The organism is Pseudomonas sp. Pseusp88 (genome assembly GCF_047303955.1).
Classification (GTDB): domain Bacteria; phylum Pseudomonadota; class Gammaproteobacteria; order Pseudomonadales; family Pseudomonadaceae; genus Aquipseudomonas.
In genome coordinates this window covers 55,194-140,676 of record NZ_JBGLYM010000015.1, presented here as the reverse complement: position 1 = coordinate 140,676, position 85,483 = coordinate 55,194, and the positions used below count along the sequence as shown (strand labels likewise).

The window sequence follows — 85,483 nt, the reverse complement described above, 5'->3', positions numbered from 1 at the left end:
GGGGTAGGTGGGTGGTGATTGCTGAAGAGCTGTCCCATACGGTTTGGCGGGGGCGCTATCGTAGGCGGTTGCTATCGGCCAACCCTGACAGTCAAACCCGCTCTCAGGCCCCACTGTATGTCCGTAGCCTGGCTGCCAACTGCGAGGAGGGCGTCAAGATGGCCAAGACAACCGCCACGATCAAGAGCGCGGGCACGTCACCTGCCAGGTGCCCCATTTGCCCCGGTTGGATGACCGCCTGGACGGCCATGATTCCTCCGTGTACGGCGCTAGACCACACGGTGAACCAGATCAGGCTCAGATTGGCTAACGGATCACGTGCGGCCAGGATCAGGAACACGCCAAGTGTGGCGTAGATGCCAACGATCATCATCGGGTAGTCCGAGTGACCGACGTGCCAGGCCCAGCCGGACGGCCAGAACAACATAAGAGGGTAGAGAGCAAGGCACGCGAGGCCTGCCGAAACGAGAACGACGCGCAAATACCTGAGGCGATCGACTAAGGTCATGGCGGACTCCTCCTTGGGCCTGCTCTACCTGGACACCAGGTGGGGTGATAACCCCTTCATGGACCTGGTGGGCATTATCCTGTTCCAGGCCGGGCATTGTGACAGTCAGGTGACTGCTGAAGGGATTGATGCACCGGGGACGGAAAGCCAGTCCGCTCAATAGTTCCAGCATTAGATCAAGCATAGCTTCTTATTTGCTATTGCTCCGGCCATCGATTGCTTGCGACCCAACGCTGCCGTTCGCTACCGGCAGAAATCGGCCAAAAACATACCGTTCAGCAATGGCCTGACAGCTGGTCTACGTCGAGGCTTGTAGGTTTCTTCTAAATCCGTAGCTTCAAAGGGATGCGTGGCTAAACGTAGTCACTCTACAACCTCGGCGCTCTGTATCATCCACCGGAGCATTAACGCTGCGAGGAAAAATACTGAGTAGGCGGTTTACCCAGGGCTTTTTTGAACATCGTGATGAAGGCATTAACAGAGTCATATCCCAGAATGCCTGCCACACGTTGCACTGAAACCCCCTCCGCCAAATGACTCGGTGCGATCATCAAATGCAACTGGATATCGATCGCGCATCTGCAAGGCGAAGACTTCTTGTTTCCCAGTCGTATTCGAGATTCCGAGCACCTGTCTACGCGGCAATACGCACGTATCGTCAAGGCATGGGTTGCTTCGATAGGTCTCGATCCCGTTTTGTACGGTACTCATACGCTACGCCGAACCAAAGCGACGTTAACCTACAGAAGAACCAGGAATCTGAGGGTTGTGCAGCTGATCCTCGGACATACCAAGCTGGAAAGCACGGTACGCTACCTGGGTATTGAGGTAGACGATGCTTTGGCGATTTCGGAGCAGACTGAGGTTTGAGCGATTCAGTATGACTCAGCGCAAGTGGTGTATGAAGAACAGCCTTGCGGCATCCACAAGGTGAATTCTCATCGTACCCATCTCCAGGACCGCCATAATTTGAAGCCGACTATCGCGGGCCAAACCCGCGATAACTTTTTAGGCCCAAGTTGAGCGCCGGGAAGCGTTAAAATGGTGATGTCTGTTACATCCATACACCGTTTTGCAACTCGGCTGCGGTATTGCTGAGGTTCTCGTTGCTCTCGGAAAACGCCACCAGAACATCATTGGCCCCAGCGCCGTTGGCCATTTGATTGCTCCAGTATTGCAAGCCAGTTGCGTCAGGCGCGCGATGCAATACGTGTTGATAGTAGCTGTTAATCAGGGAGGCAGAGTCAGCATTCGGATTATTAGCCTTGAACTCGTTGCTGTTGACAAATCCCATGGCAACTTCAGCCATGCTGACACCTTGGTCCAATTTTTCAGTCCAGAGCTTCAAGCCCTCTTTATCGGGTTTGCGATCAAACGCCGCCTGATAAAGACGATAGGCCGAGCCTGCGTTTTGACCGGCCTGGACGTCTAGCGCCAGAGTCGTACCATCTTCCTGAAAGTTGATACGTTCGATGCTGAACAGCGTATCGCTTTTGCCCAGGCCTTTAACGGTGGCGACAGTACCTGCTGACGAGACTGCAAAGTCACTTTTGAGTGCTGCGTAGTGCACGGTATCAATACCTGCGTTACCGCTATAGGTATCGTTACCCGGCCAGGCGTAAAAATGGTCATTGCCGTTGGAACCTATGTACTGATCGTTACCGCTGAAGAGCGAACCAGAGTTTGCTGTATCGCTTACTTTTACGTTAAGCCCGCTAATGGTGACGTAAGGTGTGTCATTGAGAGAATACGTGATGCCAGTAAAAAAGCTCGCCTGTGAATTACCTGATGGAAAGAAGCCACTCAGGTCCGCCTTATAATTACCCTCGCCGTAGACGATGTGAGTGCTTGACATCGACACTACTTGCCCGGTAGCACCAACCTGGGCCGCTTTGTTCAGGTCGAAGTTGTCGAGAGGTTGATTATAGGTAATGCGTGCCATTGTGATGAGTCCTTATCGTTTGTATATAAATCGGGAGCAAGCGTGATACTGCCAAATCAGGTCAGCCACAGCCCGGTGCTGAGCACAGCCTCGGAGTTACTGAGGTTTTCTTGACTTTCGGAGAATGACACCAGCATTTCGCTGGCCGACATGCCATTAGCCGTTGCGTTACTCCAGTACGCCAAACCCGTTGCGTCGGGTGCCCGATGCAAAACGTGTTGGTAGTAGCTGTTGATGAGGGTGCTGGCGTCAGTGCCTGGATGGGCGGCCTTGAACTCATTGCTGTTGACGAAGCCTGTAGCGACCTGAGTAAGGCTGGCGCCGTTGTCCAATTGCGTGATCCAGAACGTCAGGCCCTTGTTATCTGGCGTGCGATCAAATGCGGCCTGATACAGGCGATACGCCGACCCCGCATTTTGGCCCGATTCAACGTCTATCGCTAAAGTCGAGCCATCACTAAAACCAATGCGTTCTACGTTGGACAGGACGTCGTGCTTGCCGTCCACCGTGATCGCGTACGCTCTGCCATTGGCATCTACGGTGCGATTGACGATCAGGCCAGCCTTGCTGTTGTACTGAACGGTATCGATCCCGCCGCCGCCGTTGATCGTGTCATTGCCTGCACCGCTTTTGATCACGTCATTGCCTGCCGAGCCAATGACGATGTCATTGCCCTTTAGGACTTCATTAAGCGCGCTTTTGAAATCGAAACCGCCGATGTATTCGGCCACAGTCGCGGCGTCGGCGTTTATACCGGTGACTTCGTAGTACAGGCCGCCGTTCTGGTAGGCGGCTGTGGAGGTTAGGGTACCGCCGCTGACTTCGCCGTTGCTGAACTGGAAGCTGCCGAAGTAATCCTGGGTTCTGAAACCGTCGGTAGCGCGAATGTGGCCAGAATCCACAATGGGGAATGTCCCGTCCCACGCCTGCAAATTGCTCATGTTGATCGGTTGATGCAGCTTGAGGGTCGCCATTAGTCTTCCTTAACCGATGCATCGACGTGCTACCGGAACTGGTCCCGGCCAGCGGTTTTGACAGCTTCATGCTGTCAGTCGATGCGGATACAAACCGGATACAAATTGAAATACGTAGGCTGTCTGACTCGGCTTATGGAGAATTGTTCCCATCCTCCGGCATCTAAGACTGCTGGCGCTGATCGAAAACTGACCTCACGGCTGTGACTGCGAATGACAAATGGCTTGCGGGTATCACGAGATTCCAGATTCGGACCGGCACGTGTACGTGTTCTCCATGAACGACCGTTTCTGCGTAATTGCAGGGACCTGACCACTTATTTGCATTGGATTTGACCAGTCGTTCCCAACGGACTTGACTAGCGCACCTAGTCGCCTTGACCGGCAGAAGTCGACCCATGGCGGTCGCTGGTGGACGAAAGCTTCCGGCCAAAATCGGCCGCTCAATATCTAAGAAATCCGGGGCGATTCAAATCTCCGGATAAACAGGTCTCACTGACCGATCCAGACAGTCGCTTCATGATGACGCTCGGCACGGGAATCGTTGGCTACAACGTGCAGACAGCGGTCGATACGCAGCACCATTTGATCGTTGCGCACGAGGTGACAGCGGCCACACTCAGCGTCTGATCCATCTTTTTATCCGCTTCTGCATTGACGATTGGCGAACTTTGGTGTTTCCTGAAACCGGTTTCAGAGACCCGTGCTCTATCCGTACAAGCCTGCAGACAACACCAAAAAGGACCAGGCCGTGAACAGTTTTCCCGCATCCTCGCGTGCGCGCGTGACCATGAATGACGTCGCTGATCTGGCGGGCGTATCCAAGGCCAGCGTCTCCCGTTTTATTGGTGATGACCGTCAACTGCTGTCTGTCGCCATTGCCCGGCGTATCGAACAGGCTATCGAGACGCTCGGTTATCGCCCCAATCAGATGGCGCGAGGGCTCAAGCGCGGGCGTACTCGCCTGATCGGCATGCTGATGGCCGACATCCGCAATCCTTATTCCGTTGCCGTCATGCATGGCGTAGAAACCGCGTGCCGCAAGCACGGCTACAGCCTGGTGGTGTGCAACACTGACCGCGACGATGAGCAGGAGCGCCTGCATCTGGCGGCGTTGCGTTCCTACAACATCGAAGGGCTGATCGTGAACACGCTCGGCCATCACCTGGATGAACTGCGCGAACTGCATAGCGAACTGCCAATGGTTCTGGTCGATCGTAAGGTCGATGAATTGCACAGCGATTTGGTCGGGCTGGACAACGTCGCCACTGTCAGGCAAGCCCTCGATCATCTGCACGCCTCGGGTTATCGCGACATTCTGCTGGTGACTGAACCGCAGGATGGCACCAGCTCGCGGATCGAGCGCGTCGAGGCGTTCATGGCGCAAATAGCTCTGCGTTCGGACATGCTTGGGCAGGTCTGTGAAACCAGTGACAAGCTGGGGGAGCGGTTGCAGGCATTCCTGGCTGCCAGCGGCCCCGGGCCCAAAGCATTCTTCACAGGTAATGGTGTGGCGACGCTGATTACGACGCGTCGGCTGCATGAACTTGGCTGCCCGTTGTTTGACGAAGTGGGGCTGATCGCCCTCGATGAGCTGGATTGGTACCCGCTGGTAGGAAGCGGCATCACCTCACTCGCTCAGCCCACTCATGAGATAGGCATCACGGCGTTTGAGTGCCTGCTCAAGCGTCTGTCGGGCGATCAGGCGCCGGCGCGAACCTACGATTTTGCCGCACAGCTGATCGTGCGCGGTTCTACACGTCCGCGCCACTGACGCGACCCCCTTTAATACCGCAGGTCTACCGCCAGGATTTACGCGAACTTTTGTAATGCTGCCCATTCAAATAAAAATGAAACCGGTTTCAGAGGAAAACAATAATGAATCAATACCCCGTTGCCATTAGCTTGGGTGCCTTTGGGGCCGATCTGGTTCGTGAACGAGGTCAGGCCAGTTTTATTCCGCTGTTGGTCGAGGCTGGTGTGACGCGAATCGAGGTGCGTGAAGAACTGCTTCTCGACGAGGATCTTTACGCAATGGCCGAGGAGATCGCTGCACAGGGTCTGCAATGCTTGTACTCGGCGCCACTCGAACTGTGGCTGCAAGGTCAGACTCAGGTTAATCCTGAGCTGGAACCTACCCTCAATCGTGCCATCGCCTGTGGCGCAGCATGGCTCAAGGTGTCGCTGGGGTATTTTTCCGAGCGCTGTGATATTGCGCAGTTGGCGGAGCACATGGCGCGCCACGATGTTCGTCTGTTGGTGGAGAACGACCAAACCTCGCAAGGGGGTCGAATCGAGCTGCTCGTGGCTTTTTTCAGTGCGGTACAGCGGCTTCAATTGCCCATCGGCATGACGTTCGATATTGGTAACTGGCTGTGGCAGGAGCAATCCGTGATTGGCGCTGCGCAGCAGCTGGGACGTTATGTCGAGTACGTCCACTGCAAAGCCGTCCGACGCAACTCGGCTGGCAAATTGATCGCTTTGCCACCTGAACAGGCCGACCTGCAACTCTGGGAACGGCTGTTCGAGCACTTCGCGCAAGGCTTGCCCCGTGCTGTGGAATACCCGCTGCAAGGTGATGACCTGCTTGGCGTGACGCGAGAACAGGTCGCGCTGCTCGCCTGCCTCGACCCTCTACAGCCAGTTCACAGTGCTGGGGAGGCCAGTCATGTCTGATATCGACATCCTTTCGTTCGGCGAAACCATGACCATGCTGGTCGCTGAGCAACCCGGTGATCTGGCGCAAGTACGTCATTACGAAAAACGAATCGCCGGGGCCGACAGTAACGTCGCTATCGGCTTGTCCAGGCTGGGTTTCAACGTGGCCTGGCTGAGCCGGGTCGGCAACGACTCCATGGGGCGATTCGTCACTGACAGTCTTCGGCAGGAAGGCGTGGACTGTCAGCACGTGACCGTCGATTCGCGGCATCCCACCGGTTTTCAATTTAAATCACTGGAGCTCGGGGGCGCGGATCCGGTCGTCGAATACTTCCGCCGCGGCTCGGCGGCCAGCCATCTCTGCGTCGACGACATTGTCCCCAGGCTGCTCAAGGCGCGCCATCTGCACGCCACCGGTATTCCGGCTGCTCTTTCCGACAGCTGCCGTGCGTTGTCCCGGGAGCTGATGGGGCAGATGCGTGAGGCCGGGCGCAGTGTGTCGTTCGATCCCAATCTGAGGCCGTCGCTGTGGTCGAGCAAGGCAACCATGATCCGCGAGATCAATCACCTTGCCAGCCTGGCCCATTGGGTAATGCCGGGCATGGCTGAAGGCCAATTGCTCACGGGTTTTGACACTCCGGCGGACATTGCCCGGTTCTATCTGGACAAGGGGGTTGAAGCTGTGGTGATCAAACTCGGCGCCAATGGCGCGTATTACCGCACTCAATTGGCTGAAGCTTTCGTGCCTGGCCAGCCTGTGGCGCATGTCGTCGACACGGTAGGCGCAGGGGATGGTTTTGCCGTCGGTGTGATCAGCGCGTTACTGGAAAATCTCGGATTTGCAGAGGCTACCGCGCGTGGTAACTGGATTGGCAGCTTGGCTGTGCAAAGCCGGGGCGATATGGAAGGGCTGCCCACCCGTGCTGCCTTGCAGGCGGCGCAGCTTGCGCAAATGTCACCTGCACGAACCGCCTGACCCTTTTGGGGGGCTGCCTCATTCACCACCTGCTCAACAATAACAACACTGGAGCCTGACATGACAAAGCTACTCGATACCACCAGGCCTGGCGGCCTCAAACGCCGCTGGCTGCTGATCATGCCCATCGTATTCATCACTTACAGTCTGGCTTACCTGGACCGCGCCAACTACGGTTTCGCGGCGGCGTCGGGCATGGCCGAGGACCTGCACATCACCCCCGGCATGTCCTCATTGCTCGGGGCGTTGTTCTTTCTTGGTTACTTCTTTTTTCAGGTGCCGGGGGCGATCTACGCGCAAAAGAAAAGCGTGAAAAAGCTGATTTTTGTCAGCCTGATTCTCTGGGGCGGCCTGGCCACCCTGACCGGTGTTGTCTCTAACGCCTATATGTTGATCGGTATCCGTTTCATGCTGGGCGTGGTCGAGGCCGCAGTGATGCCAGCCATGCTGGTATACCTCTGCTATTGGTTCACGCGAGCCGAACGCTCACGGGCCAACACTGTACTGATCCTGGGTAACCCAACGACCATGCTGTGGATGTCGGTGGTGTCGGGTTATCTGGTAGCGCATTTCAGCTGGCGCTGGATGTTCATTGTAGAAGGTTTGCCAGCGGTGATCTGGGCATTTATCTGGTGGCGGTTGGTGGACGAACGTCCGGCCGAGGCCAAGTGGCTGACGGCTGAAGAGAAGGATGAGTTGCAGACCCGACTGGACGCCGAACAGGTTGGCATCAAGCCGGTAAAAAACTATGCCGAAGCGTTCCGCTCGCCAAAGGTGCTGTTGCTGGCTGCCCAATATTTTTGCTGGAGTATCGGCGTGTACGGCTTCGTGCTGTGGCTGCCAACCATCATCAAGAAAGGCATGCAAATGGATATGGTTGAGGCCGGCTGGCTTTCTGCGTTGCCTTATCTGGCCGCCGTTATCGGCATGATCCTGGTGTCTTGGGCGTCGGACAAATTGCAAAAACGCAAGGCGTTCGTCTGGCCGCCACTCTTGTTGGCTGCCGTGGCATTTTATGGCTCATATGCCTTGGGTACCGAGCATTTCTGGTGGTCGTATTCGCTGCTGGTGGTCGCGGGCGCGTGTATGTACGCACCCTATGGTCCGTTCTTTGCCATCGTGCCGGAAATTCTGCCGGCCAACGTCGCGGGTGGGGCCATGGCGCTTATCAATAGCCTTGGCGCACTGGGCTCGTTTGCCGGCTCCTACCTGGTGGGCTACCTCAATGGGGCCACCGGCTCACTGAGTGCGTCGTATCTGTTCATGAGCGGGGCTTTGTTGGTCTCGGTGGTGCTGACGCTGCTGCTCAAGCCGGACAATAAACCGCAGCCCTTGCAGGATGATCCGAGTGTTCGTCGTGCCCCTGCGCACTCCTGACTGGAATCGACCTATGAACAACCATGTAGTGCTGTACAAAAAACTCTCGGCACCGCTGATGCAACGTTTGCAGGCGCACGCTGAGGTCACGTTGATTGATGACCCCAAATCCGACGATGGCCTGGCTTGCCTGCGTGATGCCTTGCACAAGGCCGATGGCTTGCTCGGCGCGAGCCTGAAGCTTGATGCCGCGTTGCTGGATCTGGCGCCCAGGCTCAAAGTGGTTTCAAGCGTCTCGGTAGGCGTCGATAACTACGACATTGATTACCTGACAAAGCGCGGCATCCTGCTGAGCAATACCCCGGATGTCCTGACCCAAACTACTGCCGATACCGGCTTTGCCTTGATCATGGCCACTGCCCGGCGTGTGGTCGAGCTTGCGAACCTGGTACGCAGCGGTCAATGGACGCAAAACATCGGTCCTGCGCATTTTGGCAGTGATGTTCACGGCAAAAAGCTGGGCATCATCGGCATGGGCAGAATTGGCGAAGCGCTGGCCCAGCGCGGCCATTTCGGCTTCGGCATGCCGATCATCTATCACAGCCACTCGCCCAAGCCTGCCGTTGAGGCCCGCTTCAACGCCGAGTATCGAAGCCTTGAGGGCTTGCTCAAAGAGGCGGACTTCGTCTGCCTGACGTTACCGCTGACCGCAGAAACCGAGGGCCTGATCGGCGCCGAGCAATTTGCGCTGATGCGTCCGGAGACGATCTTCATCAACATTGCCCGTGGCAAGATTGTGGACGAACAGGCGCTGATTGATGCGTTGAGCAAGCAACAGATTCGCGCGGCGGGGCTGGATGTGTTTGGGCATGAACCTTTGGATAAAGGCTCTGCGCTGTTGCAGCTGGATAATGTGGTCGCCACTCCGCACATGGGCTCGGCAACGTTCGAGACCCGCGAGGCGATGGCACGTTGTGCGGTAGACAATCTGCTCAGCGCCTTGAATGGCGAGCGGCCGGCGAATCTGGTGAATCCGGACGCCTGGTCAGGCAAGCGCTGACCGGGCATGCTGGCTTTCAACGTTGAACCTGGCCGATCGCCATTGGGCTCAGGCCAATCGCGAAGGCCAGTCGGCTACTGAGTCGACACGGGATATTTTTGCGTCAACCAACCCGTGGATCATAAAGATGGCGAGACATGAATGCCGTTTTGCCTGGCGTACTTGCGGTGCCATTTGATCGCCTGTTCAAGCTCGGGAGTGGCAAGCGCGTCTGCATTACTGACGCCGCTGTAACGTTCTAGGCGAGCAATGATTTCACTGGGCGTAGCTGTTGGCGCCGATGCCTAATCAACTCGGTTGTCGGAATTTCACTTACCCAGTCTGACTCCTCGTGGATCATTTTCTGTGCTCGACTTTTGCACTAATGAAGATGGGGCAGTCTTGCGTCGGCACATGGGTCGATCAGAGTCGGCATCGACAGCCTGGCAGGTGGCGGCTTTCGGCCGATTGTGTTGAAAAAGTCGGTCCTTCCAGACTGCCCGCGTACTGACTGCTGAAAATGCCTTTTTTGCGCGCAGCTGCGCGAAATCTCGGCCCGGAGTCCTCTGCTCAAAGTAAAGATTTCAATTTCAAACGCGTACTTTTCTGCTGCGGAAACCATGGCCGACTTTTTCAACAGAATCGGCCAAAAGCGGACGGTCGATTATTTACTATCGAACGCGAACGTTAAGCCTGATTCTGTGCCAGAAAGAATTCTGCATGGGGAACTGAGTATGTCCTGGCTAAGAGCGCCTGGGCGTCCATTAAGGCAAGTCGCCACCTCCCTCTCTACTGGGACTGATGAGCAGACCTCATGAACCCTTGCCGATCTGCCCGTCTAGTCTCCACTCGTTAGCTGGCTTACTGTTTCCCAACGCAAACGTCGGGAGATCGAAATGCACAAGCGCACACTTGGAAACAGTTCACTCGAAGTGTCAGCCCTGGGCTTGGGTTGCATGGGCCTGAGCCATGGCTACGGCCCGGCGACTGACACACAACAAGCCATTACGCTGATCCGTTCGGCGGTTGACCGTGGCGTTACGTTCTTCGATACCGCCGAGGTTTACGGTCCGTACCTGAACGAGCAAGTGGTGGGTGAGGCATTGGCCCCAGTTCGCGATCAAGTGGTCATCGCCACCAAGTTCGGCTTCACCTTCGGTGCCGACAATAAACAGCAGATTCTAAATAGTCGCCCTGAGCACATTCGACTCGCCGTCGAAGGCTCATTGCGCCGACTTAAGACCGATTTCATCGATTTGCTTTACCAGCATCGGGTTGACCCGGACGTACCGATTGAAGACGTCGCCGGTGTAGTGAGAGATCTGATAGGGGAAGGCAAGGTCAAGCACTTCGGCCTTTCGGAAGCCGGTGCGCAAACCATTCGCCGTGCACATTCGGTGCAGCCAGTCACGGCGCTGCAAAGCGAATACTCATTGTGGTGGCGTGAGCCTGAGCAGGAAATCCTGCCGACGCTCAAGGAGCTGGGGATCGGCTTCGTGCCGTTCAGCCCACTGGGCAAGGGTTTTCTCACCGGCACAGTAGCCGCCGACGCCACATACGGCAGCGACGATTTTCGTAGCATCGTGCCGCGCTTCAGCCAGTCGGCACTGCAAGCCAATCAAGGGTTGGTGGTGTTGATCCGCCAGATAGCCGCGCAAAAAAAAGCGACACCGGCGCAGATCGCGCTGGCCTGGTTGCTCGCGCAGGCACCGTGGATTGTGCCGATTCCCGGGACGACCAAATTGCATCGCCTTGAAGAAAACCTTGGCGGCGCGGACATCACCCTCGACGCGGGCGAACTCCAGGCCATTGACACCGCACTGGCGCAGATCCGCATCGAAGGCGAGCGTTATCCCGAGGCCCTCAAGGCGCGCGTCGGGCGATGAACAACGATCACGATCCTCTACGGCGCACGGTCATCGCCGCACTGGCGAGCGCCCCGTTGCTGTCACTCGCCGACACGCAAACCGCCAGCGAAATACCACCTTCAGGCTCGCGAATTCTGGTCGCGTACTTTTCCCGCTCCGGCAATACCCGCGTGGTTGCCGGGCTCATCCAGCGCGGATTGGGTGCCGATCTGTTCGAGATCCGTCTGGCCAAAGCCTATCCCGAGGACTACCTGCAAACCGTGGAGCAGGCGCGTCAGGAGCGCGACAGCGGCTTCGAGCCCGAGCTGGAAAGCAAGGTTCACGCTCTGAGCGACTACGACACGATTTATCTCGGCTTTCCGATCTGGGGTGAGACCACCCCGCCAATCGTGCGTGCTTTTCTGAGCGCCCACGACCTGACTGGCAAGACCCTCATCCCCTTCAACACCCACGGTGGTTACGGCTTGGGCAATAGCCGCAGCATCCTCGAAAAGCACGCGCCTAAGGCTAAGGTGATGGAAGGATTTGTGATGGAAGGTGAGCAAGAGCGCAAGACCATGGAGCGCGTGAATGGCTGGCTGAGCGATCACCCTCACACGCGCTAATCTATTTCTGGATTGGAGAAGCACCATGAAAACCCGCACGTTGGGCAACGGCCTGGAAGTTTCCGCAATGGGCCTCGGCTGCATGAGCATGACCTCCGCCTACGGCCCGGCCGCCGACAAACCGAGCATGATCAAGCTGATTCGCTCGGCCCATGAGCAAGGCATCACCTTGTTCGACACCGCCGAGGCGTATGGCCCATTCGCAAATGAAGAGTTGTTGGGCGAGGCCTTGCAACCGATCCGCGAACAGGTGGTCATCGCCAGCAAATTCGGTTTCGATATTGACCTGGTCACCGGCGCACGAGGCGGCGGCACCAATAGCCGACCCGAGCATATCCGCGCCGTGGCAGAGGCGTCATTGAAGCGGTTGCGCACCGATTGCATCGACCTGTTTTATCAGCATCGCGTTGATCTGCAGGTGCCGATCGAAGACGTTGCCGGCACCGTCAAGGAGCTGATCGCCGAGGGCAAGGTCAAGCATTTCGGCCTGTCCGAGGCCGGTGTGCAAACCATCCGCCAGGCACACGCCGTGCAACCGGTAACGGCGGTGCAAAGCGAGTATTCGCTGTTCTGGCGTGGCCCGGAACATGAACTGCTTGGCGTACTGGAGGAACTGGGTATCGGCTTCGTGCCGTTCAGTCCGCTCGGCGCTGGCTTCCTCACGGGTCAGATCGATGAGCACACCCAGTTTGACGCCAGCGACTTCCGCAATTTTGTCCCGCGTTTTTCACCTGAAGCGCGCAAGGCCAACCTGGCGTTGGTCGGCGTGGTGAAGGCCGTTGCCGAGCGCAAGCAGGCGACGCCTGCACAAGTCGCACTGGCCTGGTTGCTGGCGCAGAAACCATGGATCGTGCCGATCCCGGGCACGACCAAACAACACCGACTGGAAGAGAACCTGGGCGCGGTAGAACTGGAACTGACCGGCGATGATCTGCGCGTGATCAATGAGCAGATGGCGCAGATCCAGGTGCACGGTGAACGCTTGCCGGAGTCGGCGCTGAAGATGACCGGGCTCTGAGCCTTACCCCTGCTGCTCCGGGCTCGGAGCAGCTTCACTACCTGACCGGAGTTCATTCGATGAACCGATTGATCGCACCGCTCGTTGCCTTGTCGCTGTTGAGCGCAGAAACCCAGGCCGCCAGCGAAATCCGCATCACCCATAATGGCGCCCAGCCCTCGATCAAGGGCGCAGCGGAAAACTTCACCGGCACGGTACGCGTTGATGGCCTGTTCAAGGGTGATCTGCCGGCGCGCATCGGCGGCGGCACGGTGACCTTCGAACCCGGCGCGCGTACCGCTTGGCACAGTCATCCATTGGGGCAAACGCTGATCGTCACCGCCGGGGTTGGCTACGTGCAGCAAGAAGGTGGGCCGCGTCAGGAAATCCGTCCGGGCGACATTGTTTGGATTCCGCCGCACACTCGTCACTGGCATGGTGCCGCCGCCAGTAACGGCATGACTCACATCGCGATTGCAGAAGCCGAGGACGGCAAGACGGTGACTTGGGCAGAGAAAGTCTCGGAGGCGCAATACGCCGGCAAATGAAGTAACGGAATGTGTCGGAGCCAGTAGCGCGGCACCTCCGCGGTGAGCCATCAAAACACCTCAAGCCCCCGTGTTTGTGCGAAGACGCCGGGTTTTGAGCGGCAATCGTAAAAACCACTCATGAGCCCTGCTCAGGAGTCCTTGCGCAATATCGGGGTTAATCACTACAACCGTCCTCCGTACGATCCAGTGACACCGCAGTGACCCAGCAATGCACGGAGCCTTTCATGATGACCACTGACGCTAGCAAGTCCCGCCCCCATCCCGCGCTAATGACGCTCTGTCTAAGCCTTGGGGTGATGTTCAGTGTTACCACTCAAGCAGCCGAGGCATCGCAAACCATGACCCGCACACAAGCCAGCGCAGAAACACTGTCGAGCCAACAGCAGGCGATTCCCCTGATCGCAGCGTTTATGGCGACCAGCGACATGCCCAACCTCAACGTAGCCCTCAATCAAGGCCTCGACGCCGGCCTGACTATCAGCGAAACGCGAGAAATTCTGGTGCAGCTCTACGCCTACGTCGGCTTCCCGCGCAGCCTTAATGCCTTGAATGAGCTGATGACCGTGGTACAGGCGCGCAAACAACGCGGCATCGACGATGCGCCGGGGCGTGAGCCTGACCGGGCGATTCCAATCGGTGATGAGCTTCTGGCGACGGGCACTGCGAATCAAACAAAAATTTCCGGTGGCCCGGTCAAAGGTCCGGTGTTCGAGTTCGCTCCGGTGATCAACCGATTTCTGCAAACCCATCTGTTCGGCGACATCTTCGAGCGCGACAACCTCGACTGGCAAAGCCGCGAACTGGCGACCGTCGGGGCGCTGGCAGCGACGCCGGGTGTGGAATCGCAATTGCGTTCGCACATGCTGGCGAGCCTGCGCGTCGGGCTCAGCGCAGCGCAGTTGAGTCAAGTCACCGAGCAGTTGAAAAAGCACGGAGACGCACAGACCGCCGAACGTGCAAACACGGCGCTGGCCCAGGTCCTGGCGGCTTCGAGGAAATAACATGAAATCTGCAAAATACTTGCTCTGCATCACCCTGCTCAGCCTGTTGGCAGCTTGTGCGAACCAGCCCGATGGCTCAGGCCCTTTACTGATTCAGGCGCAAGGCAGCTTCGCCGCCGGTGGAACGATGACCACTGCGCCGGGTACGTTCAACCCGCGCAAGCCGATGGCTCCGGATGGCCAGACCTATCACGGTGACCATGCCTACACCTTCTACCAAATCCCGGTCGATGCCCGGAAACTACCCATCGTGATGTGGCATGGCGCAGGCCAGTTCTCCAAGACCTGGGAAACCACCTCCGATGGCCGTGAAGGTTTCCAAACCATTTTCCTGCGCCGCCATTTCGGTGTGTACCTGATCGACCAGCCGCGACGTGGCGATGCCGGCCGTAGCATGGTCGAGGCGACGGTCAAACCGACGCCGGACGAACAACTGTGGTTCAACCAGTTTCGCATCGGCTTGTGGCCCAACTATTTCAACGGTGTGCAAGTAGCCAAGGATGCACAGACGCGCGAGCAATTCTTCCGGGCAATGACACCGAACACCGGGCCGTTCGACATGGGTGTGGTGTCTGATGGTGTGTCGGCGGTCTTCGACAAAATCGGCCCCGGCATTCTGTTCACGCACTCGCAAGGTGGCGGGCCGGGTTGGCTGACCGCGATCAAGAATGACAAGGTCAAGGCCATTGTCGCCTTCGAGCCGGGCAGCAGCTTTGTCTTCCCGCAGGGTGAGGTGCCCGCGCCGATCCCCAGTGCCTTCGACACGGTACAGGGTGCGGCCGTGCCGATTGATCAGTTCATGGCGCTCACGCGCATTCCGATCCTGATCCTCTACGGCGACAACATCCCGGAGCAAGCCGTCGACCTTCCCGCTCAGGACAGTTGGCGCGCACGGCTGAAGATGGCCCGGCTTTGGCGCGATACCGTCAACCAGCACGGCGGTGACGTAAGGCTGATCCATTTGCCGGAGATCGGCATCAAGGGCAATACCCACTTCCCCATGTCCGATTTGAACAACGTGCAGATCGCGGATCTGGTGTCGAGTTTCCTAAAAGAAAAGCATCTGGACTAACCAGGGCTCACATCCAATTTTTTTTACTGCCCTTCTTTGATTGCTCAGGAGTTTCATGTGATAAACACCTTTATGAAAGCCACGCTCATGTCGGCGCTGGTTGGTCTTTCTGCGGGCGAAGCCGGAGCGGCGGACTACAAAAAAAACCCGTTCACACTGGCCTACGACGGTGCCATTACCAGGAACGAGCCGGGCAAGGTCAACATTCATCCGGTCAGCTACAAGCTCAATGGCATGGACATCGCCGCCAACGTTTACACCCCGGCCAATTACGATGCGAAGAAGGTCTACCCGACCGTTGTGGTCGCGCATCCGAACGGTGGCGTCAAAGAGCAGGTCGCCGGACTTTACGCCCAGCGCCTGGCCGAACAGGGCTACATCACGATCACCGCCGATGCGGCCTACCAGGGCGCAAGTGGCGGACAGCCTCGCAGCATCGACAAGCCGGCTTATCGCATCGAAGACATCCATGGCATGGCAGACTTCATCAGCCAATATGCGGGCGTCGATAGCACGCGCCTGGGCTTGCTCGGGATCTGCGGCGGCGGTGGCTATTCGTTGGCCGTCGCGCAAACCGACAAACGCTTCAAATCGCTGGCAACCATCAGCATGTTCAACTCCGGTCGGGTGCGTCGCAACGGCTACAACGACTCGCAACTGGACAGCGTTCAGCAACGCCTGCAACAGGCTTCCGCTGCGCGCGCTCAGGAGGCGGCCGGCGGTGCTGTGCTCTATTCGGGTGACGCCAACCTCACCGACGAGCAGATCGCCAAGCTGCCCTTCGAGCTGTATCGCCAGGGCTACGAGTACTACTGGAAAACCCACGCGCACCCGAACTCAACGTTCAAGTACACCACCAGCAGCCTGTTGGACCTGATGCGTTTTGATGCTACCAATCAGATTGAGTTGATCAATCAGCCATTGCTGATGATCGCCGGCAGCAAGGCTGACAGCCTGTACATGACCCAGGATGCATTTCCCAAGGCCACCGGCACCAAGGACAAGGAATTGTTCATCATCGACGGCGCCACCCACATCGAGACCTACTGGGTCCCGCGTTATGTCGACACGGCAATGGGCAAGCTGACAACGTTCTACGCACGAACCCTTTGATGGGCTGTTCGGGGATCGCGTATCCATGCGGAACCTGCTTACATGGAGTAATTACGCGATCCCCATGAGAGGCTCTCATCAATGTCACGCGCCAATCTCAACGATCTGCAAGCCTTTGTGATCATTACCCGCGAAGGCAGCTTCACCCGCGCTGCGGCGCAGTTGGGCGTCTCGCAGTCTGCGCTAAGCCATACTCTACGTGCCCTAGAGACGCGACTCGGGGTTCGTCTGCTGACCCGAACCACCCGTAGCGTATCCCCTACCGAAGCCGGTCAACGGTTATATCAATCCATGGCGCCGAGGTTCGAAGAGATTGAACTCGAACTGGCAGCGGTCAGCGAGTTTCGTGACACCCCGGCAGGGAACGTGCGGATTCAAGCATCCGAACATGCAGCCAACAATATTCTCTGGCCCAAGTTGCTGAAGGTGCTTCCCGACTATCCGGACATCAAGGTCGAAATCACCGTCGACTACGCACTCTCCGACATCGTCGCTCAGCGCTATGACGCAGGGGTACGGCTTGGGGACCAAGTGGCCAAGGACATGATTGCCGTTCCTATCGGGCCGTCCTTGCGCATCGCGGTCGTGGGCTCACCCGAGTATTTCAAACAGCGCCCAGTGCCGAAGGTGCCGGGTGATCTGGCCGCACACAATTGCATCAATCTGCGCCTGCCCACCCATGGAAGCCTGATGCAATGGGATTTTGAAAAGGATGGTCACGAACTCAAGGCGCGCGTTGAAGGACAATGGACGTTCAACAGCAGCGTGCCGATTCTGCGTGCCGCCGTTGCGGGATGTGGGTTGGGTTTCCTTCCGGAAGATATGGTTGCCAAGGAGATTACCGAGGGAAGCCTTGTGCGAGTGTTGGAAGATTGGTGCCAACCCTTTGCCGGTTACCATCTCTATTACCCCAATCGCCGCGAACATTCATCAGCGTTTGGCGTTGTAGTTGAAGCGTTGCTCTACAAGCGATGAGTCATCGACCATCAAGCCGTCTCAATTTTTACCCCCGCCTCACAAACCCGCGATTGAGCAGATGCTTTGGATCGATTGCAGTCGTCGACGAACGGCTGCAATGGGGCGATTGCTGCCTGTAGTGAAGGGCTGCACCGCCCCAAAGCCGACGGTCGGCTTGGCTCAGTTTCAGATTGAGCAAGCCGGTCTCTCACCCAACCGCTCTACCAACCTTACGAGATAACCGTCGGGATCCTGAACGATGAATTCGCGCTGGCCTACTTCTACATTTTCAGCCCGATACCAGGTGTCTTTGCATTCTTGATAGAGTGGAAATCCAGCCTGATCAAGTTTTTGGATGATGGGTGCGACAGCCTCAACATCAATCTGTAGGTTGACGCCTCTTCCAAACGGCTTAGTCAACGGCGCAGTCAGCCATTGACCCGCGTCCGAATCAACCTGCTCAAGCATCACTTGAGCACCATTCAAATCAAGGTATGCAAATCCATCTTCCGGGCGTTGATAAGCTACTGTGAACCCCAAGCAAGAAACCCAAAAAGCCAGACTGCTATCTAGGTTGGTGACCATTCACTCCGGAACCAGTTTGTTGCGTTCGAACATGAGATGACTTCCATTTCAAAAGGCTAATTATTGCAGGCGAGCAGGTTATGCACGTATGGCTTCGATGCCACAACGGGATCGTGGCGAGCCTGATGATGCATGGTCGGGTGGCAACTATCGAGTCGCGGTCAGTGGCCGAATGCGGTCGTTCCTGAGCGGTAGCCTTCGGCCAATAGCAGAAACCCTCGCTGGGAGCCCGAATGGTCTGCGCTATGTGTCGTTTAAAAGATTGATAGCCTTAACCGAATTACCAAAACCGCATCACTCATTCCTTCAGGGCGGACCGGGCTCATCCGGAGCGCGCGCCGTAGCTATCAACAAGGCCAGCGAAGCGTGCTGAACTAGCCGGTACAATCGCCTTTCACTGACAACCCGGAGCTTGGGCTTTAATGTCGTTGTTCATTCGTTTGACTGCATTTTCAACCCAAAGCGGCAGGGCGGTCGGCCTTGTCTGGGCGACTTCCCGCCCCTTGTTCGGCGGCTTGATCGTGGCGACGCTGATCGCCGGCATTTTGCCCGCGCTCGCCGCCTGGATCGGCCAGCGGATCGTCGATGCGGTGGTTCAGGCGATGCAGATCCATGGGAATGGCAGCCAGGCGCCCGTATGGCCTGTTCTGCGTTACGTGTTGGCCGAAGCCGGTGTATTGGCGTTGCTGGCCGCGGCGCAACGGGCGCTTTCAATGCAACAAGCGCTACTGCGGGTGCAGTTGGGGCAGAAGGTCAACCTGATGATCCTGGAAAAGGCCCAGACCTTTTCGCTGCTGCAGTTCGAGGACTCGGCCTTTTACGACAAGTTGGTGCGCGTGCGCCGCGATGCATCGACCCGGCCACTGGGCCTCGTCACAAAAGGCCTGGGGCTTACGCAAAACCTTATCTCGCTTGTCAGCTTTGCGGTGCTGCTGGTGCATTTATCCCCTTGGGCGCTGCTGATCCTGGTGCTCGGCGCGCTGCCGGTGTTCTTTGCCGAGACGCATTTTTCCGGTAATGCCTTCCGCCTATTTCAGCGTCGCGCCCCGGAAACTCGTCATCAAAATTACCTGGAAGCATTGCTGTCCCATGAGGCGCACACCAAGGAAGTGAAGCTTTTCGGCATGGCGCCGTTGTTGTTGCAACGTTATCGCGACAATTTCATGCGCCTGTACGCCGAAGATCGCCGGCTCACCGTGCGACGCGATGCTTGGGGCTTTGCCCTCGGGCTATTGGGCACTGCCGCGTTCTACGTGGCCTACGCCTGGGTGGTACTGGACACCGTGCGTGGCCAGACCACACTGGGGCAGATGACTATGTACCTGGTGCTGTTCAAGCAAGGCCAAGTCGCCATCACCTCCAGCCTCAGCGCGATTGCCGGTTTGTACGAGGACGGCCTGTACCTGTCTGACCTCTACGAATACCTTGAGGTGCCGGTGGCACCTAAACGCGGCACGCTGAAGGCCGGTGCATGCCCAGGCGACGGCCTGCGCTGCGAGCGCTTGGGGTTCCGCTACCCGGGTGCCTCGCACCCCACGCTCAGCGACATCAGCCTGCACCTGACGCAGGGGATGAGCTTGGCGCTGGTGGGCGAAAACGGCTCGGGTAAAACCACGTTGATCAAACTGCTTACCCGACTCTATACGCCTGACGAAGGCCGAATCCTGCTGGACGGCAGCGATTTGCAGGACTGGGACGAACAGGCCTTGCACCAGCGCATCGGGGTGATCTTTCAGGACTACATTCGTTACCAGATGACGGTCGGCGAAAACCTTGGGGTGGGTGACGTCGAAGCTTTCGATGACCAGGACCGTTGGCACGATGCGGCCACTCAAGGGATTGCCGCCGAATTCATCGAACGCTTGAGCAACGGCTATCACACGCAGTTGGGGCGCTGGTTCTCCGGTGGGCAGGAACTGTCCGGTGGGCAATGGCAAAAGGTAGCGCTGTCGCGGGCCTACATGCGTCGTGAGGCCGATCTGCTGATTTTGGACGAACCGACGGCCGCCCTCGACGCTGCGGCCGAGGCTGCCGTATTCGAGCACTTTCGCGAGTACGCCGAGGGGCGCATGACTTTGATGATTTCCCACCGATTCTCAAGCGTGCGCAACGCTGATCACATCATCGTGCTGGATCAGGGCCGGATTCTAGAACAAGGAACCCACGTGCAACTGATCGCTTTTGGCGGGCGCTATGCCAGCCTGTTCAACCTCCAGGCGCGTGGCTATCGGTAACCGCCCCGACTAACCACTGACGAGGCAACGCTCGCCTGCGCCGATTCGAGCAACCAATCCTTGAACACCTGTGCTGCGACCGAGAGCGGGCTGGGTTGGGCATCTCCAAAAGGCCTGACAAGGCGGCCGGCACTCAGATCGGCCATGACCAGGCTGCTTCTGCCCAACGCTACGCCACTTCCGGCTATAGCAGCCTGCAAGGCAGCTGCCGAATCGTTTATCCGCAGGACGCGGCTACAGACGGATACCTCATATCCACCTCGTTCAAGCCAGCTTTGCCAAGTGGGGAACGCTGGCGTATCGCGCATGGACAAATCGTGAATCAGAACGTGGTGGTGGAGCATCTCTGCTGAAATCAGCGCTTGAGGCCCTTCAAGCAAAACAGGGCTGCAAACAGGAAAGAAGTTGTCTTCCATCAGGTGTGTAGCACCTAGACCGGCCCAACGCCCATGTCCAAACCGTATGCCTAAATCTATTTTGCAGGTTGGGTTGCGCTAGCGCATTTGAGTCCGGCTATGGCCGCCTATGTTAAGCCTTGCCACCGGATGCCTGACGTGAGCAAAGCGAAGGTTCCGTTTGTCGGGCCCCTGCGTTCGTTTTGAACGTGTCCTTGATCGCTGGCTCACATGCACATGAATAAGCGCACTGCAGTACCGTCAAAATCTCCCTTGATCCTGCTCGTCGAAGACGACTGGGTTATCAACGGATTAATTCAGGACATCTTGGAATTTGAAGGGTTTAAAGTGTATGCGGTCGACACTGCGGACGACGCCTGGCAGTTTTTACTGGCAGGTTCTTGTCAGGTTGATCTGATTTTCTCCGACATCCATTTCCCGGGTCTGCTGAGTGGCATCGACCTTGCGAACTTGACTCATGGGCGATGGCCTCACCTGCCTATCATCCTTTCTTCGGGAAGTCGGTGCCAACAACCGCTGGCGAGCGGCTGCTCTCCTGTATTTGTGGCTAAGCCTTGGCATTCCATGGCGATAGGCGCCGTATGCCGACGTGTCCTGGCCAGGGGGCCAATAAGAGGGATCCGCGAATGAGCATATCCGTCAGTAGCGGATAATCAGCAAGCGGTGAACTGCATAGGGGCGCGATAGCTGCGTATCCTCTCTTGCATAACGCCTAAGTTTTGCGACAGCACTGCCGCAAATCGCGTTAGTAGATAAAGGTAAAGCCTCTCAGCAAAAATCACTCGGCAGCCGCCCCCTCGACCCGTCGAAGCATTCCACCCCAATCAGCCCCCAGCACCCGACACACATCCATAAACTCAATCACATCCAGCCGCCGCTCCCCATTCTCCGTCTTCGACACAAATGACTGAGGTCGTCCAAGCTCGATCGCCAATTCCTTCTGAGTCATGCCCGCCGCGGTGCGCGCCTCCAACAGGAGCGTCAGCAGAAATTGGTAGCGGGTGTCATGGATGCTTTTCACGTGTGGGATGCCGTTCGATGGTCCGGCAATCTAAATAAACCTGAATTGGGATTATCCCAAAATAGGTTTTTGGTTTAGAGTGGCTACCGAGGCTGATCATGAGTTCGCTACACAGGAGGCCAGTGAAGGAGATGAGCAGGCGCTACGGTGTTTATCGAGTATGCCGAGTTGTTGTTCAGTCTGGCGTTGGTAGCGCGGCTTCCGCGGCAGCGCTTGGAGACTTGGGCTTTTTCGTGGGAGTTTTGTGGGAGCGAATTCATTCGCGAAAGCGGTATTTCAGACGATTAAAAAGCGGCGCAAGTACTGGCCCATTCGCGAATGAATTCGCACACAGCAGCGCGTGCATATCGTCGGATCTGTGGGAGCGGATTCATCCGCGAAGGGGCCAATACATCAAACACATTGGTGGCGTCCGGAATAAAGCTTTCGCGAATGAATTCGCTCCCACAGTAGTGCGTGAATACCATTGGATCTGTGGGGATTCATCCGCGAGGGGGCTGCTCTGGCTTTACAGCAAACATAGAATCTCCCACAGGATTTGTTCCCGCCCCCCCGCCAGGTATTTGCTGCTCGGCAGCGCAGTGGCGGGGATATGACGGGACCCAAAGCGGATTGGGGGGGCTTGATGATCAGGGCGTCAGCAAAGCCGCCTCATACTCTTCGACGAACTGCGGCAGGGTGTAGCCGAGCACGGCGCAAAGGTCGCGCAGTTGGACCAGGTCCAGGCGGCGCAGGCCGGTTTCGACGTCGCTGATGTAGGACTGGGGACGGCCCAGGGCTTTGGAGCAGTCGGACTGGGTCAGGCCGGTGTTACTGCGGATGGCCTTGAGCAATTTGATCAGGACCTGATGTTCGTTTCGGTAGATGGCTTTGGTCATGAGGGCTGCTCGTGGTGGAACAGCGACTTAAGCTATAACTGGTTTTCAGATATCTGATATTCAGATATCTTTCTGGTGTTTTTGTTCAAATGGTCAAGGAGGCCAAGGATGCAGAGTCGTAAAACACGCATTCAAATGAATCGACACGAAGTGGCGAGCGCCATGTACACCCACATCATGCGCAGTTGGGAAGAGCTCCCCGAAGACAGCAAACGCGCCCTGGGTTTTGACTGCATACCGGGCAGTGAAAGCGAGGAGCAGGCGCTACGGCATATGGCGCGGTTGTTTATCGAGTATGCGGAATTGTCGTTTGGCCGGGCGCTGATGGCGCGGCGGCGACGGTTGGGGCTGGATGCTTAGGCCTCTTCGTGGGCTATCCTCACGCCTGATAGCGCGAGGCACAATCGTCTGAATTAGTGGTGTTCTGTGGGAGTGAATTCTGTGGGAGCGAATTCATTCGCGAAGAGGGCGGTACAGCCAAAACATTTTCATCGTCAGAGATACCGCTTTCGCGAATGAATTCCCACAGGTTCGGTTTCAGCCCGATTTCAGCTCGCAGGGCGGTTGCGCCAGGGCTTAAGCCACAGCGCCAGGCCGATCAGCAGAATCAGGCCGTAGGCGCAGCTCAGGCCCAGTTGCAGCCAGATGTTGTAGATCGGGTGCAGGCACAGCGCGGCGATGATCATCGCCAAAGCCCCCAAGGCCCACTGACTGCGCCATGGCATAACCTTCAGCAATTCCTGCCGCCGCATCAACAGCAATCCGGTAACCATGGCCCCTGCCAGTGCGGCAATAGCGATGCCGATCAGCCCGAGAAAGAACGGCAATACGGCCAATAAAAGGGCGTTGCACAGGCTGCCAAGCAGCTCGCAATTCAACGGCATGCGCGTATCGCCCGCCGCATAAGCGTAGCGGGCCAGCAGTGCGTTCCATGCGCCAAACATCAAGGGCACGGCAAACCAGGCCAGCAGATCCGGTAACGGGCCGTCGTGGGTCTGATTGGGCAGGAGCAGGGCGACCAGTGCGCTCGCGGCGCCGATCAGCCCGGCAACGGCGGGGAGGGTGAGGAGGGTGGCGCTGGCCAGGCCTTTGCGCAGCAGGAGCAGGCGTTGGTCACCGGCGCTGCCGCTCATGAGGCCGAGCAGGACCTGGTTGAGGCTCATCAGGGCGATCAGGGGCAGGTTGATGAGTTTGCGCGCCAGGTTGATCCAGGTGACGGCGCCTTCGCCGAGCAGGGAGGCGACCATGCGTTCGAGCAGGGCCAGGCCCTGGCTGGCGAGGTTGCTGCTGAGCAGGGGGCCGATGCGTTGCAGCAGTTCTTTGCTGGCGCCGGGTTCGCTGTGCCAGTGCCAGGGTTTCCAGCCCATGCGAAACAGCGCTGGCAGCAGCACGCCGGGCATCAGCAGGCTGCCGAGCACGCAGGCGCCGGCCAGGCCCGTGGGCGTGGCGGCGTGATGGGTTATGGCGAGGTAGAGCACGGGCGGCAGGTTGAATAGCAGGGAGCCGAGCCCGGCGAGGACGAAACGCGAGTGGGCCTGTAACGGCACGCAGAGCAGGCCATGGAGCAGAAAGCCCGGTGCGCACCAGGCCAGCCAGTTCAGGCTGTCGCCCGCCAGCACGTAGCCGTTGTTGTCCAGGCCGGGGCCGACGGCGCGCACCCATAGTGGCGCGCCGAGGCTCAGCAGCAGGCTGATACCCAGGCCGCAAAGCAGCAGGCGCGGAGCCAGGGTGCCGAGCCAGCGCTGTCGTTGCCCGGCGTCGCGCTGTTGGTAGAGGGGCAGGGCGGCTGCGCTGAGCAGGCCCGCCGCTAATGCCATGCGCAACGCTTCAGGCAGAAACATGGAGACGAGGAAGGCATCACTCTGCGCCCCCGCCCCCCAGGCCGCGACCAACAGCCACTCACGGGCAAAACCGGCGGCCAGGCCGGTGAGGGTGGCCAGGGTCAGCCATAGAGTTGAACCAAGCATGGCGCGGCTCAGTGGAACAAAGTGAACAGGCCTTTGCCGCCCACTTTGTAGTTGAGGCCACGGGACCGCTCGCCTTTGATTTCGGCGTTGGGGCCGCTGACGATGGCGTAGGGCGGTATGGGTTTGGACACCACGCTGCCGCCGCCCACCACCGCGCCCTCGCCGATATCGGCACCGAAGGACAGCAACGCGCGGCTGCAGATCCAGGCGTAGTCACGGATATACACAGGCCCGCCCACGGCCCAGAACTCCGGGGCTTGCAGGTCATGACCACCGGCGATGATCAGTACGTGGGAGGCAATGGTCACGTGGTCGCCGATCACCAGGCCGCCCCGTGCGTCGAGCTGACAGTGCCAGCCCACGGTGCTGTCGTCGCCGATGCGCAGGCTGTCGACGCCGAGCACTTCGGTGTTGCGCCACACCGACGAGCCCTTGCCGATTTTCGCGCCACCCAGACGCAGCCAGGCCAGGCGCACGTTGTGGCTGGGGATCTTGCAGATGAGGATGTTGTAGGCCTGCTCCCAGCTGCGCAACATGCGGTCGCGCAGGGTTGGCCAGTTGATGCCGTACAGCGGGATCAGCGGGCCGAGGGTCTCGCGGGTCAGCAGTTTGTAGAAGCGTCGGGCCAGGGGATGCTCGATGCGGCTTTCGATATTCAGGTAACTGATGAAGGACAGGGTGCGGTTTTTCAGCGGCTGTTCGAAGCATACTTCGTTGTCCAGCATCCATTGGTAGGCGGCTTGCAGTTCGTCCAGGGGCACGGCCATTTTCTGCGCGTAGTCGGGCAGCGCCAGGCGCAGGTCGTGGGAGTGGAGCATGCGGTGCTTCATGATTGGATTCCCATATCGGTGCGAGCGGCAGGGGGGGCGTAAGGCCGGACCACGCCACTGCTCTTGAGGCGTTTGGCTTCGTGCAGGTTTATGCCCAGGAACAGCCAGAACAGGGCGATCAGCACGGTGGTGAAGCTGAAGTAGTGGTCGAACACGCCGCTGAGCAGCGCCGCCCGCAGCCCGGCTAAAGTGCCAAGCCACAGGGCGTTGTCCTGGGTCAGGTGGATGCGTCCGCGGGCCGGGCGGGTTTCATTCCACCAGCTCCAGATCACCGCGATGTACAGCAGCATGCCGGGCAGGCCGATCTTGTAGACGAAGTTCAGCCACAGGTTGGAAATGCCGAACAGGGTGGTGCCCGGCACTGGCGGGTCGATCTTGAAGCCGATGCCGAGAGGGAAGTGGCCAACGGCTTCGGGGAAGTGTTCGTATTCGAGGAAACGAATGGCGGTACTGGTGTCGTCCTGAGTGAAGAGGCCGAGCAGGCGTTCCTGCAACGGCGGGTAGAACATCAGCAGCAGTGCACCGGCGACGGCGCCGGCCATGAGTACGCGGCCGACGTGAGGCACGCGCTTGGCGGCCATCATGATCATCACCACGATCAGGCTGACCAGGGCGCCTCGCGAGCCGGTCAGCAAAAGACCGACGCTGCCCAGTATCGCCACCGACATGCCCAGCGCACGCGCCCAACCGCTGCGGGTAATGCCATAACAGAAGGCCAACGGCAGGATCAGGACCATGGCGCCGCCCGCGACGTTGGGGTGCATCCATGGCGAGCCCATGCGCGTGGCCAGGGCCGACAGGCTGTCACCGAGCACGCTGATACCGCCGTAGCCGAGGGCGCCGAGGATCGGTGTCATGGCGGTGGCGCTGCGGCTGACCAGGTAAACCGGGATCGACAGCAGCAACAGAAACAATGTGCCGCTCATCACTGAGAAGACCATGCGCTCCAGAACCTGAGCATTGACAAGCAGGCGTGGCACGAGAAACAGGACCGACAGGTTGAACAGCCAGCGCACCCAGTTGATCGGGCCGTTGCCCTCGGCGCTGATCATCAGCTGGCCGACGACAAAGGGCAGGGCGGTGTAGAGCATGAGGACGAACAGCAGGCGCTCGGTACGCAGCATCGGTGGCACCCGTGGCGGGTCGCCGAACATCGAGTGGGCCAGATAAGCCGCCCAGGTCAGCATCACCAGAGCCTCGGACACCGTAGTGCGAAAGCCGATATTCATGGTCGCGTAAGGCAGGAAGCAGGCAATCAGCCCGAACAGCAGCAGGCCGCGCACGGGTTGGCGAATGATGGTGATGCCCGCGCCGAGGCCCGCCATGGCCACCAGCACCACGGGGGCCGGCAGCAGCCAGAACATCAGGCTGAAGATCAGAGCCAGAAACAGTCCTGTGGGCAGCGCAATGGGCATCAGCGCAGTTCCTCGAGCAGCACATTGAAGCGTTGCCGGAAGGCGTCGATGGCGTAGTTCACCGCCCAGGCCTGCAGAGGCTGGGGATCTTCCGGCGCGGCGGTGGACAATTGGCCCATCAGGCGAATGAGTGCGGCGCTGTCGGTGGGGGAAAAGCGCGGGCTGTCCGGCGGGCTGATTTCATCCAGGGACGAACCGCTGGCGACCGCCACCGGAGTGCCGACGCTCAGGGCTTCGATCACCGGCAGGCCGAAACCCTCGCCACGGGATGGATGCCACAGGCGCCCGGCATCGCGGTAAATGGCATGCAGTTGCGCGTCGCTGAGATCGGTGAGGGCATGCAGGCCTGGTAGCTGGCGTTGGCTTTCGGTCAGGCAGGCATCGCCGCCGACCAGCACCAGGTCTGGCGTGGCGGGGAATTGCATGCGCGCGCTTTGCCAGGCGTCGACGAACCACGGAATGTTTTTGCGCGGCTCGCGGGTGCCGACACACAGCCAGTAGCGCTCGGGCAACTGCAGGTCGCTGATGTCCGCCGGTTCGCCGACGAAGCCTTCGACCAGCAACGGCAGTACGCGAAGTTTTGCATTCGACGAAGGAAACAGTCGCCGCACTTCACTGGCGGTGTACTCGGAAGCGACCCAGACCCGGTCGGCCACGCGCAGGGACCAGGCAATCGAGAGATAATCGGTGAGCCGGTAGAAGGCCGCCTTGAGTCGCGAGCCGTGGCTGTTTTTCTGGGTCAGCTGGAACACGTCGTGCAGTTGCAACACATAGCGCATGCCCGCAGGTTTGCGGCCGATGGGCAGGCCCATATTGAGGTTGGCCATGTAGATTTCGATTTCCGCGTCACGCAGCGCCGTGGGCAGGAAGCAGGCTTCGAACCCGAGGCGGTCGGGCAGGCGATGCACAGCATTCAGCGGCGTGGCGCTGCGCGGGCAGTGGATCAGGCGGCGGATCGGATGATCGAAGGGCGCCACGCCGAACAGTTGCAGTTGCACGTCGGGATGGGCGCGCAGGGCGTGTTCCAGGGCAAAGTTCTGCCGACCGATGCCAGTGGTGGCATAGCCCGCAGCCGGGCGGTAATCAAGTCCGATACGCATAGTGGGCCGGTTCCTTGGCTGGGGAGAGGCGGGTATAGATCGCTTCGAGTTGCCGGGCGGACACCGCCCAGTCATGGGTGGCGCGCACGTAGGCTCGCCCGGCTTCGCCGACCTGTTCCAGGCGTTCAGGGCGGTTGAGGCTGGTGGCAATGATCCGCGCCAGTTCGATGGGGTATTCGCTGCCCAGGTAGTGCTCGCCGTTGGTCACCGTCAGGCCCGTGACGCCCTGCTCAGTGGTGACCACCGGCAGCCCGGCGGCCATGGCTTCCAGTACCTTGAGTTTGGAACCGCCGCCCTGGCGCAGGGGCGCGAAGAAAATTGCGCTCTGGTTTTGCAGTACGCGCAGATCAGGGACGAAGCCCAGCCAGTCGATGCGCGGATCGGTCCAGCGCTCGCGCCATTGTGCGGGCAGGGCGAAGCCGCCGATGCTGAAACGTACAGTGGGCGCGAGTTGCCAGACGTGGGGCATGATTTCATCCAGGGCCCATTCCACCGCATCGACGTTGGGGCCGTATTCGTAGTTGCCGATAAACAGCAGGCGCTGGCTGGCGCGGTCCGGGCGCACCTTGGCGTAGTAGTCGCAGTCAACACTGTTGACCACCACTGCGGTGGTCTTGGCGCTGAGCCGGGCCAGGCCCCGGGCATCGTCTTCGCTGACTGCGATCAGTTCGCTGGCCTGACGCAGCACTCGGCTTTCCCAACGCCGGTAGCGCCAGCGGTCGTAGCGGGCGAATAGCCCGGCCCAATTGGGCAGCAGGCTGTAGGAGGCAGCGCCGAGAGCCGACTCGATATTGTGTTCGGCCAGCACAAAAGGCTTGTGCGCCTTTTGCAGTGGTCGTTCGAAAGGCTGGAAACCGTAGCTGTGCTGGATCTGGATGACGTCCCAGTCCTCTTCCAGCAGTTGCTCGAAGGTGTGCTGCAAGTGCGGGGCGAAGCCGTTGACACTGGCCAGCATCGGCGGCGTGGCGAAGGCCACGGCGAGCAGGGTGCGGGCGCTGCGCAAGGGGCGTCGCGGCAGTACAATCAGGCGCTCCAGCCAGGGCTCGAGCGCCGCGCGGGTGGCGTCGTCCAGGGCAACTTTGGATTGCACCAGCAGGGTGATCCGGTGACCACGGGCGGCGAGGTTGCGCAGCAGATGATATTCCCGGGTCTTGCCGCCGCTGGTGGTGGGCCAGGGCAGGTAGGGCAACGTCCAGAGGATGCGCATGGCTCAGGGCCTCCACTCGAGAATTTGCAGGCTGGGTTTGAGTACCACGGTAATGCCCTGGGCCGCCGCCAGGGGGGTATGGGTGCCGCGCAACGGGTCGTGTACCGTCCCAGCCTTGATCCGCGGGAAGTTCAGGTGGGTGCCGGTGGCGCTCCACAGCATCAGCAGCTTGCTGCCGTCCGGCTTGAGCCAGGGGATGGCGTAGAGGTCATCGGGCAGGTTGCTGACGCCGGGCGGGTCATCGGGGATCAGGCTCGGGCCGGTAATGTCGAGGAAGTTCTTCAGCGCGGTATAGACCGGTTTGGGGTTGGCCGCCAGGTCGAGCAGCCCGTAACCCTGGTCCCGTGCGCTGGCGCGGGTATCGAGGTCGCTGAGGTTGAATAGAAAGATGCGCTGGAAGTCCATGGCGGCCATTAAAGCCAGGCGGCGCAGGGTGTAGTCGGCCTGACCGTTGACGCCAATGATCGCCTGCATTTCCTTGGGCCCCGCATAGCTGGACCAGCCCCATTCGGTGGCCCATACCTGTTGCACGCCGTTGTTGTGCAGCAGTTCGTTCATGGCCCCGGCCCGGACCAGAAAGTCCCGGTCAGGCGGTGAGTCGCCCTCGGGGAACTCCGAATAAGGGTGGTAGGCGGCGACGATGTTCTGCGTGCCCAGCCCACCATCAACCAGGGTTTGCAGCATATATCCCGGTGTGCTGTGCATCTGGCTGTAGTAGGCCATGCCGGCAGTCACGATGGTGGTGTCCGGCACGGCGGTGCGCAGGGCGGCGGCGCTGGTGGTGAGCAGGCGCCCATAGGCGGCGGGGTTTTCCTTGGGCAGCCAGACAATATTCGGCTCGTTCCACACCTGCCAGTTGCCCACTTGTGGATAGCGCTTGGCCAGGGCAACCATGCGTGAGGCGAAGATGTTGTAGTCCTTGGGCGGGTACTGGTCGCGGCTGGCGGCCTTGGCCGGGGCACTGCTGGCAAAGGGCGCCGAGCCGACCAGATAGGCCAGGGTGTTGTACTTGTGTCTGGCGGCTTCGGCCATGGCGGCGTCGAGGTCGGTGAGGTCGTATTGCCCCTCCTTGGGTTCGATGATCGGCCAGTGGATGGTCTGGCGTACCCAGTTCAGCCCGAGCTTGTCGAGCTGTTCCATTTGCAGGCGATAGACGTCCGCCGGGAAATACTGGAACTGTACGTTGACCCCGAGGAAGTCCCTCCAGGCGATGGGGCGCGGGCCTTTAAGCACGGTTTCGGCATGGGCGGCACTGCTGCCCAGCAACAGCAGGCCGACGGCCAACAGGCGATTTCGCCAGGTCGTGGCCCGTTGCGGGAGTGAATTCTGTGGGAGCGAATTTATTCGCGAAGAAGCCGGTACATCCGGCGCGTTTGTATCGTCTGTCCTACTGCTTTCGCGAATGAATTCGCTCCCACGGAGTGAATCGTGAGAGCGAGGCTTGCCCGCGAATGCCGTGACGCGATGTGCCAGCAATAGCGCGTCGCTCAATTCGCGGGCAAGTCTCGCTCCCACAGGGCAGCAATTGTTTAGCAGGAGATCACGACACCGATTCATCAGTCATCCCCCGCGCAAGCCAGTTCGAACAACTGACGAAAACGTTCTGCCGTACGGCTCCAGACCCGCTCCCTGGCCAGGCTTGCGGCTCGGTCGGCCCAGGTCCGGGCCAGTTCCGGGTTGGCGCACAGTGTGCTCAGGGCCTGGGACAGCGCCGCGACATCGCCCTGAGGAAAGATCATGCCGTTGCCATGAGCGACCTCTTCGGCAAAGGAGCGGGCGTCGGACGTAATCGCCCCGCGCCCGCAGGCCACCGCCCAGGACAGCGCGCCACTGGTCCCGCGCAGTTTGCCCAGCAGCTTGAGTTTGCTCGATTCGCGGTACGGCAGGACCATTACGTGGTGGGCCTGAATGGTTGGTGCAATTTGCTCTGCAGGCAGGTCGAGCTGCCAGTCGATCGAGCCGATCAGGCCCAACTGGCTGATGCGTTGGCGCAGTTCGTCCAGGTAGCTGCCGGAGGGGCCGAACGCCATTTCCGGTTCGCTGCCACCGGCCAGGGTCAGGCGCACCCGCTCACGCAGGGCTGGTTGCTGGCTGATGCAGTCGGCCAGGGCGTCGAGCAGGTCTTCGATGCCTTTGCCGCGATAGATAAAGCCGAAATACAGCAGGCGCAGCGGCTCCAGCGGTGGTAGCGGCGCGGAATCGATGTCCGGATTGCCATGGGGGATCACCGCCATCTGTGCCTGGCTCAGGCCCATACGTTGGCGCAGGGCGGCGTTGCCGGCCTGGGTCAGGGTAACCAGCCGGGTCATGCCTTGGGCCACCTGGCGTTCTTCATACAGGCATAACGGATCGCTGAGCACCGTGGCGACCTGGGGCAGTGGCGACGGCAGCTTGCCTGCAATGGACAGTGGCCAGGGCAGACTGGCGCGACGCCAGACGAGGCGCTCGGGGTCGTGCACCGTAGCTGTCAGTGGCATGTGGGCAAAGCGCTGGCGCAGGGCGCGCAGGGCATGGAATTCTGCCAGGCGGCCGCCGCCCAGTTCGGCGTGGACCAGATCGATGCCATGCCAGTGGATCTGCGCCACATGGCGTTCGGCTTCCTGCGGATCGTTGCCGATCCCGGCCAGGGGCGTGCTGATCTGTACGCCGAGCTTTTGCAGGGCCTGCTTGAGGTGGCCGGCATAGTCGGCGATGCCGTTCTGTTCCGGTGGCAGCGGAGCGAGCAGGGCAATGTGCATATCACCCCCGACGGAAGCGGTTGAAGTAGTTGAGGACGCGCTCCGGCACCTCGAAACGACGGCGGTTGAGCACGATGCCATCGACGCGTTTGAACGCGGTATTGAGGGTGTTCAGGGCAATTTCCAGGGCGGGCACCGTGGTTTTTTCCGCACGGATGACCAACATGATCACGTCTGCTTCGCGCAGCAGCACGAAGGCCTCCTGATTACTGAAGAAGCTTGAGGCGTCGATCAGCAGGATTTCTCCCGGGGCTGCGGGGCCAGGACCTTCGATACGGACTTGATGGCCGTGATCCTCGAACAGGGTGCGCATGTGTTCGATGACAAAGCTCACCCCGTCGCCGCGGTTCAACGAAGTCATGCCCACCGCCAGGCCACGTTCGGCCACCTGGCCCAGAGGCAGGATGCCGTACAGTCGATAGAGGCTGGCGGTGAAGGCGCTGTTGCGCTCTGGCTGCCCGCCCTTGACGTCGGGCAGCGTACTCCAGACCGACACGCCAAAACGGCTTTCGATCTTGTCGCCGTCATGGATACGCTGGTCGAGCAGGTAGAAGAAATACATCGCCAGTAAGCCGATGGCCAGGCTCAGGGGAAACGCCAGCACCACCATCACCATGCTTTTCGGGAAGACCCGGCTGGGGTTGAGGGTAGCCTCCTCGATAATGGCGATGTTGCTGATCTGGCTCTTGTCCAGCTCGCGGTCGATGCGGGCTTTTTCCAGGCTGTCGGTGTACAGCGCGTAGCTTTTTTCCGTGGCGGCAAGTTCGCTTTGCAGGCGTGACAGCTCCGGCTCCAGGCTCAGGGCCAGTTGCCGGTCTTTCTCCAGTTGCGCCAGTTGCAGGTTCTGTTGGGCCAGTTGCGTTTGCAGGCGGGCGTAGCTGGTCTGCTGGTCGGCCAACACGTTCTGCATGCGGTTGTAGATCGGATTGGGGGTGATGTTTTCCGTGCGTTGCACGGTCGCTTCTTCCTTGTTTAGCAGTGCCCTGAGGTTCTTGATTTCTTCATTCAGGGCCAGCACGGGGGGCGCCTGCTCCTTGAACGAGCGAAGCAGTTCCTGGCGCTCGACTTCCTTGCCGTTGATGCGGTTTTGCAGATCCTGGCGGTTGGGGTTGAGGGCCAGTTCACGGCCGGCCGACACGGTTTTCGATTGCTTGGCCAGTTGTTGCTGAAGCATGTCCAGGCCGGCCTTGGTCGAGGCAATGGCGCGGATGGTGTTGTTGCGTTCGGTGCGCAGGTCATTCAGGCCCTGGGAGGTATCGGCCAGGCGCTGGCTGATGCTCACGGCACCGAGCTGGTTGAGGTAGCCCTGGATCTGCTGCTTGTGGTCGACGATCTCGGCCTGGCTGTCCTTGACCTCCGCCTCGTAGAAGGCGTACAGGCTGACCCGGCCCAGGGTCTGGGTGCGTTGTATCTGGTATTGCTCGACCCAGGTGCGTAACACGGTCTGGGCCACCACCGGGTCATTCCAGACAAAGCGCAGTTCCATGACCGCCGAGCCCGGATCGTGGCTGACCTTGAAATTCTTCTCCAGCTCTTCGGCCATGCGGTCTTCGGGCGAGCGTTTCTCCACCAGACCAATCAGTTGCAGGAAGCCGTGGCCGATATCCAGCACGGACCCGATGGCGCCCTTGATCAAGCGTTTGGTCGAGGCGAGAAAGCCGGTCTGTTGTGGCACCTGGGACAATTCATTGAGGTATTTGTCGGCCACGGCGCGCATGATCGGGCGCCCGGTGAGCATGCGTTCTTCGTCGAGGATCGGGTCACGCTGGGCGCTGGGGATGACGATGGCCTGGCGGTCGGAGAACTCGATCGGCACGGTACTGCTGTCACGGCCGGGCTTGACCAGCAGCAACGCCGTGGACTCGTAGCGGCTGGGCAGCAGGAAGGCGCCGAGCAGGATAATGATGAAGGACACCAGGACCGTGGCCTTGATCTCATCCTTGAAGATAAAAAACAGGCGCAACAGGTCGCGGAATGAACGGATATTAATCATGTCTGGGTCCCTGACTTATTGGCCGCTGCTGCGCAAGTTGTAATTCACGCCGAAGCCCAGCGACTTGGCGAAGGGGATCAGCTGATTGAAATACAGGTCTACGCCCGCTGCCTTGTTGCCTACCGAGGACTTGGGCACGAACACCACATCACCGCGTTGCAACAGGACCGGAGCCGTTGGGCCGCCGGGCGAGCCGGCCCAGAGCAGCTTGCTGTAGTCGAAGAAGTAGGTCTTGTAGAGGCCGTTGTCCTCCTGACGCAGCAGGGCGACCAGGCTGGCGTCGGCATCCGGGGCGACGCCGCCGGCGCCCATCAGCGCCTGTTCCAGAGTGGTGGTAACCGTGGCGGGCAGGGCCACCGGGTTGCGCACGGCGCCGCCGATGAACACCGTGTTGCTTGGCGTCTGGGTGATATTGATGGTCAGGGCGGTCTCGCGATAAACGTCGTGCAGCCGCGCTTCGAGACCGGCGATCAGTTGCGGCACGGTCAAGCCCGCAGCGGGCACGGAGCCGATATAGGGGTAGGAGAAGGTGCCGTCATTGAGCACCTGAAACAGCGTCAGCTCATAGATGGAGTTGGCGGTGAACGCCGAGATCGACGGGGCCTCGCCGGTGTTGCGCACGATGCGCAAGGTGTCGCCGGGACGGATGCGGGTCGGTGGCAACGGCTTGCCCGCCAGCGCCCGACCTGCGGCCTGCCCGGCGGCAATCACCGCATCATCCTCGGGCACGCCGATACGGGCGGGGGTATTGCAGGCACTGAGCACCAGTAGCGTCAGTGTCAGCCCAACAGGCAACAGAATGCCCCTTGCTCTGTCATGCATGATTACCACTCCCTGTCGGGTAAAACATCATGTCGGCAGTTGTGTTGCGGTGTGTTGCAATAAAACGCCCGGATACGTGCCACTACGACAGGCCTTGGCCCGTCAGACCCGTACCCGGGCAGAAACTTCTCTCACGCCTTGGCCGCCTCGCTGGGCACGCGGCCGTAGATATCGGTAAAGCGCACGATGTCGTCCTCGCCCAGATACTCGCCGCTCTGCACTTCGATCATCACCAGGTCGATCACCCCCGGATTGACCAGGCGATGGGTATGGCCGGGTTTGATAAAGGTTGACTCATTGGTGTCGAGCATGAATTCGCGCTCGCCATTGGTGACCTGAGCCATGCCGCTGACGACGATCCAGTGTTCGCTGCGGTGATGGTGCATTTGCAGCGACAGTGAACCTTGCGGCCGGACGACGATGCGCTTGATCTTGAAACGCTTGCCTTCTTCGAGCACGGTGTACGTGCCCCAGGGGCGCGTTACGGTGCGGTGCAGGCGGTAGGCGTCGTGGCCCTGGCGCTTGAGTTCCTGGGCGATCAGCTTGACCTCCTGGCTGCGCTTGCCATCGGCGATCAGCAGCGCGTCCGGGGTGTCGATGATGATCAGGTCGTCCAGGCCGATGGCGCCGACCAGACGTTTGGAGTCGATGTAGCAATTGCTCACGTCATGCAGCACGGTCTGGCCGTTGCACTGGTTGCCGTTGGAGTCCGCAGGCATCAGTTCGCGCAGGGCCTGCCAGGAACCGATATCGCTCCAGCCCAGTTGGCAGGGGATCACCGCGACCTTTTGCGAGCGTTCCATCAATGCGTAGTCAATGGAAATGTCCTCGGCCAGGGCAAAAGTGTCGCCGTCCAGCTCGACCTGCAATTCGCGTTGACCCTGTTTGCTGGCGCTGTTGGCCAGACAGGTGTCTACGGCGGCGAGTACGGCAGGGGCATGCTCGGCCAGCTCACGCAGCAGCACGTCAGCGCGCATGCAGAACATCCCGGCGTTCCACAGGTGCAGGCCGCCGTCCAGATAGCTTTGCGCGGTGGCGGCATCGGGTTTTTCGACGAAGCGCTCGACTTGATGGCCGTTATGGGCCAGCGACGGTCCCTGCTCGATGTAACCGAAGCCGGTCTCGGCCTTGGTCGGGCGGATGCCAAAAGTTACCAGCCAGCCTTGATCAGCCAGGGCTCGGGCGTCCTGCACGGCCTGGGTGAAGGCGGGCAGGTCGCTGATCAGATGATCGGCGGGCAGGATCAGCAATTGCGCATCATCCCCGTACAGGCGTGAGACGTGCAGCGCTGCTGCGGCGACCGCCGCGGCGGTGTTGCGGCCGAAGGGTTCAAGGATGAAATCCAGTTGGCAGCGGCCTTTGTTGAGCGTGCGGTAATCGTCCATCGTGCGGAAATACACTTCACGATTGGTCACGGTCAGCAGTCTTTCGACGCCGGGCAGGCCAGTGGCGCGCAGGAAGGTTTTTTGCAGCAGGCTTTCGCCATCGGGAAGACGCATGAACGGCTTGGGCATGGCTTCCCGCGAGACTGGCCAGAGTCGGGTGCCGGACCCGCCGGCAATGATGCAGGGGATGAGAGTACTCATCAGTAGGCCTCGCGAGTAAAGAGCACTGCCGGAACAGTGCGCAGAAGGATGTAGATGTCGAACCACACGGACCAGTTTTCGATGTACTCAAGATCGAACTCCACGCGTTTCTCGATCTTCTCCACGGTGTCTGTTTCACCACGATAACCATTGATCTGGGCCAGGCCGGTAATGCCAGGCTTGACCCGATGACGTGACGTGTACTCCTTCACCGCTTCCTCAAACAGAATCCCGGCCGCCTTGGTGGCGGTGGCGTGAGGACGTGGGCCGACCATGGACATGCTGCCGGCGACCACGTTGAACAACTGGGGCAGTTCATCCAGGCTGGTCTTGCGGATAAAGCGACCAACCCGGGTGACCCTGGCGTCCCCTCGGGTGGTCTGTTTCTCCGCTGTCGCATCGGCCTGGTGCTGATGCATCGAGCGGAATTTGCACACCTGAATCAGGCGGTTGTTGTACCCGTAGCGTTTCTGCCGGAACAGCACGGGGCCCGGCGAGTCCAGCTTGATCGCCAGGGCTATCATCAACATGATCGGCGACAACAGCAGCAGCGCCAGGGACGAAAACAGGATGTCCTCGGCGCGCTTGAAGAACGGTGACCAGCCGCTCAGGGGCATGTCCGACGCATTGAACATCGGCAGCTTGGCGACTTCGGTGATGCGGTTGTGGGCATGGCGGAAAGCGATCATGTCCGGGACCAGCAGCACGTTGACAGGCAGACGCCGCAGCTCGCGGATGATGTAGTCCATGCGGTTTTCTGCGGTCCAGGGCAATGCGACGAGTACCTGGGTGACCTTTTCCTCGCGAATCAGCCGTTCCAGGTCGCTGGAGTTGCCCAACATCGGCAGATTGGCCACCGTCTTGGGCATCCGGCCGATGCGATCATCGATAAAACCCGATACGCCGGAACGGATATCCTGATTTTCCAGCATGTATTCGGCCAGGCGCTGGCCGTTTTCCGTGGCGCCAAGAATCACCGCGTTCTGCAGGAAGAAGCCTTTTTTCATCTGGTGCTTGAACAGCGCCAGCAGGCCGATGCGTTCCACATAGAACAGCACCAGGCTGGCGATAAACCAGACCATCAGTTGATCCGGGGTGATGTAGATGAACAGGTTCAGGGCCTGGTGCATGAACAGCAACATGACGAAGGCGGCCGACCAGGCGATAAGGATCAGGCGCAGGCGCAGGGCATTGCTGAACAGCGCTTCGGAATAGAGTCCCAAGGCCTGGAACAGCAGGACGCAGACGAAGCCGAAAAATGTCAGGGTGAAGTAGTAGGTGTCTGGGGGTGTGGCTGTGTTGGCGTCATGCCAGAACGCCAGGATCAACAGGCCGGGTATCAGGGCAGTGATACCGTGCATAAGGCGCACACCGAAGAGAAAGTATTCGATCAGGCTGGTACGTGTGAGCGAAAGACTGTCAACAGGTTGCAACCGCATAATGCTCCCTCACTGCTTCGATCCATGAATGGCATCCGCTGCCGGGCAATGGAATCAGGCGTATGCACGACAATGGTCAATTAAATGACTAATTGTAATTTTTTGTTGAATGTAGACGGTATTTTGTCGTTGTGGGTGTTTTTACAGATAAATTTCTAGACGGATCGTCAGAAAATTACTATTTGCACCAAAGTACTAATCACTTATTCAGTAGGACTTTTCTACTCATGCGACAGAAAAATCCCCTCAAATGGGTGTCTGGCTTGAGTAAAGTAGATGAAACGGCATCTGTCACATGAGTGAATGGATGAATTGGATCCCGTTTCCGTGGTGGTGCCATGATTGCTGGCATTACTTTTTTACGGCGTGGCTTTTTTCACGGCGGCTGCTGTCCACATCGGATGCAACGGATTATTGAGAGGGAGCGGTAATGAGCGAGCGCAGGGCAATTCTGATTCTTCACGGCAAACAATCCCTCAATGAAGAGGTCCGCGAGGCGGTCAACGCCAAGCGGCAGCAGGGCTGGGAAGTTGATGTGCGCCTGACCTGGGAGGGCGGCGATGCCCAACGTCTGGTTGTTGAAGCCCTGGCTGCCGGACATCGACATATTATTGCCGGTGGTGGCGACGGTACGTTGCGCGACATCGCCGAAGCCATGGCCGGCTCCGAAGCCGCGATGGTTGCCATGCCCCTGGGCACGGCCAATGACTTCGCCCGTGCCGCCGGTCTCGGCCTGCTGCCCAGGTCGGCCCTCGACTTACTCGATGCGCCCATACACAGCGTCGATCTGGGGGAAGTGGACGGCAATTTGTTTCTGAATATGGCAACCGGCGGCTTTGGCAGCCAGGTGACTGCCAATACCTCCGAGGACCTGAAGAAAATTCTGGGTGGCGCGGCCTATCTGTTTACCGGGCTGTCGCGTTTCAGCGAGCTGCGTGCCGTGCACGGCGAACTCAACGGTCCGGACTTCCACTGGAGTGGCGAATTATTGGCACTCGGTATCGGCAATGGTCGTCAAGCGGGTGGCGGTCACGTGCTGTGTCCGTCGGCGCTGATCGATGACGGTCTGCTGGACGTCAGTATCCTGCCAGCGCCCAAGGAGTTGGTCGGCACCCTCAAGGGCCTGCTCGAGGGTGGACTGGGGCTGGATAACATGTTTGTTCGGGCGCGGTTGCCGTGGGTCGAGCTGAAGTCGGAGCAGGGGCTGGATATCAATCTCGACGGCGAACCGCTGGCAGGGGAGCATTTGCGCTTCGAGGTGCGCAGTGGTGCCTTGCGGATGCATTTGCCGAATCATTCGCCATTGTTGAAGCGGCATGCTGCCCAGATCAAATGATGCACGGCAGTTTGGGGAGGCAATTCTCTGAGCGCACAGTGTGGGAGCGAATTCATTCGCGAAAGCGTTATTTCAGACGATGCAAATGCGTCAGATCTACTGGCCTGGTCGCGAATGAGTTCGCTCCCACAGTCGTCTCCAGGAAACCTGCCTGCGACTCAATCATCCAGACTGATGATCTGCTCGCGCACGCAAAACAGTACCAGCCCGGCGACGTCGAAAATCTGCAGGCGTTTCATGATCTGCGAGCGGTGGGTTTCCACGGTCTTGATGCTCAGGCCCAGACCGCTGGCGATTTCCCGGGTCGATTTGCCACGCACGATCAGGCGCAGGATTTCCAGTTGACGGCCGGTAAGGTTGTGGTTTTCGACGGCTTCGGGTTTGTTGGCCTGCACGCTGGTCAGGGCCTGGTTGATCACCGTATGAGCGATGGCCGGGCTCAGGTAGCGCTCGCCGTTGCGCAGGGCGTCGAGCGCCTGCTCCAGCTCGGTGGCTGTGGCGTCCTTGAGCAGGTAGCCATGGGCGCCCATCTCCAGGGCGCGCATGATCATATCCGGCTCGGTGTGCATCGACAGAATCAGCACCTTGCTGTCGGGTAGCACGTCGCGCAGTTTTGCCAGGGCGTCGAGGCCATTGGTCTCGCGCATGGAGATGTCCAGCAGGATGATGTCCGGCTGCAGCGCCAGTGCCAGTTCCGAAAGCTGGCTGCCGTCGGCCGCTTCACCGATCACCGCGTAGCCGGGAATATCCGCTACCAGGGCGCGCACGCCGGCCCTGATCAGCGAATGGTCGTCGATCAATAGCAAATTGCAGGTCATGTTGGCTTCTTGTTCGTATGGGCTCTTTCATGGGCGCGTGGTGCCCAGGGGAACAGCACGTTGATCTGCGTGCCACGGCCGGGTTCGCTGTGCACCGACCAGGTGCCGCCCAGCAGTGCAACGCGCTCGGCCATTCCGGCCATGCCGCGCTGACCCTGCTGGCCAGGGTTGGGCGCCGGGTCGAAGCCCAGGCCATCATCGGTTATCAGCAGGGTCAAGCCCTCGGGCAGGCGTTGCAGGCGCACCAGCAAGTTCTTGGCATGGGCGTGGCGCAGCATATTGGTCACCGCTTCCTGGGTGATGCGGAACGCCGCCACGGACATCTCTTCGGGAATCCCCGCCAGGCGTTGCTGACACTCCAGGCTCCAGTGCACCTGACTGTCGGCCAGGGTGCGCAGCAGGTGAGCGCGCAGGCTGGCTTCCAGACCCAGGCTGGTAAGTTGCCGTGGGTTGAGGATGGCCGACAGGTCGCGGACTTTTTCCAGGGTCTCGTCCAGGGTATTGGCAAGCTGAATACTGTAGGTGCACAACTCTTCAGGCAGGCGGCGTTGCAGCCATTCGCACTGCATCTTGGCGGCAGTGAGCATCTGGCCGATATCGTCGTGCAGTTCGCGGCTGAGGCGGTGGCGTTCGGTTTCCTGAACTTCGAGCATGCGGTCGGCCAGCTCTTGAGGCTGGAATTTGATCGAGTGATCGGTGCGCAATTGGCTATGCAGGATGCTGGCGAGGGCCGCCAGGTTGAGCAGCAGCAGGCTGACCGGGAATTCCGAAGAAGTCAGATAAAGCGCGATATTGCCTGCAATAGAACCGAAACACAGAACAGCTGTGAGCCAACGGGAATTTTTCGTACTGAGCGGCCAAAGCCTTGAATATCGAGTGCTGACGTGCATAGCGGCTGGAGCCATCGGGTGGTCACTGCGGATAACCTGAATCAATCACTTCAGGTCAATGTCAGTCACTGTGTCGTAGCACAGTTTCCGGAAAGCCATGATCAATTCTCGGGTCGTGATATTACCTTAATGTTGCAACAATTCATCATAGGATCGTCGTAAATAAGACTATCAGTTAATCCGCCGAGCATTGTCGGCAACTTATCTTGTCCGGATGATCAGAAGTTTTGGCTCGTTGCTTTTTTTTGAGTGGGCTGGTATCGGCCAGGCTTATCGACAATTGTCCCGGCATTGGCAGGCAGGTTTATCACCAACTTGCTGTTTCATCGCGTGATTGACGTCGATATAGCGCTACAACGGGAAGAATTGTCGTTTTTGGATAACGGCTGCGCGGGTTATTGTGCCACTACGCTGTGCTCAGGCGTGGCGCTCGCAGGTCAGATTGCCCGACTGCGGCTGGCTGGCCCAGGCCTGGGGGCTGTCGAGGCCGCACTGGAAGGCCAGACGCTCCAGCAGTTCGCGTTGTTCGCTGTCATCCAGTGGCATCTGCCCGCTGCGTCGATCTATGAACTCCAACTGCCAGGCCAGCAGGGTGATGCAGCTTTTCAGGGTATGCAGGGGGTCGCCTTGCAGGGCGACGCCGGGGCAGGCGGCGTCCAGTAAATCGTGCAGTTGCCTGGCAAATGCGGCGATGCGCGCGACGCAGGCGACGTCGGCTTTTACGGTCAGATTACGCAGCGAGGCCAGCAAGCAATCGATTGCGTCGCGGTCATCAGCGATGAGTTCCAGGTGCGCCAGGCATTCCTGCGAGCGCATTAACAGCGTTTCCGATTCGCTGAGGAATTCGCAGTGTTGCTGCTGCCACTCTTGCTCGTTCAGCATGCTTCATCTCCACACGTCATGGATGGCGACCGACTTGGCGGCGCGGCGAGTGGCTGAAAGTTAATGCGGATTTCAAAGGAAAGTCTGTAGGACGATTCCGATTGTTGCCAGCTAATGGCATTCTGCATTGCAGTACTATTGCTAAGTGATGGCGTAATGATATTGTTTGCGGGCATTGTGTGTTCTGCCCAGACGAGCACGGCATCAGCTGCGCTCTGGCGAGAACGCTTGAAGGTGTTGCTCGATTGGCTGGCCGCGAACGCAAACAAAAGCCTGACTCCATTCATGCAATGAGAATGACGTCACAATAATGGCTATCAGATGTTGGGAATATCGGGTCAGCCCCGATTGCTGGTAAGGCGTACCCTTAGGGGCAGTAAGGCCCACGCCGTGAGCGTGCAGGTCGGAAGACAGACATCAGTAAAGCATGATGTTAATGTGACATCAATGGGCTGGCATGGCATTTTATAACAATTAAGGTCCCGCTGTTTTCAGCCGATAACAGGTTAGTGGACTCAACTGTATACACGCTTCAGGAGCTCTAAATGGCTGGCATTCTCGACTCGGTAGATCAACGCACACAGCTGGTGGGCGAGAATCGCCTGGAAATCCTCATGTTTCGCCTGGCCGGTCGACAGCTGTTCGCGATCAACGTGTTCAAGGTGCAGGAAGTCCTGCAACTGCCGAAACTGACCCTGATGCCCCAGCGCCATCCATTCGTTTGTGGTGTGGTCAACCTGCGCGGTCAGACCCTGCCAGTGATTGACCTGTCCCAGGCCATTGGCATGCGTCCTCTGGTGCCGGGTGAGAACAGCACCATCATCGTCACCGAGTACAACCGTTCGGTGCAGGCTTTCCTGGTTGGCGGCGTGGACCGCATCGTCAACATGAACTGGGAAGCGATCATGCCGCCGCCGACCAGCGCCGGTCGTCAGCACTACCTGACAGCCATCAGCAAGGTCGATGACCAGCTGGTGGAAATCATCGACGTCGAGAAAGTTCTGGCCGAAATTGTCCCTTACAACGCCAAGGTTTCCCGCGACAAGCTGGAAGACCCGGTGCTGGAACAGGCGCGCGGTCGTGAAATTCTGTTGGTGGACGATTCCAAGGTCGCCCTGTCCCAGCTCAAGGACACGCTGTCCCAGCTCGGGGTCAAGCTGCACACCGCCAGCGACGGCCTCAAGGCGCTGAACATGCTCAAGGCCTGGGCCGATAGTGGCGTGGTCATGACCGACAAGCTGCTGATGGTTTTCACCGACGCCGAAATGCCTGAGATGGACGGTTATCGCCTGACCACGGAGATTCGTGACGATCCGCGCCTGCGTGGCCTTTACGTGGTGCTGCACACTTCCCTGTCGGGCAGCTTCAACGAATCCATGGTGAAAAAGGTCGGCTGCGACAACTTCCTGTCCAAGTTTCAGCCGGACAAACTGGTTGATGTCGTGCGCGAACGCATCATGCTCGACAACGCTTGAGTATCTGCCTGACCTGTCATTAAGCTGCGACTTCGTTGTTGCAGCTTAAATTCTCAAGGACCCGGTCATGCATCTCAGCGCGCTCTATCGTTTCCCCCTCAAGTCCTGCAAGCCCGAACCGCTGCAACAGGCGGCATTCGACGGGCTTGGCCTGGCCGGGGATCGACGCTGGATGCTGGTGGATGAAGCCAGCGGACGCTTCTTCACCCAGCGGGCCCTGCCGCAGATGTCGCAGTTGTCGGTGCTGTGGAATGGCGCCGGCGGCGTCACACTCTCTGCGCCAGGGCTGAACCCGCTGGATGTGCCTCTCCCGCAAGACATTGAAGCGAACCTGCGCGGCGTGACTGTGTGGCGCGATACCTTGCGCGTTCCGGATGCCGGTGATGAAGCTGCCCATTGGGTCAGCGAATTCCTCGGCAAGCCGACGCGGATGGTCCATTTGCCGGATCAGAGGGCGCGCTGGCTGCCCAGTGGTTATGGCGCCATCGACGACCGGGTGAGCTTCGCCGATGGCTTTCCGCTGCTGTTGATTGGTCAGGGTTCGCTGGATGACCTGTCATCGCGCATTGGTCGGCCTCAGGAAATGCTGCGTTTCCGTCCCAACCTGGTGGTGGAGGGTGCCGAGGCGTTTGCCGAAGATAACTGGAAGCGTCTGCGCATTGGCGATATGGAATTCCGCCTGCTCAAGGGCTGCTCGCGCTGCATCCTGACCACCATCGATCCGGCCACGGGCGAGCGCAATGCCGACCGCGAGCCCCTGACTACCCTCAAGACCTATCGCGAACGCGAAGGCGAGATCTGGTTCGGGCAGAACATGGTCAATGACGGGCCGGGCGTGCTGGAGGTAGGGATGGAAGTGGAGGTGTTGGAGTAGGTGTCGCCCGGCTGGCGAGCCAGCCCTGCGGATGAGCGTTGTGGGAGCGAATTCATTCGCGAAGAGGTCAGTACAGCCGACATATCCCTATCTTCTGAAATACCGCTTTCGCGAATGAATTCGCTCCCACAGTTCGGACGTCCAAAAAATCGGTTACGTCAGTATTGACTCGACATCACAAATCGTCAAAGAAGCGCTCATGCCAATCAACGAGCGGCTGTGGTGCATTGAGTTTCTGTCCGTAGATCACCGAATATGACAGCACGTTCTGCACGTACTGACGCGTTTCGTCGAACGGGATACTTTCTACCCAGACATCGAAGGCCAGATGGTTAGCGCCCTTTAGCCACTGGCGTACGCGGCCGGGACCGGCGTTATAAGCGGCGGAAGCCAGTACCCGATTGCCATTGAACTGGCTATGTACCTGGCTCAGGTAGGCAGCGCCCAACTGGATGTTCTTGTCCGGGTCCAGCACCTGCTCCGAAGAGGCGAGGGGGATGCTGAACTTGCGCGCGGTCTCCTTGGCTGTGGCGGGCATCAGTTGCATCAGGCCGCTGGCGCCGACGCCGGAGCGGGCGTCATCCATGAAGGCGCTTTCCTGACGGGTAATGGCAAACACCCAGCTGGAATGCAGGCCACGAACACCGGCTTCACGGACCAGTGTTTCGCGGTGGGCCATCGGGAAGCGGATATCCAGGTCATCCCAGTACTGCGCCTGACTGATGGTGCGGATCGCCGGGAAGTACCATTTCAGGTCATAGGCCAGCTTGGCCTGGGCAACCATCTCGTCACGGCTGAACTGGCGGCTGGCGTAATACCATTCGCGACGACCATCGACGACCTGGCCGCGATCATGAAACTCCAGTGCGCGCCGAATGCCGGGGGTATTGCGCACCTTGGTAATGGTGGCCTGGCTCAGCAGCAGCGGTTTGTTCAGAAGTTGATACGGGCTTTGTGTGCGGTCGGCGGCGAGGAAACCATAGAAATCGCGCTCCTTGGCCACACCCTTGTACAGGCTGGGGATCAGCGGGTTATTCGGCTGGGCCAGCTCCAGGGCGCGGGCTTCCCAGTACTTCCAGCGATTGGTATCGGCCAGGTCCTTGGGCAGGCGGCGGGTCAGTTCGTAGGCGTCTTCCCAACGACCCAGGCGCAGCAGCAGGCGCAGGCGCCATTCAGTGACGGTGTTGTCTCGCAGGTCCGGGTCATATTTGGTCATGATTTCCAGAGCCCGGTCGTCGTAACGGCGGGCCAGGGTCAGGCCGATCTCCTTGGCAATGGCTACCTGCTCCTCGCGGGAAAAGTGCAGGCGCACCGCATAGCCGTCGAGCATTTCCAGGGCTTTCTGCGGGTCTTGCTTGGCCAGGCGGCGCAGGCCGAGGCCGACGACATCAGACATGGCCTCATCGACCGGGGCGAACTGCGCCGGGTTATTGAGCATTTCGGGCTTCTGCGCCACGGCAATCAACAGGCGGCCCTGGGGCGCCAGGCTGTTGAGGCTGTTGACCAGGGCATTGGCCAGGCTGTAGTTGCCCTCCTGAGCGGCCAGCTTGGCGCGTTGCCAGCGTTTCTGCTCCGTCAACTGGCCTTCGGCGGCCCACTGGCCGAACAGGCCGTCACAGGACGACGGCAGGGTCTTGCCGGTCATCCACAGCTTTTCGGCGCTGGCATAGCCTTCGGCGCGCTGGTTGTGGCTCATCTGGTACTGGCCGTAGAGGCAGTCCAGCTCGGTGAAATTCATTTTCGCGTCGTAGTACCTGGCGAAGGTATCCCAGTCACCGCGATCGACCAGCCAGCGCAGCCATTTGAGCTTCATCCAGTTGGCCTGGGGCAGATCGCCATGATCGGCGAGGAATTTCTCGATTTCCTCGTTGCTGGCGGTCTTCAGGCGCGCCGACAGCTCGTCATATTCCAGATAGGGTTGCAGCGGGTAGTCGGCCAGGGCGGCGCTGTACATGCGCATAGGGCCGCTGTCGCCCTTGGCGAGGGCGCGTTTGGCTTCGTCGTAGTATTGGCGCTGTTGGTTGAGATCGGCTGCCTGGAGGGTCTGGGCAGCGGTTGCCGATAAAAGCAGGCAGGAAAAAAGACTGAGCAAACGACTGCGCATGAGACTTCCGAGCAGATGAATCGTGAAAAGTGGCGCTAGCTTAGCCTTTTGCAGGCAGGGGGCGAAAGCACCGTTGACCGGGCGCAGAAAGACAGTCGTAGAAGCGATGCATGCCCACGAAGGCAATAGCGCGTGTAACACAGCTTTTGTGGCAGTAATGCACCTTGGCGGGCAAGCCTCGTACCTACGGGATCTGTGGTTGTCCGAGGGGTATGTCGTACGGAAATAAACCGTCGGTATAAAAGAAGGCTTTCGCGCACGATATCTCAGGTAGAATGCGCGCCCGGTTTTTGGAGAAGCTCATGACCCTGCTCAAATTCAGCGATGTGTCCCTTGCGTTCGGCGCCATGCCGTTGTTGGACAAGGTGTCCTGGCAGATCGCCCGTGGTGAGCGGGTGTGCATCATCGGTCGCAACGGCACTGGCAAGTCCAGCATGCTGAAGCTGGTCAAGGGCGTGCAGAAGCCCGATGACGGTGCCGTATGGCGCGCGCCGGGCCTGAAGATCGGCGAGTTGCCCCAGGAATTGCCGGTGGCTGACGCGCGTACCGTGTTCGACGTGGTAGCCGACGGTCTGGATGGTGTGGGCGCCCTGCTCGCCGAGTACCATCACCTGGCGCAGAACTGCGTTACCGAAGAAGACCTGGACAAGCTGATGCACGTGCAGCAGGCGCTGGAAGCCCGTGACGGCTGGCGTTTGCAGCAACTGGTCGACAGCACCCTGAGCCGCCTGCAACTGCCGGCCGACAAGACCCTCGCCGAGCTGTCCGGCGGCTGGCGTCGCCGCGTGCTGCTGGCCCAGGCCCTGGTCTCCGAGCCGGATCTGCTGCTGCTCGACGAACCGACCAACCACCTGGATATCGGTGCCATCGCCTGGCTGGAAGAGGCGCTGAAGGATTTCCAGGGCGCCGTGCTGTTCATCACGCACGACCGTTCCTTCCTGCAGAACCTGGCCACGCGCATCCTCGAACTGGATCGCGGCGGCCTGATCGACTGGAACGGCGACTACGCTAGCTTCCTGGTGCACAAGGAAGCGGCCCTGGCGGCTGAAGAGACCGCCAACGCGCTGTTCGACAAGCGCCTGGCCCAGGAAGAAGTGTGGATCCGCCAGGGCATCAAGGCCCGGCGGACCCGTAACGAAGGCCGCGTACGCGCCTTGAAAGCCTTGCGCGTCGAGCGCAGCGACCGTCGCGAGCGCACCGGCAAGGCCAATATCCAGCTCGATACCGCTGACAAGTCCGGCAAGCAGGTCATGTCCCTGGAAAACGTCAGCTTTGCCCATCCGGGCGGGCCGATGCTGATCAAGGACTTCTCCATGGTTCTGCAGCGCGAAGACCGCATCGGTCTGCTGGGCGCCAACGGTACCGGCAAGACCACGCTGCTCAAGCTGATGCTGGACAACCTGCAACCGACCAGCGGCAAGGTCGAAGTGGGGACGCGTCTGGAAGTGGCTTACTTCGACCAGTTGCGTCATCAGCTCGATCTGGAAAAGACCGTGATCGACAACGTCGCCGAAGGCCGCGATTTCATCGATATCGACGGCCAGAGCCGCCATGTGCTGAGCTATCTGGGCGACTTCCTGTTCAGCCCGCAGCGTGCGCGCACACCGGTCAAGGCGCTGTCCGGTGGCGAGCGTGCCCGCCTGCTGCTGGCCAAGCTGTTCAGCAAACCCGCCAACCTGCTGGTCCTCGACGAACCGACCAACGACCTGGACGTTGAAACCCTGGAGCTGCTCGAGGAAGTGCTGTCAGCGTTCAAGGGCACCGTGCTGATGGTCAGTCACGACCGGGCATTCCTCGACAACGTGGTCACCAGCACTCTGGTCTTCGAAGGCGAGGGCAAGGTTCGTGAATACGTCGGCGGTTATCAGGATTGGTTGCGTCAGGGCGGTTCGCCACGTCTGCTGGGCGTGACCGACACCAAGTCGGGCAAGGCCGAGCTGGCCAGCGCCGTGGTCGAGGCGACTCCGGTCGCTGCGCAGGAGATGCCGGTAGCTTCGGCCAAGAAGAAGCTCAGCTACAAGCTGCAGCGCGAGCTGGAAGCGCTGCCGGGGCAGATCGACGAGGTCGAGAAGCAGATCGCTGCCCTGACCGCCGAGATGGCCGCGCCCGGTTTCTATCAGAAGCCTGCGGAACAGACCGCCGCTGCTCTGGCGCAATTGGAAAACCGTCAGGGCGAGCTGGACGCCCTGCTGGAGCGCTGGGCTGAGCTGGACGAGTAAGCGATAAAAAAGCCCGATCGATGATCGGGCTTTTTCTTGGCCGTAGTGGTGATTCATGTGGGACCGGCTAAAGCCGGTCCCACATCACGCCGTGCGGTCAGTTGGTTTGATCAACCGCACCGCCAGCACATCGCATGGCGCGCCATGCAGCACATCGTTGGCGGTCGAGCCCAGCAGCAGCGACAGGCCGTGGCGGCCATGGCTGCCGACGACGATCAGGTCGCAGTGGTGCTCCTTGGCCAACTGGTGGATTTCCTGGCGCGGCTGGCCGTAAGTCAGGTGGCTGTCTCCCGTCTTGACGTCCGGGTACTTGAGCTTTAGCTCCTCGAGCTTTTTCTTGGCCTGGTCGAACTGCTGCTGTTGCAGTTGCGACAGATCCATCGGTACATCGCCGCCAAAGGCCATGGCCATGGGCTCGACGATATGCACCAGGGATAGCTTGGCGTGGTAGGCCTCGGCCAGCTCCCGACCGCGCTTGATCACGGGGTCGCATTCTTCGGTCAGATCAACGGCGACCAGGATATGTGTGTAGGGCATGAGGAGTTCCTCCAGGGAATTGCGTTGATATGAGTATGGCTCTTTCATGCATAAACTGGCAGGCCATTGTTTTCATTGTTTTAAGGCAAGGTGGGGCATATATGACGGTCTGGATAGTGCTGTCAATCATTGGTGTCATGTTGAGCCCGCTGATCTGGTTGCGGCCGTCGCGGCGACAGAGTGGCAGGATGGCCCTGCGCCTGGAAGCCCGGCGTATGGGCATGGGCATGCAACTGGCGCCTCAGGAGTGGCCGCACTGGCTGCCAGCGGCGCCGCCGAGCCCCTGTCCGCAGCTGCATTTGCCCCGACGCAATAAAGGCGCCAAGCCTTGGGCCTACTGGCAGACCGGGCCCGGGACCTGGGTCAATCGCTGGCGTGAGCCTTGTGTGGACGAGGCGCTGCTGACGCAGTTCAGCACCCTGCCGGCCGACGTGTACAAGGTCGAGCTGGATGAGCAGATGATCGCGTTGTACTGGGCCGAGCGTGGGGAGTCGGAAGTATTGCAGCGTATTGCTGCGGTGCTGAAAACTCTGGCCTGACGCCGCCCTCTGGAAAAATACGCAAAATGACCTGAATTACCGCAACTATGTGGGAGATTCTATATTTGCTGTAAAGCCAGAGCAGCCCCTTCGCGGATGAATCCGCTCCCACAGATTCGACGATATGCACGCGCTCCCACAGGATGTGCCCACCAAATCCCGGGCATTAAAAAGCCCGATAACAACATCGGGCTGGGGTTGGCCAGGCAGGCCGATAATTCTGTAGGCGTTCCGGGAGGGCAGGCGACGCAATGTTGCCGTGAGCCCCTCGCTGAAGCAGTGCGCTGAATGTAGACCTTCTGCTCTGTTTTGTCGCGTATTGCCAAATAAATTTTCATTCATGTTCCTCGGCGGTGCAAAAAGTCGCGGGGACTTTGCCCTACACTTTTCTGTGTGGTCAGGCTTTGAGGCCCGTCCACGGGAGGCGAAGTGGGTCTATTACCTTGGGTGATACTGCTGCATATGCCCGGATTTATGGCCGTTCTGTCGAATTGACAATTCGTCTGTTTTGGCTGATGGTGTGCGTACCCAAATCAAACGGGCGTATGAATTGAGCGTTTGGCTGTCAGACGGCTCTTACAGAACCCGGTACCACGTCAGCGGGTGTGCATGGTGATTTGGCGGTGACGTCTTAGTCTCGCCGGACGCTAGCGTTCGACGTGCATTGTTCAGCTTCCATATCGTGGAGATCAGTTGATGATTTACGAAGGTAAAGCCATCACGGTTAAGGCTCTTGAAAGTGGCATCGTCGAATTGAATTTCGACCTCAAGGGTGAGTCCGTCAACAAGTTCAACCGCCTCACCCTCAACGACCTGCGCCAGGCAATCGAAGCCATCAAGGCCGATGCGTCAGTCAAGGGTGTGGTCGTTACCAGCGGCAAGGACGTATTTATCGTCGGTGCCGATATCACCGAGTTCGTCGACAACTTCAAGTTGCCGGATGCCGAGCTGGTGGCTGGCAATCTGGAGGCCAACAAGATTTTCAGCGACTTCGAGGACCTTGCGGTCCCGACCGTTGTCGCGATCAACGGTATCGCCCTGGGTGGCGGTTTCGAAATGTGCCTGGCGGCGGACTTCCGCGTGATGGCCAGCACCGCCAAGATCGGCCTGCCTGAAGTCAAACTGGGTATCTACCCTGGCTTCGGCGGCACCGTGCGCCTGCCGCGCCTGATCGGCGCCGACAATGCCATCGAGTGGATCGCCTCCGGCAAGGAAAACCGCGCCGAAGACGCCCTCAAGACCGGGGCGGTAGATGCCGTAGTCGCGCCTGAGAAGCTGCGTGAAGCGGCCCTGGACCTGATCCAGCGCGCCATTTCCGGCGAGTTCGATTTCAAGGCCAAGCGCCAGCCGAAACTCGACAAGCTCAAGCTCAACGCCATCGAACAGATGATGGCTTTTGAAACCGCCAAGGGTTTCGTGGCCGGTCAGGCTGGCCCAAATTACCCGGCCCCGGTCGAAGCCATCAAGACCATCCAGAAAGCCGCCAACTTCGGTCGCGACAAGGCTCTGGAAATCGAAGCCGCCGGTTTCGTGAAAATGGCCAAGACCTCGGTTGCAGAGAGTCTGATCGGCCTGTTCCTGAACGATCAGGAGCTGAAAAAGAAAGCCAAGGTCTACGACGCCATCGCCAAGCCGGTGAATCAGGCTGCGGTGCTCGGCGCCGGGATCATGGGCGGTGGTATCGCCTATCAGTCGGCTGTCAAAGGCACGCCGATCCTGATGAAGGATATTCGTGAGGACGCCATTCAACTGGGTCTGAACGAAGCTTCCAAACTGCTGGGCAGCCGCGTCGAGAAAGGGCGTCTGACGCCTGCGAAGATGGCTGAAGCGCTCAACGCGATTCGTCCTACCCTGTCCTATGGCGACTTCGGCAATGTCGACCTGGTGGTTGAAGCCGTGGTCGAGAACCCCAAGGTCAAGCAGGCCGTACTGGCGGAAGTCGAAGCCCAGGTCGGTGAAAACACCATCCTGGCGTCCAACACCTCGACCATTTCCATCAGCCTGTTGGCCAAGGCCCTGAAACGTCCGGAAAACTTCGTCGGCATGCACTTCTTCAACCCGGTGCACATGATGCCTCTGGTGGAAGTCATCCGTGGCGAGAAATCCAGCGAAGAGGCAGTAGCTACCACCGTGGCCTACGCCAAGAAAATGGGCAAGAACCCGATCGTGGTCAATGACTGCCCGGGCTTCCTGGTCAATCGCGTGCTGTTCCCTTACTTCGGCGGTTTCGCCAAGCTGGTCAGCGCGGGCGTGGACTTCGTGCGCATCGACAAGGTCATGGAAAAATTCGGCTGGCCCATGGGCCCGGCGTACCTGATGGACGTAGTCGGCATCGACACCGGCCACCATGGGCGTGACGTGATGGCTGAAGGCTTCCCTGACCGTATGAAGGACGACCGCCGTTCGGCCGTGGACGTGCTTTACGAAGCCAAGCGCCTGGGCCAGAAGAATGGCAAGGGCTTCTATGCCTACGAAACCGACAAGAAGGGCAAGCCGAAGAAAGTGGCCGACGCCGCCGTGCTCGAAGTGCTCAAGCCGATCATCTACGAGCAGCGTGAAGTCACTGACGAGGACATCATCAACTGGCTGATGATCCCGCTGTGCCTGGAAGTCGTGCGCTGCCTGGAAGACGGCATCGTCGAAACCGCCGCCGAAGCCGATATGGGCTTGATCTACGGTATCGGTTTCCCTCCATTCCGTGGCGGTGCACTGCGCTACATCGACTCCATCGGCGTCGCTGAGTTCGTTGCCCTGGCTGACCAATACGCTGATCTGGGCGCGTTGTACCACCCCACCGCGAAGCTGCGTGAGATGGCCAAGAATGGCCAGAGCTTCTTCGGTTAAGCGTCCTTGAGGAGTAATTTTATGAGTTTGAATCCAAGAGACGTCGTGATTGTCGACTTCGGTCGCACTCCGATGGGCCGCTCCAAAGGTGGCATGCACCGCAACACCCGTGCCGAGGACATGTCCGCGCACCTGATCAGCAAGCTGCTGGAGCGCAACAACAAGATCGATCCGGCGGAAGTCGAAGATGTGATCTGGGGCTGCGTCAACCAGACCCTGGAGCAGGGCTGGAACATCGCCCGCATGGCCTCGCTGCTCACGCAGATCCCGCATACCTCGGCGGCCCAGACCGTCAGCCGCCTGTGCGGCTCGTCCATGAGCGCGCTGCACACCGCCGCCCAGGCGATCATGACCGGCAACGGTGATGTCTTCGTCATCGGTGGTGTCGAGCACATGGGCCACGTTGGCATGATGCACGGTGTTGATCCCAACCCGCACATGTCCCTGTACGCGGCCAAGGCCTCGGGCATGATGGGCCTGACGGCCGAGATGCTTGGCAAGATGCACGGCATCACCCGTGAGCAGCAGGACGCCTTTGGCGTGCGTTCGCACCAGTTGGCCCACAAGGCCACGGTCGAAGGCAAGTTCAAGGACGAGATCATCCCGATGCAGGGTTATGACGAGAACGGCTTCCTCAAGGTCTTCGACTACGACGAAACCATTCGCCCGGAGACTACCCTGGAAAGCCTCGCGGCGTTGAAGCCGGCCTTCAACCCGAAAGGCGGCACCGTGACAGCCGGTACCTCGTCGCAGATTACCGACGGTGCTTCGTGCATGATCGTTATGTCGGCCCAGCGTGCCCAGGACCTGGGGATCCAGCCGATGGCGGTGATCCGCTCCATGGCCGTGGCGGGTGTCGACCCGGCGATCATGGGTTATGGCCCGGTCCCTGCAACGCAGAAAGCCTTGAAGCGTGCTGGCCTCAGCATCGCCGATATCGACTTCTTCGAGCTCAACGAAGCTTTCGCTGCACAGGCCCTGCCAGTGCTGAAAGATCTGAAAGTGCTCGACAAGATGAACGAGAAGGTTAACCTGCACGGCGGTGCCATTGCCCTGGGTCACCCGTTCGGATGCTCCGGCGCCCGTATTTCGGGCACCTTGCTCAATGTCATGAAGCAGAATGGTGGCAACCTCGGTGTTGCGACCATGTGCATCGGCCTGGGTCAGGGTATCTCCACGGTCTTCGAGCGCGTCTGATTCGTTCGAGTGACACAAGCCGGGGCCAGGTGCCCCGGCTTTTGTATTTTTGTAAAAAAATAAATTGAAGTTTTTTTCCGTGTCTTGTGAGGGCCGCAATATGAAGTTACAGCCAGGTCTCTACCGCCATTACAAGGGTCCCGAGTACCGCGTATTCAGCGTCGCCCGGCATTCCGAGACAGAGGAAGAAGTGGTTTTCTATCAAGCCCTGTATGGTGATTACGGTTTGTGGGTACGGCCGTTGAGCATGTTTCTGGAGTCTGTCGAGGTTGACGGCGAACAAGTGCCGCGCTTTGCTTTGGTCCAGGCCGAACCCAGTCTGTTTTCCAAGGGGTGAGGCGAGTTCGCACAACAGCCTGTGCTTGACCTCACCTTGTAGCCACTATATATAGCGGGGCCTCGACACCTGGCTTCAACTGTCATTCATTTCTAGATTCAGGAATTTTCTGATCCATGGGCAAATCGCTGGTCATTGTGGAATCCCCGGCTAAGGCCAAGACCATCAACAAGTATTTGGGCAACCAGTACGTGGTGAAGTCGAGTATCGGCCATATCCGAGACCTGCCCACCAGCGGTTCGGCCAGTGCCGCCAAAGAGCCTGCTGCCAAGCGTGGCAAGGCCGCTGTGGGCGAAGGTCCGGTACTGACGCCTAAAGAGAAAGCTGCCAAGCAGCTGGTCTCGCGCATGGGCGTCGATCCTGAGCACGGCTGGAAAGCCAAGTACGAGATCCTTCCCGGCAAGGAGAAGGTGATCGAAGAGCTGCGCCGTCTCGCCAAGGATGCCGACACCATCTATCTCGCAACGGACTTGGACCGCGAGGGGGAAGCCATTGCCTGGCACCTGCGCGAAGCCATTGGTGGCGACGACAGCCGCTACAAGCGCGTGGTGTTCAACGAAATCACCAAGAAGGCCATCCAGGAAGCGTTCTCGCAGCCGGGCGAGCTGGATATCGACCGGGTCAACGCCCAGCAGGCGCGGCGCTTCCTCGACCGTGTGGTCGGTTACATGGTCTCGCCGCTGCTTTGGGCGAAAATTGCCCGTGGCCTGTCCGCCGGCCGTGTGCAGTCGGTAGCGGTGAAGCTGGTGGTGGAGCGTGAGCGCGAAATCCGTGCGTTCAACCCGGAAGAATACTGGGAAGTCCACGCCGACCTGGGCACTGCCAAGGGCGCCAATGTGCGCTTCGAAGTGGCTCGGGAGAACGGCGAGGCGTTCAAGCCGCTGAACGAAGCCCAGGCCATGGCGGCCCTGGAGAAGCTCAAGGCCTCCGCCTACAACATCGCCAAGCGTGAGGACAAACCGACCAGCAGCAAGCCGTCGGCACCCTTCATCACCTCGACTTTGCAGCAGGCTGCCAGCAACCGCCTGGGCTTCGGCGTGAAGAAGACCATGATGATGGCTCAGCGCTTGTACGAAGCGGGCTACATCACCTACATGCGTACGGACTCCACCAACCTCTCGGCCGATGCCGTGAGCATGGCCCGTGACTACATCGAGAACGAATTCGGCAAGAAGTACCTGCCGGATGCACCGAATGTCTACAGCAGCAAAGAGGGCGCACAGGAGGCGCACGAAGCGATTCGTCCGTCCGACGTCAACACCCACCCGAGCAAGCTGACGGGCATGGAGCGTGATGCCGAGCGCCTGTACGAGTTGATCTGGCGCCAGTTCGTGGCCTGCCAGATGCCGCCAGCGCAATACCTCTCGACCACCGTGAGCGTCATGGCCGGGACCTTCGAGCTGCGCGCCAAGGGCCGTATCCTCAAGTTTGACGGTTACACCAAGGTGTTGCCGCAGATGACCAAGCCGGGCGATGACGATGTCCTCCCCGACATGGCTCAAGGCGATAACCTCAAGCTGATCAAGCTCGATCCTAGCCAGCACTTCACCAAGCCGCCTGCGCGTTACTCCGAAGCGAGCCTGGTCAAGGAAATGGAAAAGCGCGGTATCGGCCGCCCGTCGACCTACGCAGCGATCATCTCGACTATCCAGGACCGCGGCTACGTGGCGCTGCACAACCGTCGTTTCTACTCGGAAAAAATGGGTGACATCGTCACCGAGCGTCTGTCCGAGAGCTTCTCCAACCTGATGGACTATGGCTTTACTGCCGGTATGGAGGAGAACCTCGACGATGTGGCCCAGGGCGAGCGCGACTGGAAGAGCGTCCTCGACGAGTTCTACGGTGACTTCAAGAAAAAACTCGAAGTAGCGGAAGCGCCGGACAGTGGCATGCGTGCCAATCAGCCGGTCATGACCGATATTCCATGCAAGGTCTGCGGTCGTCCGATGCAGATTCGTACAGCTTCGACCGGCGTATTCCTCGGGTGCTCGGGCTACAGCCTGCCGCCGAAAGAGCGCTGCAAGGCCACGGTCAACCTCACCCCAGGCGATGAAATTGCCGAGGATGACGAGGGTGAGTCCGAGTCCCGCGTACTGCGTGGCAAGCATCGCTGCCCGATCTGCAGTACGGCGATGGATGCCTATCTGCTGGACGAAAAGCACAAACTGCACATCTGCGGTAACAACCCGGATTGCTCGGGGTATGAGATTGAAGAAGGTACCTACCGCATCAAGGGCTACGAAGGCCCGAGCGTCGAGTGCGACAAGTGTGGCGGCGAAATGCAGCTCAAGACCGGCCGATTCGGCAAGTTCTTTGGCTGTACCAACTGCAAGAACACCCGCAAGCTGCTGAAAAGCGGCGAAGCGGCACCGCCGAAGATGGACCCGGTGAAGATGCCGGAGCTCAAGTGCGAGAAGGTCGACGACACCTACATCCTGCGAGACGGGGCTTCGGGTCTGTTCCTGGCCGCCAGCCAGTTTCCGAAAAACCGCGAGACCCGTGCGCCGCTGGTCCTGGAAATCGTGCCGCACAAGGCCGAGATCGATCCGAAGTACCACTTTCTCTGCGAAGCACCGCAGAAGGATCCTGACGGTCGTCCAGCGGTGATCCGCTACAGTCGCAAGAGCAAGGAGCAGTATGTGCAGACCGAAGTGGAGGGCAAGCCGACCGGTTGGCGCGCCTTCTTCGACGGCAAGGCCTGGCAGGTTGAAGACAAGCGTTGATCGCTGACCGGTTAAGTGGCTGAATGGACCCTCGGTGTACCTGGTACACCGAGGGTTTTTTATTTCAGGGGTGTGCTCGTCCCCCCACTTTATTGAGGCTGCCGCCATGGCCCACGAACTTTATACCCGCACCAACCAGAAAATTTACTTTGCCGGCCTCTCCCTGGAAGCTCTTGGCAAGGCTCAGGAGGGGCGGGCGATCAATTCCCAGGCGCTGTTGCAGGCCGAGCGCGAATCGGCCCTGTTTCATCTATACGGCGCCTTGCTCGGCTTGTGTCATGAGATTGCCGGTTTCTATCGGTTGCCCCTGGCCAATTCCCCGCGCGCAGAAGACCTGCTGACGCCGGAAGTGCTCAAGACCGTACAGATTCCGGAGATGGCCGAGCTGATCGAGCTGGCCGGTCAGTCGGAAACCTGGCTGGCACGCCTGTTGAGCGCTTATCGCGAGCTGTACATGCCGCCGAGTGCGCCGAAGAAGCCGAAAGGCGATGTCACCCAGCCATTGATCGTTGCAGTCAATCTGGACGACGAGCCGGAGGTGGAATTGACCCGTGAAGAGCTGGAAAGCTGGCGCCAACAGCTCAAGGGCCTGGCAATCCGCTTCCGTGAAGGCTTGAGTGAATGCTGAGACAGGGCGACTGTCGGGGTACGGTCAGGGGCAGTGAGCTGTTACAATGTGCGCCTTTCGCGGAGAATTTTCCTGATGTCCACCTCTTTTCTTGAAATTGTCGAATTGCCTGACGGCCGTATTGAGCTGCGTCGCGCCGAAGATGAGGGCTCTCTGGTGACCCTCAACTTCTCCGAGGACGCCAAAGTATTCCTGCATGGCCAGCATGTCGAAGTCGCCAAGGCGATGTTGAGCATGGGCGTGCAGATGGCCGGTCGTCTGGCTGAAGGCGATATCGAGAAGGATGGCGGACCGCGGGTTTTGCACTAAGCCTGTTTGAATCGCTAGAAATTCGGAATGAAATTCTTGTGGGAGCGAATTCATTCGCGAAGGCGGTGGCTCAGACGCTGGAGATGCGTTGAATGTACCAGCCTCTTCGCGAATGAATTCGCTCCCACAATTCGCCCTCTAATCGGTTCCACGGTTCGCTAACCGTTAGCCCAGGCGGATATTCAGGCTCTGGGCATCGCCAATGCGTGCGGCGGCGATCAGTTGCTGGCGCGAGGTCGCGCTGAGCGGGTTGATCCAGCTGACCACGGTATGGCTGCGACCCAGGCGCAGGGCTTCCCGGGTCAGTTCCAGGGCGCTCTGGGTACCACGGGGCTGCAGCAGCAGAATACGTTCGCGATTCAGACCGGCGTCCCGCAGCCAGGTCTGGGTCAGGCTTGCCGGCGGCGCAATCAGCGTCAGCCAGCGCGAGCCCTGATCCTGGCTCAGTTCGCGCAGGACCGGCGCCATCAGGCTCAGGCAGCTCCCTGCCGCGCCACGCAATGACAGCTCACTGAACACTTCCGGCTCGTTGGGCCAGTTTGGCTCGACCACGTCTTGCAGGTCCGGGGCGATAATGGGCTGAGCCATGAACACCTCGAACAGTGGCAGTTGGGCATGCGGTGCTTGGAGGAACTGCATAAACGTCTCCTTAACGGCGAATGACGCCGACACTCAAACCTTCGATCACCAACTCCTGCTCCTTGAGGTTGACCTCAATCGGCGCGAAGTCGGGGTTCTCGGCAATCAACCAGACCTTGCTGCCTTCCCGTTTGAAGCGCTTGACCGTCACTTCGTCACCAATGCGGGCGACGACGATCTGGCCGTTGCGGGCTTCACGGGTAGTGTGGACGGCGATCAGGTCACCATCGAAGATACCGACGTCCTTCATGCTCATGCCGTGCACCCGTAACAGGTAATCGGCACTGGGATGGAAAAACGCAGGGTTGATGTTGCAGGATTCTTCGATGTGCTGTTGCGCCAGAATCGGTGCGCCCGCTGCGACACGGCCGATGATCGGCAGACCGGCTTCTTCGGCCTTGGCTTCGAAACCGGGAATGCGAATGCCGCGGGATGCGCCCGGGGTCATTTCGATCGCGCCTTTACGGGCCAGGGCCTTGAGGTGTTCTTCGGCTGCGTTGGGGGACTTGAAGCCCAACTCCTGAGCGATTTCCGCACGAGTGGGCGGATAGCCGTTGTCTTCGAGACAGCGTTTGATGAAGCCCAGAATCTCGGCTTGGCGTGGCGTCAGTTTGATCATGTCGGGCGCTCTGTCTTTTTATACAGTGACTGGGATTATATACAGTGAACGCGCCTTGGCAATCGCCGTTTTCAATCCATTGGTCGGCGCAGCCTCGCAATGTCCCTGTTCAAGGCTGAAGCGATGGTCTGCAGCACCCGTCTTATATGGTTAAATGCGTGACTGTGCGGCCAGATAATGAACCACCGGGCTTGACAATCCACCTGTATGATACGTATGTTTCAAACAAGTGTTTGTCAGGCAGAGACCCATGGCCCAGTCGGAAACCGTTGAACGCATCCTCGATGCTGCTGAGCAGCTGTTCGCAGAAAAAGGCTTTGCCGAAACCTCGTTGCGCCTTATTACCAGCAAGGCCTCGGTCAATCTGGCAGCGGTGAACTATCACTTCGGTTCCAAGAAGGCACTGATTCAGGCGGTGTTCTCGCGCTTCCTCGGGCCGTTCTGCATCAGTCTCGATCGTGAACTGGAGCGGCATCAGGCCAAGCCCGAACACAAGCCAACTCTGGAAGAACTGCTGGAAATGCTCGTGGAGCAGGCCCTGGCCGTGCAACCGCGCAGCAATAACGACCTTTCCATCTTCATGCGCCTGTTGGGCCTGGCGTTCAGTCAGAGTCAGGGCCACCTGCGGCGTTACCTGGAGGACATGTACGGCAAGGTATTCCGCCGCTACATGACCCTGGTCAACGAAGCCGCGCCGCGCATTCCGCCCATTGAACTGTTTTGGCGAGTGCACTTCATGCTGGGTGCTGCAGCGTTCAGCATGTCCGGGATCAAGGCACTGCGCGCCATCGCCGAGACTGATTTCGGCGTCAATACCTCCATCGAACAGGTCATGCGCCTGATGGTGCCTTTCCTGGCCGCCGGCATGCGTGCCGAAACCGGCGTGACCGATGCCGCGATGATCTGCGCCCAGTTGCGCCCGCGTAGCAAAAGCACCTCCGGCACACCGAGCGTGGCCAAGGCCTGAGATTGCACCTGACTCAATGATCAAGCACCATGCCCGGATTGTTTTGGTAGGGTGAGTTACAGATATGAGTTCTGGCCTGCAAGGCTCGCTGATGGTAGATGTCGCCGGTACCTGGCTGACCGCTGAAGACCGTCAATTCCTGCGCCACCCCGAAGTGGGTGGCCTGATCATTTTTGCCCGCAATATCGAGCATCCACGCCAGGTTCGCGAGCTGAGCGCGGCGATCCGTGCCATTCGTCCCGATCTGTTGTTGGCGGTGGACCAGGAGGGCGGTCGCGTCCAGCGTCTGCGTCAGGGCTTCGTACGTCTGCCCGCGATGCGGGCGATTGCCGATAACGACGATGCCGAGCAACTGGCCGAACATTGCGGCTGGCTGATGGCTACCGAAGTGCTGGCGGTGGGCCTGGATCTGAGCTTCGCCCCGGTGCTGGACCTGGACCATCAGCGCAGTGCCGTGGTTGGCAGCCGCGCTTTTGAAGGCGATCCCGAGCGTGCGGCGCTGTTGGCCGGCGCCTTTATCCGCGGCATGAGCGCTGCAGGCATGGCCGCTACCGGCAAGCATTTTCCCGGTCATGGCTGGGCTGAAGCCGATTCCCATGTAGCGATTCCGGTGGATGAGCGCAGCCTGGCAGATATCCGCGCCAAGGACCTGGTGCCGTTCGCCCGCTTGAGCAAGCAACTGGCGGCGGTCATGCCCGCCCATGTGATTTATCCGCAGGTCGATGCCAGCCCCGCCGGTTTCTCCCGCCGCTGGTTGCAGGATATCCTGCGTGGCGAGCTGTGCTTTGACGGGGTGATTTTCAGCGATGACCTGTCCATGGCCGGTGCTCATGTGGTCGGGGACTGCGCCAGTCGCATTGAGGCTGCCTTCACTGCCGGCTGCGATATGGGCCTGGTGTGTAATGATCGCGCCTCCGCCGAGCTGGCCCTGAGTGCGGCCCAGCGGCTGAAAATCACTCCTTCGCCACGCATCGCCCGCATGCGCGGCCAGGCTTTTGCCACGACCGAGTATCGCCAGCACCCACGCTGGCTGGCCGCGCTGTCTGCGCTGCGCGACGCCCAACTGATCGACTAAGGATTATCCATGACTGTTTACGCAATTATCGGCGGTACCGGCCTGACCCAGCTCGATGGCTTGCATATCCGCCAGTCCTTGCCGATGAATACGCCTTATGGCGCGCCATCGGGTGAGATTCAGCTGGGTGAGTACGCCGGGCGCGAGGTGATGTTTCTCGCGCGTCACGGTCATCCCCACCGATTTCCTCCCCATCAGGTGAACTACCGGGCCAATATCTGGGCCCTGAAACAGGCGGGTGCCGAAGCGATTCTGGCGGTGAACGCCGTGGGCGGGATTCATCCGGCGATGGGTAAAGGGCATTTCTGCGTGCCCCATGACCTGATTGACTACACCAGCGGTCGCCAGCACACCTTTTTCGCTGACGATCTGGAGCAGGTCACCCATATCGACTTCAGTTACCCCTACAGCGAAGCGCTGCGCGCTCGCCTGATCGCGGCTTTGGCGGCTGAAGGTTGCGAGTTCAGTGATCGTGGTGTGTACGCCTGCACTCAGGGCCCGCGCCTGGAAACCGTGGCCGAGATCCTGCGTCTGGAGCGTGACGGCTGCGATATCGTCGGTATGACCGGCATGCCCGAGGCGGCCCTGGCCCGTGAGCTGGAACTGGATTACGCCTGCCTGGCCCTGGTGGTGAACCCGGCGGCGGGCAAGTCGGCGGCCGTGATTACCATGGCCGAGATCGAACAGGCGTTGCATGACGGGATGGGCAAGGTCAAGGCGACGCTGGCGCGGGTGCTTTCGGCTGTTTGACATCTTTGTGGGAGGTCTGTGGGACCGGCTTTAGCCGGGAATACGCCTTCCCGGCTAAAGCCGGTCCCACAGTTGATCCCACAGGTCCGCGCTAGCGCTTGACCTTTTTCGGCGGCAACGGCAGCGGCGCAAACAGTGCCGCAATGTCTTCGCTTTGCAGCTTCCAGTCGCCGGTGCTGCGGCCATCCAGTACGCCTGCGGCCAGCGCCGACTTTTCCTGCTGCAGGCGCTGAATTTTCTCTTCCACTGTGCCTCGGGCAATCATCTTGTAGACGAACACCGGTTTTTCCTGGCCGATGCGGTAGGCGCGGTCGGTGGCCTGGTTTTCTGCGGCCGGGTTCCACCAAGGGTCGTAGTGGATCACGGTGTCGGCGGTGGTCAGGTTCAAGCCGGTGCCGCCGGCCTTGAGGCTGATCAGGAAGATCGGCAGCTTGCCCGCCTGGAAGTCCTGCACCGGTGTGCGCCGGTCGCGGGTCGCGCCGGTGAGCAGGGCGTAGCCGATATTGCGCTGTTTGAGTTCGGCTTCGATCAAGGTCAGCATCGAGGTGAACTGGGAGAACAGCAGGATCTTGCGGCCTTCGGCGATCAGTTCCTCGACCATCTCCATCAGGCTGGCCAGCTTGGCTGAACTGCCGTGACGCGGGTTGACCGGTGTGTCGTTGACCAGGCGCAGGTCGCAGCAGACCTGGCGCAGCTTGAGCAGGGCTTCGAGGATGATGATCTGGCTGCGGGCCACACCCTTGCGGCTGATTTCGTCGCGGACTTTCTTGTCCATGGCCAGGCGCACGGTCTCGTAGACATCGCGCTGGGCGTCGTTGAGGTCGACCCAGTGGATGATCTCGGTCTTGGGCGGCAGTTCGGTCGCCACCTGTTCCTTGGTGCGGCGCAGCAGGAACGGTTTGATACGCGCATTCAGGTGCTGCAGGCGTTCGACATTGCCGTGCTTCTCGATGGCGCTGCGATAATTGCTGTTGAATTCCTTGCTGCTGCCCAGCCAGCCGGGCATCAGGAAGTGGAACAGCGACCACAGCTCGCCCAAGTGGTTTTCCAGTGGTGTGCCGCTCAGGCACAGGCGTTGCCGCGCATTGAGCTCACGGGCGGCCTGGGCGGCCTTGCTGTTGGGGTTCTTGATGTATTGGGCTTCGTCGAGAATCAGCACATGCAGCGGCTGCTTGGCGAGGATGTCGACGTCCCGGGGCAGCAGGGCGTAGGTGGTCAGGATCAGGTCGTAGTCGGTCAGATTGGCCAGGTCCTGATGGCGATTGGCGCCATGCAGGGCCAGCACGCGCAACTGCGGCGTGAAGTGTTCAGCTTCGTCCATCCAGTTGGGGATCAGGCTGGTGGGCATCACCGCCAGGGACGGGCGGTCGAGGCGCCCGGCCTGCTTCTCGATCAGCAGGTGGGCGAGGGTCTGCAGGGTCTTGCCCAGGCCCATGTCATCGGCCAGTACGCCGCCGACTTCCAGCTCGCGCAGGGCCTGCATCCAGCTCAGGCCTTCAAGCTGATAGGGCCGCAGCGTCGCATTGAGATCATCGGGAACCTTGACCGCCGCGTCCTTGATAGAGGCCAGACGTTCGGCGAACTGCCGCACACGGTCGCCGCCCTGCCAGGTCAGGGGGATCTCGTCCAATTCAGTCAGGCGAGTGGCATCGGCGTTGTTCAGGCGCACGGAGGTGTTGCCGTCTTCGCGCCAGTAGAAATCGCCAAGTGTGGCCAGTACCGGTTTGAGACGACCGTAGGGCAGGGCGACCTGCACCGGTCCACCGCCGCGCTGGGTGAAATGGTTGAGCTGCACCAGTAATTGTTCGTCGTCGCGGCGCTTGGCGATACCGGCGGCGCTCATCAATTCCGGGTGGCTGCGCAGCAGGTTGATCAGGATCGGCAGCAGGCTCAGGCGTTCGCCGTTGACGATGATGCCCAGTTCCAGGTCGAACCAGTCGCGCTGCGGCTCTTCATCGACCACCGCGTACCATTCATCTACCGGAGTGACATCGAAGGCGAAGTGCTCGTCGATCTCGATTTCCCAGTTCTGTTCCTGCAAGCGCGGCAAGTCGTTGAGCACAAAATGCAGCCAGGCCTTGTCGTTGGGCAGCTCGAACATGTCCCCGGCGCTGTCGGGCAGGGCCTTGCTCTGCCGTGTGGCGACCTTGAAGTCCAGGTCATGCAGCATCTGCCGGTACTGGCGTTCAATCTCGCCCTGACGGCGGATGCGCAGGGTTTCGGTTTCCCGATGTTCGAGGATATCGCTCTTCTGGTTGACCAGATCGCTGCCCAGGGAGCTGACCAGCACACTTACATTGGCCGTGCCGATGGCGTAGTGCCCGGCATAGTTGAAGGCCAGGGCGGCGCGGTGTTGCATGTGTCGTTGCATGCGACCGTTGCGCGGCTCGTAGGCGCTGAACTCGATGCTGGCCAGGATCAACCGCGGACGAGGGATCAGGGTGTCAACCAGACGTTCCGGCAGCACTGGAGCCGGTTCTATGCGCCGGGCAATCGCAGCGCTCAGGGCATTGTCGATGGCAGCCTGGACCTGCGCCTGATTCTGCGGTTGTTGCAGGAAGTACAGGGCGGCGGCGGCGTGCTTGCAATTGCTGCCCACCGGGCAGGTGCAGCGGCAGTTGAGAAACGAAGCGAATTTGTCCGGATCGCGGAATTTCAGGGTCTGGCGGTAGGAGTTGGCACCAGAACCTTCGCACACCGTGCTGACGGTGCCGGCGTCGATCTCTCTGAGCCTGATACGTTGTTGCCGGGCATAGCTCTGCCCGCGCTCAAGGGTTTGAGCGGTGAAGAATTGCGTCCAGGCCGAAGCCAGGACTTTTTCAAGGATGGACGACACCGTTCAGAACAGCCCTACGCCGAAGCGATACACAAAAGGGCAAGGAGCGCCCAGTGCGCTCCCTGATGAATTACAGGGGCGAGACTTTCACCAGCATGGCCAGGCTGCCATTGTCCATAAAGGTCAACTCGCCGTTCTTGACCCGTGCGGTCTGACTCATGCGTTCGCTGCTCAGCAGTACGCCGTGGGCATCGAGGCGGTTGACCCAGAACTCGACGGCGATGTCGGTGAAGCGCGACAGGCCTAGGCTCAGGGTGCCTTCGATGGGGAAGTGGCCGAATTGCTCCTGACCGCTGCTGATGGCCATTTTCACCGGCTCTGCGCTCAGCTCTTGTTGCCAGGCTCGATGCAGCAGGACCTGATATTTGCCGCTGGCGGTGAGCTTGTTGGCCATTTCGCCAAGGGCCGGGCTGCGCTCGTTCTCGGCACTGAGGCGGCGAGCGTTGGCCGACCAGTTTTCCGGGGCGTACTGCAAGGGTGCGGCAGGTTCGTCGAGCTGGCGGAACAGGATCATTTCAACCTGATAAGTACCATCGGCGAAGGCCGCAGGGGCAATCAGCACCAGCAGCAGGAACAACGGGCGTAGCAAACGCATGGGTGAATCCTTCAAGCAGTTTTCGGGGTCAGACGTTCCAGCAGTGCTTCAAGGGTGTTGAAACGCTCTTCCGGGCGTTCCATGGGCACCATGAACTTGAACTGCGTGGCTCCTTCGAATTTATAGCGATTGGGCTGGCCCTGGATCAGTTTGATCAGGGTCAGCGGATCTACTGGAGTATCGGCGGCGAATTCGATTCGTCCACCCTGCGGCCCGGCGTCGATTTTCTTGATGCCCAGTTGTTCGGCCTGCAATTTGAGCAGGGTCAGGCGCACCAGGTTCTTGGTCGGTTCCGGCAGCAGGCCGAAGCGATCGATCATCTCCACCTGCAGATCCTTGAGACCCTCTTCATCGGCGGCATTGGCGATGCGTTTGTAGAGGATCAGCCGGGTGTGCACATCGGGCAGGTAGGCCTCGGGAATCAGCGCCGGCAGGCGCAGGTTGATTTCCGGACCGCCGCCCAGGGGCTTGTCGAGATTTGGCTGCTCACCCTTGCGGATGGCCTTGACCGCACGCTCGAGCATTTCCATGTACAGAGTGAAACCCACGGCCTGGATCTGCCCGCTCTGGCCATCGCCCAGCAGTTCACCGGCGCCGCGGATTTCCAGGTCGTTGGTGGCCAGTACGAAACCGGCACCGAGGTCCTGGGTATTGGCAATCGCTTCCAGGCGCTTCTCGGCGTCGTGGGTGATCTGCTTGCGTGGCGGCGTCAGCAGGTAGGCATAGGCCTGGTGGTGGCTGCGCCCGACCCGGCCGCGCAACTGGTGCAACTGGGCCAGGCCGAACTTGTCGGCACGCTCGATGATGATGGTGTTGGCGCTCGGTACGTCGATGCCGGTCTCGATGATGGTCGAGGCGATCAGCACGTTGAAGCGCTTGTGATAGAAGTCGCTCATCACTTGTTCGAGTTCGCGTTCGCGCATCTGCCCGTGGCCGATGCCAATACGTGCCTCCGGGACCAGTTCAGCGAGGTCTGCCGCGCATTTCTCGATGGTCTTGACGTCGTTGTGCAGGTAGTAGACCTGGCCGCCGCGAAGCAGCTCGCGCAACAGGGCTTCCTTGACCGTACTCTTGTTCTGCTCCATGACGAAGGTTCGCACCGACAGGCGCCTGGCAGGCGGCGTGGCGATGATCGACAGGTCACGCATGCCCGACACCGCCATGTTCAGCGTGCGTGGGATGGGGGTCGCAGTCAGGGTCAGGATATCGACTTCACTGCGCAGGGCTTTGAGCTGTTCCTTCTGGCGCACGCCGAAACGGTGTTCTTCGTCGATGATCACCAGACCCAGGTTCTTGATCTTCACATCGTCCTGCAGCAGCTTGTGGGTGCCGATGACGATATCGATCTTGCCTTCGGCCAGGTCGGCCACTGCGGCGTTGACTTCCTTGGTCGACTTGAAGCGGCTCATCACTTCCACGGTCACCGGCCAGTCGGCGAAGCGATCGCGGAAGCTGTTGTAGTGCTGCTGGGCGAGCAGGGTGGTGGGCACCAGAATCGCGACCTGACGGCCACCGTGTACGGCGATGAAGGCGGCGCGCATGGCCACTTCGGTCTTGCCGAAGCCGACATCGCCGCAGACCAGGCGATCCATGGGCTTGGGCGCAAGCATGTCGGCGCGCACGGCGTCGATGGCTGTCTGTTGGTCCGGGGTCTCTTCGAAGGCGAAACCGGCGCTGAAGGTGGCGTAGTCCAGGCTCGGGTCGGCAAAGGCATAACCTTCGCGAGCCGCGCGGCGGGCGTAGATATCCAGCAGCTCGGCGGCGACGTCGCGAACCTGTTCGGCGGCCTTGCGCTTGGCTTTCTGCCAGGTTTCGGAGCCCAGGCGATGCAGCGGTGCCAGTTCGTCATCGCTGCCGGTGTAGCGGGCAATCAGGTGCAGGCTGGACACCGGTACGTAGAGCTTGGCTTCGTCGGCATAGGCCAGGGCGAGGAACTCGGCGACCTGGTTGTCCACCTCCAGGGTGATCAGGCCCAGGTAGCGGCCGACACCATGGTCGATATGCACCACCGGCGCGCCTTCGCGCAGTTCGGTGAGGTTCTTGATGACCGCGTCGTTGTTGCCACCGTCGCTGCGTTTTTCCCGGCGGCGGCGCTGCATGACGCGCTGGCCGAACAGCGGGCTCTCGGCGATCAGCGCCAGGGCCGGGTCTTCCAGTACCAGGCCTTCGTCCAGCGGCGCGATGGTGATCGACAGGCGTTCCTTGCTGCTGACGAAATCCTGCCAGCCGTCGACAGTCTTGGGTCGCAGCTTCAGGCGCTCGAGCAGTTCCAGCAGTACTTCCCGGCGACCGGCGGATTCGGCGGTAAACAGGATGCGGCCGGGGAACTGGTCGAGAAAATTCGACAGTGCCGCCAAGGGTTGGACGGCCTTGGCTTCGATGGCCAGCTCGGGCAATGGCTGCGCCGGGAAGCGTTCGCGGCCTGCGCCGCTTTCGACGTCCTGTTGGCTGGCGACTACTCGCGGCCAGTTTTTCAGGCGTGCAAAGCAGTCTTCCACCGGCAGGAACAGCTCGTTGGGCGGCAGCAGCGGGCGTTCCGGGTCGTAGCGGCGCTCTTCGTAGCGGTTGCGCACGTCGTTCCAGAAGTTCTCGGCGGCCTGTTCGATGCCCGGCAGGGAGAACACCTGGGTGTCCTGGGGCAGGTAGTCGAACAGGGTGGCGGTGTCTTCGAAGAACAGCGGCAGGTAGTACTCGATACCGGCCGGGGTGATGCCGCTGCTCAGATCCTGAAAGATCGGGCTGCGGCGGAAGTCGACGTCGAAGCGCTCGCGGAACCGCGCCTTGAAGCGGGTGACTTCTTCCTTCTGCAGCGGGAATTCCCGGGCCGGAAGCAGGCGCACGGAATCGACCTTGTCCACGGAACGCTGATTTTCCGGGTCGAAGGTGCGCAGGGTTTCGATTTCATCATCGAACAGATCAATGCGGTAGGGCAGTTTGCTGCCCATCGGGAACAGGTCAATCAGTGCGCCGCGTACGGTGAACTCGCCGTGTTCATAGACTGTGTCGACATAGCGATAGCCACTGGCTTCCAGGCGCGTGCGCATGGCCTCGACATCCAGCTTCTGGCCCACATCCAGAACCAGGCTGGTGCCCAGCAGGAATCTGGTCGGTGCCAGGCGATGCAGGGCCGTGGTAATCGGCACGACCAACACGCCATGTTCCAGCTCCGGCAGCCGGTACAGGCTGGCGATGCGCTGGGAAATGATGTCCTGGTGCGGCGAAAACAGGTCGTAGGGCAGGGTTTCCCAGTCCGGGAAGTGCAGGACCGGCAGCGTCGGGGCAAAGAACCTCAACTCCTGTTCCAGGCGCTCGGCACTCTGGCTGTCGGCGGTCAGGAGCAGGGTAAAACGCTTGGCGGCGCTGGCAGCCTCGGCAATGGCCAGGCTGAGGGCGGCACCGGGCAGGTTGCCCCAGTGTTGTTTGCCTGCGGCGGCAGGGAGAAGCGGTAGACGCAGAACGGGCACGGAAGATAAAGCTCCAGGCGTTGCGACAGGGGCCGCGATTGTACCGGTGGAATGTCACGACTGTCAGTCAGCCTGAAACTTTACGCTGTTTTCAGAATGTTTGTGAGGGCGAAAAGCAGCGGATCTTATGAAGGACAGCGCTGTCACAAGGGGGTGAAAATTATGTAGTGCCGTTCGATCTGATAGCCGCGCATTGCTCATAAACAAAGGCGCGGTCATAATGTAGCCCCTTTTTTCAGCCCCTACATGTGGAAGGTTCCCGTGACTCAGAAGCCCGACCAGTGTCTTGGTGAGTGGATTGATCGTGAAGCGCTTGCCGAAGCGATGATTCCTCTTATTGGACAGCTCTACCGCAATAACAATGTGGTGAGTTCGATCTACGGCCGTAGCCTGATCAACCGTTCAGTGATCGCGATTCTCAAAGCCCACCGCTTTGCCCGTCATCGTCAGTCCGATGCGAGTGAGTTGTCCGTACACGAGACTTTCCCGCTCATCAAAGCGATGAGCGAGCTCAAGCTGGGGGCCGCTTCGGTGGACCTGGGCAAGCTGGCCGTCAAGTTCAAGTCCGAAGGCAATGGCCGCAGCGCCGAGCAGTTCGTACGTGACGAGCTGGCCGATGTAGTGGGTCAACAGAACGCCAATGCCCGTAAAGGTACCGACGTCGTGCTCTACGGTTTCGGCCGTATCGGTCGTCTGCTGGCACGTATCCTGATCGAGAAGACCGGTGGCGGCGACGGCCTGCGCCTGCGTGCCATCGTTGTGCGCAAGGGCGCCGAGAACGATCTGGTCAAGCGCGCCAGCCTGCTGCGTCGTGACTCGGTGCACGGTCCGTTTGATGGCACCATCACCATCGACGAAGCCAACAACACCATCACCGCGAACGGCAACCTGATCCAGGTGATCTACGCGAAGAATCCGACCGAGGTGGATTACACCCAGTACGGCATCAGCAACGCCCTGCTGGTGGACAACACCGGTGTCTGGCGTGATGCCGACGGCCTCGGCCAGCATCTGGCCTGCCCTGGCGTCGATCGGGTGGTCCTGACCGCTCCGGGCAAGGGTAAGCTGAAGAATATCGTCCACGGTATCAACCATGGCGAAATCACTGCCGATGACAAGATCATCTCGGCAGCGTCCTGCACCACCAACGCCATCGTGCCGGTGCTCAAGGCGATCAACGACAAGTACGGCATCGTCAACGGTCACGTTGAAACGGTTCACTCGTACACCAACGACCAGAACCTGATCGACAACTTCCACAAGGGCGATCGCCGTGGCCGCAGCGCCGCGCTGAACATGGTTATCACCGAGACCGGCGCCGCCACTGCCGCTGCCAAGGCTCTGCCTGAACTGGCCGGCAAGCTGACCGGCAACGCGATCCGCGTCCCGACGCCGAACGTGTCCATGGCTATCCTCAACCTGTACCTGGAAAAGAACACGACCCGCGAGGACGTGAACGAGTACCTGCGTCATACGGCGCTGTACTCCGACCTGCACAAGCAGATCGACTTCGTCAGCTCTCAGGAAGTGGTATCCACTGACTTCGTCGGCTCGCGTCACGCCGGTGTGGTCGATGCCGAAGCCACCATTGCCAACGATAACCGCATTGTCCTGTACGTCTGGTACGACAACGAATTCGGTTATAGCTGCCAGGTGGTTCGCGTAATGGAAGATATGGCAGGCGTTAACCCGCCAGCGTTTCCGCGCTAAGGGCCGCAGCTAGCGTCAGGCCGCGAGCTGCAAGCTGACATGAAAACGCCCCGACTGGTGACAGTCGGGGCGTTTTTATTGGCCGCGAAATGGCCCTGTGGGAGCGAGGCCCGGAATATGTATCGAATGTACCGGCCTCTTTGCGGGCAAACCACGCTCCCACAGACCCATTTCGCAGCCCATAAAAAATGCCCCGACTGTCACCAGTCGGGGCATTTTTGTCTTGCTGGAGGTTAATCAGCCAGCAGTTACCGCGTTTTGTGCCGCCTTGTGCGCCTGGCCGCCCTTGCGGAACAGCACCAGGGTGGCGATCAGGCCGAGGATCGCGGCGCCACTGAGCCAGATGCCCGGTGCTGCCTTGTTGTCCAGCACGTGGATCAGGTAGGTACAGGCCGCCGGGGTGAAGCCGCCGAAAGTGGCGGTCGCCAGGCTGTAGGCCAGGGAGAAACCGGTGGTGCGGACTTCGACCGGCATGATTTCGGTCAGGGACACCACCATCGCACCATTGTACGAGCCGTACAGGAACGACAGCCACAGCTCGACGATCAGCAGGTTGGCGAAGCTTGGGTTGGACGTCAGCCAGGACAGCGCCGGGTAGGCGGTGATGATAGCGAGGATGGTCGCGGCCAGCAGCAGTGGCTTGCGGCCGATCTTGTCGGACACCGAACCCATTACCGGTAGCCAGATGAAGTTGGAAATACCAACGCACACGGTTACCAGCAGGCTGTCCAGGTCAGACAGGTGCAGTTCGGTCTTGCCGAAGGTCGGAGTGTAGGCAGTGATCAGGTAGAACGACACAGTGGTCATGACTACCAGCGCCATGCCGGCGATGACCAGGCCGAAGTTCTGGCCGATGGACTTCATCACTTCGCCCATGGTCGGACGATGCTTGGCGGCACGGGCTTCGAACTCTGGGGTTTCTTCCAGGGAGCGACGGATAACGAAGATCGCCGGAACGATCATGCAGCCGACCAGGAACGGCACGCGCCAGCCCCAATCACCCATTTCAGCCGGGCTGAGCCAGTGGTTCAGGCCAACACCCAGGAGACCTGCGAATACCACCGCAGCCTGTTGGCTGGCTGATTGCCAGCTGACGAAGAAGCCCTTGCGGCCCGGTGTGGAGATTTCTGCCAGGTAGACCGACACACCACCCAGCTCGACACCGGCCGAGAAGCCTTGCAGCAGGCGGCCGACCAGGACCAGTAGCGGCGCCGCGACACCCAGGGTCGCATAACCGGGCACACAGGCGATCAGCACCGTACCCATTGCCATCATGGCCAGGGTGACGACCAGGCCTTGCTTACGGCCATGGCGGTCGATATAGGCGCCAAGAACGATGGCGCCCAATGGACGCATGAGGAAGCCGGCGCCGAAGGTCGCCAGGGACAGCATCAGGGATGCGAATTCGCTATCGGCAGGGAAGAAGGTCTTGGCAATGGCCGTGGCGTAAAAGCCGTAGACCATGAAGTCAAACATTTCAAGGAAGTTGCCGCTGACAACGCGAAATATCGCCTTGCCTTTGCCCGTATTCGAGGCCATTTTTATTTCTCACTCAGGCTGTATCGATAGGTGCTGTTGTCGTTTCAGCACGCACTGAAACGGCGCCAACCCTGTGGAATCCGTTGTATTTATGTTCCTGATTTGGCTCGGCCAAGGCTCCTTGCCTGCGCACGAGACATAGTTGTAACAATATGTGTAATGGTGGCTAAAGACAACCATTACTGGTCGGATTTGGCCGTTATGTCGCCCCTTACCTGAGCCTGGCGCTGGGCTATTAAACCGGTTGGAAATGCTTTTTCTTGAAGGCCAGGTGGCCAATTGCAGGATTTTTGGCGATTTGTGCCGCCAAGCGTTCTATGATTCGCCGCAACCGGCTTTTCGACCGATGGCACGTCACAGACTGCGTGGTAAACAGTGGCTTGTGACACGACCAAGGGTTAATGTTCGCCGCTTTGGCGCAGGTTTAGACTGCGCCTCGAAATTTCGATCCTTCATGTCGCTGGCCGCGCCATGATTTAGCCAGAGCTGCCAGAGTGGCGCCTCGGCCTGTTCTAAAGGAGTACGCATGGCTGTCTACAACTACGACGTAGTGGTATTGGGTTCCGGCCCTGCCGGTGAAGGTGCGGCGATGAACGCCGCGAAGGCGGGACGCAAGGTCGCCATGGTTGACAGCCGTCGCCAGGTCGGCGGCAACTGCACTCACCTTGGTACCATTCCCTCCAAGGCGTTGCGTCATTCGGTCAAGCAAATCATCCAGTTCAACACCAACCCGATGTTCCGGGCCATTGGCGAGCCACGCTGGTTCTCGTTCCCGGATGTGTTGAAAAGCGCCGAGGAAGTCATTTCCAAGCAGGTGACCTCGCGTACGGCCTACTACGCCCGCAATCGAGTCGATGTGTTCTTCGGTGTTGGCAGCTTTGGCGACGAGCGCACCATCAATGTGGTCTGCGGCAACGGCGTGATGGAAACACTGGTCGCGAACCAGATCATCATCGCCACCGGCTCGCGTCCTTATCGCCCGGCCGATATCGACTTTAATCACAAACGTATCTACGACAGCGACACCATCCTCAGCCTCAACCACACGCCACGCAAATTGATCATCTACGGCGCGGGCGTGATCGGCTGTGAATATGCGTCGATCTTCAGCGGTCTGGGGGTAATGGTCGAGTTGGTGGACAACCGCGAGCAGCTGTTGAGCTTCCTGGACTCGGAAATTTCCCAGGCCCTGAGTTATCACTTCAGCAACAACAACGTCATGGTTCGCCATAACGAAGAGTACGAGCGGGTCGAAGGCCTGGAAAACGGCGTGATCCTGCACCTCAAGTCCGGCAAGAAGATCAAGGCTGACGCCTTGCTCTGGTGTAACGGGCGTACCGGCAACACCGACAAGCTGGGCCTGGAAAATGTCGGCCTCAAGGCCAACGGTCGCGGCCAGATCGAAGTCGATGAAACCTATAGCACCAGTGTGCCGGGCATTTACGGTGCCGGTGACGTGATCGGCTGGCCGAGCCTGGCCAGCGCTGCCTACGACCAGGGGCGTTCAGCGGCGGGCAGTGTCGTCGACAATGGCAGCTGGCGTTTCGTCAACGATGTGCCGACCGGGATCTATACCATTCCCGAAATCAGTTCGATCGGTCAGAACGAACATGAGCTGACCCAGGCCAAGGTGCCTTACGAAGTGGGCAAGGCCTTCTTCAAGGGCATGGCGCGGGCACAGATTTCCGGTGAACGGGTCGGCATGCTGAAGATCCTGTTCCACCGCGAAACCCTGCAGGTACTGGGCGTACATTGCTTCGGTGACCAGGCGTCGGAGATTGTGCATATCGGCCAGGCAATCATGAACCAGCCCGGTGAAGCCAACTCGCTGAAATACTTCGTCAACACCACCTTCAACTACCCGACCATGGCTGAAGCCTATCGGGTAGCGGCTTACGATGGCCTCAACCGGCTTTTTTAAGCGGCTCCGGCCGGTGGCCTGAGCCGGCCGGGGAGACCGATTTCAGCGATTCCCGAGGGTGGAAGTGGCCAAACCGGGAAAGTCTGTAATCAGGCTGTCTACGCCGAAGTCGGCGAGCCTGCGCATCAGCGCGGGCTCGTTGACTGTCCACACCGAAACATGCAGCCCCTGGTTCTGTGCTTTCTTCAAGCGCTCCGGGGTGCACAGCGTCCAGTTCAACGCCAGAATCTGGCAACCGTAGTTCTGCGCGACCTTCAGCGGGTCCAGCCAGGCATATTCCGCCACCAGGCCACGGGAGATATCCGGGGTCAGCTCCTGGGCGGCGCGCAACACTTCCCGTGAACTCGAGGTGATGGTCACCTTGTCCAGCAGGCCGTGGCGCTGAACCATTTCCCGGATGGCCAGGACGGTAGTGGCGGCGCGGGTGCGCGACGCGCTTTTGACTTCCAGTTGCCAGTGTTCGAAGTCGCATTTCTCGAACAGTTCTTCCAGTCGCGGGATCGGGCAGGGGGTGACCCAGCCCGGTCCGCCCTTGCGTGCGTCGTAGGTCACCAGGTCGGCGGCCAGGTGCTCGACCACCTTGCCGCGCCGGTCGGTGGTGCGCTTGAGGGTCGGGTCGTGGATTACCATCAGCTCGCCATCGCGGGACAGGTGCAGGTCCAGCTCGCAACGGCGCACGCCGTGCTTGAGGCACTCCTGAAAGCTGGTAAGCGTGTTTTCGGGGGCTTCGCCTTTGGCGCCGCGGTGGCCGTAGATAAGGGTCACATTTACTCCTGGAGGCGGTGAGGCGCCGGTTATGCACGATCTGGTCGATTCAATCGGGTTGCGGTTTTTCTTTTTCCAGTGCCTCGCGCCGTGCCTGGGCCTGGCGTTGCAGGATATGGCGGGCGAGCAACTGGCGCTGGGTATCGGGCAGGTCAATGAAGTCGGTGCCGACATCAAAACCACCATCGGCCCGGCGCGAGCAGCGAATGACCTTGGCCATCACCATCAGGCCCGAAGCCTGGGGCATGAGCACCATCTTGAGTGACAGCAGGCCATCGACCGGCAATAGCACCGGCGAGCGGAACTGCAGGCCACCCTCGGAAATGATGACCGGCTGCGGGGCGCCGATGTGGCCCATGATGGTTTGCGCCATGACTTTGCTGAGCAGGTCGATACGCTTGCTCAGGGCCTTGAGAAAACTGTTCATCACCCGGTCGCGCTCATCCAGCTGGCGCAGCAGATGCTGGGATTCGAACTCGCTGATGTGCAGTTCGCTGAGCAGATCGAACATCACCGAACTGCTCTGCACCAGGCTCGGGTCCTGCGCTTCTTCATCCGTCAGCAGGTGAATTTCCAGTGCGACACTATCCTCGATACGGTAGTATTCGCGGCGTTCTTCTTCATCTAATGTCGACATGGTGAACCCATGATAGCGGCGGTGGTCAGAGTGTTTTGAGTTTAAAGCGCTACGATTGGACCTGCCACAAGGACGTTCCCATTCCTTCGAACAAGCCACCACATGTTCAGACCTCTTTTTGTATTCATCGGCACGCGTTACACCCGTGCAAAACGCCGTAACCATTTCGTATCTTTCATTTCCCTGACTTCCATGATTGGCCTCGCCCTCGGCGTAGTGGTGATGATAGTCGTGTTATCGGTCATGAATGGTTTCGATCATGAAATGCGTACCCGTGTCCTGGGCATGGTGCCCCACGCCACCATCGAGGCCGGCGAGCCGATCAACGATTGGCAGGCCCTGGCCGCGAAGATCAAGCAGACCCCCCAGGTCGAGGCGATTGCGCCTTTCACCCAGATGCAGGGTTTGCTGACCAACAATGGCAAGGTGCAAAAGATCCTGCTTAATGCCATCGACCCCGTGCAGGAGCGTAAAGTTTCGATCATCGACAACTTCATGCAGCAGGGGAAACTCGATGACCTGGCCCCCGGTGCGTTCGGCGTGGTCCTGGGTGACAAGGCGGCGAACAAGCTGGGCGTGGGGCTGGGCGACAAGGTGACCTTCGTCGCTCCGGAAGTCACTGTCACCCCCGGCGGGATGTTTCCGCGCATGAAGCGCTTTACCGTGGTCGGCATCTTCCATGTCGGCGCCGGTGAGCTGGACGGCTACCTGGGTATCACCAACCTCAGCGACCTGGCGCTGTTGAAGCGCTGGAAGCCGGATCAGGTTCAGGGCGTGCGCCTGAAATTCCAGAATCTGTTCGATGCACCGCGGGTTTCCTGGGAAATCGCCCAGCGTCTGGGCGAGCACAATTACTATGCCCGTGACTGGACCCGCACCCACGGCAATCTGTATCAGGCTATCGGCATGGAGAAATCCATGATCGGCCTGTTGCTCCTGCTGATAGTGGCCGTAGCGGCGTTCAACATCATTTCCACCCTGGTTATGGTGGTCAATGACAAGAAGGGCGATATCGCCATCCTGCGCACCCTGGGTTCGACACCGGGGCAGATCATGGCGATCTTCATGGTTCAGGGCACGGTGATAGGCGTCGTCGGTACCCTGATCGGCGCGGTCATCGGCATCTTTGCCGCCCTCAATGTCAGCGCGGCGATTGCCTTGCTGGAAAAGGCCATCGGCCACAAGTTTCTCAATGCGGACGTGTACTTCATCGACTACCTGCCGTCGCAACTGATGGCCCAGGACGTGTTGATGGTCTGTGGTGCCGCCTTGATCCTGAGTTTCCTCGCCACCCTGTACCCCGCCTGGCGTGCGGCGCGCACCCAGCCGGCAGAGGCGTTACGTTATGAGTGAGTCGGGCATGAGTGATAAAGCAGTTCTGAGTTGCCGCAACCTGGGCAAATCCTATGAGGAAGGCCCTGAGTCGGTAGTCGTGTTGTCCGGTCTGCAACTGGAGCTGCATCCAGGCGAGCGTGTGGCCATTGTCGGCAGTTCGGGGTCGGGTAAAAGTACCTTGCTCAACCTGCTCGGCGGCCTCGATACGCCGTCCCAGGGCAGCGTCTGGCTGGCCGGTGAAGAACTTTCGGCCCTCGGCGAAAAAGCCCGTGGCCTGCTGCGCAACCGCGCCCTGGGCTTCGTCTACCAGTTTCATCACCTGTTGCCTGAGTTCACCGCTCTGGAAAACGTGTGCATGCCGCTGTTGATCGGCCGCACGGCGATTCCGGAGGCGCGCAAGCGGGCCACGGCGTTGCTGGAGCGGGTTGGTCTCGGTCATCGCCTGGCGCACAAGCCGTCGGAGCTGTCCGGCGGCGAGCGTCAGCGGGTGGCGATCGCCCGGGCCCTGGTCAACCAGCCAGGGCTGGTGATGCTCGACGAGCCTACGGGTAACCTCGATCACCATACCGCCCAGGGCATTCAGGACCTGATGCACGAGCTGAGCACGTCTTCGCGCACGGCTTTCCTGGTGGTGACCCACGATATGAACCTGGCCAGGCAGATGGATCGCGTGTTGCGTCTTGAAGACGGACGTCTGGTCGCTGCCTGATTGCCTTTGCCCGGCGTGCTGTCTGCGCCGGGGCTGTCCTTTTTTTCACGGTGCTTTTTTCACGGGCTTCACGAATGTTCAGACCGTTAGCGATATTCATTGGTACGCGCTACACCCGCGCCAAGCGTCGCAATCACTTTATTTCGTTCATTTCGATGACCTCGATGATCGGCCTGGCACTGGGTGTGCTGGCGATGATCGTGGTGCTGTCGGTAATGAACGGTTTCCAGCAGGAAATGAGTTCGCGGATTCTCGGTATGGTGCCCCACGCGGTCATCGCCGGGGTCAAGCCCGTCGACGACTGGAAACCGGTGGCCGAGGCGGCCATGAAAAACCCGGAAGTGACGGCGGCAGTGCCCTTTACCGAAATGGACGGCATGCTTTCCTACAAGGGGGCGATGCAACCGATCCAGATCAACGGGATCGACCCGGCCCTGGAACATCAGGTGTCCATTGTCACCCAGCATATCGTTCAGGGCCGTCTGCAGGATCTGCGTCCCGGCGAGTTCGGCGTGGTCCTGGGTGAGATCACCGCTCGGCGTTTCCGCCTTAATGTCGGTGACAAGCTGACACTGATCGTGCCCGAACTGAGCGCTGCACCCGGTGGTATCACCCCGCGCCTGCAACGCTTGACCGTGGTCGGGATCTTCCGTGTCGGCGCCGAACTGGATGGCTCCATGGGGCTGGTCAACGTCGCCGATGCTGCCGAGATTCAGCACTGGCAGGCCAATCAGGTGCAGGGCGTGCGCCTTGCAGTGAAAGACCTGTACGCCGCGCCTCAGGTGTCCGCAGCCATCGCTACCGGCCTGGGCGCCGATTATCGCGCCGATGACTGGACTCATACCCAGGGCAGCCTGTTCAGCGCGATGAAAATGGAAAAGACCATGATCGGCCTGCTCTTGCTGATGATTGTCGCGGTGGCGGCGTTCAATATCATCGCCACGCTGATCATGGTGGTGAACGACAAGGGTGCGGATATCGCCATCTTGCGCACCATCGGCGCCACCCCCCGGCAGATCATGACCATCTTCATGGTCCAGGGCACGGTGATTGGGGTGATCGGCACCCTGATCGGCGGCATTCTCGGGGTTATCGCAGCGATCAACGTCAGCGCCATGGTCGCCTGGGTCGAGCGGGTCAGCGGCCAGCACATCTTTACCTCTGACGTGTACTTCATCAGTAACCTGCCGTCGGACCTGCAAACGGGCGACGTGGTGCTGATCTGCAGCGCCGGCTTTATCCTCAGCTTCCTCGCCACCCTGTACCCGGCCTGGCGTGCGGCACAGATAGAGCCGGCCCACGCCCTGCGTTACGAGTGATCATGCAGGTAGCTCGATCAGAAAGCGCGTAGTGCCCCCAGCGGATTCACAGCGAATGCTGCCGCCGTGGGCACGAATGATCGATTGGGTTATCGCCAGGCCCAGCCCGGCATGCTCACTGCCTTCCTTACGCGCCGGATCTGCCCGATAAAAACGGTCGAACAGCCGTGGCAGTATCTCCGGCGCGATGGTCGAGCCATCGTTGCTGAGGCTCAACTCTACTCCTTGCCCTGTCTGCGCCATCTTCATCGTCACCGTGCCTCCTGACGGGGTGAAGCGCAGGGCATTGTCCAGTAGATTGGATAGCGCCCGACGCAGCATGGTGCGGTCGCCCTGCAGCGTGGCTTGTCCCTCTCTTAGCAACTGAACCTGAGCCTCTTCGGCCAGAGGCGCAAAGAACTCCAGTAAGGCGTCGGCCTCATCTTCAAGGTGCAGGCTTTGCCGTGCCGGGGTGAGCAGGCCGTGATCGGCCTTGGCCAGATAGAGCATGTCATTGACCATCTGCGCCATGCCCTGCAGCTCTTCCAGATTGCCCAGCAGGGCCTCGCGATAATCCTCCACGGCCCGAGGCCGGGTGAGGATGACCTGGGTATGGGTCAGCAGGTTCGACAGTGGCGTGCGCAGCTCATGGGCGATATCGGCGGAAAACGCCGACAGCCGCTGAAAGGCGTCATCCAGGCGGGCGAGCATGGCGTTGAAGGCCTGGGTAAGTTCGGCCAGCTCGGTGGGCATTTCGTTATCGGGCAGGCGTGTGGTCAGGGAGCTGGCCGAAACGCTGGCTGCGATTTCGCTCATCTGTCGCAACGGGCGCAAGGCACTGCGGGTGGCCCAGGCGCCGAGCAGGGCAGTGGCCAGTGCCGAGAGGCCGACGGTCAGCCAGATCAACTGTTGCATGCGTTGCAGGAAGTGCTGGTGATGGGTGATATCCAGCAGCAGGGTCAGTTGCGGTGAGTCGGGCGCGTCCGCTTGCAGGGGCACGTTGTAAGTGCGGTAAGCCACCTCGGCGTTCATTAAGGTGTGCAGGCCAGAGTGGCTGGACAGGTTTTGCGGCACGGTGGACGAGCTGTCGAACCACAGCTTGCCGTCCGCGCCATTGACCCGCAGGGCCAGGTCCGGCTGGCGGCTGAGTTCGTGCTCTATGCGCGGCTGGCGCCCGGCAAAGTCTGCCACCGTGCGTACGTCTTGCAGCAGTGGGCGCAGAATCGCCAGCTTGCTGTCGAGCAATTGCTGATCGAGCTCGATGAAGTGGGCTTCGCTGGCCTGATTAAACAGCACCCCCGCCAGCAGCGAGACGACGGCAGTAGCGGCGGCGAACAGCAATGCCAGGCGGCTGCCGAGGGACAGGCGGGCGATCATGCCGGGCGTTCCTCGAGCACATAGCCCATGCCGCGCACGGTATGGATCAGTTTGTTGCTGAAATCATCATCGATCTTCAGGCGCAGACGGCGGATCGCCACCTCGATCACATTGGTATCGCTGTCGAAGTTCATGTCCCACACCTGCGAGGCAATAAGGGACTTGGGCAGCACTTCGCCCTGGCGGCGCAGCAACAATTCGAGCAGGTTGAATTCCTTGGCGGTCAGGTCGATGCGCTTGCCATTGCGTTCGACGCGCCTGCGCAACAGGTCCAGGCGCAGGTCAGCCAGTTGCAGGCTGGTTTCCTGAGGAGCGCTGCTGCCCCGTCGCAACAGGCTGCGAACCCTGGCCAGGAGTTCGGAAAAGGCGAACGGTTTGACCAGATAATCGTCGGCGCCCAATTCCAGGCCGCGCACCCGGTCTTCCACGGCATCCCGGGCGGTGAGGAACAGCACTGGAGTGTCCAGTCCGGCGCTGCGCACGGCCTGGAGGATCTGCCAGCCATTGCGGCCGGGCAGCATCACATCAAGAATCAGCAGGGCATAGTCGCCGGTCAGCGCCAGATGCTGGCCGTTGATGCCATCGCTGGCCAGTTCGGTGCTGAAGCCGGCTTCACTCAGGCCCTGATGCAGGTAGTGGCCGGTCTTGGCTTGATCTTCGACGATCAGTAATTTCATGGATGACTCGTGGCAGGTCGCAATGGTGCTTTATACGCGGACAGCGCGGGCAGGGCGTCAAGCTGACAAAGTTGTAATCTCGCCGTCAGGTGACTGCCAGTCCCAGGCCATTAACCTCAGCCCATGATTGTCGCTCATTTGGAGAAAAACCATGAGGTTGCTTGCACGTATCATGTTGGTCGCCGGGCTGTTGTCTGTCAGCCTGCCGTCCCTGGCTTCATCGACTGCCGGCTTCGCTTTCGGTCATGCCGCATCGGCCAGTCAGGCCACCCGTACCATCGAGCTGACCCTGGGTGACATGTATTTCGAGCCCAAGGCAGTTGAGGTCAAGGCTGGCGAAACCGTGCGTTTCGTACTGGTCAACAAGGGGCAGTTGCTGCATGAGTTCAACCTTGGTGACGCGGCCATGCACGCCCACCACCAGCAGGAAATGCTCAAGATGCAGCAAAGCGGCATGCTCACGCCCACCGGTATGCAGCATATGGACATGGCGCACGGCGATATGGCGGGGATGAAGCATGACGATCCCAATAGCGTATTCATCGAGCCGGGCAAGACCGCCGAGCTGACCTGGACCTTCGCCAAGGCCGCCAATCTTGAGTTTGCCTGCAATATTCCCGGGCATTATCAGGCGGGGATGGTCGGGCGGCTGACAATTTCCGACTAGAAGGCTATAAACTGCGCGGTCTATTCCGTTGCAATCCAGGTCCCGTATGCATCCCGCAGCCGAACACTCGCCGCTGGGCAAATCCAGTGAATACATCGCCACCTACACGCCGTCCCTGCTGTTCCCCATTCCGCGTACGGCGAAATGGGCCGAACTGGGCCTGACGGCGCAGACCCTGCCGTATCAGGGTGTCGATTTCTGGAACTGCTATGAGCTGTCCTGGCTGCTGCCGTCGGGCAAGCCCGTGGTGGCCATCGGTGAGTTCAGTATTCCTGCTGACTCGCCGAATATCATCGAGTCCAAATCCTTCAAGCTGTACCTCAACTCCCTGAACCAGACGGTGTTTGCCGATCGCGCGGCCTTGCAGGCGACCCTGGAGAAGGATCTGTCTGCTGCTGCGGGCAAGCCGGTGACCGTGCGTATTCGCGACCTGTCCGATATCGAGGGCGAAGGCGTGGCGGCGATGCCGGGTGCCTGCATCGATGATCTGGACATCCAGGTCAGCAGCTATGACCGGCCGCAGCCTGAGTTGTTGCGTTGTGATTCGTCACAGATTGTCGAAGAAAGCCTGCACAGCCATCTGCTCAAATCCAACTGCCCGGTCACCAGTCAGCCGGACTGGGGCAGTGTGGCCGTGGAATATCGTGGCGCAGCACTGGATCACGCCAGTCTGCTGGCCTACATCGTCAGCTTCCGCCAGCATTCGGATTTCCACGAGCAGTGTGTGGAGCGGATCTTTCTCGACCTGCAACGCTTGCTCAAGCCGGAAAAACTGACGGTCTATGCGCGCTATGTGCGCCGTGGCGGGCTGGACATCAACCCCTATCGCAGCACCGAAGCGCTGGTGGTGGATAACCGCCGGTTGGCGCGGCAGTAAGCACTGACAGAGGTGTGTTCGTTGGAGCGAGGCTTGCCCGCGAAGGCCCTGATGCGGTGTTTCAGGCAGGTCGCGGCAAGCCTCGCTCCCACGGATGCGGCTTAGACGCCGATATTGCCCAGCGTCATAACGATATTGCGCAAGGCGCCGGCGATGGCCGGGTGTTCTATTTCAAGACGCTCGATAACCAGATTGACTTGATCGACCAGGTTGGATTCCTTGGTGGCTGCTTCCAGCTCGATTTCCGATTTGATCTGAGCCATCAGGGCGAGCAGGTTTTGGCGCTCGTCTTCAGAAAGTGGCGGATTTTGGTCCAGTTGCTCGCTTAAAGCGTTGAGTTGGTCTTGTAGTTCGCGGGCAGACATGCGGTGCTCCTTCATTGATCAGTCAATCCATGGACCCTGGCCTGAGGCGAAAAGTCCATGCAGGGGTTAAGACTAATCCACTCCGGGGCCGAGCGCATGATGTTGATCAGCAATCAGGGCTTTTCCCCCTTGCTGCGACGCAGGGCAATATCGCTGAGGCAGTATTCCAGCTCACCCAGATGATCGATCACCGAATGCACGCCGAGCTTGTAAAGTTGCACGGTGGCCTGGCCGCGCAGGTATTCGTGTTCGCTCAGGGGCAGAGCCTGCCATTGTTCCGGTGACAACCCACAGAGCGGCCCGCAGGATGCCAGGCCGATGGTCCATAGACCGGCGTTGAGCCCTGATTGCAGCAGGCGTGGATCACCGCTGATCAGCACGCAGCCATCCAGTTGCGCCACCTTGAGTGCGATCAGCGCCTGCCAGCAGGCATCCGGCGCGGGCCAATCGTTGTTCGCTCGGGGGGCGGCCTTGATCCAGCTCGGCAATGACGCGGCGAGGACCTGACTGACAGAATCCGGCAGTTCATCCAGCCAGGCACAGGGAATCTTCTGACGGCTCAAACCTTGCAGTACATTCAATGCGCCGGGTGTTGCCTCAGCCTGTGATTGCAACGTTTCAGGGAGTTGCCCAGGTGTCGACTTGGCGATCTGCCGTGCTGCCTGTGCGCCAAAGTCGACCAGGCAACCGCTGAGGCCGAAAAGCAGTGCTGTAAAAGCAGGCAGGGGAGCGGCGGCAGGTGCGAGCATGGTCATCTCTTGAAAAAAAATACCTCTGCACGCTACGGGGCCTTGATGACATTGGCGTGACCACGGCAAGTCAGATATTTAAACGCGGTTTGTTCAATTGACAGATTTGAGCTTGCGCTAGTCTGCCTAATTACCCGCAGAAGGCTTTATACTTCGCAACAACTTGAAGGGGCATGGCGCTCGCTTCGTACTGATAACTAGGAGTGTCGGCTATGCCCTTGACCGGTGCAGGCTTTTTGGATCGTCTTGCGCAACTGAGTGTTTGCGCATTAGTAGCGCTGGTTCCCCTGGCCGCCCAGGCTGCAGATGAAGATCCATGGGAAGGCGCCAACCGCCTGATCTTCCGCTTCAACGATACTGTCGACACCTACGCCCTGAAACCCATCGCCCAGGGCTATCAGTACATCACCCCGCAATTCGTGGAAGACGGCGTACACAACTTCTTCCAGAACATCGGCGATGTGAAAAACCTGGCCAACAATGTCTTGCAGGGCAAGCCTGCGGCGGCTGGTGTTGATACCGCGCGCCTGATTTTCAACACTACCTTCGGTCTGCTGGGCTTTATCGACGTGGGCACCAAGATGGGCCTGCAGCGCAGCGACGAAGATTTCGGCCAGACCCTGGGCCGTTGGGGCGTGCCATCGGGTCCATACGTAGTGTTGCCACTGCTGGGCCCGAGCACCGTGCGTGACGCCGTTGCCAAGTACCCGGACAGCTACACCGGTCCCTACCCGTACATGAACGACATGTCGGCCCGCAACACGATGTTCGGCATCAATATCGTCGACACCCGGGCCAGCCTGCTATCGGCTGAACGCCTGATCACCGGCGACAAATACATTTTCATCCGCAACGCTTACCTGCAGAACCGTGAGTTCAAGGTTCAGGACGGCAACGTCAAAGACGACTTCTGAGTTTTCGCGGCGTAAAAAAGGCGACCCTGGGGTCGCCTTTTTTTGTATGGATTTGTGAACCCGTTCCGCTTCCGTTCACTTCATGGCGAGAATATTGAGCCCCAGTTTCTGGGCGCCTGAGCCTTCGTCGGTGACCCAGACGACTTCTGTATCGGCTTCCAGACCGCGCAATGCCGGATGATCGGAGTCGATGCTCACACTGACCTTGTCGCCGACCTTGAACGCCTTGGGCGCCTGAATCTGCATGCCCGAGCTCGACAGATCAATGCATACAGCAGGAATGATCTGCCCTGCATACAACAGGTTGATGTCGGCATCAACGCGCATACGGATGTAATCTCGTTTTTCTTCGTAGTTGCGATCGTTGGAGCTCATGATGCGTCCTTCACTTTTCATTGCTGATTTATGGGTTCTTATAACTCTCGGCGATTTGCGATGTAAAGACACAAGTCGAGGGTGGCCGTACGCTTGAAACGCCCGGCGGATGGGAGTACCGTCTGCGCCTTGAAGGGCACCTCTGAAACTTCGACGCAATGGGATCCAAAGTACGATCCCCGAAGTGACAGAGAGGCTAGAAGCGAATCCAGTAGACGGTCGGCCGTCTACGCCAACCTACTCTGGCGCCGTTTGCCCACATGCAAAAAACCAGTGCCACGCTACTGATAATCGATGACGACGAAGTGGTGCGCGCGAGTCTCGCCGCCTATTTGGAAGACAGTGGCTTCAACGTCCTGCAAGCCAGCAACGGCATGCAGGGCGTACAGATATTCACGCAGGAAAAGCCGGATTTGGTGATCTGTGACCTGCGCATGCCGCAAATGGGCGGGCTTGAGCTGATCCGTCAGGTGACCGAGATCGCTCCGGAAACGCCGGTTATTGTCGTTTCTGGCGCTGGTGTCATGAACGATGCGGTCGAAGCCCTGCGCCTGGGAGCTGCCGATTACCTGATCAAACCCCTGGAAGACCTCGCAGTGCTCGAACACTCGGTTCGTCGGGCGCTGGATCGTGCGCGCCTGTTGGTAGAGAACCAGCAGTACCGCAAGAAGCTGGAAACGGCCAACCGTGAGCTGGAAGCCAGCCTGCACCTGTTGCAGGAAGACCAGGACGCCGGTCGTCAGGTGCAGATGAACATGCTGCCGACCAGCCCGTGGAGCATCGACGAGTTCCAGTTCGCTCACGAGATCATTCCTTCGTTGTATCTGTCCGGTGATTTCGTCGACTACTTCCGTGTCGACGAGCGCCGGGTGGCCTTCTATCTGGCCGATGTGTCCGGGCATGGTGCTTCTTCGGCGTTCATTACCGTCCTGCTCAAGTTCATGACCACACGCCTGCTGTTCGAATCCAAGCGCGGCGGCACCTTGCCGGAGTTCCAGCCTTCCGAAGTGCTGGGGCATATCAACCGGGGCCTGATCAGCTGCAAGCTGGGCAAGCATGTGACCATGGTCGGCGGGGTGATTGATGAGGAAAGCGGCAAGCT

General features: G+C 59.8%; 76 protein-coding genes and 3 pseudogenes (1 of these 79 running past the window's edge). 42 read left to right on the top strand and 37 right to left on the bottom strand.

All coding sequences use genetic code 11. The annotated features are described in order from the left end of the window. Positions 1-103: 103 nt before the first annotated feature. Positions 104-508, bottom strand: coding sequence for a DUF6632 domain-containing protein (locus ACCD02_RS19265; RefSeq protein ID WP_413305119.1), 405 nt, complete (start codon positions 506-508; stop codon positions 104-106). On the opposite strand from ACCD02_RS19265, the gene ACCD02_RS19260 reads away from it, so the two are divergent. Further along, a complete protein-coding gene (locus tag ACCD02_RS19260) occupies positions 507-671 on the top strand; it encodes a hypothetical protein (RefSeq protein ID WP_413305117.1) in 165 nt (54 codons plus the stop codon). The genes ACCD02_RS19265 and ACCD02_RS19260 overlap by 2 nt on opposite strands. Before the next feature lie 398 nt (positions 672-1,069). Continuing rightward, a pseudogene (locus ACCD02_RS19255) lies at positions 1,070-1,378 on the top strand (tyrosine-type recombinase/integrase); the annotation flags it as partial. Positions 1,379-1,562: 184 nt separating this feature from the next. Here ACCD02_RS19255 and ACCD02_RS19250 read toward each other — a convergent pair. Then, complete coding sequence (locus tag ACCD02_RS19250) at positions 1,563-2,450, bottom strand: DUF4214 domain-containing protein (protein ID WP_413305114.1); 888 nt, start codon at positions 2,448-2,450, stop codon at positions 1,563-1,565. A 56-nt stretch (positions 2,451-2,506) separates the two neighbouring features. Further along, positions 2,507-3,424 (bottom strand): DUF4214 domain-containing protein, encoded by a 918-nt coding sequence (locus tag ACCD02_RS19245; protein WP_413305111.1) that lies wholly within the window; start codon positions 3,422-3,424, stop codon positions 2,507-2,509. A 474-nt stretch (positions 3,425-3,898) separates the two neighbouring features. On the opposite strand from ACCD02_RS19245, the pseudogene ACCD02_RS19240 reads away from it, so the two are divergent. The 6 genes and pseudogenes from ACCD02_RS19240 to ACCD02_RS19215 form a co-directional block, all read left to right on the top strand. Then, positions 3,899-4,033, top strand: a pseudogene (locus ACCD02_RS19240) (hypothetical protein); the annotation flags it as partial. A gap of 181 nt (positions 4,034-4,214) precedes the next feature. Then, entirely contained in the window at positions 4,215-5,198 is a 984-nt protein-coding gene (locus ACCD02_RS19235) for a LacI family DNA-binding transcriptional regulator (protein ID WP_413305140.1), read from the top strand. Positions 5,199-5,302: 104 nt separating this feature from the next. Further along, entirely contained in the window at positions 5,303-6,100 is a 798-nt protein-coding gene (locus ACCD02_RS19230; protein ID WP_413305108.1) for a sugar phosphate isomerase/epimerase family protein, read from the top strand. After that, a complete protein-coding gene (locus ACCD02_RS19225; RefSeq protein WP_413305105.1) occupies positions 6,093-7,058 on the top strand; it encodes a sugar kinase in 966 nt (321 codons plus the stop codon). Before ACCD02_RS19230 ends, ACCD02_RS19225 begins: the two co-directional genes overlap by 8 nt. Before the next feature lie 60 nt (positions 7,059-7,118). Next, positions 7,119-8,435 carry an MFS transporter gene (locus ACCD02_RS19220; RefSeq protein WP_413305102.1) on the top strand — a complete coding sequence of 439 codons (1,317 nt, stop codon included), beginning with the start codon at positions 7,119-7,121 and terminating at the stop codon, positions 8,433-8,435. A 13-nt stretch (positions 8,436-8,448) separates the two neighbouring features. Further along, complete coding sequence (locus tag ACCD02_RS19215) at positions 8,449-9,435, top strand: NAD(P)-dependent oxidoreductase (RefSeq protein WP_413305099.1); 987 nt, start codon at positions 8,449-8,451, stop codon at positions 9,433-9,435. A gap of 48 nt (positions 9,436-9,483) precedes the next feature. On the opposite strand, the pseudogene ACCD02_RS19210 reads toward ACCD02_RS19215, so the two are convergent. Beyond that, a pseudogene (locus ACCD02_RS19210) lies at positions 9,484-9,704 on the bottom strand (thioredoxin); the annotation flags it as partial. Positions 9,705-10,310: 606 nt separating this feature from the next. Here ACCD02_RS19210 and ACCD02_RS19205 point away from each other — a divergent pair. From ACCD02_RS19205 to ACCD02_RS19170, 8 genes are all read left to right on the top strand, one after another. Next, entirely contained in the window at positions 10,311-11,300 is a 990-nt protein-coding gene (locus tag ACCD02_RS19205; RefSeq protein ID WP_413305096.1) for an aldo/keto reductase, read from the top strand. Next, the gene (locus ACCD02_RS19200) at positions 11,297-11,887 is read left to right on the top strand and encodes a flavodoxin (RefSeq protein ID WP_413305094.1); all 591 of its coding nucleotides are present in this window, start codon (positions 11,297-11,299) and stop codon (positions 11,885-11,887) included. The genes ACCD02_RS19205 and ACCD02_RS19200 overlap by 4 nt, the downstream gene beginning before the upstream one ends. 25 nt (positions 11,888-11,912) lie before the next feature. Beyond that, positions 11,913-12,905 carry an aldo/keto reductase gene (locus ACCD02_RS19195; RefSeq protein WP_413305091.1) on the top strand — a complete coding sequence of 331 codons (993 nt, stop codon included), beginning with the start codon at positions 11,913-11,915 and terminating at the stop codon, positions 12,903-12,905. 59 nt (positions 12,906-12,964) lie between these two features. Next, positions 12,965-13,432, top strand: coding sequence for a cupin domain-containing protein (locus ACCD02_RS19190; RefSeq protein ID WP_413305088.1), 468 nt, complete (start codon positions 12,965-12,967; stop codon positions 13,430-13,432). Between the two features lie 227 nt (positions 13,433-13,659). After that, positions 13,660-14,436, top strand: coding sequence for a carboxymuconolactone decarboxylase family protein (locus ACCD02_RS19185; RefSeq protein WP_413305086.1), 777 nt, complete (start codon positions 13,660-13,662; stop codon positions 14,434-14,436). Positions 14,437-14,563: 127 nt separating this feature from the next. Beyond that, the gene (locus ACCD02_RS19180; RefSeq protein WP_413305137.1) at positions 14,564-15,508 is read left to right on the top strand and encodes an alpha/beta hydrolase; all 945 of its coding nucleotides are present in this window, start codon (positions 14,564-14,566) and stop codon (positions 15,506-15,508) included. 72 nt (positions 15,509-15,580) lie between these two features. Further along, a complete protein-coding gene (locus tag ACCD02_RS19175; protein ID WP_413305134.1) occupies positions 15,581-16,621 on the top strand; it encodes an alpha/beta hydrolase in 1,041 nt (346 codons plus the stop codon). A gap of 81 nt (positions 16,622-16,702) precedes the next feature. Further along, on the top strand, positions 16,703-17,596 hold the full coding sequence (locus ACCD02_RS19170; protein ID WP_339555750.1) for a LysR family transcriptional regulator: 894 nt from the start codon (positions 16,703-16,705) through the stop codon (positions 17,594-17,596). 168 nt (positions 17,597-17,764) lie between these two features. Here the strand turns inward: ACCD02_RS19170 and ACCD02_RS19165 are convergent, their stop codons facing one another. Next, positions 17,765-18,163 carry a bleomycin resistance protein gene (locus tag ACCD02_RS19165; RefSeq protein WP_413305083.1) on the bottom strand — a complete coding sequence of 133 codons (399 nt, stop codon included), beginning with the start codon at positions 18,161-18,163 and terminating at the stop codon, positions 17,765-17,767. 422 nt (positions 18,164-18,585) lie between these two features. Between ACCD02_RS19165 and ACCD02_RS19160 the strand changes: the two genes are divergently transcribed. Beyond that, a complete protein-coding gene (locus ACCD02_RS19160; protein WP_413305079.1) occupies positions 18,586-20,397 on the top strand; it encodes an ABC transporter ATP-binding protein in 1,812 nt (603 codons plus the stop codon). On the opposite strand, the gene ACCD02_RS19155 is transcribed toward ACCD02_RS19160, so the two are convergent. After that, positions 20,388-20,813, bottom strand: coding sequence for a LysR substrate-binding domain-containing protein (locus ACCD02_RS19155; protein ID WP_413305075.1), 426 nt, complete (start codon positions 20,811-20,813; stop codon positions 20,388-20,390). The genes ACCD02_RS19160 and ACCD02_RS19155 overlap by 10 nt on opposite strands. A gap of 216 nt (positions 20,814-21,029) precedes the next feature. Between ACCD02_RS19155 and ACCD02_RS19150 the strand changes: the two genes are divergently transcribed. Then, positions 21,030-21,443, top strand: coding sequence for a response regulator (locus tag ACCD02_RS19150; RefSeq protein WP_413305072.1), 414 nt, complete (start codon positions 21,030-21,032; stop codon positions 21,441-21,443). Positions 21,444-21,591: 148 nt separating this feature from the next. Here ACCD02_RS19150 and ACCD02_RS19145 read toward each other — a convergent pair whose 3' ends face one another. Next, the gene (locus tag ACCD02_RS19145) at positions 21,592-21,834 is read right to left on the bottom strand and encodes a helix-turn-helix domain-containing protein (RefSeq protein ID WP_413305069.1); all 243 of its coding nucleotides are present in this window, start codon (positions 21,832-21,834) and stop codon (positions 21,592-21,594) included. 629 nt (positions 21,835-22,463) lie between these two features. After that, positions 22,464-22,712, bottom strand: coding sequence for a helix-turn-helix domain-containing protein (locus ACCD02_RS19140; RefSeq protein WP_413305067.1), 249 nt, complete (start codon positions 22,710-22,712; stop codon positions 22,464-22,466). 108 nt (positions 22,713-22,820) lie between these two features. On the opposite strand from ACCD02_RS19140, the gene ACCD02_RS19135 reads away from it, so the two are divergent. Then, entirely contained in the window at positions 22,821-23,072 is a 252-nt protein-coding gene (locus ACCD02_RS19135) for a hypothetical protein (RefSeq protein WP_413305064.1), read from the top strand. Between the two features lie 188 nt (positions 23,073-23,260). Here the strand turns inward: ACCD02_RS19135 and ACCD02_RS19130 are convergent, their stop codons facing one another. From ACCD02_RS19130 to ACCD02_RS19080, 11 genes are all read right to left on the bottom strand, one after another. Then, on the bottom strand, positions 23,261-24,679 hold the full coding sequence (locus tag ACCD02_RS19130; RefSeq protein ID WP_413305062.1) for a lipid II flippase MurJ: 1,419 nt from the start codon (positions 24,677-24,679) through the stop codon (positions 23,261-23,263). 8 nt (positions 24,680-24,687) lie between these two features. Then, on the bottom strand, positions 24,688-25,509 hold the full coding sequence (locus ACCD02_RS19125) for an acyltransferase (protein WP_413305059.1): 822 nt from the start codon (positions 25,507-25,509) through the stop codon (positions 24,688-24,690). Then, the gene (locus ACCD02_RS19120) at positions 25,506-26,924 is read right to left on the bottom strand and encodes an O-antigen ligase family protein (RefSeq protein WP_413305057.1); all 1,419 of its coding nucleotides are present in this window, start codon (positions 26,922-26,924) and stop codon (positions 25,506-25,508) included. The genes ACCD02_RS19125 and ACCD02_RS19120 overlap by 4 nt, the downstream gene beginning before the upstream one ends. Then, entirely contained in the window at positions 26,924-28,024 is a 1,101-nt protein-coding gene (locus tag ACCD02_RS19115) for a glycosyltransferase family 4 protein (protein WP_413305055.1), read from the bottom strand. Before ACCD02_RS19115 ends, ACCD02_RS19120 begins: the two co-directional genes overlap by 1 nt. Beyond that, positions 28,008-29,231, bottom strand: coding sequence for a glycosyltransferase family 4 protein (locus ACCD02_RS19110; protein ID WP_413305053.1), 1,224 nt, complete (start codon positions 29,229-29,231; stop codon positions 28,008-28,010). Before ACCD02_RS19110 ends, ACCD02_RS19115 begins: the two co-directional genes overlap by 17 nt. A 3-nt stretch (positions 29,232-29,234) precedes the next feature. After that, on the bottom strand, positions 29,235-30,518 hold the full coding sequence (locus tag ACCD02_RS19105) for a beta-galactosidase (protein ID WP_413305133.1): 1,284 nt from the start codon (positions 30,516-30,518) through the stop codon (positions 29,235-29,237). 269 nt (positions 30,519-30,787) lie between these two features. Further along, the gene (locus tag ACCD02_RS19100; RefSeq protein WP_413305051.1) at positions 30,788-31,969 is read right to left on the bottom strand and encodes a glycosyltransferase; all 1,182 of its coding nucleotides are present in this window, start codon (positions 31,967-31,969) and stop codon (positions 30,788-30,790) included. Between the two features lies 1 nt (position 31,970). Further along, positions 31,971-33,962, bottom strand: a complete 1,992-nt coding sequence (locus ACCD02_RS19095; protein ID WP_413305048.1) for an exopolysaccharide transport family protein — start codon at positions 33,960-33,962, stop codon at positions 31,971-31,973. A gap of 15 nt (positions 33,963-33,977) precedes the next feature. Continuing rightward, positions 33,978-34,784, bottom strand: a complete 807-nt coding sequence (locus tag ACCD02_RS19090) for a polysaccharide biosynthesis/export family protein (protein ID WP_413305045.1) — start codon at positions 34,782-34,784, stop codon at positions 33,978-33,980. 131 nt (positions 34,785-34,915) lie between these two features. Further along, positions 34,916-36,370, bottom strand: coding sequence for a mannose-1-phosphate guanylyltransferase/mannose-6-phosphate isomerase (locus ACCD02_RS19085; protein ID WP_413305043.1), 1,455 nt, complete (start codon positions 36,368-36,370; stop codon positions 34,916-34,918). Continuing rightward, positions 36,370-37,809, bottom strand: coding sequence for an undecaprenyl-phosphate glucose phosphotransferase (locus ACCD02_RS19080; protein ID WP_413305040.1), 1,440 nt, complete (start codon positions 37,807-37,809; stop codon positions 36,370-36,372). The genes ACCD02_RS19085 and ACCD02_RS19080 overlap by 1 nt, the downstream gene beginning before the upstream one ends. A gap of 430 nt (positions 37,810-38,239) precedes the next feature. Here ACCD02_RS19080 and yegS point away from each other — a divergent pair, with 430 nt between their 5' ends. Beyond that, complete coding sequence (yegS, locus tag ACCD02_RS19075) at positions 38,240-39,145, top strand: lipid kinase YegS (RefSeq protein WP_413305037.1); 906 nt, start codon at positions 38,240-38,242, stop codon at positions 39,143-39,145. A gap of 158 nt (positions 39,146-39,303) precedes the next feature. Here yegS and ACCD02_RS19070 read toward each other — a convergent pair whose 3' ends face one another. The 3 genes from ACCD02_RS19070 to ACCD02_RS19060 form a co-directional block, all read right to left on the bottom strand. Further along, positions 39,304-39,963, bottom strand: a complete 660-nt coding sequence (locus tag ACCD02_RS19070; protein ID WP_413305034.1) for a response regulator — start codon at positions 39,961-39,963, stop codon at positions 39,304-39,306. Continuing rightward, positions 39,960-40,853 (bottom strand): sensor histidine kinase, encoded by an 894-nt coding sequence (locus ACCD02_RS19065; protein WP_413305130.1) that lies wholly within the window; start codon positions 40,851-40,853, stop codon positions 39,960-39,962. The genes ACCD02_RS19070 and ACCD02_RS19065 overlap by 4 nt, the downstream gene beginning before the upstream one ends. Before the next feature lie 417 nt (positions 40,854-41,270). Then, positions 41,271-41,735, bottom strand: a complete 465-nt coding sequence (locus tag ACCD02_RS19060; RefSeq protein WP_413305032.1) for a hypothetical protein — start codon at positions 41,733-41,735, stop codon at positions 41,271-41,273. A 545-nt stretch (positions 41,736-42,280) separates the two neighbouring features. Between ACCD02_RS19060 and ACCD02_RS19055 the strand changes: the two genes are divergently transcribed. Then, complete coding sequence (locus ACCD02_RS19055) at positions 42,281-43,210, top strand: chemotaxis protein CheV (protein WP_413305030.1); 930 nt, start codon at positions 42,281-42,283, stop codon at positions 43,208-43,210. A gap of 67 nt (positions 43,211-43,277) precedes the next feature. Beyond that, positions 43,278-44,084, top strand: coding sequence for an MOSC domain-containing protein (locus ACCD02_RS19050; protein WP_413305027.1), 807 nt, complete (start codon positions 43,278-43,280; stop codon positions 44,082-44,084). A 175-nt stretch (positions 44,085-44,259) separates the two neighbouring features. On the opposite strand, the gene ACCD02_RS19045 is transcribed toward ACCD02_RS19050, so the two are convergent. Next, positions 44,260-46,188, bottom strand: a complete 1,929-nt coding sequence (locus tag ACCD02_RS19045; protein WP_413305024.1) for a transglycosylase SLT domain-containing protein — start codon at positions 46,186-46,188, stop codon at positions 44,260-44,262. Between the two features lie 302 nt (positions 46,189-46,490). Here ACCD02_RS19045 and ACCD02_RS19040 point away from each other — a divergent pair, with 302 nt between their 5' ends. Continuing rightward, positions 46,491-48,407, top strand: a complete 1,917-nt coding sequence (locus ACCD02_RS19040; protein WP_413305022.1) for an ATP-binding cassette domain-containing protein — start codon at positions 46,491-46,493, stop codon at positions 48,405-48,407. Positions 48,408-48,491: 84 nt separating this feature from the next. Here the strand turns inward: ACCD02_RS19040 and ACCD02_RS19035 are convergent, their stop codons facing one another. Then, a complete protein-coding gene (locus tag ACCD02_RS19035; protein WP_413305020.1) occupies positions 48,492-48,944 on the bottom strand; it encodes a universal stress protein in 453 nt (150 codons plus the stop codon). Positions 48,945-49,045: 101 nt separating this feature from the next. Here ACCD02_RS19035 and ACCD02_RS19030 point away from each other — a divergent pair, with 101 nt between their 5' ends. From ACCD02_RS19030 to ACCD02_RS19000, 7 genes are all read left to right on the top strand, one after another. Further along, complete coding sequence (locus ACCD02_RS19030; RefSeq protein ID WP_413305018.1) at positions 49,046-49,483, top strand: hypothetical protein; 438 nt, start codon at positions 49,046-49,048, stop codon at positions 49,481-49,483. Between the two features lie 696 nt (positions 49,484-50,179). After that, entirely contained in the window at positions 50,180-52,327 is a 2,148-nt protein-coding gene (gene fadB / locus ACCD02_RS19025; RefSeq protein WP_413305015.1) for a fatty acid oxidation complex subunit alpha FadB, read from the top strand. A gap of 21 nt (positions 52,328-52,348) precedes the next feature. After that, on the top strand, positions 52,349-53,524 hold the full coding sequence (fadA, locus tag ACCD02_RS19020; protein WP_413305012.1) for an acetyl-CoA C-acyltransferase FadA: 1,176 nt from the start codon (positions 52,349-52,351) through the stop codon (positions 53,522-53,524). 100 nt (positions 53,525-53,624) lie between these two features. Next, entirely contained in the window at positions 53,625-53,861 is a 237-nt protein-coding gene (locus ACCD02_RS19015; protein WP_413305010.1) for a DUF1653 domain-containing protein, read from the top strand. Positions 53,862-53,977: 116 nt separating this feature from the next. Continuing rightward, a complete protein-coding gene (gene topA, locus ACCD02_RS19010) occupies positions 53,978-56,584 on the top strand; it encodes a type I DNA topoisomerase (RefSeq protein ID WP_413305008.1) in 2,607 nt (868 codons plus the stop codon). Positions 56,585-56,690: 106 nt separating this feature from the next. After that, a complete protein-coding gene (locus ACCD02_RS19005) occupies positions 56,691-57,212 on the top strand; it encodes a DUF6586 family protein (protein WP_413305005.1) in 522 nt (173 codons plus the stop codon). Positions 57,213-57,287: 75 nt separating this feature from the next. Next, on the top strand, positions 57,288-57,521 hold the full coding sequence (locus ACCD02_RS19000) for a hypothetical protein (RefSeq protein ID WP_413305002.1): 234 nt from the start codon (positions 57,288-57,290) through the stop codon (positions 57,519-57,521). Between the two features lie 165 nt (positions 57,522-57,686). Here the strand turns inward: ACCD02_RS19000 and sulA are convergent, their stop codons facing one another. Beyond that, positions 57,687-58,160 (bottom strand): SOS-induced cell division inhibitor SulA, encoded by a 474-nt coding sequence (gene sulA / locus ACCD02_RS18995; protein ID WP_413305000.1) that lies wholly within the window; start codon positions 58,158-58,160, stop codon positions 57,687-57,689. A gap of 10 nt (positions 58,161-58,170) precedes the next feature. After that, positions 58,171-58,779 (bottom strand): transcriptional repressor LexA, encoded by a 609-nt coding sequence (lexA, locus tag ACCD02_RS18990; protein WP_259100632.1) that lies wholly within the window; start codon positions 58,777-58,779, stop codon positions 58,171-58,173. A 250-nt stretch (positions 58,780-59,029) separates the two neighbouring features. Between lexA and ACCD02_RS18985 the strand changes: the two genes are divergently transcribed. The 3 genes from ACCD02_RS18985 (at position 59,030) to ACCD02_RS18975 (ending at position 61,571) form a co-directional block, all read left to right on the top strand. Continuing rightward, complete coding sequence (locus tag ACCD02_RS18985; RefSeq protein ID WP_413304997.1) at positions 59,030-59,746, top strand: TetR family transcriptional regulator; 717 nt, start codon at positions 59,030-59,032, stop codon at positions 59,744-59,746. Positions 59,747-59,822: 76 nt separating this feature from the next. Beyond that, a complete protein-coding gene (gene nagZ / locus ACCD02_RS18980) occupies positions 59,823-60,821 on the top strand; it encodes a beta-N-acetylhexosaminidase (protein WP_413305128.1) in 999 nt (332 codons plus the stop codon). Positions 60,822-60,830: 9 nt separating this feature from the next. Continuing rightward, the gene (locus ACCD02_RS18975; RefSeq protein ID WP_413304994.1) at positions 60,831-61,571 is read left to right on the top strand and encodes an S-methyl-5'-thioinosine phosphorylase; all 741 of its coding nucleotides are present in this window, start codon (positions 60,831-60,833) and stop codon (positions 61,569-61,571) included. 91 nt (positions 61,572-61,662) lie between these two features. Here ACCD02_RS18975 and ACCD02_RS18970 read toward each other — a convergent pair whose 3' ends face one another. The 3 genes from ACCD02_RS18970 to mfd form a co-directional block, all read right to left on the bottom strand. After that, on the bottom strand, positions 61,663-64,407 hold the full coding sequence (locus ACCD02_RS18970; protein WP_413304991.1) for a DEAD/DEAH box helicase: 2,745 nt from the start codon (positions 64,405-64,407) through the stop codon (positions 61,663-61,665). Between the two features lie 70 nt (positions 64,408-64,477). Next, positions 64,478-65,002, bottom strand: coding sequence for a CsiV family protein (locus ACCD02_RS18965; RefSeq protein ID WP_413304988.1), 525 nt, complete (start codon positions 65,000-65,002; stop codon positions 64,478-64,480). Between the two features lie 11 nt (positions 65,003-65,013). Beyond that, positions 65,014-68,466, bottom strand: a complete 3,453-nt coding sequence (mfd, locus tag ACCD02_RS18960) for a transcription-repair coupling factor (protein ID WP_413304985.1) — start codon at positions 68,464-68,466, stop codon at positions 65,014-65,016. A gap of 246 nt (positions 68,467-68,712) precedes the next feature. On the opposite strand from mfd, the gene ACCD02_RS18955 reads away from it, so the two are divergent. Beyond that, positions 68,713-70,176 (top strand): glyceraldehyde-3-phosphate dehydrogenase, encoded by a 1,464-nt coding sequence (locus tag ACCD02_RS18955; protein ID WP_413304982.1) that lies wholly within the window; start codon positions 68,713-68,715, stop codon positions 70,174-70,176. Positions 70,177-70,413: 237 nt separating this feature from the next. Here ACCD02_RS18955 and ACCD02_RS18950 read toward each other — a convergent pair whose 3' ends face one another. Beyond that, positions 70,414-71,715, bottom strand: a complete 1,302-nt coding sequence (locus ACCD02_RS18950) for an MFS transporter (protein WP_413304980.1) — start codon at positions 71,713-71,715, stop codon at positions 70,414-70,416. A gap of 526 nt (positions 71,716-72,241) precedes the next feature. Here ACCD02_RS18950 and sthA point away from each other — a divergent pair. Then, complete coding sequence (sthA, locus tag ACCD02_RS18945; RefSeq protein WP_413304977.1) at positions 72,242-73,636, top strand: Si-specific NAD(P)(+) transhydrogenase; 1,395 nt, start codon at positions 72,242-72,244, stop codon at positions 73,634-73,636. Between the two features lie 42 nt (positions 73,637-73,678). On the opposite strand, the gene ACCD02_RS18940 is transcribed toward sthA, so the two are convergent. Together ACCD02_RS18940 and ACCD02_RS18935 are read right to left on the bottom strand one after the other, a co-directional pair. Beyond that, entirely contained in the window at positions 73,679-74,401 is a 723-nt protein-coding gene (locus tag ACCD02_RS18940; RefSeq protein WP_413304974.1) for a glycerophosphodiester phosphodiesterase, read from the bottom strand. Between the two features lie 49 nt (positions 74,402-74,450). Beyond that, positions 74,451-75,038 (bottom strand): PilZ domain-containing protein, encoded by a 588-nt coding sequence (locus ACCD02_RS18935; RefSeq protein ID WP_413304971.1) that lies wholly within the window; start codon positions 75,036-75,038, stop codon positions 74,451-74,453. A gap of 102 nt (positions 75,039-75,140) precedes the next feature. On the opposite strand from ACCD02_RS18935, the gene ACCD02_RS18930 reads away from it, so the two are divergent. From ACCD02_RS18930 to ACCD02_RS18920, 3 genes are all read left to right on the top strand, one after another. Next, positions 75,141-76,391 carry a lipoprotein-releasing ABC transporter permease subunit gene (locus ACCD02_RS18930; RefSeq protein WP_413304968.1) on the top strand — a complete coding sequence of 417 codons (1,251 nt, stop codon included), beginning with the start codon at positions 75,141-75,143 and terminating at the stop codon, positions 76,389-76,391. Positions 76,392-76,398: 7 nt separating this feature from the next. Beyond that, positions 76,399-77,082 (top strand): lipoprotein-releasing ABC transporter ATP-binding protein LolD, encoded by a 684-nt coding sequence (gene lolD, locus ACCD02_RS18925; protein WP_413304966.1) that lies wholly within the window; start codon positions 76,399-76,401, stop codon positions 77,080-77,082. Positions 77,083-77,156: 74 nt separating this feature from the next. Then, positions 77,157-78,401: a lipoprotein-releasing ABC transporter permease subunit gene (locus tag ACCD02_RS18920; RefSeq protein WP_413304964.1), complete on the top strand. Its 1,245-nt coding sequence runs from the start codon at positions 77,157-77,159 to the stop codon at positions 78,399-78,401. Here the strand turns inward: ACCD02_RS18920 and ACCD02_RS18915 are convergent, their stop codons facing one another. Beyond that, the gene (locus ACCD02_RS18915; RefSeq protein WP_413305125.1) at positions 78,402-79,754 is read right to left on the bottom strand and encodes a heavy metal sensor histidine kinase; all 1,353 of its coding nucleotides are present in this window, start codon (positions 79,752-79,754) and stop codon (positions 78,402-78,404) included. Continuing rightward, entirely contained in the window at positions 79,754-80,434 is a 681-nt protein-coding gene (locus tag ACCD02_RS18910) for a heavy metal response regulator transcription factor (protein WP_413304962.1), read from the bottom strand. The genes ACCD02_RS18915 and ACCD02_RS18910 overlap by 1 nt, the downstream gene beginning before the upstream one ends. A gap of 151 nt (positions 80,435-80,585) precedes the next feature. Here ACCD02_RS18910 and ACCD02_RS18905 point away from each other — a divergent pair, with 151 nt between their 5' ends. Both ACCD02_RS18905 and queF read left to right on the top strand, forming a co-directional pair. After that, positions 80,586-81,101 (top strand): plastocyanin/azurin family copper-binding protein, encoded by a 516-nt coding sequence (locus ACCD02_RS18905; protein WP_413304960.1) that lies wholly within the window; start codon positions 80,586-80,588, stop codon positions 81,099-81,101. 46 nt (positions 81,102-81,147) lie between these two features. Further along, positions 81,148-81,978 carry an NADPH-dependent 7-cyano-7-deazaguanine reductase QueF gene (gene queF, locus ACCD02_RS18900; RefSeq protein WP_413304958.1) on the top strand — a complete coding sequence of 277 codons (831 nt, stop codon included), beginning with the start codon at positions 81,148-81,150 and terminating at the stop codon, positions 81,976-81,978. A 101-nt stretch (positions 81,979-82,079) separates the two neighbouring features. Here the strand turns inward: queF and ACCD02_RS18895 are convergent, their stop codons facing one another. Together ACCD02_RS18895 and ACCD02_RS18890 are read right to left on the bottom strand one after the other, a co-directional pair. Beyond that, complete coding sequence (locus ACCD02_RS18895) at positions 82,080-82,343, bottom strand: DUF4404 family protein (protein WP_413304955.1); 264 nt, start codon at positions 82,341-82,343, stop codon at positions 82,080-82,082. A gap of 113 nt (positions 82,344-82,456) precedes the next feature. Continuing rightward, a complete protein-coding gene (locus ACCD02_RS18890) occupies positions 82,457-83,092 on the bottom strand; it encodes an HAD family phosphatase (protein WP_413304952.1) in 636 nt (211 codons plus the stop codon). 212 nt (positions 83,093-83,304) lie between these two features. On the opposite strand from ACCD02_RS18890, the gene ACCD02_RS18885 reads away from it, so the two are divergent. Beyond that, positions 83,305-84,006 carry a VacJ family lipoprotein gene (locus tag ACCD02_RS18885; protein ID WP_413304949.1) on the top strand — a complete coding sequence of 234 codons (702 nt, stop codon included), beginning with the start codon at positions 83,305-83,307 and terminating at the stop codon, positions 84,004-84,006. A 75-nt stretch (positions 84,007-84,081) separates the two neighbouring features. Here ACCD02_RS18885 and ACCD02_RS18880 read toward each other — a convergent pair whose 3' ends face one another. Then, positions 84,082-84,381, bottom strand: coding sequence for a PilZ domain-containing protein (locus tag ACCD02_RS18880; RefSeq protein WP_413304946.1), 300 nt, complete (start codon positions 84,379-84,381; stop codon positions 84,082-84,084). A 260-nt stretch (positions 84,382-84,641) separates the two neighbouring features. Between ACCD02_RS18880 and rssB the strand changes: the two genes are divergently transcribed. Next, positions 84,642-85,483: the 5' portion of a two-component system response regulator RssB gene (rssB, locus tag ACCD02_RS18875; RefSeq protein WP_413304944.1), read on the top strand. Its footprint extends 340 nt past the window's final position; 842 of the gene's 1,182 nt are visible here — the first part of the coding sequence; it begins with the start codon at positions 84,642-84,644; its stop codon lies beyond the right edge, outside the window.

Bases quoted from the DNA above. Each gene is read 5' to 3' on its own strand.
- fadA (WP_413305012.1), top strand. From the start codon at position 52,349: ATGAGTTTGAATCCAAGAGACGTCGTGATTGTCGACTTCGGTCGCACT.
- ACCD02_RS18880 (WP_413304946.1), bottom strand. From the start codon at position 84,381: ATGAGCTCCAACGATCGCAACTACGAAGAAAAACGAGATTACATCCGT.
- ACCD02_RS19155 (WP_413305075.1), bottom strand. From the start codon at position 20,813: ATGGAAGACAACTTCTTTCCTGTTTGCAGCCCTGTTTTGCTTGAAGGG.
- ACCD02_RS19165 (WP_413305083.1), bottom strand. From the start codon at position 18,163: ATGGTCACCAACCTAGATAGCAGTCTGGCTTTTTGGGTTTCTTGCTTG.
- ACCD02_RS19060 (WP_413305032.1), bottom strand. From the start codon at position 41,735: ATGCTGAACGAGCAAGAGTGGCAGCAGCAACACTGCGAATTCCTCAGC.
- ACCD02_RS19175 (WP_413305134.1), top strand. From the start codon at position 15,581: ATGAAAGCCACGCTCATGTCGGCGCTGGTTGGTCTTTCTGCGGGCGAA.
- ACCD02_RS19110 (WP_413305053.1), bottom strand. From the start codon at position 29,231: ATGCGCATCCTCTGGACGTTGCCCTACCTGCCCTGGCCCACCACCAGC.
- ACCD02_RS19260 (WP_413305117.1), top strand. From the start codon at position 507: ATGGCGGACTCCTCCTTGGGCCTGCTCTACCTGGACACCAGGTGGGGT.
- ACCD02_RS19200 (WP_413305094.1), top strand. From the start codon at position 11,297: ATGAACAACGATCACGATCCTCTACGGCGCACGGTCATCGCCGCACTG.
- ACCD02_RS19220 (WP_413305102.1), top strand. From the start codon at position 7,119: ATGACAAAGCTACTCGATACCACCAGGCCTGGCGGCCTCAAACGCCGC.
- ACCD02_RS19035 (WP_413305020.1), bottom strand. From the start codon at position 48,944: ATGCCCTACACACATATCCTGGTCGCCGTTGATCTGACCGAAGAATGC.
- fadB (WP_413305015.1), top strand. From the start codon at position 50,180: ATGATTTACGAAGGTAAAGCCATCACGGTTAAGGCTCTTGAAAGTGGC.
- ACCD02_RS18895 (WP_413304955.1), bottom strand. From the start codon at position 82,343: ATGTCTGCCCGCGAACTACAAGACCAACTCAACGCTTTAAGCGAGCAA.
- ACCD02_RS19170 (WP_339555750.1), top strand. From the start codon at position 16,703: ATGTCACGCGCCAATCTCAACGATCTGCAAGCCTTTGTGATCATTACC.
- ACCD02_RS19185 (WP_413305086.1), top strand. From the start codon at position 13,660: ATGATGACCACTGACGCTAGCAAGTCCCGCCCCCATCCCGCGCTAATG.
- ACCD02_RS19215 (WP_413305099.1), top strand. From the start codon at position 8,449: ATGAACAACCATGTAGTGCTGTACAAAAAACTCTCGGCACCGCTGATG.
- ACCD02_RS19125 (WP_413305059.1), bottom strand. From the start codon at position 25,509: ATGAAGCACCGCATGCTCCACTCCCACGACCTGCGCCTGGCGCTGCCC.
- topA (WP_413305008.1), top strand. From the start codon at position 53,978: ATGGGCAAATCGCTGGTCATTGTGGAATCCCCGGCTAAGGCCAAGACC.
- ACCD02_RS19160 (WP_413305079.1), top strand. From the start codon at position 18,586: ATGTCGTTGTTCATTCGTTTGACTGCATTTTCAACCCAAAGCGGCAGG.
- ACCD02_RS19180 (WP_413305137.1), top strand. From the start codon at position 14,564: ATGACCACTGCGCCGGGTACGTTCAACCCGCGCAAGCCGATGGCTCCG.
- ACCD02_RS19040 (WP_413305022.1), top strand. From the start codon at position 46,491: ATGACCCTGCTCAAATTCAGCGATGTGTCCCTTGCGTTCGGCGCCATG.
- ACCD02_RS19095 (WP_413305048.1), bottom strand. From the start codon at position 33,962: ATGATTAATATCCGTTCATTCCGCGACCTGTTGCGCCTGTTTTTTATC.
- ACCD02_RS19205 (WP_413305096.1), top strand. From the start codon at position 10,311: ATGCACAAGCGCACACTTGGAAACAGTTCACTCGAAGTGTCAGCCCTG.
- sthA (WP_413304977.1), top strand. From the start codon at position 72,242: ATGGCTGTCTACAACTACGACGTAGTGGTATTGGGTTCCGGCCCTGCC.
- ACCD02_RS18935 (WP_413304971.1), bottom strand. From the start codon at position 75,038: ATGTCGACATTAGATGAAGAAGAACGCCGCGAATACTACCGTATCGAG.
- ACCD02_RS19230 (WP_413305108.1), top strand. From the start codon at position 5,303: ATGAATCAATACCCCGTTGCCATTAGCTTGGGTGCCTTTGGGGCCGAT.
- ACCD02_RS19195 (WP_413305091.1), top strand. From the start codon at position 11,913: ATGAAAACCCGCACGTTGGGCAACGGCCTGGAAGTTTCCGCAATGGGC.
- ACCD02_RS19045 (WP_413305024.1), bottom strand. From the start codon at position 46,188: ATGCGCAGTCGTTTGCTCAGTCTTTTTTCCTGCCTGCTTTTATCGGCA.
- ACCD02_RS19235 (WP_413305140.1), top strand. From the start codon at position 4,215: ATGAATGACGTCGCTGATCTGGCGGGCGTATCCAAGGCCAGCGTCTCC.
- ACCD02_RS19065 (WP_413305130.1), bottom strand. From the start codon at position 40,853: ATGCACGTCAGCACTCGATATTCAAGGCTTTGGCCGCTCAGTACGAAA.
- ACCD02_RS18930 (WP_413304968.1), top strand. From the start codon at position 75,141: ATGTTCAGACCTCTTTTTGTATTCATCGGCACGCGTTACACCCGTGCA.
- ACCD02_RS19150 (WP_413305072.1), top strand. From the start codon at position 21,030: ATGAATAAGCGCACTGCAGTACCGTCAAAATCTCCCTTGATCCTGCTC.
- ACCD02_RS19080 (WP_413305040.1), bottom strand. From the start codon at position 37,809: ATGCGGTTGCAACCTGTTGACAGTCTTTCGCTCACACGTACCAGCCTG.
- ACCD02_RS19225 (WP_413305105.1), top strand. From the start codon at position 6,093: ATGTCTGATATCGACATCCTTTCGTTCGGCGAAACCATGACCATGCTG.
- ACCD02_RS18955 (WP_413304982.1), top strand. From the start codon at position 68,713: ATGTGGAAGGTTCCCGTGACTCAGAAGCCCGACCAGTGTCTTGGTGAG.
- ACCD02_RS19120 (WP_413305057.1), bottom strand. From the start codon at position 26,924: ATGCCCATTGCGCTGCCCACAGGACTGTTTCTGGCTCTGATCTTCAGC.
- ACCD02_RS19085 (WP_413305043.1), bottom strand. From the start codon at position 36,370: ATGAGTACTCTCATCCCCTGCATCATTGCCGGCGGGTCCGGCACCCGA.
- ACCD02_RS19015 (WP_413305010.1), top strand. From the start codon at position 53,625: ATGAAGTTACAGCCAGGTCTCTACCGCCATTACAAGGGTCCCGAGTAC.
- ACCD02_RS19250 (WP_413305114.1), bottom strand. From the start codon at position 2,450: ATGGCACGCATTACCTATAATCAACCTCTCGACAACTTCGACCTGAAC.
- ACCD02_RS18890 (WP_413304952.1), bottom strand. From the start codon at position 83,092: ATGCTCGCACCTGCCGCCGCTCCCCTGCCTGCTTTTACAGCACTGCTT.
- ACCD02_RS18975 (WP_413304994.1), top strand. From the start codon at position 60,831: ATGACTGTTTACGCAATTATCGGCGGTACCGGCCTGACCCAGCTCGAT.
- ACCD02_RS19100 (WP_413305051.1), bottom strand. From the start codon at position 31,969: ATGCACATTGCCCTGCTCGCTCCGCTGCCACCGGAACAGAACGGCATC.
- ACCD02_RS18985 (WP_413304997.1), top strand. From the start codon at position 59,030: ATGGCCCAGTCGGAAACCGTTGAACGCATCCTCGATGCTGCTGAGCAG.
- ACCD02_RS19115 (WP_413305055.1), bottom strand. From the start codon at position 28,024: ATGCGTATCGGACTTGATTACCGCCCGGCTGCGGGCTATGCCACCACT.
- ACCD02_RS19090 (WP_413305045.1), bottom strand. From the start codon at position 34,784: ATGCATGACAGAGCAAGGGGCATTCTGTTGCCTGTTGGGCTGACACTG.
- ACCD02_RS19030 (WP_413305018.1), top strand. From the start codon at position 49,046: ATGACGGTCTGGATAGTGCTGTCAATCATTGGTGTCATGTTGAGCCCG.
- queF (WP_413304958.1), top strand. From the start codon at position 81,148: ATGCATCCCGCAGCCGAACACTCGCCGCTGGGCAAATCCAGTGAATAC.
- ACCD02_RS19140 (WP_413305067.1), bottom strand. From the start codon at position 22,712: ATGACCAAAGCCATCTACCGAAACGAACATCAGGTCCTGATCAAATTG.
- ACCD02_RS18920 (WP_413304964.1), top strand. From the start codon at position 77,157: ATGTTCAGACCGTTAGCGATATTCATTGGTACGCGCTACACCCGCGCC.
- ACCD02_RS18905 (WP_413304960.1), top strand. From the start codon at position 80,586: ATGAGGTTGCTTGCACGTATCATGTTGGTCGCCGGGCTGTTGTCTGTC.
- ACCD02_RS19190 (WP_413305088.1), top strand. From the start codon at position 12,965: ATGAACCGATTGATCGCACCGCTCGTTGCCTTGTCGCTGTTGAGCGCA.
- ACCD02_RS19050 (WP_413305027.1), top strand. From the start codon at position 43,278: ATGCATCTCAGCGCGCTCTATCGTTTCCCCCTCAAGTCCTGCAAGCCC.
- lolD (WP_413304966.1), top strand. From the start codon at position 76,399: ATGAGTGATAAAGCAGTTCTGAGTTGCCGCAACCTGGGCAAATCCTAT.
- lexA (WP_259100632.1), bottom strand. From the start codon at position 58,779: ATGATCAAACTGACGCCACGCCAAGCCGAGATTCTGGGCTTCATCAAA.
- ACCD02_RS18910 (WP_413304962.1), bottom strand. From the start codon at position 80,434: ATGAAATTACTGATCGTCGAAGATCAAGCCAAGACCGGCCACTACCTG.
- sulA (WP_413305000.1), bottom strand. From the start codon at position 58,160: ATGCAGTTCCTCCAAGCACCGCATGCCCAACTGCCACTGTTCGAGGTG.
- ACCD02_RS19070 (WP_413305034.1), bottom strand. From the start codon at position 39,963: ATGACCTGCAATTTGCTATTGATCGACGACCATTCGCTGATCAGGGCC.
- ACCD02_RS18950 (WP_413304980.1), bottom strand. From the start codon at position 71,715: ATGGCCTCGAATACGGGCAAAGGCAAGGCGATATTTCGCGTTGTCAGC.
- ACCD02_RS19055 (WP_413305030.1), top strand. From the start codon at position 42,281: ATGGCTGGCATTCTCGACTCGGTAGATCAACGCACACAGCTGGTGGGC.
- yegS (WP_413305037.1), top strand. From the start codon at position 38,240: ATGAGCGAGCGCAGGGCAATTCTGATTCTTCACGGCAAACAATCCCTC.
- ACCD02_RS19135 (WP_413305064.1), top strand. From the start codon at position 22,821: ATGCAGAGTCGTAAAACACGCATTCAAATGAATCGACACGAAGTGGCG.
- ACCD02_RS19005 (WP_413305005.1), top strand. From the start codon at position 56,691: ATGGCCCACGAACTTTATACCCGCACCAACCAGAAAATTTACTTTGCC.
- ACCD02_RS18965 (WP_413304988.1), bottom strand. From the start codon at position 65,002: ATGCGTTTGCTACGCCCGTTGTTCCTGCTGCTGGTGCTGATTGCCCCT.
- ACCD02_RS19130 (WP_413305062.1), bottom strand. From the start codon at position 24,679: ATGCTTGGTTCAACTCTATGGCTGACCCTGGCCACCCTCACCGGCCTG.
- ACCD02_RS18885 (WP_413304949.1), top strand. From the start codon at position 83,305: ATGCCCTTGACCGGTGCAGGCTTTTTGGATCGTCTTGCGCAACTGAGT.
- ACCD02_RS19265 (WP_413305119.1), bottom strand. From the start codon at position 508: ATGACCTTAGTCGATCGCCTCAGGTATTTGCGCGTCGTTCTCGTTTCG.
- ACCD02_RS19000 (WP_413305002.1), top strand. From the start codon at position 57,288: ATGTCCACCTCTTTTCTTGAAATTGTCGAATTGCCTGACGGCCGTATT.
- ACCD02_RS19245 (WP_413305111.1), bottom strand. From the start codon at position 3,424: ATGGCGACCCTCAAGCTGCATCAACCGATCAACATGAGCAATTTGCAG.